Annotated in this window: 104 protein-coding genes, 1 tRNA gene and 1 pseudogene (1 of these 106 running past the window's edge); 64 read left to right on the forward strand and 42 right to left on the reverse strand. The window is 68.4% G+C overall.

The window, feature by feature from the left end:
• Positions 1-462, reverse strand: a 462-nt coding sequence (locus tag ACW11F_RS05430) for a hypothetical protein (protein WP_456995894.1), incomplete at its 3' end; no start/stop codon positions are given.
• Between ACW11F_RS05430 and ACW11F_RS05435 the strand changes: the two genes are divergently transcribed.
• The 8 genes from ACW11F_RS05435 to ubiB all read left to right on the forward strand — a co-directional run bounded on the left by ACW11F_RS05435 (position 437) and on the right by ubiB (position 15872).
• Entirely contained in the window at positions 437-2290 is a 1854-nt protein-coding gene (locus ACW11F_RS05435; RefSeq protein WP_456995895.1) for an OmpA family protein, read from the forward strand. The two genes, ACW11F_RS05430 and ACW11F_RS05435, sit on opposite strands and share 26 nt — an antisense overlap.
• Positions 2287-6012, forward strand: a complete 3726-nt coding sequence (locus ACW11F_RS05440) for a hypothetical protein (protein ID WP_456995896.1) — start codon at positions 2287-2289, stop codon at positions 6010-6012. Before ACW11F_RS05435 ends, ACW11F_RS05440 begins: the two co-directional genes overlap by 4 nt.
• A gap of 24 nt (positions 6013-6036) precedes the next feature.
• A complete protein-coding gene (locus ACW11F_RS05445; RefSeq protein ID WP_456995897.1) occupies positions 6037-8946 on the forward strand; it encodes a prealbumin-like fold domain-containing protein in 2910 nt (969 codons plus the stop codon).
• Between the two features lie 807 nt (positions 8947-9753).
• Positions 9754-10761, forward strand: coding sequence for a hypothetical protein (locus tag ACW11F_RS05450; RefSeq protein WP_456995898.1), 1008 nt, complete (start codon positions 9754-9756; stop codon positions 10759-10761).
• Between the two features lie 73 nt (positions 10762-10834).
• Entirely contained in the window at positions 10835-12505 is a 1671-nt protein-coding gene (gene oleC, locus ACW11F_RS05455; RefSeq protein ID WP_456995899.1) for an olefin beta-lactone synthetase, read from the forward strand.
• A gap of 64 nt (positions 12506-12569) precedes the next feature.
• A complete protein-coding gene (oleD, locus tag ACW11F_RS05460; protein ID WP_456995900.1) occupies positions 12570-13568 on the forward strand; it encodes a 2-alkyl-3-oxoalkanoate reductase in 999 nt (332 codons plus the stop codon).
• Between the two features lie 10 nt (positions 13569-13578).
• The gene (locus ACW11F_RS05465; RefSeq protein ID WP_456995901.1) at positions 13579-14211 is read left to right on the forward strand and encodes a ubiquinone biosynthesis accessory factor UbiJ; all 633 of its coding nucleotides are present in this window, start codon (positions 13579-13581) and stop codon (positions 14209-14211) included.
• On the forward strand, positions 14208-15872 hold the full coding sequence (gene ubiB / locus ACW11F_RS05470; RefSeq protein ID WP_456995902.1) for a ubiquinone biosynthesis regulatory protein kinase UbiB: 1665 nt from the start codon (positions 14208-14210) through the stop codon (positions 15870-15872). Before ACW11F_RS05465 ends, ubiB begins: the two co-directional genes overlap by 4 nt.
• Here the strand turns inward: ubiB and ACW11F_RS05475 are convergent, their stop codons facing one another.
• Positions 15873-18644 (reverse strand): M16 family metallopeptidase, encoded by a 2772-nt coding sequence (locus ACW11F_RS05475; protein WP_456995903.1) that lies wholly within the window; start codon positions 18642-18644, stop codon positions 15873-15875.
• A gap of 76 nt (positions 18645-18720) precedes the next feature.
• On the opposite strand from ACW11F_RS05475, the gene ACW11F_RS05480 reads away from it, so the two are divergent.
• Positions 18721-19437, forward strand: coding sequence for a pseudouridine synthase (locus ACW11F_RS05480; protein ID WP_456995904.1), 717 nt, complete (start codon positions 18721-18723; stop codon positions 19435-19437).
• A 10-nt stretch (positions 19438-19447) separates the two neighbouring features.
• Here ACW11F_RS05480 and ACW11F_RS05485 read toward each other — a convergent pair whose 3' ends face one another.
• Positions 19448-19948 carry a DUF2059 domain-containing protein gene (locus ACW11F_RS05485; protein WP_456995905.1) on the reverse strand — a complete coding sequence of 167 codons (501 nt, stop codon included), beginning with the start codon at positions 19946-19948 and terminating at the stop codon, positions 19448-19450.
• 70 nt (positions 19949-20018) lie between these two features.
• Here ACW11F_RS05485 and arfB point away from each other — a divergent pair, with 70 nt between their 5' ends.
• Both arfB and ACW11F_RS05495 read left to right on the forward strand, forming a co-directional pair.
• A complete protein-coding gene (arfB, locus tag ACW11F_RS05490) occupies positions 20019-20438 on the forward strand; it encodes an alternative ribosome rescue aminoacyl-tRNA hydrolase ArfB (protein ID WP_456995906.1) in 420 nt (139 codons plus the stop codon).
• Positions 20435-21091, forward strand: coding sequence for a lysophospholipid acyltransferase family protein (locus ACW11F_RS05495; RefSeq protein WP_456995907.1), 657 nt, complete (start codon positions 20435-20437; stop codon positions 21089-21091). Before arfB ends, ACW11F_RS05495 begins: the two co-directional genes overlap by 4 nt.
• Here ACW11F_RS05495 and ACW11F_RS05500 read toward each other — a convergent pair.
• Positions 21088-21735, reverse strand: coding sequence for a TetR/AcrR family transcriptional regulator (locus ACW11F_RS05500; protein ID WP_456995908.1), 648 nt, complete (start codon positions 21733-21735; stop codon positions 21088-21090). The genes ACW11F_RS05495 and ACW11F_RS05500 overlap by 4 nt on opposite strands.
• 109 nt (positions 21736-21844) lie before the next feature.
• Between ACW11F_RS05500 and ACW11F_RS05505 the strand changes: the two genes are divergently transcribed.
• From ACW11F_RS05505 to mgtE, 7 genes are all read left to right on the forward strand, one after another.
• Positions 21845-22252 carry a VOC family protein gene (locus ACW11F_RS05505; protein ID WP_456995909.1) on the forward strand — a complete coding sequence of 136 codons (408 nt, stop codon included), beginning with the start codon at positions 21845-21847 and terminating at the stop codon, positions 22250-22252.
• A 32-nt stretch (positions 22253-22284) separates the two neighbouring features.
• A complete protein-coding gene (locus ACW11F_RS05510) occupies positions 22285-22779 on the forward strand; it encodes a VOC family protein (protein ID WP_456995911.1) in 495 nt (164 codons plus the stop codon).
• Complete coding sequence (locus tag ACW11F_RS05515; RefSeq protein WP_456995912.1) at positions 22776-23126, forward strand: GFA family protein; 351 nt, start codon at positions 22776-22778, stop codon at positions 23124-23126. The genes ACW11F_RS05510 and ACW11F_RS05515 overlap by 4 nt, the downstream gene beginning before the upstream one ends.
• A gap of 23 nt (positions 23127-23149) precedes the next feature.
• Entirely contained in the window at positions 23150-23572 is a 423-nt protein-coding gene (locus ACW11F_RS05520) for an SRPBCC family protein (RefSeq protein ID WP_456995914.1), read from the forward strand.
• Positions 23573-23622: 50 nt separating this feature from the next.
• Positions 23623-24039 carry a VOC family protein gene (locus ACW11F_RS05525; RefSeq protein ID WP_456995915.1) on the forward strand — a complete coding sequence of 139 codons (417 nt, stop codon included), beginning with the start codon at positions 23623-23625 and terminating at the stop codon, positions 24037-24039.
• Positions 24036-24398, forward strand: a complete 363-nt coding sequence (locus ACW11F_RS05530; protein WP_456995916.1) for a DUF1428 domain-containing protein — start codon at positions 24036-24038, stop codon at positions 24396-24398. Before ACW11F_RS05525 ends, ACW11F_RS05530 begins: the two co-directional genes overlap by 4 nt.
• 129 nt (positions 24399-24527) lie before the next feature.
• Positions 24528-25880 carry a magnesium transporter gene (gene mgtE / locus ACW11F_RS05535; protein WP_456995917.1) on the forward strand — a complete coding sequence of 451 codons (1353 nt, stop codon included), beginning with the start codon at positions 24528-24530 and terminating at the stop codon, positions 25878-25880.
• Positions 25881-25889: 9 nt separating this feature from the next.
• Here the strand turns inward: mgtE and ACW11F_RS05540 are convergent, their stop codons facing one another.
• The gene (locus ACW11F_RS05540) at positions 25890-26855 is read right to left on the reverse strand and encodes a LysR family transcriptional regulator (protein WP_456995918.1); all 966 of its coding nucleotides are present in this window, start codon (positions 26853-26855) and stop codon (positions 25890-25892) included.
• 122 nt (positions 26856-26977) lie between these two features.
• On the opposite strand from ACW11F_RS05540, the gene aceB reads away from it, so the two are divergent.
• Both aceB and aceA read left to right on the forward strand, forming a co-directional pair.
• Positions 26978-28621, forward strand: coding sequence for a malate synthase A (gene aceB, locus ACW11F_RS05545; RefSeq protein ID WP_456995919.1), 1644 nt, complete (start codon positions 26978-26980; stop codon positions 28619-28621).
• 55 nt (positions 28622-28676) lie between these two features.
• A complete protein-coding gene (aceA, locus tag ACW11F_RS05550) occupies positions 28677-29972 on the forward strand; it encodes an isocitrate lyase (RefSeq protein ID WP_456995920.1) in 1296 nt (431 codons plus the stop codon).
• A gap of 47 nt (positions 29973-30019) precedes the next feature.
• Here aceA and ACW11F_RS05555 read toward each other — a convergent pair whose 3' ends face one another.
• The 3 genes from ACW11F_RS05555 to ubiK all read right to left on the reverse strand — a co-directional run bounded on the left by ACW11F_RS05555 (position 30020) and on the right by ubiK (position 33757).
• The gene (locus ACW11F_RS05555; protein WP_456995921.1) at positions 30020-31783 is read right to left on the reverse strand and encodes a potassium/proton antiporter; all 1764 of its coding nucleotides are present in this window, start codon (positions 31781-31783) and stop codon (positions 30020-30022) included.
• A gap of 118 nt (positions 31784-31901) precedes the next feature.
• Positions 31902-33443: a YifB family Mg chelatase-like AAA ATPase gene (locus ACW11F_RS05560; RefSeq protein WP_456995922.1), complete on the reverse strand. Its 1542-nt coding sequence runs from the start codon at positions 33441-33443 to the stop codon at positions 31902-31904.
• Positions 33444-33490: 47 nt separating this feature from the next.
• Positions 33491-33757: a ubiquinone biosynthesis accessory factor UbiK gene (gene ubiK / locus ACW11F_RS05565; protein ID WP_456995923.1), complete on the reverse strand. Its 267-nt coding sequence runs from the start codon at positions 33755-33757 to the stop codon at positions 33491-33493.
• Between the two features lie 144 nt (positions 33758-33901).
• Between ubiK and ACW11F_RS05570 the strand changes: the two genes are divergently transcribed.
• The gene (locus tag ACW11F_RS05570) at positions 33902-34240 is read left to right on the forward strand and encodes a P-II family nitrogen regulator (protein ID WP_456995924.1); all 339 of its coding nucleotides are present in this window, start codon (positions 33902-33904) and stop codon (positions 34238-34240) included.
• A gap of 10 nt (positions 34241-34250) precedes the next feature.
• Here the strand turns inward: ACW11F_RS05570 and speE are convergent, their stop codons facing one another.
• Positions 34251-35105, reverse strand: a complete 855-nt coding sequence (speE, locus tag ACW11F_RS05575) for a polyamine aminopropyltransferase (protein WP_456995925.1) — start codon at positions 35103-35105, stop codon at positions 34251-34253.
• A 114-nt stretch (positions 35106-35219) separates the two neighbouring features.
• On the opposite strand from speE, the gene speA reads away from it, so the two are divergent.
• Positions 35220-37106, forward strand: a complete 1887-nt coding sequence (speA, locus tag ACW11F_RS05580; RefSeq protein WP_456995926.1) for an arginine decarboxylase — start codon at positions 35220-35222, stop codon at positions 37104-37106.
• Here the strand turns inward: speA and ACW11F_RS05585 are convergent.
• Entirely contained in the window at positions 37079-37579 is a 501-nt protein-coding gene (locus tag ACW11F_RS05585; RefSeq protein WP_456995927.1) for a DMT family transporter, read from the reverse strand. The genes speA and ACW11F_RS05585 overlap by 28 nt on opposite strands.
• Positions 37576-38334, reverse strand: a complete 759-nt coding sequence (locus ACW11F_RS05590; protein WP_456995928.1) for an SDR family NAD(P)-dependent oxidoreductase — start codon at positions 38332-38334, stop codon at positions 37576-37578. The genes ACW11F_RS05585 and ACW11F_RS05590 overlap by 4 nt, the downstream gene beginning before the upstream one ends.
• A 65-nt stretch (positions 38335-38399) precedes the next feature.
• Here ACW11F_RS05590 and ACW11F_RS05595 point away from each other — a divergent pair, with 65 nt between their 5' ends.
• A complete protein-coding gene (locus tag ACW11F_RS05595) occupies positions 38400-39239 on the forward strand; it encodes an alpha/beta hydrolase (RefSeq protein ID WP_456995929.1) in 840 nt (279 codons plus the stop codon).
• 46 nt (positions 39240-39285) lie between these two features.
• Here ACW11F_RS05595 and ACW11F_RS05600 read toward each other — a convergent pair whose 3' ends face one another.
• The gene (locus tag ACW11F_RS05600; RefSeq protein ID WP_456996543.1) at positions 39286-40170 is read right to left on the reverse strand and encodes an SPOR domain-containing protein; all 885 of its coding nucleotides are present in this window, start codon (positions 40168-40170) and stop codon (positions 39286-39288) included.
• 106 nt (positions 40171-40276) lie between these two features.
• Complete coding sequence (gene argS / locus ACW11F_RS05605; protein ID WP_456995930.1) at positions 40277-41965, reverse strand: arginine--tRNA ligase; 1689 nt, start codon at positions 41963-41965, stop codon at positions 40277-40279.
• 247 nt (positions 41966-42212) lie between these two features.
• Between argS and ACW11F_RS05610 the strand changes: the two genes are divergently transcribed.
• Positions 42213-43040, forward strand: coding sequence for a carboxypeptidase regulatory-like domain-containing protein (locus ACW11F_RS05610; RefSeq protein WP_456995931.1), 828 nt, complete (start codon positions 42213-42215; stop codon positions 43038-43040).
• A 42-nt stretch (positions 43041-43082) separates the two neighbouring features.
• On the opposite strand, the gene radC is transcribed toward ACW11F_RS05610, so the two are convergent.
• Positions 43083-43757, reverse strand: coding sequence for a RadC family protein (gene radC, locus ACW11F_RS05615; RefSeq protein ID WP_456995932.1), 675 nt, complete (start codon positions 43755-43757; stop codon positions 43083-43085).
• Between the two features lie 105 nt (positions 43758-43862).
• Here radC and coaBC point away from each other — a divergent pair.
• The 3 genes and pseudogenes from coaBC to ACW11F_RS05630 all read left to right on the forward strand — a co-directional run bounded on the left by coaBC (position 43863) and on the right by ACW11F_RS05630 (position 47883).
• Positions 43863-45082: pseudogene (gene coaBC, locus ACW11F_RS05620) on the forward strand (bifunctional phosphopantothenoylcysteine decarboxylase/phosphopantothenate--cysteine ligase CoaBC).
• Positions 45082-45540 carry a dUTP diphosphatase gene (dut, locus tag ACW11F_RS05625; RefSeq protein ID WP_456995933.1) on the forward strand — a complete coding sequence of 153 codons (459 nt, stop codon included), beginning with the start codon at positions 45082-45084 and terminating at the stop codon, positions 45538-45540. The pseudogene coaBC and the gene dut overlap by 1 nt, the downstream one beginning before the upstream one ends.
• A gap of 12 nt (positions 45541-45552) precedes the next feature.
• Positions 45553-47883, forward strand: a complete 2331-nt coding sequence (locus ACW11F_RS05630) for a phosphomannomutase/phosphoglucomutase (protein ID WP_456995934.1) — start codon at positions 45553-45555, stop codon at positions 47881-47883.
• Positions 47884-47890: 7 nt separating this feature from the next.
• On the opposite strand, the gene ACW11F_RS05635 is transcribed toward ACW11F_RS05630, so the two are convergent.
• Together ACW11F_RS05635 and pyrE are read right to left on the reverse strand one after the other, a co-directional pair.
• Positions 47891-48562, reverse strand: a complete 672-nt coding sequence (locus ACW11F_RS05635; protein WP_456995936.1) for a hypothetical protein — start codon at positions 48560-48562, stop codon at positions 47891-47893.
• A gap of 31 nt (positions 48563-48593) precedes the next feature.
• On the reverse strand, positions 48594-49250 hold the full coding sequence (gene pyrE, locus ACW11F_RS05640; RefSeq protein WP_456995937.1) for an orotate phosphoribosyltransferase: 657 nt from the start codon (positions 49248-49250) through the stop codon (positions 48594-48596).
• A 120-nt stretch (positions 49251-49370) separates the two neighbouring features.
• Between pyrE and ACW11F_RS05645 the strand changes: the two genes are divergently transcribed.
• The gene (locus ACW11F_RS05645; protein ID WP_456995938.1) at positions 49371-50195 is read left to right on the forward strand and encodes an exodeoxyribonuclease III; all 825 of its coding nucleotides are present in this window, start codon (positions 49371-49373) and stop codon (positions 50193-50195) included.
• A gap of 64 nt (positions 50196-50259) precedes the next feature.
• Positions 50260-51645, forward strand: a complete 1386-nt coding sequence (locus ACW11F_RS05650) for an AmpG family muropeptide MFS transporter (protein ID WP_456995939.1) — start codon at positions 50260-50262, stop codon at positions 51643-51645.
• 7 nt (positions 51646-51652) lie between these two features.
• Here the strand turns inward: ACW11F_RS05650 and ACW11F_RS05655 are convergent, their stop codons facing one another.
• Both ACW11F_RS05655 and gpmI read right to left on the reverse strand, forming a co-directional pair.
• Positions 51653-52894, reverse strand: a complete 1242-nt coding sequence (locus ACW11F_RS05655) for a murein hydrolase activator EnvC family protein (protein ID WP_456995940.1) — start codon at positions 52892-52894, stop codon at positions 51653-51655.
• On the reverse strand, positions 52891-54432 hold the full coding sequence (gene gpmI / locus ACW11F_RS05660; protein ID WP_456995941.1) for a 2,3-bisphosphoglycerate-independent phosphoglycerate mutase: 1542 nt from the start codon (positions 54430-54432) through the stop codon (positions 52891-52893). Before gpmI ends, ACW11F_RS05655 begins: the two co-directional genes overlap by 4 nt.
• 83 nt (positions 54433-54515) lie before the next feature.
• On the opposite strand from gpmI, the gene ACW11F_RS05665 reads away from it, so the two are divergent.
• From ACW11F_RS05665 to ACW11F_RS05680, 4 genes are all read left to right on the forward strand, one after another.
• Positions 54516-55382 (forward strand): DUF4097 family beta strand repeat-containing protein, encoded by an 867-nt coding sequence (locus tag ACW11F_RS05665; protein ID WP_456995942.1) that lies wholly within the window; start codon positions 54516-54518, stop codon positions 55380-55382.
• Between the two features lie 52 nt (positions 55383-55434).
• Positions 55435-57147, forward strand: a complete 1713-nt coding sequence (locus ACW11F_RS05670; protein ID WP_456995943.1) for a M28 family metallopeptidase — start codon at positions 55435-55437, stop codon at positions 57145-57147.
• A 141-nt stretch (positions 57148-57288) separates the two neighbouring features.
• Complete coding sequence (locus ACW11F_RS05675; protein ID WP_456995944.1) at positions 57289-57681, forward strand: MAPEG family protein; 393 nt, start codon at positions 57289-57291, stop codon at positions 57679-57681.
• 16 nt (positions 57682-57697) lie between these two features.
• Positions 57698-58054, forward strand: coding sequence for a TfoX/Sxy family protein (locus ACW11F_RS05680; protein WP_456995945.1), 357 nt, complete (start codon positions 57698-57700; stop codon positions 58052-58054).
• Positions 58055-58077: 23 nt separating this feature from the next.
• On the opposite strand, the gene tyrS is transcribed toward ACW11F_RS05680, so the two are convergent.
• Positions 58078-59301 (reverse strand): tyrosine--tRNA ligase, encoded by a 1224-nt coding sequence (gene tyrS, locus ACW11F_RS05685; protein WP_456995946.1) that lies wholly within the window; start codon positions 59299-59301, stop codon positions 58078-58080.
• Positions 59302-59457: 156 nt separating this feature from the next.
• Between tyrS and ACW11F_RS05690 the strand changes: the two genes are divergently transcribed.
• The 3 genes from ACW11F_RS05690 (at position 59458) to ACW11F_RS05700 (ending at position 63594) form a co-directional block, all read left to right on the forward strand.
• On the forward strand, positions 59458-60897 hold the full coding sequence (locus tag ACW11F_RS05690) for a peptidoglycan DD-metalloendopeptidase family protein (protein WP_456995947.1): 1440 nt from the start codon (positions 59458-59460) through the stop codon (positions 60895-60897).
• Between the two features lie 68 nt (positions 60898-60965).
• Positions 60966-62102, forward strand: a complete 1137-nt coding sequence (locus ACW11F_RS05695; protein WP_456995948.1) for an anhydro-N-acetylmuramic acid kinase — start codon at positions 60966-60968, stop codon at positions 62100-62102.
• 82 nt (positions 62103-62184) lie between these two features.
• A complete protein-coding gene (locus ACW11F_RS05700; protein WP_456995949.1) occupies positions 62185-63594 on the forward strand; it encodes a S41 family peptidase in 1410 nt (469 codons plus the stop codon).
• A gap of 4 nt (positions 63595-63598) precedes the next feature.
• On the opposite strand, the gene ACW11F_RS05705 is transcribed toward ACW11F_RS05700, so the two are convergent.
• Both ACW11F_RS05705 and ACW11F_RS05710 read right to left on the reverse strand, forming a co-directional pair.
• Positions 63599-63922 carry a DUF1820 family protein gene (locus tag ACW11F_RS05705; protein ID WP_456995950.1) on the reverse strand — a complete coding sequence of 108 codons (324 nt, stop codon included), beginning with the start codon at positions 63920-63922 and terminating at the stop codon, positions 63599-63601.
• Positions 63923-63962: 40 nt separating this feature from the next.
• Entirely contained in the window at positions 63963-64643 is a 681-nt protein-coding gene (locus ACW11F_RS05710) for a rhomboid family intramembrane serine protease (protein WP_456995951.1), read from the reverse strand.
• A gap of 183 nt (positions 64644-64826) precedes the next feature.
• Between ACW11F_RS05710 and ACW11F_RS05715 the strand changes: the two genes are divergently transcribed.
• Positions 64827-66248, forward strand: a complete 1422-nt coding sequence (locus ACW11F_RS05715; protein WP_456995953.1) for an OmpP1/FadL family transporter — start codon at positions 64827-64829, stop codon at positions 66246-66248.
• A gap of 107 nt (positions 66249-66355) precedes the next feature.
• Here ACW11F_RS05715 and putA read toward each other — a convergent pair whose 3' ends face one another.
• On the reverse strand, positions 66356-69580 hold the full coding sequence (gene putA / locus ACW11F_RS05720; protein WP_456996545.1) for a bifunctional proline dehydrogenase/L-glutamate gamma-semialdehyde dehydrogenase PutA: 3225 nt from the start codon (positions 69578-69580) through the stop codon (positions 66356-66358).
• Between the two features lie 219 nt (positions 69581-69799).
• On the opposite strand from putA, the gene coxB reads away from it, so the two are divergent.
• From coxB to ACW11F_RS05745, 5 genes are read left to right on the forward strand one after another with little or no spacing between them, the layout of a single operon-like run.
• Complete coding sequence (coxB, locus tag ACW11F_RS05725) at positions 69800-70702, forward strand: cytochrome c oxidase subunit II (RefSeq protein ID WP_456995954.1); 903 nt, start codon at positions 69800-69802, stop codon at positions 70700-70702.
• Between the two features lie 34 nt (positions 70703-70736).
• Entirely contained in the window at positions 70737-72368 is a 1632-nt protein-coding gene (ctaD, locus tag ACW11F_RS05730; protein ID WP_456995955.1) for a cytochrome c oxidase subunit I, read from the forward strand.
• A 7-nt stretch (positions 72369-72375) separates the two neighbouring features.
• The gene (locus ACW11F_RS05735) at positions 72376-72513 is read left to right on the forward strand and encodes a hypothetical protein (protein ID WP_456995956.1); all 138 of its coding nucleotides are present in this window, start codon (positions 72376-72378) and stop codon (positions 72511-72513) included.
• A complete protein-coding gene (locus tag ACW11F_RS05740; RefSeq protein WP_456995957.1) occupies positions 72510-73067 on the forward strand; it encodes a cytochrome c oxidase assembly protein in 558 nt (185 codons plus the stop codon). Before ACW11F_RS05735 ends, ACW11F_RS05740 begins: the two co-directional genes overlap by 4 nt.
• Positions 73068-73089: 22 nt before the next feature.
• Positions 73090-73974 (forward strand): cytochrome c oxidase subunit 3, encoded by an 885-nt coding sequence (locus ACW11F_RS05745; protein ID WP_456995958.1) that lies wholly within the window; start codon positions 73090-73092, stop codon positions 73972-73974.
• A 77-nt stretch (positions 73975-74051) separates the two neighbouring features.
• Here the strand turns inward: ACW11F_RS05745 and ACW11F_RS05750 are convergent, their stop codons facing one another.
• Positions 74052-74276 carry a twin transmembrane helix small protein gene (locus ACW11F_RS05750; protein ID WP_456995959.1) on the reverse strand — a complete coding sequence of 75 codons (225 nt, stop codon included), beginning with the start codon at positions 74274-74276 and terminating at the stop codon, positions 74052-74054.
• A gap of 47 nt (positions 74277-74323) precedes the next feature.
• Between ACW11F_RS05750 and ACW11F_RS05755 the strand changes: the two genes are divergently transcribed.
• From ACW11F_RS05755 to cyoE, 4 genes are read left to right on the forward strand one after another with little or no spacing between them, the layout of a single operon-like run.
• Positions 74324-75046, forward strand: a complete 723-nt coding sequence (locus ACW11F_RS05755; protein ID WP_456995960.1) for an SURF1 family protein — start codon at positions 74324-74326, stop codon at positions 75044-75046.
• Positions 75043-75624: a hypothetical protein gene (locus ACW11F_RS05760; protein ID WP_456995962.1), complete on the forward strand. Its 582-nt coding sequence runs from the start codon at positions 75043-75045 to the stop codon at positions 75622-75624. Before ACW11F_RS05755 ends, ACW11F_RS05760 begins: the two co-directional genes overlap by 4 nt.
• Entirely contained in the window at positions 75621-76775 is a 1155-nt protein-coding gene (locus ACW11F_RS05765; protein WP_456995963.1) for a COX15/CtaA family protein, read from the forward strand. The genes ACW11F_RS05760 and ACW11F_RS05765 overlap by 4 nt, the downstream gene beginning before the upstream one ends.
• Positions 76775-77746 carry a heme o synthase gene (cyoE, locus tag ACW11F_RS05770; protein WP_456995964.1) on the forward strand — a complete coding sequence of 324 codons (972 nt, stop codon included), beginning with the start codon at positions 76775-76777 and terminating at the stop codon, positions 77744-77746. Before ACW11F_RS05765 ends, cyoE begins: the two co-directional genes overlap by 1 nt.
• A gap of 7 nt (positions 77747-77753) precedes the next feature.
• On the opposite strand, the gene ACW11F_RS05775 is transcribed toward cyoE, so the two are convergent.
• The 5 genes from ACW11F_RS05775 to rpsU form a co-directional block, all read right to left on the reverse strand.
• Complete coding sequence (locus tag ACW11F_RS05775; protein ID WP_456995965.1) at positions 77754-78770, reverse strand: YeiH family protein; 1017 nt, start codon at positions 78768-78770, stop codon at positions 77754-77756.
• A 54-nt stretch (positions 78771-78824) separates the two neighbouring features.
• Positions 78825-80564: a DNA primase gene (gene dnaG / locus ACW11F_RS05780; RefSeq protein WP_456995966.1), complete on the reverse strand. Its 1740-nt coding sequence runs from the start codon at positions 80562-80564 to the stop codon at positions 78825-78827.
• A gap of 33 nt (positions 80565-80597) precedes the next feature.
• Positions 80598-81506, reverse strand: a complete 909-nt coding sequence (locus tag ACW11F_RS05785) for a YihY/virulence factor BrkB family protein (protein WP_456996546.1) — start codon at positions 81504-81506, stop codon at positions 80598-80600.
• 104 nt (positions 81507-81610) lie between these two features.
• Positions 81611-82057, reverse strand: coding sequence for a GatB/YqeY domain-containing protein (locus ACW11F_RS05790; RefSeq protein WP_456995967.1), 447 nt, complete (start codon positions 82055-82057; stop codon positions 81611-81613).
• Positions 82058-82186: 129 nt separating this feature from the next.
• On the reverse strand, positions 82187-82402 hold the full coding sequence (gene rpsU / locus ACW11F_RS05795; RefSeq protein WP_456995968.1) for a 30S ribosomal protein S21: 216 nt from the start codon (positions 82400-82402) through the stop codon (positions 82187-82189).
• 122 nt (positions 82403-82524) lie between these two features.
• On the opposite strand from rpsU, the gene tsaD reads away from it, so the two are divergent.
• From tsaD to ACW11F_RS05820, 5 genes are all read left to right on the forward strand, one after another.
• Positions 82525-83538 carry a tRNA (adenosine(37)-N6)-threonylcarbamoyltransferase complex transferase subunit TsaD gene (gene tsaD / locus ACW11F_RS05800; protein ID WP_456995969.1) on the forward strand — a complete coding sequence of 338 codons (1014 nt, stop codon included), beginning with the start codon at positions 82525-82527 and terminating at the stop codon, positions 83536-83538.
• 70 nt (positions 83539-83608) lie between these two features.
• Positions 83609-84877 carry a mechanosensitive ion channel family protein gene (locus ACW11F_RS05805; RefSeq protein ID WP_456995970.1) on the forward strand — a complete coding sequence of 423 codons (1269 nt, stop codon included), beginning with the start codon at positions 83609-83611 and terminating at the stop codon, positions 84875-84877.
• A complete protein-coding gene (gene folB / locus ACW11F_RS05810; RefSeq protein WP_456995971.1) occupies positions 84874-85242 on the forward strand; it encodes a dihydroneopterin aldolase in 369 nt (122 codons plus the stop codon). Before ACW11F_RS05805 ends, folB begins: the two co-directional genes overlap by 4 nt.
• Entirely contained in the window at positions 85239-85694 is a 456-nt protein-coding gene (locus tag ACW11F_RS05815) for a hypothetical protein (protein WP_456995972.1), read from the forward strand. Before folB ends, ACW11F_RS05815 begins: the two co-directional genes overlap by 4 nt.
• The gene (locus ACW11F_RS05820) at positions 85694-86071 is read left to right on the forward strand and encodes a 2-amino-4-hydroxy-6-hydroxymethyldihydropteridine diphosphokinase (RefSeq protein ID WP_456995973.1); all 378 of its coding nucleotides are present in this window, start codon (positions 85694-85696) and stop codon (positions 86069-86071) included. The genes ACW11F_RS05815 and ACW11F_RS05820 overlap by 1 nt, the downstream gene beginning before the upstream one ends.
• Before the next feature lie 12 nt (positions 86072-86083).
• Here ACW11F_RS05820 and ACW11F_RS05825 read toward each other — a convergent pair whose 3' ends face one another.
• Complete coding sequence (locus ACW11F_RS05825; RefSeq protein ID WP_456995974.1) at positions 86084-86821, reverse strand: pteridine reductase; 738 nt, start codon at positions 86819-86821, stop codon at positions 86084-86086.
• Between the two features lie 130 nt (positions 86822-86951).
• Between ACW11F_RS05825 and ACW11F_RS05830 the strand changes: the two genes are divergently transcribed.
• The 3 genes from ACW11F_RS05830 to ACW11F_RS05840 all read left to right on the forward strand — a co-directional run bounded on the left by ACW11F_RS05830 (position 86952) and on the right by ACW11F_RS05840 (position 88789).
• The gene (locus ACW11F_RS05830; RefSeq protein ID WP_456995975.1) at positions 86952-87101 is read left to right on the forward strand and encodes a hypothetical protein; all 150 of its coding nucleotides are present in this window, start codon (positions 86952-86954) and stop codon (positions 87099-87101) included.
• Positions 87102-87173: 72 nt separating this feature from the next.
• Entirely contained in the window at positions 87174-88364 is a 1191-nt protein-coding gene (locus ACW11F_RS05835; RefSeq protein WP_456995976.1) for a class I SAM-dependent methyltransferase, read from the forward strand.
• 5 nt (positions 88365-88369) lie between these two features.
• Positions 88370-88789, forward strand: a complete 420-nt coding sequence (locus tag ACW11F_RS05840; RefSeq protein ID WP_456995977.1) for a VanZ family protein — start codon at positions 88370-88372, stop codon at positions 88787-88789.
• Positions 88790-88794: 5 nt separating this feature from the next.
• Here ACW11F_RS05840 and ACW11F_RS05845 read toward each other — a convergent pair whose 3' ends face one another.
• The 9 genes from ACW11F_RS05845 to ACW11F_RS05885 form a co-directional block, all read right to left on the reverse strand.
• On the reverse strand, positions 88795-89433 hold the full coding sequence (locus ACW11F_RS05845) for a DUF4124 domain-containing protein (protein WP_456995978.1): 639 nt from the start codon (positions 89431-89433) through the stop codon (positions 88795-88797).
• A gap of 8 nt (positions 89434-89441) precedes the next feature.
• Positions 89442-90188 (reverse strand): hypothetical protein, encoded by a 747-nt coding sequence (locus tag ACW11F_RS05850; protein WP_456995979.1) that lies wholly within the window; start codon positions 90186-90188, stop codon positions 89442-89444.
• Positions 90189-90251: 63 nt separating this feature from the next.
• Complete coding sequence (locus ACW11F_RS05855) at positions 90252-90815, reverse strand: L-threonylcarbamoyladenylate synthase (protein ID WP_456996548.1); 564 nt, start codon at positions 90813-90815, stop codon at positions 90252-90254.
• A 247-nt stretch (positions 90816-91062) separates the two neighbouring features.
• Positions 91063-93576, reverse strand: coding sequence for a DNA topoisomerase I (locus ACW11F_RS05860; RefSeq protein ID WP_456995980.1), 2514 nt, complete (start codon positions 93574-93576; stop codon positions 91063-91065).
• Between the two features lie 133 nt (positions 93577-93709).
• Positions 93710-94603: an RDD family protein gene (locus ACW11F_RS05865; protein ID WP_456995981.1), complete on the reverse strand. Its 894-nt coding sequence runs from the start codon at positions 94601-94603 to the stop codon at positions 93710-93712.
• 13 nt (positions 94604-94616) lie between these two features.
• A complete protein-coding gene (locus ACW11F_RS05870) occupies positions 94617-95339 on the reverse strand; it encodes a GYF domain-containing protein (RefSeq protein ID WP_456995982.1) in 723 nt (240 codons plus the stop codon).
• Between the two features lie 9 nt (positions 95340-95348).
• Complete coding sequence (locus ACW11F_RS05875; protein ID WP_456996550.1) at positions 95349-95828, reverse strand: DUF494 family protein; 480 nt, start codon at positions 95826-95828, stop codon at positions 95349-95351.
• A 59-nt stretch (positions 95829-95887) separates the two neighbouring features.
• On the reverse strand, positions 95888-97042 hold the full coding sequence (dprA, locus tag ACW11F_RS05880) for a DNA-processing protein DprA (protein WP_456995983.1): 1155 nt from the start codon (positions 97040-97042) through the stop codon (positions 95888-95890).
• Positions 97043-97141: 99 nt separating this feature from the next.
• Positions 97142-98302 (reverse strand): LysM peptidoglycan-binding domain-containing protein, encoded by a 1161-nt coding sequence (locus ACW11F_RS05885; protein WP_456995984.1) that lies wholly within the window; start codon positions 98300-98302, stop codon positions 97142-97144.
• Positions 98303-98432: 130 nt separating this feature from the next.
• On the opposite strand from ACW11F_RS05885, the gene def reads away from it, so the two are divergent.
• Genes def through ACW11F_RS05915 form a run of 6 tightly spaced genes read left to right on the forward strand, consistent with a single transcriptional unit; the run spans position 98433 to position 105005 of the window.
• Positions 98433-98942, forward strand: a complete 510-nt coding sequence (def, locus tag ACW11F_RS05890; protein WP_456995985.1) for a peptide deformylase — start codon at positions 98433-98435, stop codon at positions 98940-98942.
• A 41-nt stretch (positions 98943-98983) separates the two neighbouring features.
• Complete coding sequence (gene fmt / locus ACW11F_RS05895; protein ID WP_456995986.1) at positions 98984-99907, forward strand: methionyl-tRNA formyltransferase; 924 nt, start codon at positions 98984-98986, stop codon at positions 99905-99907.
• The gene (gene rsmB, locus ACW11F_RS05900; protein ID WP_456995987.1) at positions 99904-101205 is read left to right on the forward strand and encodes a 16S rRNA (cytosine(967)-C(5))-methyltransferase RsmB; all 1302 of its coding nucleotides are present in this window, start codon (positions 99904-99906) and stop codon (positions 101203-101205) included. Before fmt ends, rsmB begins: the two co-directional genes overlap by 4 nt.
• Complete coding sequence (locus ACW11F_RS05905; protein ID WP_456995988.1) at positions 101198-102886, forward strand: ArnT family glycosyltransferase; 1689 nt, start codon at positions 101198-101200, stop codon at positions 102884-102886. Before rsmB ends, ACW11F_RS05905 begins: the two co-directional genes overlap by 8 nt.
• The gene (locus ACW11F_RS05910; protein ID WP_456995989.1) at positions 102883-103878 is read left to right on the forward strand and encodes a glycosyltransferase family 2 protein; all 996 of its coding nucleotides are present in this window, start codon (positions 102883-102885) and stop codon (positions 103876-103878) included. The genes ACW11F_RS05905 and ACW11F_RS05910 overlap by 4 nt, the downstream gene beginning before the upstream one ends.
• Positions 103875-105005, forward strand: a complete 1131-nt coding sequence (locus ACW11F_RS05915; RefSeq protein ID WP_456995990.1) for a glycosyltransferase — start codon at positions 103875-103877, stop codon at positions 105003-105005. Before ACW11F_RS05910 ends, ACW11F_RS05915 begins: the two co-directional genes overlap by 4 nt.
• Before the next feature lie 22 nt (positions 105006-105027).
• On the opposite strand, the gene galE is transcribed toward ACW11F_RS05915, so the two are convergent.
• From galE to ACW11F_RS05935, 4 genes are read right to left on the reverse strand one after another with little or no spacing between them, the layout of a single operon-like run.
• Positions 105028-106047 carry a UDP-glucose 4-epimerase GalE gene (galE, locus tag ACW11F_RS05920; RefSeq protein ID WP_456995991.1) on the reverse strand — a complete coding sequence of 340 codons (1020 nt, stop codon included), beginning with the start codon at positions 106045-106047 and terminating at the stop codon, positions 105028-105030.
• Between the two features lie 5 nt (positions 106048-106052).
• Positions 106053-107591, reverse strand: a complete 1539-nt coding sequence (locus ACW11F_RS05925) for a PH domain-containing protein (RefSeq protein WP_456995992.1) — start codon at positions 107589-107591, stop codon at positions 106053-106055.
• Positions 107581-108102 (reverse strand): PH domain-containing protein, encoded by a 522-nt coding sequence (locus tag ACW11F_RS05930; protein ID WP_456995993.1) that lies wholly within the window; start codon positions 108100-108102, stop codon positions 107581-107583. The genes ACW11F_RS05925 and ACW11F_RS05930 overlap by 11 nt, the downstream gene beginning before the upstream one ends.
• Positions 108103-108151: 49 nt before the next feature.
• Positions 108152-109054: a lauroyl acyltransferase gene (locus ACW11F_RS05935; protein WP_456995994.1), complete on the reverse strand. Its 903-nt coding sequence runs from the start codon at positions 109052-109054 to the stop codon at positions 108152-108154.
• A 75-nt stretch (positions 109055-109129) separates the two neighbouring features.
• Here ACW11F_RS05935 and dtd point away from each other — a divergent pair, with 75 nt between their 5' ends.
• The 4 genes from dtd to ACW11F_RS05955 form a co-directional block, all read left to right on the forward strand.
• On the forward strand, positions 109130-109570 hold the full coding sequence (gene dtd / locus ACW11F_RS05940; protein ID WP_456996551.1) for a D-aminoacyl-tRNA deacylase: 441 nt from the start codon (positions 109130-109132) through the stop codon (positions 109568-109570).
• Between the two features lie 65 nt (positions 109571-109635).
• Positions 109636-111510: an RNA polymerase sigma factor RpoD gene (rpoD, locus tag ACW11F_RS05945; protein ID WP_456995995.1), complete on the forward strand. Its 1875-nt coding sequence runs from the start codon at positions 109636-109638 to the stop codon at positions 111508-111510.
• A gap of 78 nt (positions 111511-111588) precedes the next feature.
• Positions 111589-111664 (forward strand) — tRNA-Ile (locus ACW11F_RS05950).
• 180 nt (positions 111665-111844) lie between these two features.
• Positions 111845-112829, forward strand: partial view of a tyrosine-type recombinase/integrase gene (locus tag ACW11F_RS05955; RefSeq protein ID WP_456995996.1) — the 5' portion only. 215 nt of this gene lie beyond the right edge of the window; only the first 985 of its 1200 coding nucleotides appear in the window; the start codon lies at positions 111845-111847; the stop codon falls past the right edge of the window.

Here is a 112829-nt window from a genome sequence, read left to right on the forward strand (position 1 = left end):
CTGCGACACGGCCAGCATCACGGTGACGGTGAGCGCGCCGGTGATCGACGCGGTGGACGATGACTTCTCGGGTGCGCCGATCAATGGCGGCTCGGGCGGGACGACGACGTCGGTGCTGGTGAACGACACCTTGAACGGTTCGCCGGTGGTGCCGTCCCAGGTGACGCTGACGCCGGGGACCAGCCCGCATGCGGGTCTGGTGATGAACCCGGACGGCACGATCACGGTGTCGGCGGGCACGCCGGCGGGGACGTATACGTACCCGTACACGATCTGCGAGGTGCTGAACCCGAGCAACTGCGACAGCGCCACCGCCACGGTGGTGGTGGCTGCGGCGCCGATCGTTGCGACGGACGACGTGTTCGGTCCGGTGAACGGCGCGAGCGGTGGCAGCGCGGGCAACGCGTACAGCAACGACACGCTGAACGGTGCGCCGGTGGATCCGAGCCAGGTGACGGGCACGGTGCTGACGCCGGCGACGCCGATCAACGGTGGTCCGGTGCCGGTGCTGGATCCGGCGACGGGCGAGGTGACGGTGCCGCCGGGTACGCCGGCCGGTGACTACACGATCACCTACCAGATCTGCGAGAGCCTGAACCCGAACAATTGCGACACGGCGACGGTGACCATCACCGTGACGGCGCCTGCACTCGAGGCCAATGACGACACCTTCGGTCCGGTCGCGGGTGGCTCGGGCGGCTCGGCCGGCAACGTGTACGAGAACGACACGTTGAACGGTCAGCCGGTGGATCCGAGCCAGGTGACCGGCACGGTGCTGACGCCGGCTACGCCGATCGACGGTGGCCCGGTGCCGGTGTTGGATCCGACGACGGGCGAGGTGACGGTGTCGCCGGGCACGCCGGCGGGCAGTTACACGATCACCTACCAGATCTGCGAGATCCTGAACCCGACCAACTGCGACACGGCGACGGTGACGATCGAAGTGGTGGCGCCGGGCAGCATGCGCGTGACCAAGTCGGCGCAGCCGCGCGACGTCAAGCCGGGTGACCTGGTGCGCTACACCCTGGTGGTGGAGAACACCGGCAACACGCCGGTGGTGGACGCCACGCTGGTGGATACCCCGCCGGCCGGCTTCAACTACGTGGATGGCTCGCTGAGCGTGGCGGATCGTGACGGTGTGGGCCGTCTGGTCTCCACCCATCCGCTGTCGGTCGACCAGATCGACATCGCGGTGGGTGGCCGTGCCACGATCGTCTACCTGATGCGGGTGGGTGCCGGTGTACGCCACGGGGTGCACGTCAACCGCGCCTACATGATCGATGACGGCTTGATCGGTTCCAACGTGGGCACTGCCGAGGTGCAGGTGCTGGGTGATCCGATGACCGAGGAAAGCACCATCGTCGGCACCGTGTGGGATGACCGCAACGGCGACGGCTTCCAGCAGGAAGACGAGCCGGGCATCCCGGGTGTGCGCGTGGCCTCGGTCGAGGGGCTGCTGATCGAGACCGACCAGTACGGCCGCTACCACCTGGCCGGCTTGCCGCTGCCGGTCAATGACCGCGGCAGCAACGTGATCCTGAAGGTCGATCCGGCCACGTTGCCGCCGGGCAGCGAGTTCACCACCGACAACCCGCTGCTGCGCCGGGTGACCCCGGGCCTGCCGGTACGTTTCGACTTCGGCGTCAAGCTGCCGCCGGGCGAGATCGAAGGTGGCATCGAGGCGGTTGAACTGGAGCTGGGCGAAGTGCTGTTCGCTCCGGGCAGCGCGCAGGTCGAGTCGCGCTTCCAGCCGGTCATCGACGGCATTGCCGAGCGGGTGCGTGGCCGGCCGGATGCCGAGGTCATTATCGCCGCCAACGGCGAGAACGAAGCCCTGGCCCTGGAGCGTGCCGGCAACGTGCAGCGTGCCCTGACCGGCGTGCTGGGTGCGGACGCGTCGGCAGTCCGTGTCTCGCTGCGGGCGGATCCGGCCAATCCGGACACGCATCTGGTGACCGTGGGCGATGCGCCGGTGTTGGGGACGTTCCTGTTCGACACCGACCGCTCCACCATCAAGCCGCAGTACGCGCAGCTGGTACGCGATGTGGCCGCCGAGATCGAACGCCGTGCCTCGCAGGGGCCGCTGGTGGTGGCGCTGGTCGGCCATGCCGACCGCCGCGCCAGTGACGAGTACAACCGCCGGCTGGGCATGCGTCGAGCAACGGCGGTACAGCAGGCGCTTGCCGCGGCGATGTCGCCCGAGGCACGCGCCCGACTGCGTGTGGACTATCGAGACGAGCTGAATGCTCCCACCGGACTGCCCGATGCAGGCCAGGGAGGGAGGAAATGAAGATGAAGACCCATCGCCTCCATCGCGCCATCCTCTCCGCGCTGACCCTCGGTCTGGCCATGCCGGTTGCCGCGCAATCGGCCGCCGAGCCGGGCCAGACGCAGCCGGCAACCAGTCCGGCTGCGCAGCCCGAGGTACAGTGTGGCCCCGCCGGCTGCCAGTCCGATGGCGACATCCTGCTGCGGGTCCGGACCCGTGGGGAACGCCAGCCGGTGACCGCACCGGGTACCCCGACCAGCTCACCGGCGCTGCAGCCGGATCGCCGCGTCACCGTGCAGGTGGAGGAGCCCGCCGCGCCGGGCCGTGCCACCGCGCTGGGCAAGTGGCAGGTGCAATTGCCGGACGGCGGCGTGGTCTGGGCCACCGAGGACCCCGATCTGGGGCAGCCGCGCCTGAGCGTGTCCGCCGGCAGCATGGTGGCCTACGACGGCGGCCGGGTGGTCAAGCCGGTGCGCTTCTACGGCTACAGCAATTACGGTGCCTTCATCGACCGCGCCGAGGCGCTGATCTACAAGGCTACCGACAGCGATCTGGTCAGTCCGATCGCGCAGGTTCCGCTTGCGCTCGGCACGGTGATCGAAGGCGAATGGGATGGTGCCTTCGCCGACGACCCCGGCCTGCGTGTGGGTGACGAGCTGATCTACATCGTGCGCGTGCACGACAAGGAGGGTCGTCACGATGAAACCTTCCCGCGGCGCATGCAGCTGGTGCGTCCGGAAGAGCTGGAAGCCGGCATGCGTCGGCTCAACGAAAGTGCCGATCTGCGGCAGCGCAGCCTGACCGCCGAGGCCGCCGAGCAGCTGCGCCTGATCGAAGGCACCTTCGGCGAGAACAGCCTGCGTCAGCAGAACATCCCGGTGTACGGCTCGCGGGTGCGGGTCAATGGGCGCGCGATTCCCGAAGGCGCCACCCTCAGCATCAACGGGCAGTCGATCCCGGTCGACCTCGAGCGCAAGTTCGTCGCCGAATACCTGCTGCCGGTGGGCGTGCACGAGTTCGACGTGGAGGTGCGCGGCATCGGTGCCGATCCGCAGACCCCGGTGCGGCGCAAGCTGAGCGTGGATGTCAGCGGTCGCTACTTCTTCGCCGTGGGCCTGGCCGATTTCACCCTCTCCGGCAACCGCGTCAGCGGCTCGCTGGAGCCGTTCGGCCCCGACCCGCGCTACACCAAGGACAACCTCAGCGAGGGTCGCCTGGCGTTCTATGCCAAGGGCAAGGCGGCGGGCAAGTACCTGATTACCGCGCATGCCGACACCCGCGAGCAGGAAGTCTCGCGCATGTTCCGCGGCTTCTGGGATGCATATCCGCAGGACATCTTCCGCCGCCTGGATCCGGATCGGTATTACCCGACCTATGGCGACGACTCCACCACCTGGCGTGACGTGGACACCATGGGCCGGCTGTACCTGCGTGTGGACTGGGACAAGAACCAGTTCCTGTGGGGCAATTACCAGACCGGTCTGACCGGCACCGAATTCGCCCAGTACGCGCGTGCCTTCTACGGCGCCGCACTGTCCTGGCGCAGCCAGCGCACCACCGCGCTGGGCGATGCCGGCACCTTCGTGCGCGCCTTCGGTTCGAAGATGCAGACCGCGCCGGGGCACAGCGAATTCATCGGCACCGGCGGCAGCCTGTACTACCTCAAGCACACCGATGTCATGCCCGGTTCCGAGCAGGTGGTGCTGGAGGTGCGCGATGGCGCCACCGGCCGGGTGGAGAACCGCGTGCCGCTGCTGCGTGGCGTGGATTACGAGATCGACGAGTTCCAGGGCCGCATCCTGCTGACCCGTCCGCTGGCGCAGGTCACGCGCGAGAACGTGCGCACGCTGACCCGCGACACGCCGCTGGACGGCTATCAGCAGGTGCTGCTGGTGGACTACGAGTACCTGCCGCGCGGCTTCAGCGCCGACAACGTCAGTGCCGGCATCCGTGCCAAGCACTGGTTCGGCGACCATGTCGGCGTCGGCATCACCTACGTCGACGAAAACCGCGCCGGCGAGGACTACAACCTGGCCGGGGCCGACGTGACCCTGCAGGCCGGTCGCGGCACCTACCTCAAGCTGGAGCAGGCACGCAGCGAAGCGACCGCGGCGCCGGTGTTCTTCTCCGACAACGGCGGCCTGTCATTCGTCGAACGCAATGCGTTCCACCCCAACACCCGCGGCACCGCGCGGTCGGTCGAGGCGCGGGTCAATACCCGCGAGCTGGGCTGGACCGAGCGCGAGTGGAGCTTCGGTGGCTGGTGGCGCAAGGTCGATGCCGGCTTCTCCGTGGCACGCTTCGACAACGGCTTCGACGTGATCGAGCGCGGCGTCGAAGTGCTGGGCGATGTCAGCGACAGCCTGCGCGTGTACGCCCGCGCCAGTGAAGCCGAGCGTGGTCCGGAAACCCTGCGTCAGGCACAACTGACCGCCGACTGGCGCATCAACGAGAACGCCACTCTCAGCGGCGAACTGCGCCGGGTGGAAGAGCAGCGCCTGGGCGGCAACTCCGCCGGCACCTTGCTGGCGGCACGCTATGCCCAGCGCATCGGCACCTCGTGGGATGTGTACGGCATCGGCCAGTTCACCCTGGACGACGACGGCGGTCGTTACGAGAAGAACAACGCGGTCACCGCCGGCGCCAAGTACCTGTTCGGCGACCTGTCCAGCATCGGTGGCGAAGTGACCGTGGGCGATCGCGGCAATGCGGCGCAGATCAACGGCGAATACCGCATCAGCCCCGAGCACACGGTCTACGGCAGCTACACCTATTCCACCGACACCACCGCGTACGACCCACTGTTCAACCCGCGGGTGACGCCCGGCTGGACGCTCGGCCAGCGCTGGCGCCTGTCCAACCAGGTCAACCTGTACAACGAAAGCCAGTTCCTCAAGCAGCCGTACGAATCCGGCATCGCCCATACCTTCGGCATGGACTTCTACCCCGGCGTGGGCTGGAACCTCGGTTTCAACCTGCAGGCGGCGAGTCTGGACCGCCAGGTCGGCCAGGTCGACCGCAAGGCGATCAGCCTCAATGGCGGGCGTACCTCCGAGGGCATGCAGTGGCAGAGCAAGCTGGAATGGCGTCGTGATACCGGTGCCGAGGAGCGCACCCAGTGGGTGACCACCAATTGGCTGAACTACAAGGTCAATGAAAGCCTGCGCCTGGCGGCACGGCTGAACTGGTCTGACACCCAGGATGAGCTCAACCCCGAGGCCGGTGCACGCTTCGCCGAAGGCAACGTCGGCTTTGCCTGGCGTCCGTGGAACAACACGCGCTGGATGATGCTCGGCAAGTACACCTATCTGTACGACGTCTCCGCCTTGCCGCAGGTCGGTCCGAACATGGCCTGGTACGACCAGAAGAGCCAGGTGCTGATGCTGGAAGGCATCTGGCATCCGACCACGCGCTGGGAGTTCGCCGGCAAGCTGGCGCGGCGCGAGGGTGAAGTGCGCATGGGCCGCCTGGAAGGCGAGTGGGCCGATTCCGCGGCCACCTTTGCCGCGCTGCAGGCGCGCTGGGGCATCGGCGATACCGACTGGAACCTGCTCGGCGAATACCGCTGGCTGAAGGTCAAGCATGGCGGCGACCGCCAGGGCGGGCTGTTCGCCATCGACCGCGACATCGGGCGCAACTTCCGCATCGGCGTGGGCTACAACTTCACCGACTTCAGCGATAACCTGACCGACTTCGACTACCGCCACCGCGGCTGGTTCCTGAACGTCAGCGGGCGGTATTGAGTCGTACCACACAGGGGAGCTGAAATGGCAGACAGTGGTGCAGGCATCGATTCAGCCAAGGCCGGTCGCGTGCGTTCGCGCGTGAGCGTGAAGGGTGTGCGCGCAAGGCGCCGCTGGCCGCTGTCCCGCTGGCTGCACGCGGCGTGCCTGTCCCTCGGCCTGCTCGCCGTGCCGGCGCAGGCCGAGCAGATTTACGCCACCCAAGGCTATTACGACTATGCGCTGGGTGGGGTGGGGTTCAGAAGGCAGAACTCGGATGACACGAGCACCAGCATTTTCAGGCCGAACAGCTGTCCAAATACCAGTGAAGCCAACTACTGGCGACCGCAGCCACAGTCTTTCTCGGTCACCATCCCCAGTGGTCAGCGGGTGGAGAAAGCCTTTCTGTTCTGGACGGGCAGCAACCACGCTGTTGACACGCAGGCAACGGTTTCACTGAATGGTGGCCCGGGCGTGAGTGTCACCGGCACGGGCAAGATTGAGCTTGTCAATGACAGACGCTGGTACCAAACCACCGCGGACGTCACCAACCAATTGCGTGCGACTGCACCGAGTGGTGGAACCATCAATGTCGAGGTCAGTGATGTCATATTTCGGGCGGCAGCCAACGACTACTGGCGTAACAGCTGCGGCGCGGGCGGCGGGGTGACCTTGGTGGTGGTGCATACCACCGACCACACCGACCCAGGCATCAGCCCGCGCGCCGTGGTGATCGACGACGTGACCGTTGCGATGCGAAATTCGACATATTCCGGATCGATTTCCGGCGTTGCCGCTGCCTCGGATACGCCATCGGCACGCATGACCATGGCCACGGTGGAGGGTGACGCATTTACCAATGTCGGAGAACGATTCACCCTCAATGGGCAGGTGATTCCGCTGGTTTGGGCACAAGGAGAACAGGACCGCTCGACATTCAACGGTGACGGCGATTCCTGGGAGCAGGATTCGGCCACATTCAACGTTGCACCAGGCACCACGGCGGTCAGTTACAGCCTGACCACGGGCAACGATCTGATCATGCCCGTGGTCATGGCCCTGTCCTGGAATGTGCGCAGCGATTATGGCGATGCACCGGCCAGTTACGGCATCGCCCGGCATACTCCGGCGGACTTGGATGATCGCGCTACCCGGCTTGGTCCGCAGATCGACTTCGAAGGCGCCTCGCAGCACTCGGTCAATGCCGATGGCGATGACAGCAATGGCATCGATGACGAGAACGGCGTGGCTTCGCTGGCACCCTTGACCGTGGCCAATACCCAGTACTCGGTCACCACCGCCTGTTATGGCGGCCTGGTCGATGGTGCGCCGGTCACAGGGCATATTTCCGGCTGGATCGACTTCAACCGCAATGGCGTGTTCGACGCCAACGAGCGCGCGGTCGCGACCTGTCCGCCGGGTGCCAGCAGTGCCCAGCTGCAATGGACCATCGCCCCGACCCAGATCGTGGCCGGCCCCACCTACCTGCGCCTGCGTACCGCACGCAACGCGGCTGACGTGCAAAACCCGACCGGCAATGCCTTGAGCGGCGAGGTCGAGGATTTCCGCATGGACATCGCACCCAGCGTGGCGATCAGCAAGAAGGTGTTCCCGGCCGATGACGACGGCCTGTTCAACTTCAACATCAACGGCACCCAGGTCGCCAGCAACCAGGGCAACGGCTACGCCTCCGGCGAGCTGGCGCTGTATCACAAGCGGCTGAACGACTACAACGGCATGCCGGGCAGTGCGCAGGCGGTCACCGTGGGCAACATCACTACTGGCAGCGTCACCGTCACCGTGGGCGAAACCGGGGGCACCAATACCGACCTGACCGGCTATACCACTACCATCACCTGCCGAAATGGCGCCGGTACCCAGGTGTTCAGCGGCGACCTGACGGCCACCACTGCCACCATCACCCTGCCGGCATCGGTGACGGGCGCGACCACCAACGGCCCGCAGCAACACATCAGCTGCGAATTCGTCAACCAGACCGCCAACATCACCGTGGTCAAGAACACCCAGGGCGGGGATGGCACCTTCGAGTTCGAGGCCAGCGGCAATGCCGCCCGGACCTTCAGCCTGACCACCTCCGGCGGCACCGCCACCGATACCATCGACCTGCGCCACATCTATCCGGATACCGGTACCGAGACGATCCTCGAAACCGTGCCGGCCGGTTGGCGGCTGACCTCCAAGTCGTGCACGTATCTGGCACCGGACGGCAGTACCGGCAGCGTCGGCACCGAGCTGGCGGCCGGCGTGCAGATCCCGCTCAGCCGCGGTTACCAGTACACCTGCACCTTCGAGAACATCAAGGATCCGACGCTGCAGGTGGTCAAGCGGGTGGTCAATGACAATGGCGGCAGTGCCACCGTGGCCGATTTCAACATCACCACCGATGCCGGTACGCTGGTATTCGATGCCGGCAGCAGCAGTGGTGCCACCACCACCTACACCGCCGCCGCATTGACCGTGCAGCCGGGCAGCTACACATTGTCGGAAGCCCAGGTTCCCGCCTACCAGGCCGGGCAATGGCAATGCACCGGACCTGGCGTGACCCAGGGTGGCACCGCACATGATGCGGGCTCGGTGACGCTGGCGGCGGGTGCGGTGGCGGTGTGCACCATCGTCAATGACGACAGCAATGCCGCGGACCTGGAGATCAGCAAGCAACAGCTGAACCCTGCCGGTGACGTGGTGGCGGGGGGCGCGGTGGAGTACCAGCTGGAGGTCACCAACCACGGGCCGGCCACGGTGACCGGCGCGGTGGTCAAGGACACGCCGGGGGCGGGCTTGACGTGTCCTGCTGGCAACACGGTGACGTGCAGTGGCCCGGGCTGCCCGGCGAGCGCGCAAACGGTGGGCACGCTGACCGGTGCCGGCATCACCTTGGGCACGCTGACGGCGAATCAATCGGTCACGCTGACCTTCAGCTGCACCGTGCAATAGGGCACCCCTGCGGATTTCGCCTGGCATTCCTCGTCACCGGGGGTGCCAACCGCGTGCATGTGTGCAGGTGATCGACGCCGGCAGGTTTGCGGTCGCGGAGGCGCCAGCCGCGCATGCGTGACCACGCGGCATTGTCAGATCAGATGCGCCGTTGATCCACGATCGCAAGGGCAGCGTGTGCTGCGTTGATTGCGACGGCGCGACCGGGATGAAGTCTCGTTTTGCGGGTGATGCCGGTCCGTGGCCGTCGAATGCGCGACGTTAGGATGCCAGTCCTCGATCACCGACTCTCAGGATCAAATGAGTTCGCGCAGCGATTGCATGAATCCCCGCCCCGCCGCTTCTGCGGACGCGGCGCGGAGGTTTTCATCGGCGTGCACGGGATTGTCGCTTCGTTACGCGCTGGTGCTGACGGCAGCCTTGGCCTGCCTGTCGATGCAGGATGCGCGGGCACAGAACTATCAGCATGATACCCCCGGATCATGGACCTACACGGTTCCAGCCAACGTGCATTTCGTGCGGGTGCAATTGGATGGCGGCGGTGGCGGTGAGGGTGGTTCAGATACTGGATTCTCGGGTGGCGGAGGTGGCGCAGGGGCTCGTGTGACCGGCATCCTGGCCGTGACTCCGGGGCAAGTACTTTCGGGGGTAGTGGCCGCGGGCGGCGCAAGTGGCGACTCGCAAGTCGGGTGTCGCGGAGGCGGCGCGGGCGGCTCTGGCGCGTCCCTTGGAGGGCGTGGCGGGGACACGGGATGCAACTGGTTGAGTTTCAGCGGCGGCGGTGCGGGTGGTGGTGGAAGTTCAAGCTTGTTGCTGAATGGCGTGCGGCTGTTGGTAGCCGCGGGCGGCGGCGGAGGTGGTGGTGGATCCAACTTGCGGGTGGGGTTATCCGGAGCCGACGCAACTGGAACACTGGTGCGACAAGCCGCCTGTGCTGCGGAAGCGGGTGGCGCCGGGGTCAATGCGTCGGGCGATGGCGGCGGCGGCGGCGGCGGCGGTGCAGGCCACGAGGGGGGCAATGGCGGCACGGCTGGCAGGGATGTGATTACCTCTGCACGAGGTGGGAGCGCCGGCACCTCCTGTGCCAGTAATGCTGCCAATGTCGGCCTCGAATCCCTGACCATCGGCAGTGCCGACAATGGCGGTCGAGCTTCAGAAACCGGTGGCCATGGGCGCGTGGAGATCACCCACCTTCCCTCGCTGTTGCTGCAAAAGACCTGGGTCAATGCCGCGCCGGGTGACCGCGCCACGCTGCGCGCGAGCCGGGGCAGCACGGTGTTGCGCACGTTCGAATCGCAGGCGGACAGTGCCAACGAAACGGATGCCGATTCCCGCCGCATTGCACTGGCTGCCGGCGACGTGGTGACCCTGTCGGAAACCCTGGCGCCCGCCAACAGCGGCATCTACCAGCAGGCGCTGACGTGCACCGGCGCCAGTGACGGCAATCCGAACGACGGCCTGACCGTGGGGGCCGGCGACACCGCGATGGTGTGTACCTACAGCAACTCGCGTGGCGTCGCCGACCTGGCCATCAGCAAGCGGCTGGCAGCGGGTGTCGAAGTGGTCAGCGGCGGCACCGTCACCTACGAGCTGGTGGTCACCAACCACGGCCCGGCGACGGTGACCGGCGCGGTGGTCAAGGACACGCCGGGAGCGGGCTTGACGTGTCCTGCTGGCAACACGGTGGGGTGCAGCGGCCCGGGCTGTCCGGCGAGCGCGCCAACCGTGGGCATGCTGACCGGTGCCGGCATCACCCTGGGCACGCTGGCGGCGGGTCAATCGGTCACGCTGACATTTGCCTGTCAGGTGCCGTAACAAGGCAACCGCCACGGATGCGCGGTGGGCTGCCGGTTCCCGTCGCCAGTCGGGGATGGGACAATGCGTGGCGATGAATGCCGGGTTGAACATTGCCGACAGCCTGCGTGAGCGCGCGCGCGAAGCGCCGCAGCAGATCGCCATGCGTTGCCCGGGTCGCGGCGATTATTCGACCGCGCTGAGCTATGCGCAACTGGATGCACGCAGTGATGCGATCGCCGCCGGGTTGCGCGTGCATGGCATCGATCGCGGCATGCGCTGCGTGGTGATGGTGCGGCCGACGCCGGAGTTCTTCCTGCTGATGTTCGCCCTGTTCCGCCTCGGCGCGGTGCCGGTGCTGGTCGATCCGGGCATCGACAAGCGCGCCTTGCGGCAATGCCTGGACGAGGCGCAGCCGCAGGCATTCATCGGCATTCCGCTGGCGATGCTGGCACGCACGGTGCTGCGCTGGGCGCGCTCGGCGCGCATCCGCATCAGCACCGGACGGCGTGCGTGGTGGGCCGACGCGACGCTGGCCGAAGTCGAGCGCGACGGAGCCGATGCACCACGCGATTTCGCCGCCGGCGATGGCGAGGACGTCGCCGCGATCCTGTTCACCAGCGGCTCGACCGGGGTGCCCAAGGGCGTGGTGTACCGGCAACGGCATTTCATCGCGCAGATCGCGATGCTGCGCGATGCCTTCGGCATCGAGCCCGGCGGCGTCGACCTGCCGACCTTCCCGCCGTTCGCGCTGTTCGACCCGGCGCTCGGCCTGACCTCGATCATTCCCGACATGGACCCGACCCGCCCGGCGCGGGCCGATCCGCGCAAGCTGCATGCGGCGATCGAGCGCTTCGGCGTCAGCCAGTTGTTCGGCTCGCCGGCATTGATGCGGGTGCTGGCCGAACATGGCCGGCCGTTGCCGTCGATTCGTCTGGCGACCAGTGCCGGCGCGCCGGTGCCGGCGGCGGTGGTCGAGCGCATGCTCGCCCTGCTGCCTGACGACGCGCAGTTCTGGACGCCGTATGGCGCCACCGAATGCCTGCCGGTGGCGGTGATCGAGGGGCGCGAATTGCTGACCCTGCGCCAGCGCACCGAGTCCGGTGCCGGTACCTGCGTGGGCCGCCCGGTGCCCGGCAACGAGGTGCGCATCATCGCCATCGACGACGACGCGATCGCCGATTGGCGCGAGGTGCGCGAGGTGGTGCCGGGCCAGGTCGGCGAGATCACCGTGGCCGGGCCGAGCGCGACCGATGCCTATTTCAACCGCGAGGAACAGACGCGGCTCGCCAAGATCCGTGAAACGCTGGCCGATGGCGCCACCCGCATCGTGCACCGCATGGGCGACCTGGGTTGGTTCGACGAGCACGGCCGGCTGTGGTTCTGCGGGCGCAAGTCCGAGCGGGTGGTGGTCGATGCGCACACCACGCTGTGCACCGAACAGGTGGAGCCGGTGTTCAATGCGCACCCCGAGGTGGCGCGCAGCGCGCTGGTCGGCGTGGCGCGTGCGCACGACGGCGCGCAGCGCGGGCAGCGGCCGCTGCTGTGCGTGGAGCTGAAGCCGGGCGTGGCCGCGGGCGAGTGGCCGCGGATCGAAGCCGAGCTGCTGCAGCTGGCCGATGGCCATGTGCATACCGCCAAGGTCGAAGGTTTCCTGCGCTATCCGCGCGCCTTTCCGGTGGACATCCGCCACAACGCCAAGATCGGCCGTGCCGCGCTGGCGCGTTGGGCGGCGCGGCAGCCGGCTGCGCGGCACGCATCGTGAACACGTCGATGCTTCCATGGCCGGGTCTTCCACGATCCGCGCACAGCGGGCAGAATCCCGCGGCATGAGAATCCTGGTCACCGGCGGAGGCGGCTTTCTCGGCCAGCGGCTGTGCGCCGGCCTGCGCGAGCGCGGGCATGAGGTGGTCAGCTTCAACCGCGGCCATTACCCGGCGCTGGACGCATTCGACGTGGAGCAGGTGCAGGGCGACCTGGCCGACCGGCGTGCGGTGATCGCCGCCGCCGCAGGTTGTGCCGCGGTGTTCCACAATGCGGCCAAGGCCGGTGCCTGGGGTGATTACGAGGCCTATCACCGTGCCAACGTGACCGGTACCGGCAACGTGCTCGCCGCCTGCCGCGAGCATGGCATCAGGCGGCTGGTATACACCTCCACGCCCAGCGTGACCCATCGCGCCACCCATCCGGTGGAAGGCGGCACTGCCGATGACGTGCCCTACGGCGAAGGCCTCAAGGCCCCGTATGCGGCGACCAAGCAGATTGCAGAAAAGATCGTGCTGGCGGCCAATGATGCGCAACTGGCCACGGTGGCACTGCGTCCGCGCCTGATCTGGGGACCGGGCGACAACCAGTTGCTGCCGCGCTTGGTCGAGCGCGCCCACGCCGGTCGCCTGGCGCTGGTCGGCGATGGCAGCAACCTGATCGACACCACCTACATCGACAATGCCGCGCAGGCGCATTTCGATGCCTTCGAGCACCTTGCCGTGGGCAGTGCTTGCGCCGGGCGCGCCTACTTCATCAGCAATGGCGAGCCGTGGACGCTGGAGCGCACCATCAACCGCCTGCTGCAGGCCGCCGGTGCACCGCCGGTCACGCGCAAGCTGCCGTTCCGCCTGGCCTATCTGCTCGGTGCCGCGGCCGAGGGCCTGTGGCCATTGCTGCGCCTGCGCGGCGAGCCGCCGATGACGCGCTTCCTGGCCGAGCAACTGGCGACCACCCACTGGTACAGCATGGCACCGGCGCAACGCGACTTCGGCTACGTGCCGCGGGTGTCGATGGAACAGGGACTGCAGAAGCTGGCCGATGCCTGGGCCGGGCACGGCTAGAATGCATTCGATGAGTTCGAACGCGCCGCCCTTCAACTGGAAAGTCCCCGCCGGCAAGGCGTTGCAGGCGGCGCTGAACCGTGCGCTGGCACTGGACGAGGACAGCCGTGCCGGACTTGCCGCACTGGATGGGCGCAGTGTCGCGCTGACGCTGGAATCGCCGCCGCTGGCGCTGCGCGTCACCGTGCGCGGCGAGGAACTGGAAGTGGGCCCGGTGGGCGATGCGGATCTTGCCGACCTCTCGGTGCGTGCCACCCTGGGCGGCCTGTTGCGGCAACTGCCGCTGCTGCGCCGCGACGATGCGCCGCCGGTCGGGCAGATGCGCATCGAGGGCGATGCCGAGCTGGCGCGCCGCCTGCAGCGGCTGGCGGAGGGCTTCGACCCGGACTGGGCGCGGCCGCTCAGCGCCGTGTTCGGCGATGTGCTCGGCATGCAGATCGCACAGGCGTTCGCCTTCGCCCTGCGTCGCTCGCAGGTGGCGGCCAGCGAGTTCGCCGCCAGCACCGCGGATTACCTGACCGAGGAATCACGCGACGTGGTCGGCCGCGAGGAACTGGATGCATTCCATGATGACGTGGATGCGCTGCGCGATGACGTGGAGCGGCTGGCCGCGCGCATTGCCCGGCTGCGGGGCACGGCATGAAGTCGGCACGGCGTGCCTGGCGCATCGGCCGGGTATTGCTGCGCTATCGGCTGGATGCGCTGGCCGATGGCACCGCCGCCGAGCGCTGGCTCAAGCTGGCGCGTCCGTTCGTGCCACGTGCCTCCGATCAGGTGCAGGCGATGCCGCGCGGCGAGCGTCTGCGTTTGGCGCTGCAGGAACTGGGCCCGATCTTCGTCAAGTTCGGCCAGATCCTGTCCACCCGGCGTGACCTGATTCCGCCGGATGTCGCCGACGAACTGTCCCTGCTGCAGGATCAGGTGCAGCCGTTCGCCGGCGAACAGGCGCGGCAGGTCGTCGAGCAAGCGCTGGGCCGTCCGGTACAGGAAGCATTCGCCAGTTTCGACATCGTGCCGCTGGCCTCGGCCTCCATCGCCCAGGTGCACGCGGCCACGTTGCATGATGGCCGCGAGGTGGTGGTCAAGGTGCTGCGTCCGCAGATCGGACGGCAGATCGCCGGCGACATCGCGCTGCTCTATGACCTGGCCGGGCTGGTCGAGCGCACCCATCCCAATGCCGACAAGATCCGCCCGCGCGAAGTGGTGGCCGAAATCGAATCCACCCTGGCCGCGGAACTGGATCTGCAGCGCGAGGCCGGCAATGCCAGCGTGCTGCGACGCAACTGGCTGGGCAGCGACGACCTGTACGTGCCCGAAGTGATCTGGAGCCATACCGCTGAACGCGCGATGACCCAGCAGCGGATGCGCGGCATTCCCAGCGACGACATCGCCGCGCTGGATGCCGCCGGGATCGACCGCAAGGCACTGGCGGCCAAGGGCGTGCGCGTGTTCTACGAGCAGGTGTTCCGCGACAATTTCTTCCATGCCGACGCGCACGCCGGCAACATCTGGGTCGATCCGGAGCGGCGCGAGAACCCGCGCTTCATCGCGCTGGACTTCGGCATCATGGGCCAGCTCTCGCGCGAGGATCAGTACTACCTGGCCGAGAACTTCATGGCGATCTTCAATCGCGACTATCGCCGCATCGCCGAATTGCATGTCGAGGCCGGCTGGATGCCGGGTGATGTGCGCATCGACGAACTGGAAGCGGCCGCGCGCGGCATCTGCGAGCCGTATTTCACCCGTCCGCTGTCGGAAATTTCGCTGGCCGAGGTGCTGGCCAAGCTGTTCCGCATGGCGCAGCGCTATCAGCTGACCCTGCAGCCGCAACTGATCCTGCTGCAGAAGACCCTGCTCAACATCGAGGGCGTCGGCCGCCAGCTGGATCCGAACATCGACATCTGGGCGGTGGCGCGGCCGGTGCTCGAGCGCATCCTGCGCCAGCGCTACAGCCCGCGCCGGCTGGCACGCGAATTCGGCAAGCGCCTGCCCGAGCTGGTGACGCATGCGCCGGACATGCCGGGCCTGGTGCACACCTGGCTGCAGCAGCAGGTCGAGGGCCGGCACAGCCTGCAGATGGAATCACATGACCTGCGCGAGCTGACCCGCGACCTGCACATGATGCAGAAGCGCATGGTGTCCGCGGTGCTCGGCGTGGGCCTGCTCATCGTCGCCAGCGTGCTGTATGCGCTGAAAGCCGACGGCCCGCACATCGCCGGGATTCCGGTGGTGACCTGGGTCGCCGGGCTGGGCGGGCTGTGGGCGCTGATCGCCGCCTGGCCGCGCCGTCAGCGGCGGCGTTGATCAGGGTGTCGGCGGGCGCTTGTCCGCGCCGGCGAAATCGCCGGCCACGTACACGCTGAGCAGTGCGGGTTTGAGATGACGGCGGATCGCCGCATTGATCTCGTCCACGGTCAATGCACGCAGTCGTGCCTCGTACTCGGCGCGCTCGTGCATGCGCCGGCCCAGATACTGGTCGCTGTTCAACATGCGCGCGATGTTGGCATCGCTGGCGCGGCCCTGTTCACGCGCGCTGAGCAGGCCGTCGACGGCGTCGGCAAGCTCGTCGCCCTCCACGCCATCACGGATGAAGCGCGCAAGCTCCTCGGCCACCGCGGCTTCCAGCCGGGCCATGTTTTCCGGCGCGGCGCTGGCGCTGATCGAGAAGCTGCCGGCATCATCGCGGTTGTCGCGGCTGCTGTCGGCCGACAGGCTGCTGCCGATGCCGTAGCTGAGGCCGTCGCGCTGGCGGATGCGGTCGCTGAGCCGTGACTTGAGCCCGCCGCCGAGGATGTGATTGGCCACCACCAGTGCCGGGTAATCCGGATGGCGGTCATTGAGCGCAAGATTGTGGCGCGCCATGTACACCGCGCTGGCCTTGTCCGGCGTCTCGAAGCGGCGCCGTTCCGGCGCTACCGGATGGTGGCGCGTGGCAACCGCCGTGTACGGCACCGGTGCATGCCAGTCGGCGAACAGCGTTTCCAGCAGCGGCACGATTTCGTCCGCATCGAAGTCGCCGACCACGGCGATGCGACCACGGCTGGTACCGTAGAAATCACGGTGGAAGGCGCGCAGGTCGTCCAGTGTCAGTGCGCGCAACTGCGCCAGCTGCTCGTCTAGCGTGCGCCAGGTCCACGGGTGGTCGGTGGGCCACGGGTTGAAGTGTTTGCCCATCGCCTGTCCGATCAAGGTGCCCGGCTCCTTGCGCGAGGCTTCAACGCCGGTGATCGCCTGTGCGCGCAACTGCTCGAATTCGCTCTCCGGGAACGTTGGATGACGCAGCACTTCGGCGAGCAGGGTCAACGCCTCGGCCAGTGTTTCGTGGCGCGCGGTCAGATTGAGACTGGCGCCGCTGCCGCCGCCATCGACGCTCCCGCCGGCCTTGAGCTCATACAGGCGACGGTCGATGCCGGCGCGGTCCAGATCGCGGCTGCCACGCATCAACATGGAGCCGGTGATGCCGGCCACGCCCGGCTTGCGTTCGCGCAGCGCCGCGATGTTGCCGAAGTCGAAGCTGGCACTGAGCACCACGCTGCGGCCACGATTGCGCTTGGGCAGCAGCGAAACCTGCAGGCCCTCGCCCACGGTGATCACGCGGCTGCGTGCGGCGATGTTGTCGATGCTCGCTTCGAACACTTCGCCGGCGGCCAGCGCCTCGCGCCCGCGGTAGTCCTGCAGCAGGCTGGCAGCGCTCGGCGCGTCCTCGATTTCCGCGCGCCGTGCATCCTCGGTGGGAATGAAGCGCGCCAGGGTGCGGTTGGAGGGAATCAGATAGCGCGCGGCGACGCGGTTGACGTCCTCCACGCCGACCGCTTCGATGCGGTCGCGCAGCAGGAACATCAGCCGCCAGTCGCCGGCGGCGATGTAGTCGCTGAGCACGACACCGATCGAATTGACATTGTTCATCGCCAGTTCGTGATCGGCGGCGAAGCGCTGCTTGGCGGCATCCAGCTCGGCGGCGGTGATCGGCGCCTCGGCGATGCCTTCGGCCAGGGCAATCAGCTCGGCCTCGACCCTGGCCGGGTCGCCGTTCTCGCGCACCGGCATTGCGGCCAGGGTGAAGCGCGATGGATGGCGGGCGGCGTTGCCACTCGCCGCGCTGCCGGCGGCAAGGCCGGTTTCGACCAGTCGCGTGTGCAGGCGGCCGCTCGGGGCATGGCCAAGCACCGAGCCGAGCATCAGCAGGGCGGGGGTATCGGCGTGGGTGGCCGCCGGCGTGTGGTAGCTGAGGCCGACCAGGTGCAGGTCGCCGCTGCGACGCACGTTGATCTCGCGCTCGCCATCCTGTACCGGCTCGCGCGTGTACAGGCGCGGCAGCGTGCGCGTGGGCCGCGGCAGCGGGCCGAAGTGGTGCCGGATGCGCGCCAGCACGCGCCCGGCCACGATCACGCTGGCATTGTCCGGCTGGTACCAGCGGCGATAGAACGCCTGCAGGTTCTCGATCGGCACGTTTTCGACATCGGAGCGGTTGCCGATGGTGGCGTGGCCGTAACGATGCCAGTGGTAGGCCGCCGCGCGCAGGCGCTGGTCGAACACCGCGAACGGATTGTTCTCGCCGCGCTCCATCTCGTTACGCACCACGGTCATCTCGCTGTCGAGATCCTTCTTTGCGATATGCGAATTGACCATGCGGTCGGCTTCCAGCGCGAGCAGCCAGTCCAATGTTTCGTCATTGGCGGGGAAGCTGCCGAAATAGTTGGTGCGCTCCAGACTGGTGGTGCCGTTGTAGCTGATGCCGCGCTTCTTCATCTCGGCCGGGATGTCGGCATGCGTCGGCGTGCCCTTGAACACCAGGTGCTCGAGCAGGTGCGCCATGCCGGTTTCGCCGTGGTTTTCATGCAGCGAACCCACGCCATAGGTGATGTTGACGGTCACCGTGGGCTTGGACGCGTCCGGCAGCAGCAGCACGCGCAGGCCGTTGTCCAGCGTGTATTCGCAGATGCCCTCGACGCACGGGCCGGCACTGACGCCCGCGGGCAGGGTGGTGGTGCTTTCCGGGCCGGCATCGGCCAGCGCCGCGGGAGCCAGCAACAGCAGGCACAGACTGACAACACGAAGGCGACGCAATGCAGACACGCGAGCTTCCCCTGATCAGAATGGGCACATGATCGGACATTCATCCACGCCGCACCCGTGTCTTGGGTCACGGGCCATGCAAGACGAGCTGCCGCTGCTGTGGCGCGACGCGCGAATGGCCGTGGTGGACAAGCCGGCCGGGCTGATGGTGCATGACAGTGCGCTGGCACGCGGCGAAACCGACTTTGCCGCCGACCGCCTGCGTGCGCAGTTCGACAGCGCGGTATTCATGGTGCACCGGCTGGACCGGGCCACCAGCGGCTGTCTGCTGGTCGCTTTCGACCGCGACACCGCCTCGGCGCTGGGCAAGGCGTGGATGGCGGGCGAGGTCGAAAAGACTTACCTCGCGGTGTGCCGCGGCTGGCCGGCGCAGCCGACGTTCCGCATCGACCATCCGCTGGATGGCGGGCCGGGCAAGCCGGTCAAGCGCGAGGCGATCACCGATGTCGAGGTGCTGGCGCGACTGGAGCTGCCGTGGCCGTCGCAGGGTTTCGACACCTCACGCTATGCGCTGCTGCGGGTGTGGCCGCGGACCGGGCGCTTCCGCCAGATCCGCCGCCATCTGAAACATGTCTCGCATCACCTGATCGGCGACACCAGCCACGGCGATGGCCGCCACAACCGAGCCTGGCGCATGGCCGGCATTCACCGCATGCTGCTGCATGCCGAACGTCTGGCGTTTGTCCATCCGCATGCGGGCGAGCGGCTGTGCGTGCAGGCGCCGCCCGCGGGTGAGTTCGCGCGCGTGCTGGCGATGTTCGGGGTGGCGCCGGAAGCGTCCGGCCCGGGCTGACGGCCGTGGCTTACTTGCCGTCGCCGGCGCCGGTTTCGCGTTCGATTTCGGCCATCATCTTTTGCAGGGCCGACTGCATCAGCGGCTGCATTTCCTGCATCGAGCGCTGCATCAACAGCGGCAGTTTGGCCATCACGCTGCGACCTTCCGGGCTGGAATAGAACGCGGTCAGCGCCTCCACTTCGTTGGCCTCCAGTGTTTGCGCATAGACCCGCATGTAAATCGGTTTCAGCGTGTCCCATGCAAGCAGGTCGCGCAAATGGGACTGCTGTCTGGCCAGGCTGGCCTCCATGCGCTCGCGCTGGGCCGGCTCCAGGTCGAAGTCCTGGACAGATTGCTGCACACCCGCCACGGTCTGTTCCATGACCGCGGCCACCATCTGCTCCACCGTTGCCTCGACTTCCATCACCTGCAGCAGGCGTTCGAGCTGGGCGTCGCTGGGCGGCGCGGCAAATGCCGCTCCACTGCACAGCGCAAAGGCCAGGGACAGGGTGGCAAGCAGGCGGTTCATGACGCGATCTCCCCAGGGTTTGACGTCATCATGCCATGGCGTTCGCACCCGTTTGGGCTACAGTGCGCGCATGTGGCAGGCCGCACCGGGGATCATGATCGACGAGGATGAACTGATCGAACGCTTCGTGCGCGCGTCCGGTCCCGGTGGGCAGAACGTCAACAAGGTGGCCACCGCGGTGGAATTGCGTTTCGATGTCGCCGCTTCGCCGGCACTGCCCGAGGCGGTGCGGGAGCGACTGCTGGCACGACGCGACCGGCGCCTGACCGCCGATGGCGTGCTGGTGATCCATGCGCAACGCTTCCGTACCCGGGAGCGCAACCGCGAGGATGCGCGCGAGCGCTTGGCCGCGTTCATCGCCCACGGCCTTGCGCCGCCCAAGCCACGGCTGGCGACGCGGCCGACGCGGGCATCCAAGGAACGCCGCCTGCAGGCCAAGCGCAGCCGCGCCGAGATCAAGCGCGGGCGCAGCGGAGGCCACTGGGATTGAACGCGCCGAGGGTCGAACATCCGTCCACGCCCGCGCGTGACGGCCCGGTGCTGCCGTTGCCGCCGAGCGTGCCACGCGCCGGCCGCAGCCGCTTCAGTCGCTGGATCGGGCGCAGCATCCTGCGTCTGGGTGGCTGGAAGATGGTCGGCGAGTTTCCGGACGTGCCGCGCGCGGTGTTGATCGGCGCGCCGCACTCGTCCAACTGGGACGGGGTGTGGGGCTTCGCCGCGCTGCTGGCGCTGGATCTGGACCTGCGCATCCTCGGCAAGAAGGAATTGTTCTGGGGACCGATGGGCTGGCTGATGCGCTTCCTCGGCGTGATCCCGATCGATCGCAGCGCCCCCGGCGGTTTCGTCGCGCAGAGCGTGCGCACCATGCAGCAGGCCGATGCGCTGTGGATCGGCATCGCCCCGGAAGGCACGCGCAAGGCGGTGGAGGAGTGGAAGACCGGATTCTGGAAGCTGGCCCACGGCGCCGAGGTGCCGGTGATTCTCGAATACTTCCACTATCCGGATCGCATCATCGGCATCGGTCCGACGTTGATGCCGGGCGATGACATGCAAGCGGACATGGCGCGCATCCGCGAGTGGTACCGGCCATGGCAGGGGCGCAATCGCGATACCTTGCCACCATCGCAGCGCGGCGAAAACTAGCCGGGTTCGCCCGCGCGCGGTCGCACGCCCTCGGTCAGCACCTGGAACAGCGCCTCGGCCGCGTCGGGCAGCGGCATCGACAGCACCAGCCCGAGCACGCCATCGACATGCAGGCTGGCCAGGCCATGGACCATGCTCCAGCCGGCCAGCGCCACCTGCTCCGGTGGCCGCGTGCCGATCAGGCCGGCATCGGCGCAATCGCGCGCGGCCTGCAGCACCACACCGAACGCACGCTGCCCGGCGGCCAGCAGGTCCGGGTATTCGGGCTTGTTGCATTCGACCCCGAACATCAGCCGGTACAGCAGCGGGTGCGCGGCGGCGAAGCGGAGGTAGGCGCGGCCGACGGCCAGATACGCATCCACCGGGTCGGCCGCCGCCGCACGCGCGGCATCGGTGACGCGAGCCAGTTCATCGAAGCCTTCGCTCATGGTCGCGGCCAGCAGCGCTTCGCGGTCGGCGAAATGCCGGTACGGCGCCGCCGCGCTCACGCCGGCACGTTGCGCCGCGCCGCGCAGGGTCAGTGCCTGGCCGCCGCCTTCATCGACCATTTGCCGCGCCGCGATCAGCAGCGCGCGGCGCAGGTCCCCATGGTGATACCCCTGTGGTTTGGGAATGGCGGTGGTCTTGCGTCGTCCGGATCCCATGATGTTGACAACTATAACATTGGCGTGCGAGGATGATGTTGACGGCGATAACATTGAGCGCCGCCGCCAGCCGCCTCAATTCCCCCGACGCTTCGGCAAGGAGTACGACATGCAGACGTTCAATCCGGTGGTGTGGTTCGAGATTTACGTGCAGGACATGGCCCGCGCGCAGCGCTTCTACGAGCAGGTGCTGGGCGTGAAACTGGAAACCCTGGCCGCGCCGGAAGGCGAGGCTTCGGGCATGCACATGCTGAGCTTCCCCGGCTCGATGGAAAACGGTGGCGCCAGCGGTGCGCTGGTCAAGGTCGAAGGTGCCGCGTCCGGCGGCGGCAATGCATCCGGCCCCGCGGGCACGATGGTGTATTTCGGCTGCGAAGACTGCGCGGTGGAAGCCGGCCGCGTGCAGGCCGCTGGCGGCCGGATTTGCCAGGACAAGTTCGCGATCGGCGAGTACGGCTTCTGTGCCATCGCCACCGATACCGAAGGCAACACCTTCGGCCTGCATTCGATGAAGTAAGCCACACCCCCACACAACGACGGAGAACGACCATGCACGGCAACACCGTGGTGCTCTGGTACGAAGACGGCGCCGAAGACGCCGCCCGCTTCTACACCGGGCTGTTCCCGGACAGCCGGATGGGCGAGATCACCCGCGCACCGGCCGACTTTCCGGACGGCAAGGCCGGCGACGTGCTGACGGTCGGCTTCGTGGTTGCCGACATCCCCTGCATGGGCCTGAACGGCGGGCCGCGCTTCCGTCACAGCGAGGCGTTCTCGTTCCAGATCGCCACCGAATCCCAGGCCGAAACCGACCGCTACTGGGATGCGATCGTCGGCAACGGCGGCGAGGAAAGCCAGTGCGGCTGGTGCAAGGATCGCTGGGGCATCAGTTGGCAGATCACCCCGCGTGTGCTCACTGATGCCTTGGCCGGCGGCGGCGAGCCGGCCCGGCGCGCATTCGAGGCGATGCTGCCGATGCGCAAGATCGACATCGCCACCCTCCAGGCCGCGATCGACGGCCATGACACGGGCGCCGGACGATGAGCACGCGACAGGGCAGCTGCCACTGCGGCGCGGTGCGCTTTCACGTGCAGGGCACGCCGCAGGAGGTGATGGAATGCAATTGTTCGCATTGCCAGCGCAAGGGCTTTTTGCTGTGGTTCGTGCCGCGCACGGCACTGAGCATCGACCGCGGTGAAGACGTGCTGACCCGCTACACCTTCAACAAGCACGTGATCGAGCATCTGTTCTGCCCGACCTGCGGGGTGCAGCCGTTCGGCATAGGCACCCGCCCCGACGGCAGCGAAATGGCCGCGATCAACATCCGCAGCCTCGAAGACATCGAGCTGGACGCAATCCCGCGTCAGCCGGTCGATGGTCGCAGTTTCTGACCCGAATATTCCGGAGAACCCCCATGAGTGATGCACCGATCCAAGTGGAAACCCGCGTCAAGGCACCGCTCCAGCGCATCTGGCAAGCCTGGAACACACCGGCTGACATCTGTTGCTGGAACGTCGCCAGTGCGGACTGGCACACCCCCGCGGCCGAGCTGGACCTGCGCGAAGGCGGGCGCTTTTGTTCGCGCATGGAAGCCCGCGACGGCAGCATGGGCTTCGATTTCAGCGGGCGCTATGCGCTGATCGAACCATTGCAGCGGATCGAATACCACCTCGACGACGGGCGCGCGGTGCGCATCGATTTCATCGACCACGGCGACGGCACGGTCAGCGTGCGCGAAGCCTTCGATGCCGAGCAGGTGATGAGCCGCGAGCAGCAACGACAGGGCTGGCAGGCGATCCTCGACAACTTCAAGCGCCATGTCGAGGCTGCGGCCTGAGCCGAGCTGCCTGCACGCATTCGATATCCAACCTCCAACCAGGATCCACCATGAACCCTTATTTGAGCTTTACCCGCGGCGAGTGCAGGGACGCCTTCGACTTCTACCAATCGGTGTTCGGTGCCAGATGCGTGGCCGCACATACCTGGGGCGAGTCGCAAATGGCCGAATACGCGCCCGACGGCGACGCCAACCGGATGATGCACGCCACACTGGAGTTCCCGGACGGCTCGATCCTGATGGGTGCGGACGTGCCGCCGCAGCACGCACGGCCGTTCGGCGGGTTCTCGTTGTCGGTGCAGTGTGAAACCGTCGCGGAAGCCGAGCGCCTGTTCGCCGGCATCAGCGAGGGCGGCAGCATCACCATGCCGCTGGAAAAGACCTTCTGGGCCGAACGTTTCGGCATGTGCAACGATCGCTTCGGCGTGGCCTGGATGGTCAACTGCGAAGCGGCAAAGGAGCAATGAGCATGTATGTCGATGGCTTCGTGGTACCGGTGAAGAAGGACAGGCTTGATGCCTATCGTGCGTTGTCGCAGCAGGTCAGTGCGGTGTGGAAGGAGCATGGCGCGCTGGATTACGTGGAGTGCGTGGCCGATGACGTGCAGCCCGGCAAGCTGACCTCGTTCCCGCAGGCGGTGCAGCTCGAGGACGACGAGGTGGTGGTGTTCGCCTGGATCAGCTATCCCTCGCGCGAGGTGCGCGATGCCTGCAATGCCAAGGTGATGGCCGATCCGCGCTCGGCCGGGATGGAGGAGGAGATGAAGGCGGTGATGGACATGCAGCGCATGTTCTGGGGCGGCTTCCGCAGCATCGTCGAGGCCTGAGCGAAGGGGCAGCGCGGCTATAATCGCGATGCCCCGATCGCCGCCTGCATGGCAGGTGCCCTGTGCGCGGGGTTTCCGGGATGATCCCGATCTGATCCCGCCGGCGCTTGCCGGCTTGCGGAGGTGCGCATGGACAGGCAGCCATCGCAGCTTGAAGCCGACCTGCGCCGTTTGCTGGGCAGCGGGCGCGAACACGACGACGATATCCGCCAATGGCTGCACGAGCAGCATCCTGCGGACGTGGCGCGCATCCTGCGCCGCTTCGACACCACCGAGGCGCTGCAGGTGCTGGCGATCGCACCACCGGAATTGCGCGGCGACATCTTCGGTTACCTCGATCAGCCGATCCAGATCGCCGCCGCCGATCGCCTCGATCGTGCGGCGATGACCGAACTGTTCCTGCACATGTCGGCGGACGAGCGCGCCGACCTGTACAACGCGCTGGACCCGCAGCGGCGCGAACGCTTCATGCCCGGCCTGGCGCATGCCGAGCGCGAGGACATCCGCACCCTGGCGGCCTACCCGGAAGGCAGCGCCGGCGCGATCATGACCTCGGAATACGCACTGCTGCCGCGCGACATCGATGCCGCCGGCGCGATCGGCCTGCTGCGGGCCGAAGCGCCGGACAAGGAAACCATCTACTACTCCTACGTGGTCGATGATGCGCGCCACCTGCTGGGCACGGTGTCGCTGCGCGACCTGATCCTCGCACCACCGGATGCGCCGCTGTCGCATCTGATGAACCGCGACAGCGTGTGGGTGGGCGCATCGGCACCGCGCGAGGAAGCCGCGCGGCTGATCCGCGAATACGATCTGCTGGCGATCCCGGTGCTGGACGCGGGCAAGCGTCTGGTCGGCATCGTCACCTATGACGATGCGATGGACGTGGCCGAGGCCGAGGCCGCCGAGGACTTCCTGCTGGCCGGTGGCGTGGCCGCGGAAACGCGGGGCGAAAGCGCCTCCTGGGCCAATCTGTACCGGCGCCGCGTCGGCTGGCTGGTGCTGCTGGTGTTCGGCAACCTGTTCTCCGGTGCCGGCATCGCCCATTTCGAAGACACCATCGCCAGCCACATGAGCCTGCTGTTCTTCCTGCCGCTGCTGATCGCCAGCGCCGGCAACGCCGGCTCGCAGTCGGCGACGCTGATGGTGCGCGCGATGGCCACCGGCCAGGCGCGCCCCGGCGACTGGGGACGGATGCTGGCTGGCGAGCTGGGTGTCTCCCTGTTGCTTGGCCTGACCATGGCGCTGGCGATCGCCGGAGTCGGCCTGTGGCGCGCCGGTGGCGAGATTGCCTCGGTGGTGGCGCTGACCATGGTGATCGTGGTCATGGTCGGCAGCCTGATCGGCATGTCGCTGCCGTTCCTGCTCTCGCGCCTGAAGCTCGATCCGGCCACCGCCAGCGCACCACTGGTGACCTCGATCGCCGACGTGGCCGGGGTGATGATCTATTTCGGCATGGCGCGGGTATTGCTGGGCGGTTGAGCCGGTACCTCAGCGCTCGGAATGGCCGGTCTGGTCGTAGCCGCGCGGGGTCATCAGGTCAGGACGGATCAGGTCGACGAAATCGCGTGCCTGCGGCGAGAGGAACTTGCCGCGGCGCTTGACCACGCCGTAGCTGCGCGCAGGGAACCAGCGCGCCAGCGAGCGTGCCGCCAAGCGCTGGCGGTCGGCTTCGGTGATGCAGAACGCGGTGACGATGCTGATGCCCATGCCCATCGCCACGTACTGCTTGATGATTTCCCAGCCACCGACTTCCAGCGCCACGCTGTAGGGCACGCGCGCGCGCTGGAACACCAGATCCACCAGCCGCCAGGTGGTCAGCCGCTGCGGCGGCAGGATCAGGCCGTACGGCGAAATGTCCGCCAGTTCGATCTCGGGCTTGTTCGCCAACGGATGCGTGGGGGGCGTGATCAGCATCGGCTCGAACTCGTGCACCGGCGCATAGTCCAGGTCGCCCGGCACGTCGAGCATCGAGCCGAAGGCGAGGTCCACCTTGTCCGAGCGCAGCAGCTCCAGCCCGCCGGCGCCGGTGACGTTGTGCAGGGTCAGCCGCACCTGCGGATGACGTTCGCGGAATGCGGCGACGATCGGCGGCAGCAGATACAGGATCGTCGAGGCACCGGCCGCGACATGCAGCTCGCCCGCGTCCATCCCGGCCAGGGTGTTGCGGAACGTGGCGTCCAGCCCGTCGAGCCCCTCGACCAGCGGACGCGCCAGTTCGAACAGCGCATCGCCTTCGCGGGTCAGGGTCAGCCGGCGCCCGCCGCGGTCGAACAAGGTCACGCCCATCTCGCGTTCGAGTGCCTGGATCTGCAGGCTGACCGCGGGTTGGCTGAGGAAAAGCGCCTCCGCGGCACGTGAAATCGAGCCCAGACGCGCCACCTGGCAGAACGCACGCAGTGGCTTGAGCCGACTGCCCTTGTAGGAAAAGCGCGGTGTATCAACAGATTGCGCCATGCAGATGGCCTGACTGCGTCACGGTATTAGATTTTCTAATAGTTGGCATTGACAACTCTCGTTTGTCAAATGCCCATTCGCGGGCGGATGTTGTGCATCACAGCAAACGAGGAGCGCATGAGATGTCGGCAGTCCTGGAAACCCGCAACGAACTGGAACTCTTCGGCGAGGCCGTGTCCCAGGAGGTCGTGCTCACGCCGGCGGCGCAGGCGCTTCTGCTCGAGATGCATCGCCGCTTCGAGCCGCGCCGGCGGCAGTTGATGCAAGCACGCCAGCAGCGTCAGGCGCGTTTCGATGCAGGCGAGCTGCCCGACTTCCGCGCCGATACCGCGGCGATCCGCGAGGCGGCCTGGACAGTGGCGCCGATCCCGCCCGCGCTGCAGGACCGGCGCGTGGAAATCACCGGCCCGGTCGATCCGAAGATGGTGATCAACGCGCTCAACTCCGGCGCGCGCTGCTACATGGCCGATTTCGAGGACTCGACCAGCCCGACCTGGGCCAACCTGATCGAGGGACAGCTGGCGCTGAAGGCCGCGGTCGAGGGCACGCTGTCGTTCACCGCCGGCAATGGCAAGCACTATGCGCTCAAGCCCGAAGCCGACCGCGCGGTGCTGATCGTGCGCCCGCGCGGCTGGCATCTGCAGGAAAAACACGTGCTGGTCGATGGCGAGCGCATGTCGGCTTCGCTGTTCGACCTCGGCCTGTTCGCCTTCCACAACGCCGCCACCCTTGCCGGCAAGGACCGCGGCCCGTACTTGTACCTGCCCAAGCTCGAAAGCATGGAAGAGGCCGCGCTGTGGGAGGACGTGCTGAGCCAAGTGGAGCAGGCGCTTGGCCTGGCAGCAGGGCAGATCAAGGTCACCGTGCTGATCGAGACGCTGCCGGCGGCGTTCGAGATGGACGAAATCCTGCACGCGCTGCGGCGGCGCATCGTCGGCCTCAACTGCGGGCGCTGGGACTACATCTTTTCCTACATCAAGACCCTGCGTGCGCACCGCGACCGGATCCTGCCCGAGCGCGGCCAGGTGACCATGACACAGCCATTCCTTCGCGCCTATTCGGAGCTGCTGGTGCAGACCTGCCACCGCCGCGGCGCGCATGCGATGGGCGGCATGGCCGCGCAGATTCCGATCTCGGTCGATGCCGACGCCAACGCCGAGGCCCTGCAGCGGGTGCGTGCCGACAAGCTGCGCGAGGCCAGTGCCGGCCATGACGGCACCTGGGTGGCGCATCCGGCACTGATCCCGGTCGCGCGCGAGGTGTTCGATGCGCTGATGCCGACCCCGCACCAGCAGCACGTCATGCGCGATGACGTGCAGGTGGATGCGGACCTGCTGCTGCAGCCGAGCCTGGGCAGCATCAGCGCCAGCGGTTTCGCCAACAACGTCGAGGTCTGCGTGCGTTATCTGGCCGCGTGGCTGGATGGCAACGGCTGCGTGCCGATCCACTGGCTGATGGAAGACGCCGCTACCGCCGAGATCGCGCGCGCGCAGCTGTGGCAATGGCTGCATCACGCCGATGCGGCTTGCGGATCGGGCGACGACGCTGCCGCCGCGCCGCGCCAGCCGCTGTGCCTGGACGATGGCACGCCGATGGACTGGGCGCTGTTCGAGCGCGCGCTGATCGGCCTGCCCTCGCGGCTGCTGGCCGAACCCGGCCTGCCCGGCGCCGGCCGCGTGGCCGAAGCCATCGCCCTGCTCGACGAGCTGACCCGCAGCCCGCAGCTGGCCGAGTTCCTGACCCTGCCGGCCTACGAGCGCCTGTAGGCGGCACCGTGTTTTCGCATTCCAACCACCACACTCATCCTTCGAGGACATCGCCATGAACCACCTGCCCACCGCCGAACAACTGCAACTGGACTGGGACAACAACGCCCGCTGGGCCGGCATCCGCCGCGACTACCGCGCCGAGGACGTGGTGCGCCTGCGCGGTACCGTGCACATCGAGCATTCGCTGGCCCGCCACGGCGCGGAAAAGCTGTGGAAATCGCTGCATGCCGAACCGTTCGTCAACGCGCTGGGCGCGCTCACCGGGAACCAGGCCATGCAGCAGGTCAAGGCCGGACTGAAGGCGATCTACCTGTCCGGCTGGCAGGTCGCCGCCGACGCCAACCTGGCCGGCGAGATGTACCCGGACCAGTCGCTGTACCCGGCCAATTCGGTGCCGCAGGTGGTCAAGCGGATCAACAACACCCTGCTGCGCGCCGACCAGCTGCATCACGCCGAGGGCGATGATGCGATCGACTTCCTGCAGCCGATCGTGGCCGATGCCGAGGCCGGTTTCGGTGGCGTGCTCAATGCCCACGAGCTGATGAAGGCGATGATCGAGGCCGGTGCCGCGGGCGTGCATTTCGAGGACCAGCTGGCCTCGGTGAAGAAGTGCGGGCACATGGGTGGCAAGGTGCTGGTGCCGACCCGCGAGGCGGTGGAAAAGCTGACCGCCGCGCGCCTGGCCGCCGACGTCATGGGCGTGCCGACCCTGATCATCGCCCGCACCGATGCCGAGGCCGCGGACCTGCTGACCTCCGACATCGACGACAACGACAAGCCGTTCTGCACCGGCGAGCGCACCGTCGAGGGCTTCTACAAGACCCGCAAGGGCATCGGGCAGGCGATCAGCCGCGGGCTGGCCTATGCGCCTTATGCCGACCTGGTGTGGTGCGAAACCGGCACCCCGGATCTGGATTTCGCGCGCCAGTTCGCCGAAGCCATCCACGCCCGCTTCCCCGGCAAGCTGCTGGCCTACAACTGCTCGCCCAGTTTCAACTGGAAGAAGAACCTGGACGACGCCACCATCGCCAAATTCCAGCGCGAGCTGGGCGCGATGGGCTACAAGTTCCAGTTCATCACCCTGGCCGGTTTCCACGCGCTGAACTACGGCATGTTCGATCTGGCCCACGGCTACGCGCGGCGGCAGATGAGCGCCTTCGTCGAACTGCAGGAGCGCGAGTTCGCCGCCGTGGAACGCGGCTTCACCGCCGTGCGCCACCAGCGCGAAGTCGGCACCGGCTATTTCGATGCGCTGACCCAGACCATCCAGGGCGGACAGTCCTCGACCGTGGCGCTGAAGGGCAGCACCGAGGAAGAGCAGTTCATCGGCACCCGCGCCGCGGCCTGAGGCCGGCTGCCGCGAGGCGTTTGCATGCCCGCCATGGACGGCGGGTCCTACTTCCCGGCGCGGCGGTCGTGGGAACCGCTGATCAGCCGCTCGCCGAGCGAGACGAAGGCAAGGCCGACCTGAGTGACGCGCTCGTTCTCGATCGCGCGCACGATCAGGGTGGCCGGGCCCAGCGACAGGCGATCGCCGATCTGCGCGGCTTCATCGTAGCGTTCGTCGAACAGCTGGGCCGCGCTGCGGTCGGCATAGCGGCGCGGGATGCGCAGGTCATAGAAGCGCGCCAGCTCGCCGAGCGCGACATCGCCGGGCAGGACGAAGCTGCCCAGTGAGCCATCGTCCCCGGCGCTGCCCTCGTCCGTGCTGGTGTCCACGAACAGCCAGTCCAGCCGCCGCGCCGAGCCGGCGGGGGCCAGCAGGTAGGCATAGTCGCCGGGCTGCAGGCGGCCGGCTTCCTCGGCGCTCAGCACCGAGCCATCACGTACCGCCATCATCAGGCGCACGTTCAGCGGCCAGGATCCGGTCTTCAGCGCCTTGCAGTTCTCCGGCGTGCGGTAGCCGAACAGGTCGTACTCCAGTTGCCCCGGCAGATCGAGCTGGACGCGGCGCGTGTCCGGATCGCTGCGCGGCACCGCCACGTTGAACAGGCGCGCGGCATGCGGCAGCGACCAGCCCTGCACCGTCAGCGAGGTCAGCACCACCACGAAGGCGACGTTGAAATACAGCCAGCCATTTTCCAGCCGTGCCAGCAGCGGGATCGAGGCGAGGAAGATGCCGACCGCGCCGCGCAGGCCGATCCAGGCGATGAACGCCACTTCGCCCGGGCGGTAGCGGAACGGCAACAGGCACAGCACCACGGTCAGTGGCCGCGCCACCAGCATCAGGAACGCGGCCACGCCGAGCGCCGGCCACAGCACGTCCAGCAGGCGGCTGGGCGTGGCGAGCAGGCCGAGCATGAGGAACATCACCAGTTGCGCGAACCAGGTCACCGCGTCCTGCACCGCGAGCACCTCGCTGCGCGCGCGCACCGGGTGGTTGGCGATCACGATGCCGGCCAGGTATACCGCCACGTAGCCGCTGCCGCCGATGTAATTGCTGGCACCGAACAGCGCCACCGCGCTGGACATGGTCAGCCATGGATGCAGGCCCGGAGGCAGGGTGTACTGGTTCAGCGCGGCCACGATCAGCCGGCCGCCGAGCCAGCCCATGCCCAGGCCTGCGACCACGCCCCAGACGATGCCCAGCGCCATGCTCCAGCCTTCGCCGTGCTGGCCGGAGAGCCAGCCAGTCAGGGTCAGGGTCATGAAGATCGCCACCGGGTCGTTGGCGCCGGATTCCAGTTCCAGCGTGCTGCCGGTGCGGCGTTCCAGGTGCAGGCCGCCGGCGCGCAGCAGGAAGAACACCGCCGCGGCATCGGTCGAGGCCAGCACCGCACCCATCAGGAACGCCTGCAGCGGCGGCAAGCCGAGCATCAGCCAGGCACCGACGCCGGTCAGCGCGGCGGTCGCGATCACGCCGACGGTGGCCAGCAGCAAGGCCGGCGCGACGATGCCGCGCACCTGTTCGGAACGGGTCTGCAGGCCACCATCGAACAGGATCAGCGCCAGCGCCAGCGAGCCGATCATGTAGGTGAAGCGGGTGTCGTCGTAGCGGATCCCGCCCGGCCCATCCACGCCGAGCAGCAGGCCCAGCACCAGGAACACCAGCAGCAACGGCGCGCCGAAGCGCCGTGCCAGCAGCGACGAGGCGATGCCGGCCAGCACCAGCAGGGCGCCGGTGAGCAGGGTCACGTCGATGTGCTGGAGGAATTCCAAACGCGTCGCCAGGGCAGGGTTTGCTGGGAGTCTAGCGGGCGCCGATGGAAGCGCGGAAGAACGCGCGGCACGAGTTTTCCCGCTGTGGCTGCGGCGATGCGCGCGGCTGCGGGCCGGCTCAGGCGGCGTGACGCCCGGGGCCGGGCGCCGCTTCCATCGCCCGATAGCCGATGGCTTCGGCCAGGTGCGCGCGTTCGATGCCGGGGGCGGCGTCGAGGTCGGCGATGGTGCGTGCCACGCGCAGGATCCGGTGCAGGGCGCGTGCCGACAGTTGCAGGCGTTCCATCGCCGTCTCCAGCATGCGCTGGTCATCGCGCGCCAGTCGGCAATCGCGGTCCAGTTCGCGCTGGCCGAGCAGGCCATTGGCCTTGCCCGCACGCGCACGCTGGCGTTGTCGCGCGGCGATGACGCGCTGCCGGACCGTGGCACTGCATTCGCCCTTGGCGGCATCGGCGGCCAGTGCGGAAGGTGGCAGGCGCGGCACCGCCAGGTGCAGGTCGATGCGGTCAAGCAGCGGCCCGGAGATGCGCGCGCGGTAACGCGCGATGGCGTCGGGTGCGCACCGGCAGCGGCCACAGGCGTCGCCGGCCCAGCCGCAGGGACAGGGATTCATCGCCGCGACCAGCTGGAAGCGGGCGGGGAAGTCGCATTGCCGCGCCGCGCGCGAGACAGTCACCGTGCCCGATTCCAGCGGCTGGCGCAGCACCTCCAGCGCAACCCGGCTCCACTCCGGCAGCTCGTCGAGGAACAGCACGCCATGGTGGGCCAGCGAGATTTCGCCGGGGCGCGGCGAACTGCCGCCGCCGGCCAGGGCGACTGCGCTGGCGGTATGGTGCGGACTGCGGAACGGGCGCCGGCGCCAGCGCGCGGGATCGAAGCCTTGCCCGGACACCGACTGCACGGTCGCCGCTTCCAGTGCTTCGCGCTCGTCCATCGGCGGCAGGATGCCGGGCAGGCGCGAGGCGAGCAGGGTCTTGCCACAGCCCGGGCTGCCGCTGAGCAGCAGGTGATGCTGGCCCGCGGCGGCGATCTCCAGTGCGCGGCGGGCCTGCGCCTGGCCGCGCACGTCGGCAAGATCGGGACACTCGCTGTCCGAATCGCGCGCTTGCGCTGTTACCTTGCCGACATGCCCGGCCTCGACCAGCATGCCGCGCCCGTGCAGCGCGGCGCAGACCTCCAGCAGGCTGCGCGCGCCCTCGACCTGCGCACGACTGGCGAGCGCGGCTTCGGCAAGATTGGCCGCCGGCAGGATCAGGCGGCGCTCGTCATCGGCAGCGGCGAGTGCCGCCGGCAACACGCCGTCCACCTTGCGCAATTCGCCGGTCAGGCCCAGTTCGCCGAGGAACTCGGCGCCTTCGAGCGCGGCCTGCGGAAGCTGGCCGCTGGCCGCCAGCACGCCGAGCGCGATCGGCAGGTCGAAGCCGCCACCGTCCTTGCGCAGGTCGGCCGGGGCGAGGTTCACGGTGATGCGCCCGGCCGGAAACTCCAGTTGCGAGCTGTGGATCGCGGCGCGCACGCGGTCGCGCGCCTCGCGTACCGCAGCCTCGGGCAGGCCGACGATCGACATCGCCGGCAGGCCGCCGCCGCAATGCACTTCGACCATGACCGGATGCGCGCGCACGCCCTCCCGCGCGCGGCTCCTGACCCGCGCCAGTCCCATTTGCGTTCCTCCCTGGATGGCGGCGGCATGCGCCGCCGTGGGGTACCTCAGTGCGGTGTGCCGCCCCGCGCGGGGTCGCTGCCTTCCAGTGCCGCGACCATGCGCTCGAGCTCTTCCAGCTTCTGCCGGGTCTTGAGCAGCACCGCGCGTTGCACTTCGAACTCCTCGCGCGTCACCAGGTCCAGCCGTGTCAGCCCGGCCTGCAGCACCGACTTGAAGTTCTGCTGCAATTCCTCGCGGCTGTCACGCAGCGACGGAGGCAGCAGGCCGCCGAGCCGGCGCGCGAGGTCATCGAGTTGGGCGAGATCGATCATCACAAGTTCTCCTGCGCGCGGTGTGGGTTCCAAGCGTGCCGGTGCTGGCATCGGCTCGCCATCGGCATCGGCCGCGGGGGGTGGTAGGGGAAATGCTAACCGCTGATCCCGTAAAGTGCGCTCAGGCCCGACAGGAAGCTGCCGATGAAAATGGTCATGGCGATCATCAAGCCGTTCAAGCTCGACGATGTGCGCGAAGCGCTGGGCGAAGCCGGGGTCAACGGCATCACCGTCACCGAGGTCAAGGGCTTCGGCCGGCAGAAGGGGCATACCGAGCTGTACCGCGGTGCCGAGTACGTGGTCGATTTCCTGCCCAAGCTCAAGATCGAAGTGGCCACCACCAGCGAACAGGCCGATGCGGTGGTGGAGGCGATCATGCGCGCGGCCGATACCGGCAAGATCGGCGACGGCAAGATCTTCGTCTGGGATCTCGAGCGCGTGGTGCGCATCCGCACCGGCGACCTCGACGCCGACGCGCTGTAGGCGCGGCGCGTCAATCGCGCAGCGCGCGCGCCACGAACGGCGGCAGGCGCTGCGCGCCGGCGTGGATGTCGGCGCTGTAGTACAGGGTGTCGAAGGCCTTGTCGCGGGCGTCGTCGCGGCGGAAGTCGAAGCCGGCATTGGCCTGCTTGCGGGCCATGGTCACGCTCCACCAGCCGGTCGGGTAGCACGGCTGCGGGAACGGCAGGGTCTGGAACGCGGCGAAGCCGGCCTTGCGCATTTCATCGCGCATCTCGTTGATCAGGTCCAGCAGCGCCAGCGGCGATTCGCTTTGCTGCACCAGGATGCCGTCGTCCTTCAGCGCCCGCGCGCAGTCGGCGAAGAAGGCGGCATTGAACAGGCCCTCGGCCGGGCCGACCGGGTCGGTGGAATCGACGATCACCACGTCCACGCTGCCGGCCGGGCAATTCTTCATGTAGGCCAAGCCGTCGTCGAACATGATCTCGGCGCGTGCATCGCCGTTGGATTCGCACAGCTCGGGGAAATGTTTCTCGGCCATGCGCGTGACCTGCTCGTCGATGTCGCACTGGGTCACCGATTCCACGCCCGGATGCTTGAGCACCTCGCGCAGGGTGCCGCAGTCGCCGCCGCCGATGATCACCACCCGCTTCGGGTGCGGATGGGTGAACAGTGCCGGGTGCGCGATCATCTCGTGGTACAGGAAGTTGTCGCGGCTGGTGAGCATCATCGCGCCGTCGATCAGCATCAGCTTGCCCCAGTCGGTCGAGTCATAGATCTCGATCTTCTGGAACGGCGACTGCACCTCGTCCAGCTTGGCGCTGATGCGGTAGCCGATCGAGGAGCCGGTCGGCTCGAACTGTTCATGCAGCCATGAATGCCGGGTCATGCGCAGGTGCTCGTGGAAGGTCGCGCGGATTGTAGCGAGCGAGGGCGCGTCTTGCCGCGAAGCCCGCGGTGCCGGCCTTAGAATGGCGGGCCGCTTCGTCCGTGCCCCGCAGCCATGACCTGGTCCCCCGAACTTGCGCGCAAGACCTATTCCATCCCGCATTGGGCGGATGGCTATTTCGATGTCGGCGACGATGGCCGGGTGGTGGTGCATCCGCGCGGCAAGGCCGGGCCGGGCATCGCGTTGGCCGCGGCGGTGGATCGTGCGCTTGCCGCCGGTGCCAGCCTGCCGCTGCTGGTGCGCTTCCCCGACATTCTCGGCGATCGCCTCGGCAAGCTGCAGGCGGCCTTCGCCGATGCGATGGCGGACTGGGAATACGACGGCGGCTATACCGCGGCCTACCCGATCAAGGTCAACCAGCATGCCGGGGTCGCCGGCACCCTGGCCCAGCACGCCGGCGCAGGCTTCGGCCTTGAGGCCGGCAGCAAGCCCGAGCTGATGGCGGTGCTGGCGCTGTCGCGCCCCGGCGGGCTGATCGTGTGCAATGGCTACAAGGACCGCGAATACATCCGCCTCGCCTTGATCGGCCGGCGCCTCGGGCTGGAGGTCTTCATCGTGATCGAGAAGCCATCCGAGCTGCGCATCGTGCTGGAGGAAGCGCAGGCGCTGGCGGTCGAGCCGCTGCTCGGCGTGCGCATGCGGCTGGCCTCGCTGGGCGCGGGCAAATGGCAGAACTCGGGCGGCGACAAGGCCAAGTTCGGGCTCGATCCGCGGCAGCTGCTGAACCTGTGGAAGCAATTGGGCGATGCCGGCATGGGGCATTGCCTCAAGCTGCTGCACTTCCACATGGGCAGCCAGATTTCCAATGTGCGCGACATCGCCCGCGGCATGCGCGAGGCGACCCGCTACTTCGTCGAGCTGAGCAAGCTGGGCGCGCCGATCAGCCATGTCGATGTCGGCGGCGGGCTCGGCATCGATTACGAGGGCACCCGCTCGCGCAGCTACAACTCGGTCAACTACAACATCGGCCATTACGCCTCCAGCATCGTGCAGCCGCTGGCCGAAGCCTGCGAGGAACACGGCCTGGCGCCGCCGCGCATCGTCACCGAATGCGGCCGTGCGATGACCGCGCACCACGCGGTGCTGGTGGCCAACGTCAGCGAGGTCGAGGCCGCGCCCGAGGGCCGCGTGCCGCCGCATGACGAGGATGAATCACAGCCGGTGCGGCATCTGCGCGAGCTGCATGCGGAAATGGCCGAGCGTCCGGCGGTGGAAGTGTTCCACGAGGCGGCGCAGGCGCATGCCGAAGGGCTGGCGCTGTATTCGCTGGGCCAGATCGATCTGGTGCAGCGCGCACGCATCGACGACCTGTTCTACGCCATCGCGCATGCGGTCAAGGCGCGGCTGAGCTACGACGAGAAAAGCCACCGCGACCTGCTCGATGAATTGAACGAGCGCCTGGTGGACAAGTATTTCGTCAATTTCAGCGTGTTCGAATCGATGCCCGACGTGTGGGCGATCGACCAGGTGTTCCCGATCGTGCCGATCGAGCGCCTCGACGAGCGGCCGGGCCGGCGCGGCGTGGTCTGCGACCTGACCTGCGATTCGGACGGCAAGATCGACGTCTACGTGGAGAACGAGGATCTCGACACCTCGCTGCCGTTGCACGAGCTGCGCAAGGGCGAGAGCTATCGCCTCGGCTTCTTCCTGGTGGGGGCGTATCAGGAAATCCTCGGCGACATCCACAACCTGTTCGGGGATACCGATGCCATCGAGGTGCGCATCGAGGGCGATGGCTGCCGCGTGATCCAGCAGCGCCGCGGCGACACCACCGACGTGATGCTCGATTACGTCGGGTATCAGCTCGACGACCTGCGCCGCGCCTACCGCGCGCGCATCGCCGCCGCGGAGTTGTCCGAATCCGAGGCCGCGCGTTTTGCCGAAGCGCTGGAAAACGGCCTCACCGGCTACACTTACCTCGACGACTCGCCGGCGGATTGAGCCGCGTCGGGGCGCGCCTGCCACGGCGCGACCACCAGCAAGGCACCGGCCAGCACCAGCACCGCACCGAGCACGCGCAACGCGCTGGCCGGTCGTGCCGGCTGCAGCACGCCGAAATGATCCAGCAGCAACGAGGCGGCTAGCTGACCGAGGATCGCCAGACAGATGATCGAGGCCGCACCCAGCCGCGGCACCAGCAGGGTGAACACCGCCACGTACAGCGCGCCGATCAGGCCACCGGCCCAGATCCATGCCGGCAGGCGTGCCTGCGGCACCGCGGCGACCCCTTGCCGCGCCGCCAGCAGCCACAGGCCCAGCGCCACGCTGCCGACGATGAAGGATACGAAGGCGGCCTGCACCGCGCCGCCGATCTGCGTGCCCAGGCGCGCGTTGATCAGCCCCTGCAACGGCAGCATGGCGCCGATCAGGACCGCCGCCACCACGGCCAGCAGCAGGTGCCCGCCGAGGTTCATGCCGCGCCGCCGCGATGCACCTGGAAGCCGGCGAAGCTCTGGCTGACCGGCATGGTCTCGATGCGATTGATGTTCAGATGCGGCGGCAGGTCGGCCAGCCACGCGACCTGTTCGGCAATGTCCTCGGCACGGATCGGTTCGGCGCCGGCATACAGCGCATCGCTGGCGGCCTGATCGCCGCCGGTGCGCACCAGGGTGAACTCGGTCTGCGCCATGCCCGGCTCGATGCTGGTCACGCGCACGCCGCTGCCGTGCAGGTCCGAGCGCAGGCCCAGCGAGAACTGGCTGACGAAGGCCTTGCTGGCGCCGTACACATTGCCGCCGGGGTACGGCCAGTTGGCCGCGGTCGAGCTGATGTTGACGATCAGTCCGCGCGCGGCGATCAGCCGCGGCAGCATGGCGTGGGTCAGCGTGACCAGGCCGGTGATGTTGGTGTCGATCATCTGCCGCCATTGCGCCAGGTCCGCCTGCGGTGCCGGTGCCGTGCCGAGCGCGAGGCCGGCATTGTTGACCAGCAGGTCGAGCTGTTCGAACGCCGCTGGCAGTGCCTCGACGGTGGCGTGGATGGCATCGCCATCGCGCATGTCCAGGCAGGCGAGGTGGGCGCGATCCGGGTACTCGTCGCACAGCGCCTGCAGGCGCTCGCGGCGGCGGCCACAGATCGCCACCTGCCAGCCCTGCGCCAGCAGACGTTGGGCGATGGCGCGGCCGAAGCCGGAACTGGCGCCGGTGACGAAGGCGGTGCGGTTGCGCATGGCGTGCCCGTGTGGAAGCGGAAAAGGCTATTGTGCCGGCAGATGGACAACGCCGACAGCCACCGATGAGCGAGGACGCCAACGGCTTGCCGCAGGCCGACGGCACGCGCCTGCATCTGCATCACTGGTCATTGCCGGACGGCCGCGCCTGCCGTGGCCGGGTGCTGATCGCGCATGGCTTGGGCGAACACGCCGCACGGCACGAGCGACTGGCGCAGTGGTTGGTCGCGCGCGGCTTCGCGGTGCATGCGCATGACCATTACGGGCACGGCCGCTCCACCGGCGCGCGCGGACGGCTGGATCAGCCGCTGCGCCTGCGTCGGGATCTGCTGCAGATGATCGAGCGCGTGCGCACCACGATGCCCGCGGGACAGCCGCTGATCCTGTTCGGCCACAGCATGGGCGGACTGGTTGCCGCCGATGCGGTTGGCCTCGCCGGAGCAAGGGTCGATGGGCTGGTGCTGTCCTCGCCGGCATTGGCGACGCGGATGCGCTGGTGGCAGCGACGGGGCGCGGCGCTGCTGGCACGAATTGCGCCGCGGCTGGCCTTCGGCAACGGCCTGCCGCCGAAATATCTCAGCCATGACGCCGCGGTGGTGGCCGCCTACGAAGCCGACCCGCTGTGCCATGACCGCATCAGTGGTCGCCTCGCGCACTGGATTGCCGACAGCGGGCCGCAGGTCGTGGCCGTGGCATCAGGCTGGTCGACCCGGACCCTGCTGCTGTTCGCCGGCGATGATCATCTGGTCGACCCCGACGGCAGCCGCCGCTTCGCCGCCGCCGCGCCGGCGGACAGGGTGAGCGCGGTGGAATTTCCGCAGCTGTACCACGAGCTGTTCAACGAAGCCGAGGCCGCGCCGGTGTATGCCGCGCTGGGCGACTGGCTGGATCGGCACTTCGCCTGAGCGCGCGGCGAGCGGGCGAGCCGCTCGCCACACGCCGTTGCCGCGCTTACTTGGCGCGGATCGCCACCGATTGCAGGCCGCCGGCATCCAGCTTGGACTTGGCGCTGGCCAGTTCCGCCGCGCTGGCATAGGGGCCGGTGCGTACGCGGTACATGGTCTTGCCATTGATGGTCGCCGATTCGACCCGTGCGCTCAGCCCGAGCAGGGCGATGCGCGCCTTCAGCGCCTCGGCATCGCCGCTGGCCTGGAAGGCACCGGCCTGCAGGATGTAGGGCGTCGCGGGGCTGCTGTCGGCATTGCCCGCAGCGGCTGCACTTGGCGCGGCAGGTGCAGTGCTCGACGCCGTCGTCGGGGCTTCGGCCGTGGTGGTCGGTCGTGCCGGCTGCGGCGTGGCGCTGGCGGTCGGGCGGGGCTGCTCCGGCAACGGTTGCGGCAAACCACCAGCGGCCGCCGCGGCGCGCGCATGCGCATCGGCGGCCTGTGCCGCGGCATCGTTGGCGCTGGCAGCGGCGCGTTCGGCTGCGGCCTTGCGGCGCGCCTCCTCGCGTGCGATCGCGGCGATCTGCGCGTCGGTCATCGCCACTTCCTCGCCCGGCAGCAGGTCGTAGAAGTCGTAGTCGGCGCGCGTCGGGGACTCGCTGGCGGCGGGTGCAGGAGGGCTGGATGGGGTGGCCGGACGGCTGCTGGCGACCGGCTCGAAAGCGTCATCGGCTTGCGCGCTGCCGCGCGGGCGGGCATCGGGATCGGCCTCGGGCCCGCCGATGCGGAAGAAGCCGCCACGCGCGTCGTCGCCGGCCATGAACCGCGGGGCCAGCAGCACCACGATCAGCGTCAGCAGCACGCCCAGCACCAGCCAGGCCCAGCCCGGCAGGCTGTTGTTGCGGTTGCCGCCGCTGCGGCGGGCTTGCGATCTTCCGCGTCGTGCGGCCATCGACTTCGACTCCTTCAGATGGGGCATTGGGCGGCGGCCACGCGGCCGGCGCGCCATGCTCAGTGTACGTTGCGCGCGGCGCCGCGATGTGCGGGCGCGCGCGGGTTTACATGCGTTCGGGCGCGTCCACGCCCAGCAGCGCCATGCCGTTCTTCAGCACCTGGGCGGTGGCCAGTGCCAGTGCCAGGCGCGCGTTGCGCTCGTCGTGGTCGGCGACCAGCACCGGCTGCGCGTGCCATGCGGCATGGAAGGCATTGGCCAATTCGCGCAGATACTGGGCGATGGCGTGTGGTTCGAGCGTGAGCGCCGCGGCCTCTACCACCTCCGGGAAACGTGACAGCTCGACCATCAGTGCCTGGCTCGCGGCATCCTCGACCAACTCCAATCGTGCCAGGCCGTGGTCGATGTCCACTTCCAGACTCTTTTCCGCAGCCTGGCGCAGCAGGCTGCGGATGCGCGCATGCGCGTACTGCACGTAGTACACGGGATTGTCGTTGGACTGCGAGCGCGCCAGGTCGATGTCGAAGGTCAGCTGCGAATCGGGCTTGCGCGCGATCAAGAACCAGCGTGTCGCATCCTTGCCGGCTTCGTCGATCAGGTCGCGCAGGGTGACGTAGCTGCCGGCGCGCTTGGACAGCTTCACCTCCTCGCCGCCGCGCATCACCGTCACCATCTGGTGCAGCACGTAATCGGGATAGCCGGCGGGGATGCCGGCATCCAGCGCCTGCAGCCCGGCGCGCACCCGCGCCAGTGAGCCGTGGTGGTCGGCGCCCAGCTCGGTGATGGCACGGGTCCAGCCGCGCTGCCACTTGTTGCGGTGGTAGGCGACGTCCGGCACGAAGTAGGTATAGCTGCCGTCGGACTTGCGCATCACCCGGTCCTTGTCGTCGCCGAACTCGGTGGTGCGCAGCCACAGCGCGCCGCCTTCCTCGTAGGTGTGGCCGCTGCGCACCAGTTCGGCGACGGTTTCCTCGACCTTGCCATCGGCATACAGCGAGGATTCCAGGTAATAGTTGTCGAAGCCGACCGCGAATGCGGCCAGGTCGGCGTTCTGCTCGCGCCGCAGCCAGGCCACGGCGAAGCGGCGGATGGCGTCGAGGTCATCGCGGTCGCGCGGGCTGGCGACGACTTCGCCATCGACCTCGACCGACTCACCGGCGAGGTAGGCGGCGGCGACGTCCGCAATGTATTCGCCGTTGTAGGCCTCCGCCGGCCAATCGGCATCGCCCGGGCGATGGCCGTCGATGCGCGCCTTCACCGAACGCGCCAGGTTCTCGATCTGCACGCCGGCGTCGTTGTAGTAGAACTCGCGCACCACGTTCCAGCCATTGGCGGCGAGCACGCGGGCGAGCGAATCGCCGATCGCCGCGGCGCGGCCGTGGCCCACGTGCAAGGGTCCGGTTGGATTGGCGGAGACGTATTCCACGCCCACCGTCTGGCCGGCGCCAGTGGCGTTGTGGCCGTAGGCATCGCCCTGCGCATGCACCGCACGCACCACGCCCTGCCAGGCCGCCGGGGCGAGGTGGAAGTTGATGAAGCCCGGCCCGGCGATCTCGGCGCGCTCGACCGCGGCATCGGCGGGCAGCGCGGCCAGCAGCGCCTGCGCCAGTTGGCGCGGATTGCTGCGCGCGGCCTTGGCCAGCAGCATCGCCGCATTGCTGGAGAAATCGCCATGGCTGGCCTCGCGCGGACGCTCGATGACGAAGTCGGGCGCGGGCAGGTCGGCGGGCAGGGTGCCGTCGGCGCGCAGGGCGTCGATCGCCTGTGCGACCAGGGCGTGGAGCTGGGCTTTCACGGTGTTTTCAGGTCTTTGATGCGACCGCACATTGTACGGCTTGGCCGCACCCCTCGCGTGTCGGCGTGAAGCCGCGACAGGGCATCGCCGCGGTGCCGGCGTGGCCGCGTCGGGCCGGATCGAGGCGTGGGTGGCACCCGACCCGTTGGCACATGCCAGGCACGAATATGCCGAAAAGCTGCCGTGCTGGCGTATTCTCGGCGGAAAAGACGGGGAGGGAATGATGATGATGCGAGTGATGTTGCGGATGTCCACCGCTGTGCTGGCCAGCGGCGTGCTGGCATTGGCCGGCTGTCGCGACACGGCGGACACCGAGGCCACCAATGGGGCCGCCAACGGGGCCGACGTCAACGCGGCAACGGCAAGCGCCGACAACGCGCCCACCACTGCACGCGCCCGCGGCGACGACACGGTGGAGCCGTTCGTGATGAAGGGCACGGTCACCACCACCGCCGGCGAGCCGATCGAGGGGGCCAAGGTCCACGCCCGCAACACGCTGGTCAGCTACAGCAACCTGCGTGCGGTCACCGATGCGCAGGGCCGCTACCGGATCGAATTGCCGCGGCATGAAGTCACCACCTGGCAGGCGGGCGGCACGGTCGAACGCACCTATCACGGGGGCTATTACGAGTTGCGGCTGGGCGATGTCGGCAGCCCGTTCGGCTCTTCCGAGGGCGCGGTGCGCAACATGGTGATGCACCTGACCGGGATCAGCGATCCCAAGTACGACATCTATGTCGGCGAGATGATCGATTTCGACCTGATACTGCCGGGCGTGGACTGGTCGGACGACGAGGTCGAACTGACCCTGGTGCCGGACGGGCCGCTGATCGATGGCAGTGCCGGCGAAACCCTGGTGAAGCGGTTTGACGGGCACCTGCTGAAGGACGTGCCGATCGGGCGCTATGCATTCAGCGCGCGCTGGATGGCGGATTCCGGCCCGGTCGATCTGCTGCTGCGGGTCGGTTACAAGGGCGCCTGGCAGCCGTCGGTGACCGCGGTGATCCCCGGTGCCGGCAAGGACAAGCTGCGCCTGCAGGGCACCACGGCCGAGGGTGCCGCCAGCATCGAGTGATCTCGCCGCGGCCGATTCGTGGCCGACGCCCAGCGGTGCAGTTCACACCCAGCCGCGCGCGGCCATCGAGACCGGTGTGCCATCGCCGATCACGAAATGGTCCAGCAGGCGCACATCCACCAGTGACAGCGCGCGCTTGAGTGCGTGGGTGATGCGGCGGTCGGCCTCGCTTGGCTCCGGGTGCCCGCTGGGATGATTGTGGCCGACCATCACCGCGGCGGCGTTGTGCGTCAACGCGCGGCGCACGACTTCCCGCGGATGCACTTCGGCGCTGTCATGGGTACCGCTGAACAGCTCCTCGAAGCCCAGCGCACGATGGCGATTGTCGAGGAACAGCACGGCGAAGACTTCACGTGACTGGTGCCGCAGGCGATGGGCGAAATAGCGGCCGGCGGCCTGCGGGTCGTTGAGTGCCTCGCCACGCTCCAGCCGCGCGGCCATGAAGCGGGTGGACAGTTCAAGCGCCGCGCCGAGCACCGCGGCGCGTGCCGGGCCGATGCCCGGCAGCCGCGCCAGTTGCCGCGCATCGCGCTCGAGCAGGGGGCGCAGCGGGCCGTGTTCGGTCAACAGGGCGCGCGCGGTGCTGACCGCGTCCTGCCCGCGCAGGCCGGAGCCGAGGAAGATCGCCAGCAGCTCCGCATCCGAGAGCGCGCTGGCGCCTTGCCGGTGCAGCTTCTCGCGCGGGCGTTCGGCGAGTGGCCAATCACGGATGTGCATGTACGGCTCCTTCGATGGCGTGCTGCAAGCCTCGCGCATCGGGCATGGCAATGTGATCGGGGCAATACCTGCATCGGTTAAGCTGAATGCTCGGCTTGGCGCAGGATTTTCCCCACCGTGAACCCGGGCAAGGCTCCCATCCGGCGATTGCTGCTGTGCGTGAGCGGCGGCGTGGCCGCCTACAAGACGCCGGAGCTGGTGCGTCGCCTGCGCGAACGCGAGATCGAGGTGCAGGTGGTGATGAGCGAGAACGCGCAGCACTTCATCGGCGCGGCCACGTTGCAGGCGGTGTCCGGCAAGCCGGTGCGGACCAGCCTGTGGGATGCGGCGGCGGAAGCGGCGATGGGGCATATCGAACTTGCGCGCTGGGCCGATGCGGTGCTGCTTGCGCCGGCCACCGCCAACACCCTTGCGCGGCTCGCGCATGGCTTTGCCGATGACCTGATCAGCACCCTGTGTCTGGCGACCACCGCACCGATCCATCTGGCGCCGGCAATGAATCACCGCATGTGGCTGAACCCCGCGACCCGCGCCAACATGGCGTTGCTCGAGGCGCGCGGCATGCACGTGATCGGCCCCGGCGAGGGCGCGCAGGCCTGCGGCGAGAGCGGGGCCGGGCGCATGAGCGAGCCGGACGAGATCATCGACGCATTGCTCGGCGGGGCGGCATGAGTCTGGCCGGCAAGCGGGTGCTGGTCAGTGCCGGGCCGACCTGGGAAGACATCGACCCGGTGCGCTTCATCGGCAACCGTTCCAGCGGCAAGATGGGTTTCGCCATCGCCGCCGAAGCCGCGACGCGCGGTGCCGATGTCGTGCTGGTCGCCGGACCGGTCAACCTGGCCACGCCCGAGGGCGTGCAGCGGCACGACGTGCGCAGTGCGGCGCAGATGCATGCTGCGGTGATGGGCGCGCTGCAGCCGCCGCTGGAGCTGTACATCGGCGCCGCCGCGGTGGCCGACTTCACCCCGGCGCAGGTGGCGACGCAAAAAATGAAAAAGCAGGCGGGCGAAGAAGGCCTTTCCCTGCAACTGGTGCGCACCCGCGACATCCTCGCCGATGTCGCCGCGCATCAACGCCGGCCACGTCGGGTGGTCGGCTTCGCCGCCGAAACCGAGGCGCTCGAGCCGCATGCGCGCGGCAAGCTGGCGGCCAAGCGGGTCGACATGATCTGTGCCAACCGCGTCGGCGTCGCCGGCAGCGGCTTCGAGGCCGACGACAATGAATTGCACGTATTCTGGGCCGCCGGGCAGGCGCGGCTCGGCCCTGCCGACAAGCGTGAAATCGCCGCGCGCCTGCTGGACCTGATCGAACGGGAACTTGCCTGATGCACCATGTGCTGCAACTGAAAATCCTCGACCAGCGACTGGGCGACCAGTGGCCGCTGCCCGATTACGCCACCGTGGCCAGTGCCGGCATGGACCTGCGCGCCGCGCTGGACGCACCGTTGACGCTGCAGGCCGGCGAGAGTGCACTGGTGCCTTCCGGGGTCAGCGTGCACATCGCCGACCCTGCCTTGTGTGCGCTGGTGCTGCCGCGCTCGGGCCTGGGCCACCGGCATGGCATCGTGCTCGGCAATGGCACCGGCCTGATCGATGCCGATTACCAGGGCCCGTTGATGGTCAGCCTGTGGAACCGCAGCAGCGAGGCGTTCGACATCCAGCCCGGCGATCGCATCGCGCAACTGGTGCTGATGCCGGTGGTGCGTGCGCGCTTGCAGGTGGTCGAAGAATTCGCAACCAGTGAGCGCGGTGCCGGCGGTTTCGGCCATACCGGCTTGCGTTGAGGGGGATCATCCATGAATGAAAAAAGCACGCGGCAGCGGCGGCTGTCATTGCAGACCGGTTCCGCGGAACGGGCGCGGCCCTTGCTGGCGCTGCTGCTGGCCGTGCTCGCGGCGTGGCTGCTGTGGGCCGGCTTTGGCCAATGGCAGGCCAAGGCCGCAGGCGATGCATTGCAGGCGCAGCGCGAGCGGGTGGTGCAGGACGTCACCCAGGTGCTGGCCACGACCCGCAAGCAGACCGTTGATGTGGCCGCCGCGCCCGATGTCGCCGCTGCGGTCCAGGCCGGTGATGCGCAGGCACTGACCGATGCCTTCGCCGCCGCGGCCACGGGCGCACTTGAGACCCGCGTGCTGGCGGCGGACCTGGAGGCCGCCTATGCCGGCCTGCCCGAAACCGGTTATGGCGCGCTGGCGCTGGCCGAGCAGGCGCTGGCCGAAGGCGAGCCGGCGCTGCGCGTGGCGCGTGGCGGCAAGGGCAATGCCCTGTTTGGCGCGGTAGCGCTGGGCGAAGAGCATGTCGGCATCGTGGCCTGGCCGTTGCAGCCATTGCAGGGTGCGTTCGACAGCATCGACCCCGGCAATGGTTATCTGGCGCTGCGCCAAGGCACCGCCACGGTGCTGGAAAAAGGCGATGCCGGCCTGGTCGGTGTCGCCGAAGGCGGCGCCGCCAAGGTGGCCGGCAGTGAGTTGCGCGTGCTGGCCAGTGGCCCACGCATATTGCCGGGGCCGTTCGGGCTGGGTGCCATTCCCGCGCTTGCCGCCGGCGCGTTGCTGCTGCTGATGGCGGTGCTGGTGCTGTTGTGGCCGCGGCTGCGTCGCACGGCGCCAACGCAGCAGGTCGACGATGAGCCCACGCTTGCCGACGCCATCGGCCACGCGGTGCCGCCACCGCCGCTGTTGCCCGATGACGTGCCGGCGCCACCGGCCGCCGCCGCCGAAGCCGCGGTCACGCCCGTGCCCGTGCCGAGTGCACCCGCGCTCGACCGCGGCATTTTCCGTGCCTACGACATCCGCGGCGTGGTCGGGGAAAGCCTGAACGCCGACGTGGCGCGTGCGATCGGCCTGGCCATCGGCAGCGTGATGCACTCGAAAGGCCTGCGCCACATCGTGGTCGGCCGTGATGGCCGCCTGTCCGGCCCGGAGATGGCCGGCGCGCTGATCGCGGGCTTGCGCGAGAGCGGCCGCGAGGTGGTCGACATCGGCCTTGCACCGACGCCCCTGGTGTATTTCGCTGCGGCCCAGGACGAGGCCGGTTCCTGCGTGGCGGTCACCGGCAGCCACAACCCGCCCGATTACAACGGCTTCAAGATCGTGGTCGGCGGTGAAACCCTGTCCGGCGATGCCATCGTCGACCTGCACCGGCGCATCGTCGAGGATGACCTGCACCGCGCAGCGCAACCCGGCGCGCTGAGCCAGCGCGACGTGAGCGAAGACTACGTGCAACGCGTCGCCTCGGACATTCGCCTGGCGCGTCCGCTGAAGGTGGTGGTGGATGCGGGCAACGGCGCCGCCGGTGAGCTCGGTCCGCGCGTGCTGCAGGCGATCGGCGCCGAGGTTACCGAGCTTTACTGCGAAATCGACGGCACCTTCCCCAACCACCATCCCGATCCCAGCGAACCGGCCAACCTCGCCGACCTGCGGCGCATGGTGGTTTCGACCGGGGCCGACATCGGCCTGGCTTTCGATGGCGACGGCGACCGCCTGGGGGTGATCACCCCGGCCGGCAGCAACATCTTCCCCGACCGCCTGCTGATGTTGTTCGCCGCCGACGTGCTGGAGCGCCAGCCCGGCGCAGTGATCGTGTATGACGTGAAGTGCAGCGGCGCACTGCATGGCTGGATCATGCGCCATGCCGGCAGCCCGGAGATGTGGAAGACCGGCCACTCGCTGATCAAGGCACGCATGCGCGAGACCGGTGCCGAACTGGCCGGCGAGATGAGCGGGCACTTCTTCTTCGCCGAGCGCTGGTTCGGCTTCGATGACGGCATCTATTCCGCCGCGCGGCTGCTGGAAATCCTCGCCGCGCGCGAGGAAGGCGCGGATGCGGTGTTCGCCGCCATCCCCGAAGGCGTGAGCACCCCGGAGCTGAAGATCCCGGTGCCGGAGCCGCATGCGTTCATCGAGCGCTTCGTTGCCGAAGGCGATTTCGCCGATGCGCGCTCGACCACCATCGACGGCTTGCGCGCGGACTGGCCCGATGGCTGGGGCCTGGTGCGTGCTTCCAACACCACGCCAGTGCTGGTGCTGCGTTTCGAGGCGGATGACGTGGCCGCGCTGACGCGCATCCAGACGGCCTTCCGCGAGCGCCTGCTGGCGCTGGAGCCGGGACTGGAACTGCCGTTCTGAGCCCGGCTCAGGGCCGCGCCGCGGATGCCGGCGGCGCGGCCTCGTCGGCTGCATCAAGGCCACGCGCCTTGCGGTAGCGCGTGATGGCCTCGGCCAGTTGCCGGTCCAGTGCGACGCGTTCGGCCTGCTGCAGCGCATGCGCACGCCGCGCATCGAGCACCGAGGCGCGCTGCGTCAACACGTTCTGCGCCAGCCTGTCGGGCACCTTGCCGCCCTTGAGCTCGGCATCGGCCGCCGCCTGCAACAGTCGCAGCAGGCTGCGTTGCTGGTTGTCGATCGCCATTTTGGAGGTCTTCAGACCTTCGTCGACCAGCTCGTAACGGATGCGGTAGGCCTGACGCAGCGCATCCTCGGATTCGTAGGATTCGGCCAGCGCGAGGTCGCGCCGCGCCTCGGCGGCGGCCTGCTCCCGGCGCAGGCGTTCGGCTTCGGCCTGTTCGGCCAGCGCGGCACGCTCGGCGGCGGTCGGTGCGCGCCCGATGTGCGCGCCCGGCAGGCCGCTGCGCGCACTGATCTCGGTGCGTGCACTGTCCACCGCCGAGGCCGGCAATGCATCACCGCACACGCGGCGGCCGTTCTCGTCCCAGCAATACAGCTTCTTCGCGGCCTTGTCCTGGGCCAGCGCGCTGCCGCCTGCGATGAGCAGGGCGAGGGTGGCGAACGACAACAGGCGGGACATGGCGGGCTCCAGGCGGGAGGATCGAAGGATGTCAGGTCGAGCGTGCGCCGTAACGGTGGCGATAGTCGGCGAGTGCCGCACGCTGGCCGGCAAGCTGTTCCGATTGTGCCGTGAAATCGAGCAGGTCGCCCAGCGTGGCGACCGCGACCACCGGGATGTCGTGTTCTTCGGCGACTGCGCGCGCGGCCGAGCGCGGGTCGTCCTCGCGCACGACCTCCTGGCGGTCAAGGCCGATCACGATCCCCGCGGGCACGCCGCCGGCCTCGGCGATCAGGGCCAGCGCTTCGCGGATCGCGGTGCCGGCGGTGATCACGTCATCGACGATCAGCACCCGGCGCCCGGCCAGCGGCGCACCGATCAGCTGCCCGCCTTCGCCATGCGCCTTGGCTTCCTTGCGGTTGAAGGCCAGCGGCAGGTCGCGGCCATCGCCGGCCAGTGCACAGGCCATCGCGGTGGCCAGCGGGATGCCCTTGTACGCGGGGCCGAACAGCAGGTCGAATTCGAGCCCGGCGGCAGCGACCGCATCGGCATAGCAGCGCCCCAGCGTGGCCAGCGCGGCACCGGAATCGAAGCGCCCGGCGTTGAAGAAGTACGGGCTGACGCGCCCGGACTTCAGGGTGAACTCGCCAAAGCGCAGGGCGTCGGCGCGCAGCGCGGCATCGAGGAAGCGGGTGCGGTGGTCGCTCATGCGCCGGACTCGTGGGGATTGGTGCCATTTTCGCCGAAACCGGCCAGCGTCGCAGCCGCGGTTGGACATCGCCGCGCACGCCCTGCATGCTGGCCGCCCGATTCCGTCGACGAGGCGCCGATGCGCATCCTCAGCTTCAACGCCAACGGCCTGCGTTCGGCCACCCGCAAGGGCTTCTTCGAGTGGTTCGCTGCACAGGACATCGACATCCTGTGCGTGCAGGAAACCAAGGCGCAGGAACACCAGCTGCGTGTCAGCGACTATCTGCCCGAGGGTTATCACGCGTATTTCCGCGACTCCACGGTGAAGAAGGGCTACAGCGGGGTGGCGATCTACAGCCGGCGCGAGCCGGACGAAGTGCGCACCGCGCTCGGGCGCGAGGATTTCGACGAGGAAGGCCGTTACATCGAAGCGCGCTTCGGCAATCTGTCGGTGGTCAGCTTCTACATCCCGTCCGGCAGTTCGGGCGAGACGCGCCAGGGCATCAAGGAGGAGGTGATGGCCTGGTTGCGGCCGATCCTCGAGCAGTGGCTGGCCAGTGGGCGCGACTACGTGTTGTGCGGCGACTGGAACATCGTGCGTTCGCGCAACGACATCAAGAATTGGAGTGGCAACCAGAAGAACTCCGGCTGCCTGCCGCACGAGCGCGCCTGGCTGTCGGGGATGATCGACGACGACTGCCATGACGGCCTGTGCCAGCCGGCGCGCGGCGGCTGGAAGGACAGCTTCCGCGTGGCACGCCCGGATGCGGTGGAATACACGTGGTGGAGCCAGCGCGGACAGGCGCGGGCCAACAACGTCGGTTGGCGCATCGACTACCAGCTGGTGACGCCGGCGCTGGCCGAGCGTATCCGCCACGTCGAGATCTTCCCCGAGCCGAAGTTCTCCGACCATGCGCCTTATTTGGTCGAGTACGACCTGACCGAACACCACACCGCGTCGTGAGGTGACGGATGCGCGGCGTGGAGGGCGTCGGCTAGGATGCCGGAGGTTTCCGCAAAGGCCATCCATGTCCGCAGCCCCCGCCCGCAAGCCTTCCGTATGGGAGGCGTTCACCCATCCGTCCTCGTGGACGATGTTCTTCTTCGGCTTCGCCTCGGGGCTGCCGTTTTTGCTGGTGGCCGGCACCCTGGCCTACTGGCTGCGCCAGGAAAACCTGGTGCTGCGCGACATCACCCTGATCGCCAGCGCCGGCATGGCCTATTCGCTGAAGTTCCTGTGGGCGCCGCTGGTGGATCGCTGGCGGCTGCCGCTGCTGGCGCGGCTGGGCCAGCGCCGCAGCTGGATCCTGCTGGCGCAGTTGCTGGTGATCGGCGGGCTGCTGGCGATGTCGCTGCTGACCCCGGCACGGCTGCAATGGTTCGTGCCGCTGGTGCTGCTGGTGGCGCTGGCCGGGGCCACGCTGGACATCGCGGTGGATGCCTATCGCATCGAGATCGCGCCGCCCGAGGCACAGGGCGCGCTGGTGGCGGTGTATTCGCTGGGCTATCGCATCGCGCTGATCGTCACCGGCGCGGTGGCGCTGCTGCTGGCAGACTGGCTGGCGCGGCTGGTCGGCGTGCACATGGCCTGGGCGCGGGTATATCAGGCGATGGCCGTGTTCATGCTGATCCCGCTGCTGGCCAATCTGCTGGCGCGTGAGCCGGCGCTGTTGCGCGAGCGCGCCCAGGACTGGAAGCAAGGGCTGCGCGAAGGCGTGGTCGAGCCGTTCGCCGACTTCTTCCGTCGCTTCGGCACCCGCGTGGCGGTGGCGCTGCTGGCCTTCATCCTGCTGTTCAAGATTTCCGACCAGGCGATGGTTGGCGGGCTGATGGGCCCGTTCTATCTGGATCAGGGTTTTTCGCTGACCCAGATCGCGGCGGTGACCAAGGTCTACGGCATCTGGATCGGCATCGTTGGCGCGTTCGCCGGTGGCGTCGCGGTGGCGCGCTGGGGCATCCAGCGCAGCCTGCTGGCGGCGATCGTGATGGGTGCGCTCAGCAACCTGCTGTACCTCTTGCTGATCGGCCACAACGGCAGCGTGCCGATGCTGACCCTGGTGATTTCCGGCGAGAACTTCGCCCAGGGCTTCCTCGGCACCGCCGCGGTGGCCTACTTGTCGGCGCTGGTCAACCAGCGCTACACCGCCACCCAGTACGCGCTGTTTTCCTCGCTGATCACCCTGCCCGGCAAGCTGCTGGGCGCCGGTTCGGGCTGGATCGTGGAGAGCGTCGGCGGCCTTGGCGGGCGGCTGATGCAGCGCTTTGGCGTGCAGACCCAGTTGTCGGAAATCGCACTCGGCTACAGCCTGTATTTCATCCTCACCGTGGTGCTGATCGTGCCGGCGCTGCTGCTGTTCTTCTGGCTGCGACCGCGGGTGGCGCTGGGTGGCGAGGTACCGGCGACCCGCAGCTGAGCGCGCTTCAGCGCTTCAGCCATACCGAAGGATTGACCGGCTTGCCGGCGCGGCGCAGTTCGAAATACAGCGCCGGCTGGCCCTGGCCGCCGGAATTGCCGACGCTGCCGAGCACGTCGCCACGCTTGACCGTGGCGCCGACATCCTTCATCAGCGCGTCGTTGTGCGCGTACAGGCTCATGTAGCCGTTGCCATGGTCGACGATGGCGAGCAGGCCGTAGCCGCTCATCCATTCGGCAAACACCACCTGGCCGTCGGCCACCGCACGCACCGGCGCGCCGGCAGCGGCGGCGATCAACAGGCCACTGCTGGCGCTGCCGTCGGGCATGGTGCCGCCGAAGCCGGCCAGCAGGCTGCCACTCAGCGGCCAGCCGGCACCGCCGACCGCGACCGGTGCCGCACGCGCAACACGTGGCGCCGGGGTGGACGCTGCCGGGGCTGCCCCATTGTTGCGTGCGGCACGCTCGCGCGCGGCCTGCTCGCGTCGGGCGCGTTCGGCGGCGGCGCGGCGTTCGCGTTCGGCACGCGCGGCGGCCGCGCGCAGTTGCGCCAGCACCCGTTCCAGTGCGCGCGCATCCTGGCCCAGTGCCTTCTCGCGGCTGGCCTTGTCCTTGTACTGTGCGTCCACCTGCGCCAGCACCTTGCCGCGCTCCTGACGCTGGCGTTCAAGCTCGGCCAACTCCTGCTGCTGGCGCTGCTGCGCCTGCGCCAGTTGCGTGCGCTCCCGGGTGATCTCCTCCTCCAGCGTGGTCAGTTCCGCCAGCTGGCCGCCGATTTCGCGGATGCGCCGTGCGCGGTCGCGTTGCAGTGCGCCGTACAGCACCAAGTCGCGGTTGCCGCGTGCGACCTGGTCTTGCGACAGCAGCACCTTGAGCGGCGCATCGCTGCCGACGAGATAGGCAGCGCGCACCAGTCGCGCCAGTTCCTCACGCTGGCCGGCAAGGCGTGTCTGCAGTTCGCGGCGCTGTGTCTGCAGCTGCGTCAGTCGCGCCTGCTGTGCATCGATCGCGTTGCGCGTTTCGGCCAGCGCGCGTGCACTGCGCGCCACGGTTTCATCGGCATCGCGTACCGCTCGGGTGGCCGCACCACGCTCGCCTTCCAGCTTGCGCCGCTCGCTGCCGATCTGGCGCAGCTCCTTGCGCAGCTCGCGCAGCTTGCGCTCGGTTTCGCCGGTGTCCTGCGCCTTGCCGGCCACCGCCACCAGAGCCAGTGCGAGGCAGGCAGCCAGGGCGCGCGGCGCGGGCTTCATGCGCGCAGCAGGCTGCGTCCGCTCATCTGCGCGGGCGGCTCGATGCCGAGCAGGTCGAGCAGGGTGGGCGCGACGTCGCGCAGTGCGCCGCCGGCACGCAGCTGCACCTCGGCGCGATCACCGAGGTACACCAGCGGCACCGGGCCGACGGTGTGCGCGGTATGCGGTTGCCCGGTGTCCGGGTCGCGCATCATTTCCAGATTGCCGTGGTCGGCGGTGACCAGCATCGCACCGCCGGCCGCCTGCACCGCGGCGCCGATTTCGCCCAGCGCCTGATCGACTGCTTCGGCGGCCTTGATCGCGGCGGCCAGCACCCCGGTATGTCCGACCATGTCCGGGTTGGCGATGTTGCAGATGATCACGTCGAAGGCATGTTCGCCGATTGCCGCGACCAGCTTCGCGGTCAGTTCCGGGCAACTCATTTCCGGCTGCAGGTCGTAGGTGGCGACCTTGGGACTGGGGATCAGCACGCGCTCCTCGCCGGGGTACAGGTCCTCGCGGCCACCGCTGAAGAAGAAGGTGACGTGTGCGTACTTTTCGGTTTCGGCGATGCGCAACTGGCGCAGGCCATGCGCGGCGAGCACTTCACCCAGGGTGTTGGCGAGGTCTTCGGGCGGGAAGGCCAGCGTCGCCGGCAGGCGCGCATCGTATTCGGTGAGGCAGACGAAGCTGCGCAGCTGCGGCCTGCGCGCGGCAAACCCGTCGAAGTCCGGTTGCACGAAGGCGGCGGCGAGCTGGCGCGCACGGTCGGCGCGGAAGTTCATCAGCACCGCGGCATCGCCATCCTCGAAGCGTGCGCCGCCGGCGATCAGCGTGGGCTGCACGAATTCGTCGTTCTCATCGCGCGCGTAGGCGGCCTGCAGGGCGTCGAGCGCGGTCGCGGCGGCATGCGCCGCGTGGGCTTCGACCATCGCTTCCCATGCCGCCTGCACGCGCTCCCAGCGCTGGTCGCGGTCCATCGCGTAATAACGTCCGGCGAGGCTGGCGATGCGCGCATTGCCGAGCTCGTCGCACAGCGCCTGCAGCGCTTCCAGGCTCGCCTGCGCCGAACGCGGCGGGGTGTCGCGGCCGTCGAGGAAGGCATGCACCGCGACGCGCGGCACGCCCAGGCGTGCGGCCAGCCGCAGCATCGCGAACAGGTGGCGCTCGTGGCTGTGCACGCCACCGGGCGAGAGCAGGCCCATCAGGTGCAGGGTGCCGCCGCCGTCCCTGGCCGCGCTGCAGGCCGCGACCAGCGCCGCATTGTCGAAGAACGAGCCGTCCTCGATCGCGGCATCGATGCGGGTCAGGTCCTGGTACACGATGCGCCCGGCACCGAGGTTCATGTGGCCGACCTCGGAATTGCCCATCTGCCCATCGGGCAGGCCGACGTGGCGGCCCTCGGTATGGATCAGCGTGTGCGGGTGTTCGGCCCACAGCCGCCGCCAGTTCGGGATCTGGGCCAGTGCCAGCGCGTTGTCGCGCGGATCCTCGCGATGGCCCCAGCCATCAAGGATCAGGAGCACCACGGGCTTGGGGCGGGCAGGGACGTGCGACATGGACGGGAACCAGTGACTTGTGGCGCATGCGCAAGGGCGCGGAGTGTGGAATTGTAGTCCGCACGCCCTGAAGGAACCGTGCGATGAAGACGATGCATCCGTTGTGCCTTGCCCTCGCCCTGACGCTGGCCGCCGCTCCGGCGCTGGCGCAGCAGAACCTGAACAAGGTCGCCGAGGACATCGAGATCGCCGCCGGCCAGCGCGGTGGCGCGCTGAAAACGGTCAGCGGCGACATCACCCTGCGTGCCGGTGCCATTGTCGGGGCAGTGGAAACGGTCAGTGGCGACATCGAGCTGGGTGCACGTGCACGCGCCGCCACGTTGAAGACCGTCAGCGGCGACATCGAGCTGGAAGAAGGCGCGGTGGCCGGCGACAGCCGCAGCGTCAGCGGCGACATCGAAGGCGAGCGCGGCGTGCAACTGGGTGAGGTGAGCAGCACCAGTGGCGACATCAAGTTCGGCGCCGGCGCGCGCAGCGGCAACGCGACCAGCACCAGCGGCGATATCCGTTATGGCGGGCAGGCGCAGCTGGGTGCGGCGAAGACGGTCAGCGGCGAGATCTTCATCGACCGCGGCGGGCATGTGCGCGGCGGGGTGCAAACCGTCAGCGGCGACATTGGCCTGGTCGCGACCCGGGTCGATGGCGATGTGCTGACCTGGACCGGCAATGTCACCGTCGGTGTGGGTTCCGAGGTGCGCGGCGGGCTCACCGTGCGCAAGCCCGACCGCATCAGCAGCCGCGGCTTCGGTGTCAGCATCAACAATGGCCGGGTCAGTGTCGGCGGCATGCAGCGCATCCCGCGCATCGTGATCGGGCCGGATGCCGTGGTGCACGGCCCGCTGCGCTTCGAGCACGAAGTCCGGCTGCTGGTGCATGACAGCGCGCGCATCGGCACGGTCAGTGGCGCCACCGTGGAGCGCTACAGCACCCGCACCGCACCCAGGCACTGAAGTCGGGTTTGCGCCTATGATCGGGACTTTCCGTCGCTTTCCGGAGGTTCCGATGCGTCACCCCAGTTTGTTCCTCGCCTTGCTGGCCGCGGGCTCGATTGCCGCGTGCACGCCGGGCGAGCCCGCCGCCGATGCCACACCCGCCACGGTCGAGGCCGGCGCCGGCGGCGCTTCCACGCACGCCTTCGATGCCGACATCAACGAAGCGGACTACGCCGAGCTGGTCAAGGCGCTGGCCTCGGACGACTTCGAGGGCCGTGGTCCGGGCACACCCGGTGGCGAGAAGAGCGTCGAATACATCAAGGCGCAGTTCCAGCGCATCGGCCTGGAGCCGGGCAATCAGGGCGACTGGTTCCAGACCGTGCCGATGATGGTCAGCGAGGCCGACCCGGCGACCACGCTGAAGCTGGACGTGGATGGCACTCCGCGCGAGCTCAAGTTCGGCGATGACATGGTCATCGGCACCCGTACCGGCCGCAATGAAATCAAGCTCGAGGACAGCGAACTGGTGTTCATCGGCTACGGCGTGGATGCGCCGGAGCAGAACTGGAACGACTACGCCGGCATCGATGTCAAGGGCAAGACCGTGGTCATGTTCGTCAACGACCCCGGCTTCCGCAGCGATGACGACAGCCTGTTCGAAGGCAAGCGCATGACCTATTACGGTCGCTGGACCTACAAGTTCGAGGAGGCCGCGCGCAAGGGCGCCGCGGCGGCGCTGATCATCCATGACGAGGCCGGCGCCTCGTATGGCTGGGGCGTGGTGAAGAACTCCTGGTCCGGCCCGCAGTACGACCTGCTGGCCAAGGACGATCCCGATCCGCGCCTGCCGGCGCAGGGCTGGATCACCGGCGAGGTGGCCAAGCAGCTGTTCGCCGACCTCGGCCACGACCTCGACGCACTGCGCGAAGCCGCCGGCAAGCGCGGCTTCAAGGCGGTGCCGTTGAAGGCCCGCCTGTCGCTGGATCTCAAGACCACGACCGAGGAGAAGTCCTCGCGCAACGTGGTCGGCATCCTGCGCGGCAGCGAAGCGCCGGACGAGGCGCTGGTGTACATGGCGCACTGGGATCACTTGGGCAAGCACGAGGGCGAGGGCGACCAGATCTACAACGGCGCGGTGGACAACGCGACCGGCGTGGCCGGCGTGATCGAGATCGCCGAGAAGTTCGCGCATGCCGAGTCCAGGCCGAAGCGTTCGATCGTGTTCCTCGCGGTGACGCTGGAAGAGTCGGGCCTGCTCGGTTCCAAGTACTACGTGGCGCACCCGGCGATCCCGATGGATCGCACCGTGGCGGTGATCAACATGGATGCGATGCCGGTGGGCGGGCGCTCGCGCAACATGACCGTGGTCGGGATGGGTAACTCCGAGCTGGAGGATCTGCTGGCCGAAGCGCTGAAGCCGCAGAACCGCGTCATCAGCGAGGAGGCGACGCCGCAGGACGGCTTCTACTTCCGTTCCGACCATTTCAACTTCGCCAAGGCCGGGGTGCCGGCGCTGTACGCCAAGGGCGGCGATGACCTGCTCGATGGCGGCAAGGCCGCCGGCCAGGCCGCCGAGGACGCCTACCGCCGCGACCGCTACCACAAGCCGGCGGACGAGTTCGACGCCAGCTGGAAGCTCGACGGCATCATCGAGGACCTGCAGGCGCTGTACCAGGTCGGCAACGTGGTGGCGAACGATGGTTCATGGCCGAACTGGCGCCCGAGCAGCGCGTTCCGCGCCAGGCGCGACGAAATGATGCAGGCGCGGGCCGAGCAGCCCTGAGCAATATCCTGCATGTGATGGCAGCGCACGGCCCCGGAGCGATCCGGGGCCGCTGCGTATGCGCCCGCGCACACGCACGCATGTGCACGCAGCGGCGGCGAGTGCGGCATGATGCCGGCATCGCCTCCTTTGGATGTCGCCATGACTCTCGCCTATGCCTGCGTGCTGATCGCCGCCTTCCTGCCCTATGTCTGGACCGTCGTCGCCAAGCAGGGCGGCAGTGGCCGTTTCGACAACCGCGAGCCACGCCTGTGGCTGGAACAGCAGGACAACCCGCGTGTGCGCCGCGCCGATGCGGCGCAGAAAAACGCGTTCGAGGCCTTTCCGGCGTTTGCCGCGGCGGTGCTGATGGCGCAGCTGGCCGGTGTCGATGCGCAGCGCATCGGCTGGCTGGCCGCTGTCTTCGTCGTCATGCGCGTGCTGCATGGCGTGTTCTACGTCGGCAACAAGTCCAACCTGCGCAGCCTGGTGTGGTTTGCCGGGTTCGTCTGCGTGATCGCACTGCTGGTGATGGCGGTGCTGCAGGTCGCCTGAGCAGCGAGCCGGACGCATGGCCAGCGACGCGGGCTTCGTCGAGTACCTCAGCGAGCAGCTGGCGCTGGGCGAGCGCTTTTCGTGGCGCCGGATGTTCGGCGAATACGCCTTGTACGTGGACGGCAAGGTGGTCGGCTTTGTCTGCGACAACCGCATCCTGATCAAGCCCAACGCGGCGGTGGCGCGGCTGCATCCGCAGTTGCCGCAGCAGCCGCCTTATCCGGGCGCGAAGGACTATCCGGTCGCCGATGAGTTGCTGGACGACGCCGACGCGCTGCGCCGGGTGTTTCTGGAAAGTGCCGCGGTGTTGCCGGCAGCCAAGCCGAAGAAACCGAAACCGGCACCACGCCGCAAGCGCGGCGACAGCGGATAAGTGCCGGCGCGACCGGTCCGCAATCAGCCTGCAGCGAGGCGCACCCGCGCGAAGTTGCGCTTGCCCACCGCCAGCACGCCTTCGAAGCCGGGCATGAACAACCGCGCGGCGTCCTCGAACACCTCGCCGTCCACGCGCACCGCGCGTTCCTTGAGCTTGCGGTTGGCTTCGGAATTGCTCGGCGTGATCCCGGCCGCGGTCAGCAGCGCGGCAATGCGCAGGCCCTCGGCCGGCACCGTCACCTGCTGCAGCGGCAGCTGGCCGATGTCGCCTTCGCCGCGTACCGCGGCATGCCAGCCGGCGATCGCGGTCTCGGCGGCGCTGGCGTCGTGGAAGCGCGCGGCCAGTTCGCGCGCCAGGCGCAGCTTGATGTCGCGCGGGTTGTGCTGGCCGGCCTCGACCTCGGCACGCAGGCGCGCGGCCTCGTCGATGGAGATGTCGAAGCTGAGCAGCTCGATCCACTTCCACATCAGCGCATCGCCGATCTTCATGGTCTTGGTGACGATGTCGATCGCCGGCTCGTCGATGCCGATGTAATTGCCCAGCGACTTGGACATTTTCTGCACGCCGTCGATGCCTTCCAGGAGCGGCATCGTCAGCACCACCTGCGGTTTCATGCCGTGCGTTTCCTGCAGGCCGCGGCCCATCAGCAGGTTGAACTTCTGGTCGGTGCCACCCAGTTCGACATCGGCTTCGAGCGCCACCGAGTCGTAGCCCTGCACCAGCGGGTAGAGGAATTCGTGGATCGCGATCGGCTGCTGCGCGGCGTAGCGCTTGGCGAAGTCGTCGCGCTCGAGCATCCGCGCCACGGTGTGCTGGCCGGCCAGGCGGATCATGTCCGCGGCACTCATGCGGCCGAACCATTCGGAATTGAAGCGCACTTCGGTGCGCGCCTCATCGAGCACCTTGAACACCTGGTCGGCATAGGTCTTGGCGTTGGCCAGCACGTCCTCGCGGGTCAGCGGCTTGCGTGTGGTGCTCTTGCCGCTGGGGTCGCCGATCATGCCGGTGAAATCGCCGATCAGGAAAATCACTTGATGGCCCAAGTCCTGGAACTGGCGCAGCTTGTTCAGCAGCACGGTATGGCCCAGGTGCAGGTCCGGCGCGGTCGGGTCGAAGCCGGCCTTGACCCGCAACGGGCGGCCTTCGGCCAGCCGCGTCTGCAACTCCTCGCGCTTGAGCAGCTCGTCGCTGCCACGGGCAATCAGTGCAAGGGCATCGGCGGCATATGCATCGGACACGGGCATTTCCTGAATGGGGGACAGGCGAAAAATGAAGCGTAAATATTGCGTTAAATCGTGACCGAGTCAAAAACTTCAACAGGATCAAGGGTTTGACGCATGGAGCTGATGCGCTTATTTTACCGCGTTGATCCGGTCATCACATAGCGGGGAGATCGCTGAATGAGTGCTCCTGACACCGACGCGGCGCATCAACGGCGCCTGCGCGAATTGCGTGCCAAAGCGCTCAAGCGCTACGTGACCCGCCGCGTCTCGCGCGGCTTCAACGGCAACTGGACCCGGCGCGACTGGGCGCATGCGGGCCTGTTCGCCAGCATCCTCGCCCTGCTTGGCACGCTGGTGCCGGGGCTGGATCAGGCACTCACCGCACCCGGCCATGCGCCGCGCGCCTCGCTGGCGTTGCCGCTGCCGCATATCGGCCCGCTGCATGCGCCCGCCGCCGACAGCCGCAAGGGCGACAGCTGGCACATCATCAACGTGCGCGAGGGCGAAACCGCCTCGGCGATCTTCGAGCAACTGGAAATCCCCAAGGCCGATCTCGCCCGCCTGCTGAAGTATCCCGGCGTCAACATGGAGATGCGCCGCCTGCGTCCGGGCGCGGAACTGGCCTTCGACCTGCCACCCGGTGGCGCGCTGCGTGCGTTCCGCTACACGCGCCTGGGCGAGAAGGTCGAACTGGACCTGACCGGTGATGTCATCAAGGAAACGCCGGTGCCGCAGCAGGTCGATGTGCGCACCGTGGTGCTGACCGGCAAGGTCGGGGACTCGCTGTTCAAGTCGGCGCGCAAGGTCGGCCTGACCCAGCAGAATCTGAAAGAACTGACCGACGACATCTTCAAGTACGACATCGACTTCCGCTCCGATCTCGACGCCGACGACCGCTTCAGCGTGGTCGTCGACCAGACTTGGAAGGACGGCAAGCTGGTCAAGACCGGGCCGGTGCTGGCTGCCACCATCACCGCCGACGGCAAGCTCTACAGCGGCTTCCTGTTCGAGCGCAACGGCAAGCGCAGCTATTTCACCGCCGATGGCCGCTCGCTGGAGCGTCCCTTCATCCGCATGCCGATCCCGTATGCGCGGCTGACTTCCGGTTTCGGTGGCCGCCGCCATCCGGTGCTCGGCTCGATGCGCATGCACAAGGGCGTGGACTACGCGGCGCGCACCGGTACGCCGATCATGGCCGCCGGCGATGCGCGGGTGAAATCGGTGGGCTGGCATGGCGGTTACGGGCGCGCGGTCGAACTCGACCACGGCCAGGGCCGCACTACCTTCTATGCGCACATGTCGCGCTTCGGCAACATCCGCGTCGGCCAGCGCATCAACCAGGGCACGGTGATCGGCTATGTCGGCAGCACCGGCATGTCCACCGGGCCGCACCTGCATTACGAATTCCGCGTCAACGGCGTGCACCGCAATCCGCTGTCGATGACGCTGCCGCCGCCGGCGCCATTGACCGGCGCGCTGCTGGCCGAGTTCAAGGGCGAGACCCGGCGTGCGCTGGCCAAGATCCGCGAAGTGGAGAACATCGTGTTCCAGGGCGAGGACGATCCACGCCTGGCCGACGCCGCAAGCGCGGACAAGACCGGCGGCAAGCGCGGTTGAGCCGGCTGCCCGGATCCGCAAACGCCGGCCATGTGCCGGCGTTTCGCTTTCTGCGGCACACTGTGACGATGCGTCCCACGAGTGACCTCTACCTCGGGCTGATGTCCGGCACCAGCGCCGACGGCATCGATGCCGCGATCGTGCGCTTCGCCGGTGGCCATGGTGTCGAGGGCGATGCGCCGTTGCAGGCTGAACTGATCGCCGCACGCACCCTGCCGTGGCAGCCGGAGGTGCGCGCACGTCTGGTCTGGCTCGGTCAGGGCGGGGCGCTGGATTCGCTGGACGAGCTGGGCGTGCTCGATGCACAGGTCGGCGAAGCCTTCGCCGATGCCGCATTGGCAGTGCTGGCCGAAGCCGGCATCGCGCCGCAACGCATCGCCGCGCTCGGCTCGCACGGGCAGACCGTGCGCCACCGGCCGAACGAGCGGCACCCCTTCTCGTTGCAGATCGGCGATCCGGCACGCATTGCCGAACGTACCGGCATCACCACCATCGCCGACTTCCGTCGCCGTGACATCGCCGCGGCCGGCCAGGGCGCGCCGCTGCTGCCGGCGATGCACCATGCGCTGCTGCATGATCCGGCCGAAGCACGCGCGGTGCTCAACCTCGGTGGCATCGCCAACCTCACCCTGCTGCCGCCCACCGGCGCGGTACGCGGTTTCGATACCGGCCCGGCAAATGCGTTGATGGATCTGTGGTGCCATGAGCACACCGGGCGTGCCTGGGACGAGGAAGGCGCCTGGGGCGCCACCGGCACGCCGGACGCGGATTTGCTCGAGCGCCTGCTGGATGACCCGTGGCTGGCCGCGGCGCCACCCAAGAGCAGTGGTCGCGAGCATTTCCAGCGCGACTGGCTGGCAGCGCGTCTGGCTGGCGACGAAGAGCCGGTGGACGTGCAGGCCACCCTGCGCACCTTCACCGCGCGCACCGTTGCCGATGCGCTGCTGGCCACCCAGGCCGACACCCGGCGCCTGCTGGTATGTGGCGGCGGCGTGCGCAACCCGGTGCTGATGCAGGCGCTGCGCGAGGCGCTGCCGGGGATCGAGGTCGCCTCAACTGCCGAACACGGCATCGACCCGGATCATGTCGAGGCGATGGGTTTTGCCTGGCTGGCGCGACAGACCCTGCTCGGCCTGCCCGGCAACATCGCCACGGTCACCGGCGCAGCCGGCCCGCGCGTGCTCGGCGCGATTCATCCGGCCTGAACATCCGCCGGCCGCCGGCCTGCATGGCACGGGCTTCGCGCATAATCCGGGACATGTCCGTTCCTGTTGCCGGAGTTGCTTGATGCGCGTGTCCGCATTGCCCCTGCTGCTGTCCCTGCTGGCCGCGCCGTTCGCCCTGCATGCGCAAGAGCGCCCGCCCGTGCCTGCACGGGGGGCACCTGCGGAGCCAGCGCAGGACGAGGCGCCCGCCGCTGCTGAGCAGGCCGCCGACGCTGCGACGGAAAGCCCCGGACGGCAGGTGCCGCTGGCCGAGATCCGTCGTTTCGTCAGCGTCTACAACGCGATCCGCGAAGCCTACGTGGAGCCGGTCGACGACCAGCGCCTGATGCATGCCGCGTTGCGCGGGCTGCTGCTCGACCTTGATCCGCACAGCGTGTATTTCGATCGCGACGCGGCGCGGGACTTCAACCAAGATGCCGCCGGTGCCTACGAGGGGGTCGGCCTGCAACTGCAGCAGGAACCCGGCCCGGTGCTGAAGGTGATCGCGCCGATCGAAGGTGGACCGGCCGACCGTGCCGGGCTGCGCTCGGGTGACCTCATCACCGCCATCGATGGCAAGCCGATCAGCATCGATGATGGCAGTGCACCCTTGCGTGGCGAGGCCGGTACCCGCGTGCGCCTGAGCGTGCATCGCGAGGGTCGCGATGGTGCCTTCGATGTGACCCTGGTGCGTGAGCGCATCCAGCTGCAGAGCGTGCGCGTGCGCCTGCTGGAGCCGGGCTACGGTTATGTGCGCATCTCCAGCTTCCAGGCCGGCACCGCGGACGACTTCGCGCGCGGTGTGGACGAACTCAAGCAGCAGGCCGGCGGACGTCTGCAGGGCGTGCTGATCGACCTGCGGGCCAATCCCGGCGGCCTGCTCAACGCGGCGGTGCAGATCGCCGACGACCTGCTGGATGACGGTGTCATCGTCAGCACCCGTGGCCGCCAGCGCGGCGGCGATGCCAGCTACAGCGCGACCCGTGGCGACCTCAGTGACGGCGCGGCACTGGTGGTGCTGATCGATGCCGGCTCGGCCAGTGCCTCCGAAGTGCTGGCCGGCGCGCTGCGCGACCACGGCCGCGCGCGCATCGTCGGCAGCCGCAGTTTCGGCAAGGGCTCGGTGCAGACCCTGTTGCCGCTGGACAATGGCGATGCGGTCAAGCTGACCACCGCGCGTTATTACACGCCCAGCGGGCGCTCGATCCAGGGCGTGGGCATCGGCCCGGATGTGGTGCTGCATGGCGAGGAGGGCGCGGCACCGGCGGAAGTGCGCGAGGCCGCGTTGCGCGGGCATCTGGTCGGCGAGGAGGAGGGCGAGCCGATGGCCGGCGAGCATGCCGGCGAGAACCTGCCCGGCGAGGCCCCGCTCAAGGCGGCGCTGGCCGAGCTCAAGCGCATCGCGCGGCAGCCTGCAGCCAGCAAGCCGCCACCGGTCACGGTCAAACCCGCACTGCCGCCGGTGCCGGTACCGCCGCCACCGCGCGATTGATGGTTCAGCGCGGCGGGCGCGAGGGCAGCGGAAACGGCGTCACCACGCGGTTGTCACCACCGGCCTCGTGGATCGCTGCCTGGCCGCGGCGGTCGACCTCCTCGATGCGGATCAGTGCATGCATGGGCAGGTGCAGGCGGCGGGTATCGGCGAACTCCTCGCGCAGGCGCTCCTCGGCTGGATCCACCAGCACGCCGCCCTGATTCGGCCAATCCAGCCCGCCGATGTCGACAAAGCCCCAGATCGTGCTCGAGCTCACTTCGCGCGCATACAGGGTGTAGCGCTTGTCGCCCTGCTGGAACTGGATGCGGTAGAGCGTGTTCGCCATGCCGCCAGTATAGGCGCGGCGCCGGGACGTTCGCGGGGTTTCAGTAACCGCGTGCGCGGCGCATGCGTCGGGCGATGGCCGGGCGCGAAAGCAGCGCGAACATGCCACCAGCGCCGAAGCCGGCCAGATGCGCGATCCAGGCGACCTGGCCCCAGCTTGGGCCGACGTAGGCAAACACCACCTGCAGCAATGCCCACAGCCCGATCAGCAGCGCCGCCGGCGCGCGCACGAACTCGAGGAACAGGCCGAGCGGCAACACCACGCCCAGTCGCGCGCGCGGGAACAGCGCCAGCCACGCGCCGATCACCGCACTGACCGCACCGCTGGCGCCGATGATCACCTGGTCATCCGGCAATGCCAGCGCCGCGGCGAGGTTGGCCAGTGCGCCGCCGAGCAGGAAGGTGAGCAGGAACCGCAACGGCCCCAGCACCCGCTCGGCCGGCAGGCCGAAGATCATCAGGAACGCCAGGTTGCCGATCAGGTGCCCCCAATCGCCATGCAGGAACAGCGTGGTGAACAGGCGCAGCCAGGCGCTTGCATCGCTGCCGTGCAGGCTGTCCAGGCCTAGCCCGCCCAGCGTGCCCCAGTCCTCCAGCACCGCCTGCATGCGCGCGGCAGGCAGGGTCTGCAGCCAGCCGAAGGCCAGGCACAGCGCCAGCACCAGCATCGGCGTGACCCAGCGTGGCGAAGGCTTCTGTCGGGGCGGGATGGCGACGAACACGCATGACTCCCGGGTGAATGTCGCGGCGGACCATACGCTGCCGCGTTGCGGCGCAGGATGTTATGCCGAGGTTAAAAGGATATAGTGCACACGGTGCCGTATGCCGGGTCATCCTGGCGCGCAGACATCCTGTGCAGGCCACCGATTCCATACCCGAATACCGAGCATACGGAGAGAATACCCATGCAGCATGCCTCCCACCAAGCGCGCCTGTCGGCGCTCGCCCTGGCCATCGTCGGCGTGATCGCGGCCGGCAGTGCCGCGGCCTCCGGCTTCCAGCTGCGCGAGACCAGCACCAAGGCCGGTGGTCGCGCCTATTCCGGCACCGCCGTGGCGACCAATGACGTGGCCGTGGTGTCCGGCAATCCGGCGGCGATGGTCAACAACACCAGCACCATCATCGGTGGTGGCGTGGGCGTGATCGACCTGACCGCCGAGTTCACCGGTGGTGGCTTCACCGCAATGGGCGCCCCGCTCACCGGCAACGATGGCGGCAACCCGGGCAGCCCCAAGGCGGTGCCGTCGCTGGGCGTGATCGTGCCGATGAAGGGTGCGCTGGAAGGCCTGACCCTGGGCGCCAGCATCACCGCGCCGTTCGGCTCGGGCACCGAGTGGAACGACGGCTGGGTCGGCCGCTACAACGCCACCGAGACCAGCGTGAAGACGGTTGACCTCAACCTCTCGGCCGCGGTGCAGATCACTCCGGCGTTCTCCGCCGGCATCGGCCTGATCTACGAGCGCGCCGAAGTGACCCTGGGCAAGGACCTGCCGCTGGGCGTGATGCTGGCCGCCGGCCTGCAGAACCCGGCGCTGGCCGCGATCCCGGACGGCAACGTCAGCATCGAGGGTTCGCACAACGGCCTGGGCTGGGTGGCCGGCCTGCAATTCCGTCCCAACGACAAGTTCGCCATCGGGTATTCGCACCGTTCGGAAATCAAGCACGACTTCGTCGGTGAAGCCACTTTCACCACGCCTGCCGCGTTCCAGGGCATGCAGCCGGGCTTCGTCGCCAACGCCACCAACCCGGCGCTGCCGCTGACCCCCGCGCAGCGCCAGCAGCTGATGGTGCTGGGCCGCGGTTTCGTCAACACCGAGGGCCGCGCGCGTCTGGTCACGCCGACCGTGGACACGCTCAGCGTGATGGTCGGTGTGGGCGAGCGCGTGCGCCTGTACAGCGACATCCAGCGCACCGGCTGGAGCTCGCTGCAGAATGTCACCATCGACTTCAGCAACCCGTTCCAGCCGACCACGCGCGAGGACTTCCACTGGAAGGACACCATGTTCTATTCGCTGGGTGGCGAGTTCGATCTGAGCGACAGCTTCACCCTGCGCGCCGGCGTGGGCTATGACGAGTCGCCGACCAACAACGTCGACCGCACCCCGCGTCTGCCGGACAACAACCGCAACCTGTACTCGCTGGGTCTGGGCTGGCAGGCCACGCCGAACCTGTCGGTGGATGCCTCCTTCACCCATGTCTCGATCAAGGACTCCACCACCAATCTGCCGATCAACCCCAACCCGCCGCAAAGCCGCTACACCAGCCTGCAGGGCAGCTTCAGCGGCAGCGCCAACGTGTTCGGCCTCGGCGCGACCTACCGCTTCTGAGCCAGCACGGCTGGAGCACGAAAAACCCCGCTTCGGCGGGGTTTTTTCGTGGGCTGCGGGTACCGGCGGAGGGCCGGCCGGGGCGCACGCTCAGTTGAGCGCCGCCGTCACTCGCCCAGCGTCAGCAGGCTGGCATTGCCGCCGGCGGCGGTGGTGTTGATGGTGACGGTCTTCTCGGTGGCGAAGCGCGGCAGGTAGTGCGGGCCGCCGGCTTTGGGGCCGGTGCCGGACAGGCCCTGGCCGCCGAACGGCTGCACCCCGACCACCGCGCCGATCTGGTTGCGGTTGACGTAGATGTTGCCGACCTTGGCGCGGCGCACGATGCGCTCCACGGTTTCGTCGATGCGCGAGTGGATGCCGAGGGTGAGGCCGTAGCCGGTGGCGTTGATCGCATCGACCACCTGGTCGAGCTGGTCGGCCTTCCAGCGGATCACGTGCAGCGCCGGGCCGAAGTTCTCGCGGGTGAGCTGGTCGATGGAATCCAGCTCCCACGCCACCGGGGCGAAGAAATTGCCGTGTTCGGTGCCTTCGCCCAGCGGCGTGGTGGCGATGTGGCGGCCGATGCCGCCGGACATGCGCTGCGCATGTTCGTCGAGCAGGCAGTACGCATCGTGGTCGATCACCGGGCCGACGTCGGTGGACAGCTCGCCCGGGTTGCCCACCTTCAGTTCGGCCATGGCACCGGCCAGCATCTGGATCACCTTGTCGGCGATGTCGTCCTGCACCAGCAGCACGCGTGCGGCCGAGCAGCGCTGGCCGGCGGAGGTGAAGGCGCTGCCGACCGCATCCTTGACCACCTGCTCGGGCAGCGAGGAGGAGTCGGCGATCATCGCGTTCTGGCCGCCGGTTTCGGCAATCAGTGTGGCGATCGGGCCGCTTTCGCGCATCGCCAGCGCGCGGTTGATCGCGCGCGCGGTTTCGGTGGAACCGGTGAAGCAGACCCCGGCCACGCGCGGGTCCGCGGTCAGCGTGGCGCCGACGCTGGCGCCATCACCCGGCACCAGTTGCAGCACATGCGGCGGGATGCCGGCTTCGTGCAGCAGTTCGACCGCGGCATGTGCGATCAGATTGGTCTGCTCGGCGGGCTTGGCAATCACGCTGTTGCCGGCGGCCAGCGCCGCGGCGATCTGGCCGATGAAGATCGCCAGCGGGAAGTTCCACGGGCTGATGCACACGAACACGCCGCGACCGGCCAGCTGCAGGGTATTGGATTCGCCGGTGGGCGAGGGCAGCGCGTCGAGGGCGAACTGGCGACGCGCCTCCAGTGCGTAATAGCGCAGGAAGTCCACCGCCTCGCGCACTTCGGCCACGCCGTCGGCGATGGTCTTGCCCGCCTCCTTGGTGCACATCGCCATGAACCGGGCGATGCGTGCTTCCAGCAGGTCGGCAGCCGCTTCCAGCATGCGTGCCCGCGCGTCCACCGCGGTGGCATCCCACTGCGGCTGCGCCGCCACGGCATTGACCAGCGCCTGCTCCACGGTGGCGGGGTCGGCCGCTTGCCAGTGGCCCACCGTCTCGCGGCGGTCGGCGGGGTTGGTCACCGCGATCGCCTCGCCCTGCGGGCGTGCGCCCGGCACCAGCGGTACGGCGCGCCAGCTGCCGCTGCCGGCGCGGTCGAGTTCGGCGGCCAGTGCGCGCAGTTCGTCGTCGTTGGCGAGATTGATGCCCATGGAATTGTCTCGTGGCTGATGTTGGCTGCGGTACAGCTCGACCGGCAGCGGAATGCGGGGATGGGGAATCTGCTCGAAACCGGCCACCGTGTGCAGCGGGTCGCGCACCAGTTCCTCGACCGGGATCGCTTCATCGGTGATGCGGTTGACGAAGCTGGAATTGGCGCCGTTCTCCAGCAACCGGCGCACCAGATACGGCAGCAGGTCCTCGTGGCTGCCGACCGGGGCGTACACCCGGCATGGCACGTCGAGGCGGTCGGCGGGAATGACTTCGTCGTAGAGATCGTCGCCCATGCCGTGCAGCTTCTGGAACTCGTAGCGGAAGCCCGTGCCTTCGCGCGCGGGTCCGATCATGTCGCGCGCCATGTGGTGGATCGCGGCGATGGTCTGCGCGTTGTGGGTGGCGAACATCGGGTAGATCGCGTCGATGTTGTTCAGCAGGCGGCGCGCGTTGGCCTGATAGCTGACATCGGTATTGGGCTTGCGCGTGAACAGCGGGTAGCCGCGCTGGCCGTCGACCTGCGCGCGCTTGATCTCGGCATCCCAGTACGCGCCCTTGACCAGCCGCACCGGGATGCGCCGGCCAAGTTCGCGGGCCTTGGCGGCGATGTAATCGATCACGAACGGGGCGCGCTTCTGGTAGGCCTGGACCACGATGCCGAAGCCATCCCAACCCTGCAGTGAAGCATCGCCGAGCACTTCGAAGATCAGGTCGAGCGACAGTTCCAGACGCTCGGTTTCCTCGGCGTCGATGGTCAGGCCGATGCCATGGCCGCGGGCCAGCCGCGACAGGTCGAGCAATGCCGGGCCGAGCTCGGCCAGCACGCGTTCGCGCTTGGCGTGCTCGTAACGCGGATGCAGTGCGGACAGCTTGACCGAGATGCTCGGTGCGGCGAACACGTCATCGAACGGCCCTTCGCTGCCGATGGCATCGATCGCTTGGCGGTAGGAATCGAGGTAGCGCGCGGCATCGGCGGCGGTCAGCGCGGCCTCGCCGAGCATGTCGTAGGAATAGCGGTAGCGCGCATTGCGTCCCTTGCGCGCGCGTGCAAGGGCCTCGCCGATGCTGCGGCCCATCACGAACTGGTGGCCCATGATGCGCATCGCCTGGCGCACCGCGGCACGGATCACCGGCTCGCCCAGACGCCCGACCATGCGTGCGAACGCGCCGTGCGCATCGCGCTGGGTGTCGTCGGAGAGCTGCACCAGTCGCCCGGTCAGCAGCAGGCCCCAGGTGGAGGCGTTGACCAGCAGTGAATCGGACTGCCCCAGGTGGCGGCGCCAGTTGGCTTCGCCCAGCTTGTCGCGGATCAGCGCATCGGCGGTGTCCTGGTCGGGGATGCGCAGCAGCGCCTCGGCCACGCACATCATCAGCACGCCTTCCTCGCTGCCGAGGTCGTACTGGCGCATGAAGGCTTCCACCGTGCTCTGGTCGGCGCTGCGCGCACGCACGCGGCGCACCAGGTCGGTGGCGGTGGCGGCGATCGCGCGGCCGGCTTCGTCGGACTGCCGTGCCTGCGCCAGCAGGTCCTCGACATGACGGGTTTCGTCGATGATCCAGGCGGCGGTGATCGCCGCGCGCGCGGGCGAATCCGGGGTCGGGGGAACTTCGGCAAGCAGGGTGGTGCCCACGTCGGTGATCGCTGGTGAGGGATCCGCGATTGTACGCCGCGGCCCGCCATCCGAGGCGTCGCCATCGGCGCCCGAACCCGGCCCGATGCCTAGCAGGTTTTGCGCTTCATGATTTGACCCTGAGCAAATCATGCTTGCCGTTGCTGCCTGCCCCCCGCTACCATCGGCTGGACGATGTCCGCGTGCACGTGCCGCGGATGCAATCAAACGCGACGGCGGGCCGTTGCACACAGCCAGGGTATTGCAGCTATGGGGCCACTTGCAGGCAAGGTCAGGAAAATCACGGTCGCGCTGGCATTGGCCTGCCTGCCGGTATTGGCATGGGCGCAGTCGGCCGATCCGCATCGCTGGCAACTCAACATGGGCCGCGGGGTGACGCCGACCTCCTACAACGCCTACCACGCCCACATGTGGGTGCTGTGGGTGTGCATCGTGATCGGCGTGCTGGTGTTCGCGGCGATGGCCTATGCCATGTTCGCGTTCCGCAAGTCGCGCGGTGCGGTGGCCGCGCAGTTCAGCCACAACCTCAAGGCCGAGGTGATCTGGACCACCATCCCGGTACTGATCCTGATCGGCCTTGCGTTCCCGGCCACTTCCTCGCTGGTCAAGATGTACGACACCCGTGATGCCGAAATCACCATCAAGGTGACCGGCTACCAGTGGATGTGGAAGTACGAATACCTCGGCGAGGGCGTGGCTTTCACCAGCCGCCTGGATCGCAAGAGCGAGGCGCTGCGGCAGAGCGGGCGCACGGTGACCGCGGCCGACCATCCGCATTACCTGCTTGACGTGGACAACCCGCTGGTGGTGCCGACCGACGTCAAGATCCGCTTCGTGATCACCGCCGATGACGTGATCCACTCCTGGTGGGTGCCGGCGCTGGGCTGGAAGCAGGACGCCATCCCCGGCTTCATCAACGAGGCCTGGGCGCAGATCGACACCCCCGGCGTGTACCGCGGCCAGTGCGCCGAGTTGTGTGGCAAGGATCACGGCTTCATGCCGATCGTGGTGAGGGCGTTGCCGCGCGCCGAATACGAGCAATGGCTGGCGCAGCAGAAGTCGGCCTCGGCCGCGCCTGTCGCCAGTGCGGAAGCGCCGCCCGCCGAGTCGGAGTCGCCTGCCGTGTCTGTCACCGAACCCGCCGCCGGCTGAACCGGCCCGCTGCCCCGCATCACAGAGGTCTGCCATGTCCACCCACTTCGAATCCGCCGGTGCCGCACAGCCCCATGACGCACATGCGCATGAGCACAAGCAGGGCTTCATCGAGCGCTGGCTGTTCTCCACCAATCACAAGGACATCGGCACGCTGTACCTGCTGTTCTCGTTCACCATGGCGATCATCGGTGCGGCCTTTTCGGTCGGCATCCGCCTGGAGCTGTTCCAGCCCGGCCTGCAGTGGGTCAGCCCGCACTTCTTCAACCAGCTGACCACCGTGCATGCGCTGGTGATGATCTTCGGCGCGGTGATGCCGGCCTTCGTCGGCCTTGCCAACTGGATGATCCCGCTGCAGATCGGCGCGCCGGACATGGCCATGCCGCGAATGAACAACTGGTCGTTCTGGATCCTGCCGTTCGCCTTCACCCTGCTGCTGCTGACCTTTTTCCTGCCCGGCGGCGCGCCGGCCGGTGGCTGGACCATGTACCCGCCGCTGTCGCTGCAGGGCGGTGCGCAGGTGTCGTTCTCGATCTTCGCCATCCACATGATGGGCATCAGCTCGATCATGGGCGCGATCAACATCATCGCCACCGTGCTCAACATGCGCGCGCCGGGCGTGGACCTGCTGAAGATGCCGATCTTCTGCTGGACCTGGCTGATCACCGCCTTCCTGCTGATCCTGGTGATGCCGGTGCTGGCCGGCGCGGTGACCATGCTGCTCACCGACAAGTTCTTCGCCACCAGTTTCTTCAACGCCGCCGGCGGCGGCGACCCGGTGATGTACCAGCACATCTTCTGGTTCTTCGGCCATCCCGAGGTCTACATCATGATCCTGCCGGCGTTCGGCATCGTCAGCGAGATCGTGCCGACCTTCAGCCGCAAGCCGCTGTTCGGCTACCAGGCGATGGTGTACGCCACCGCGGCGATCGCCTTCCTCTCGTTCATCGTCTGGGCCCACCACATGTTCACCGTGGGCATGCCGCTGGGCGGCGAGCTGTACTTCATGTTCGCGACGATGCTGATTTCGGTGCCGACCGGGGTCAAGGTGTTCAACTGGATCGCCACCATGTGGCGCGGCTCGCTGACCTTCGAGGCACCGATGAAGTGGGCCATCGCCTTCGTGTTCCTGTTCACCATCGGCGGCTTCTCCGGGCTGATGGTGGCGATCGTGCCGGCCGACTTCCAGTACCACGACACCTATTTCGTGGTTGCCCACTTCCACTACGTGCTGGTCACCGGCGCCCTGTTCGGCATCATCGCGGCGATCTACTACTGGTGGCCGAAGTGGACCGGACGCATGTACAGCGAGCGCGCCGCCAGCTTCCATTTCTGGTGGACGCTGGTGTTCGTCAACCTGCTGTTCTTCCCGCAGCACTTCCTCGGCCTGGCCGGCATGCCGCGGCGCATCCCCGATTACAGCGTGGTGTTCGCCGACTGGAACCTGATCAGCTCGATCGGCGCCTTCGGCATGTTCGTGACCCCGTTCATGATGGCGTGGATCCTGATCTCCTCGCTGCGCAGCGGTGCACCCGCGCCGGCGCGCGCATGGGAAGGCGCCCGGGGCCTGGAGTGGACCGTGCCCTCGCCGGCGCCGCACCACACCTTCACCCTGCCGCCGGTGATCCGCCCGGGAGATCTGGCCCACGACGACGTGAGCCATTGAGAACGCCATGGACCGCAGCCCCGTCCCCGAGCATGTGCCCCGCGATGACCCGCGGCGCAAGCGTGCGCGGCGTACGGCGCTGCTGGTGGGACTGATCGCGGTGGCGATCTACGTTGCCTTCATCCTTTCCGGGGTGCTGCGATGAGCGTGTCGCAGCGCAAGGGCCTGGGCAAGATGCTGGTGGTGGCGGTGATCGCCTTCGGCTTCAGCTTCGCGCTGGTGCCGTTGTATCGCGTGGCCTGCGAAAAGGTGCTCGGCATCCGTCTGGAACAGGGCCCGTCCGAGGCACGCGCGGCGGTGGCCGCGGCGCGCCCGGGCAAGGAGCGCTGGATCACCGTGCAGTTCGATGGCGGAGTCAATTCGGCGCTGCCGTGGGAGTTCCATCCCAACGAGCTGAGCATGAAGGTGCAGGTCGGCAGGCCGTATGAAACCAGCTACCTCGCGCGCAACACCAGCGCGCGCACCATCGTCGGCAGTGCGGTGCCGTCGGTGGCGCCGGCACGCGGTTCCAAGTACTTCAGCAAGACCGAATGTTTCTGCTTCAGCGCGCAGAAGCTGGATGCGGGCGAAGAGCGCGACATGCCGGTGCGCTTCATCGTCGACCCGGCGCTGCCCGAGTCGATCAAGACGCTGACGCTGTCCTACACCTTCTTCCGCAACGATACCCTCACCGCCGAGGCCAACGCGGCCGCGCACTGACGAACCACGAGAGAGAAGCACCATGGCCCCAGCACACGCCGAGCAGCACGATCCGAACGCGTACTACGTGCCCGCCAAGAGCCCGTGGCCGGTGTGGGCCTCGGTGGCCCTGTTCACCGCCATGGTCGGCTTCGCCACCATGCTCAACGAGGTCAGCTGGGGCCGCAACCTGTTCCTGTTCGGCCTGGCCTTCCTTGCCGCGGTGCTGTTCAAGTGGTTCGGCGACGTGATCACCGAATCGGTGCGCGGCAAGTACAACCGCCAGGTGGACGGCTCGTTCCGCCTCGGCATGATCTGGTTCATCTTTTCCGAGGTCATGTTCTTCGCCGCCTTCTTCGGCGCGCTGTTCTATTACCGCCAGTTCGCGCTGCCGTGGCTGAGCGGCGATGGCGATGGCGCAATGACCAATGCGCTGCTGTGGCCCGGCTTCGATGCCGGCTGGCAGAGTGCCGGGCCGGGCGGCGTCGGTGGCCAGTTCCAGACCGTCGGTGCCTGGGGCCTGCCGCTGATCAACACGCTGCTGCTGCTGTCCTCGGGCGTGACCCTGACCATCGCCCACCATGCGTTGAAGGCCGGCAAGCGCGGTGCGCTGATCCTGTTCCTCGGCATCACCATCCTGTTCGGCATCACCTTCCTGTATTTCCAGGCCAGCGAATACATGCACGCCTGGACCGGGCTCAACCTGACCCTGGGTTCGGGTTTCTACGGCTCGATCTTCTACATGCTGACCGGCTTCCATGGCCTGCACGTGACCCTGGGCACGATCATGCTGATCGTGATCTGGCTGCGCTGCATCCGTGGCCACTTCACCCCGGACAGCCACTTCGGCTTCGAGGCGGTGGCCTGGTACTGGCACTTCGTGGACGTGGTCTGGCTGATCCTGTTCCTGTTCGTGTACGTGCTCTGAGCAGCACGCCACGCAACGCCGCCAGCGGCACGCCATCGTTGTGCGGCAATCCCCGGCGCGCGCGCCGGGGCGCAGGATCAGGGCGCGCGGCCGATGCCGTGCGGCTGGATCCAGCCCATCTTGATCGACACCAGCACGATCAGGATCAGCACCACCGACAACGCGACGCGGCGGGTCAGGGCATTGACGGTGCGTTTGGATTCGCCGCGGTCGCTCATCATGTAGACCAGGCTGGCGCCGAGGTTCCACACGATCGCGATCAGGAAGCCGACGATGAGAACGAGTTTGAGAGTCGGATGCATGGCCGGTACTTTACTCCTGTCGCCGGTCGGATGACGCGGTGATGCCGATGAAGCGTTCCACCGCCTGGCTGGGCTGGGGCGTGGCGCTGCTGCTGGTGGGCGTGTTCTGCCTGCTCGGCAGCTGGCAGCTGCGGCGCATGCAGCAGAAGCAGGCGATGCTCGACGAGGTGGCCACGGTGATCGCCGAGCGTCGGCCGCAGCCGCTGGCAAGTGCGGCCGACATCGCGCGCGCCACGCGCTATGACTGGGTTGCCGGGCAGGGCCGCTTCCTGCCGGGCCCGGCCTGGCTGCTCGACAACCAGCAACTCGATGGCCACCCCGGGGTGCGCGTGTACCGCCTGTTCCAGGCCGAGGCCGCCACGCCGCCGATGCTGGTCGAACTGGGCTGGCTGCCGTTGCCGCCTGCGCGTGAACTGCCGGTGCTGCCGCCACCACCCGACGCGCCACTGCAGGTGCGCGGCTTGCTGCTGCCACCGCCTTCGCCGGGTCTGCTCGCGGACGCGCCGCTGCCGGGGGAGGGCGATGTGCGCTTGGTGATTGCGCTAGAGCCGGCGAGAATGGCTGACAGCCTCGGCCTGCCCGGCATCGCGCCGCGCGTGCTGCGGCTGGATCCGGCGCTGCCTCTGGGCCATGCGCGCGACCTCGACGTGATGCCCAATACCCTGCTGCCGCGGCAGCACCTGGGCTATGCGGTGCAATGGTTCGCGCTGGCCTGTGCGGTGCTGGTGCTTGCACTCGTCCTCAGTTTCCGCCACCGTCGCCGCCGATGAACCCGCATTCCGAAACCCCCGACTCCGCGCAACGCGCGCGCCGCAACCGCCACGCGCTGCTGCTGATCGCGTTGATGGTGTTCGGCAGCTTCGTCGTTGCCGGCCTGCTGCGCTATTCCGGCTGGCAGCCGGATGGCCAGCGCAACCACGGCGACCTGCTGCAACCTCCCGGTGACCTGCGCACGCTGCGTCCGCAGCTGGTCGATGGCGGCGAATACCAGTGGAACCCGGCCGAGCGTCACTGGCGCATCTTCGCCGTGGCGCCGCCCGCCTGCGGCGAGGCCTGCGATGCGCTCGCGCGCGAGCTGGACACCATCCGCGTGCTGGCCGGGCGCAATGCCGATCGGGTGGAGATCTTCTGGCTCGGGGATATGCCGGCCGTGGCGCGTCAGGGCGAGAGTCCGCAACGCGCGCTGCATGACAGCGCCGAGTTGCGCGCCGCGCTGCCGGGCCTTGCCAGTGATGGGCCGACCACCTACATCGTCGATCCGAACGGCTTTGCCGTGCTGCGCTATGCCCCCGGGCACGAGCCCGAGCACCTGCGCAGCGACCTGTCCAAACTGCTGAGGCTGCGATGAGCCGCACGCTGAGTGCGGCCTTCGGCCGCCATTTCCATCGCATCGCCTGGCTGGCCGCCGCGCTGGCACTGACGGTGATCGTGTTCGGCGCCTTCGTGCGACTGTCGCATGCCGGCCTGTCGTGCCCGGATTGGCCGACCTGTTATGGCCGCGCCACCTGGCCCAAGGCCGCCGCCGACGCGGTGGCGCACGCGGCCAGCAGCATCCGCGAGTTCGACGACAGCCGTGCCTGGCGCGAACAGGTGCACCGTCACCTCGCCGCCGGCCTGGGCGTGCTGGTGCTGATACTGGCCCTGCTCGGTGCGCGCAAGCGCCGCTTCGGCGTGGCTCAGGTGCTGGGCGCCTCGGCGCTGGTCGGGCTCGCCATCCCGCTGTACATGCAGGGCCAGCACGTGGCCGCGAGCGTGCTCGCGCTCGCCGGCGAGCTGGTCCTGCTGGCCGCGGCGTGGCGTTGGTCGAACCAGGACCTGGCGCGGGTGTCCGCGCTGACCCTGGCGGTGATCATCTTCCAGGCCCTGCTCGGCATGTGGACGGTGACCTGGCTGCTGAAGCCGGTGGTGGTCATGGCCCATCTGCTCGGCGGCATGAGCATGCTCGCGTTGCTGGTGTGGATGGCCTGGCGCGCCACCAACCTGCCGATTCGCATGGTCGACGAGCACAGCCTGCGGCGCTGGCTGCATGTCGGGCTTGCGGTGGTCGCGGTGCAGATCGCGCTCGGCGGCTGGGTCAGCGCCAACTACGCGGCACTGGCCTGCGGCGCGCAGTTCCCGCGCTGCCTCGGCCAGTGGTGGCCGCCACATGATTTCGCTGAAGCACTGGTGCTGTGGCGCGGCATCGGCGTCGACTACGAAGGTGGCGTGCTGGATGCGCCGGCGCGCACCGCGATCCAGATGATGCACCGCCTGTTCGCGCTCGGGGTGCTGGGCTACATGAGTGCACTGGCGCTGCGCCTGCTGCGCGCGCCGGGCATGCGCGGCTGGGGTGCGCTGCTGGGGCTGCTGACCGTGCTGCAGTTCTCGATCGGCATCGCCAACGTGCTGCAGGGCTTGCCGCTGTGGTTGGCGGTCATGCACAACGCCGGCGCCGCGCTGTTGCTGGGCGCACTGGTCAGCCTGCTGGCGCGCCTGGCACCGCTGGACGGGTCGCGCTGATGGCGCATGCCCGCGACTACTGGCAGCTGACCAAGCCGCGCGTGGTGGCGCTGATCGTGTTCACTGCGGTGGTCGGCATGCTGCTGGCCGAATACGACCCGCGCCTGCCGCGTGGTTTCGCCTCGTTCGCCGCGATGTTCTCGCCCGCGGCGCTCGGCCCGCACCCGTTCCTGCGTGAAATGCCGGGCCTGCCCGGCTGGCGTGCGCTGCTGTTCGGCGGCCTCGGCATCTGGCTGGCGGCGGCGTCGGCGGCGGCGATCAACCACCTCCTCGACGAGCGCATCGACCGGGTGATGGCGCGCACCTCCGAGCGTCCGCTGCCGACCGGTGCGCTGCGTCCGCGCCAGGTGCTGGCTTTCGCCATCGCACTCGGCGTGCTGTCGATGGCGCTGCTGACGTGGCAGGTCAACGCGCTGACCGCGGTGCTGACCTTCGCCTCGCTGATCGGCTATGCGATCGTCTACACCGGCTGGCTCAAGCGCGCGACGCCGCAGAACATCGTCATCGGCGGCCTTGCCGGTGCCGCACCGCCGATGCTCGGCTGGACCGCGGTCACCGACCAGTTGCATCCGCATGCGCTGCTGCTGGTGCTGATCGTGTTCGTGTGGACGCCGCCGCACTTCTGGGCGCTGGCGATCTTCCGTCGCGACGACTACGCCCGCGCGCTGGTGCCGATGCTGCCGGTGACCCACGGCGTGCGCTACACGCGCTGGCAGATCCTGCTCTACACCCTGCTGCTGTTCGCGGTGACGCTGCTGCCCTGGGCCACGCACATGAGCGGGTTGTTCTACCTCGGCGGCGCGGTGGTGCTTGGGCTGGTGTTCCTGTGGTACGCGTGGAAGCTGCTCGACCCCGGCGACGTGCTGCTGCCGATGCGGGTGTTCAATTACTCGGTGGTGTACCTGATGGCGCTGTTCGCCTTCCTGCTGATCGACCACTGGCTGACGCCGTGGCTGGCGGCGGGCGGTTGAGTCGCACTCAGCCGAGCAGGCGCAGTACGCCGAGGTTGATCGCCAGCCCGCCGAAGATCAGGTAGACGAACAGCAGCGAGGCCAGCAGCATCGGCTTGATGCCGGCTTGGCGGATCGCGCCGATCTGCGTGCGCAGCCCCAGCGCACCCATCGCGGTGGCGAGCAGGAAGGTGCCGAATACCAGGAGCGCCGCGTGCAGCGTCGGCGGCACCAGCTGCAGCGAGTTGAACGCGCCGACCAGCAGGAACAGCACCGCGAACCACGGCACGATGATCTTCGCCTTGCGCCCGTCGCCGGCGGCGCGCCCACGCATCGCCGCCGACAGCAGCAGCAGGAACGGGGTCAGCAGGATCACCCGGATCATCTTCTCGGTGACCGCGATCTTGGACGCCTCGGCATCCACCGCCTCGCCTGCCACCACCACCTGTGCCACTTCGTGGATGGTCGAGCCGGCGTACAGGCCGTAGGCATGCAGGTCGAGGCCGAACGGCGTCTTCAGGAACGGGTACAGGAACATGCCCACGGTACCGAACACCACCACCGTGGCCACCGCCACCGACACCTTGTGCGCCTGCGCGCGGATCACCGGCTCGCTCGCCATCACCGCGGCCGCACCGCAGATCGAGGCACCCGAGCCGATCAGCATCGCGGTGTCGGCGTCCATCTTCAGCAGCCGCCCGAGCCAGAGCGCAAGAAAGAACACGCTGGCCACGATCAGGCAGGCGATGACGATGCCGGCCAGGCCCACGCTCATGATGTCGTTGAAATCGAGGCGGAAGCCGAACAGCACGATGCCCGCGCGCAGCAGCATGGTGCGTGCATAGTCCACGCCCGCCGCGGTGCGTGGCTCGACGCGGGCGAACACCGTGTTGCCGAGCACGATGCCGATGATGATCGCCAGCGGCAGCGCGCTCATGCCCCAGCGCCGCGACCACGGCTCCAGCAGCATCGCCGCAAGACCGATCGCGGCGGCGAACAACAGCCCGGGAATGCGTGCGGGCCAGGGCGATGTGGAGGTGCTCATGGGGCGGCGAGTTGAGAGAACAAGCGCGCATGGTACGCCCTGCGCGCCGCGGGTTCAGCCGCTCAGCCGCGCCTGCAGCTGGCGCAGCTCGTCTTTTTCGCTTTCGGCCAGTGCCGAGATGCCGACCTCGCGGATGCGCGCCTGCAATTCGTCGATGCGCTGTTGCAGGGTCTGCCGTTCCAGCTGGGCAAGCACGTCGTCGAACTCCGCCTGCCAGCTTTGCGCATCACCGGGCAGGTCGATGCTGGCCAGCTTGTGCATCGCCGTAGCCTCTTCGCGCCCGGCGAACAGTTCGAGCAGACCTGCGGTGGAGATGTCCGGGCGCATCTGCACCACGTCCAGCAGTTCGGTCAGCAGCGGCACGCCCGGCTGCCGCAGGCCGGCGAACACGTAGGGGATGGCGGCCTCAAGGCCCAGTGCCGGGCGCTGCAGCAGCAGGGTGATGGCGCCGCGCACCAGGCTGCGGCGCGGTGCCGCCATGCTGCCGCGTGCGCTGCGCACGCGCTGCACCGGCACATGGGTATGTGGCGTCGCGCCGCGCGCGCCGACGCCGGTCAGCTCGGTCAGGCGCGCGCGCATCAGGTCGGCGAAGGCACCATCGGGGATGCGCTCCAGCCATGGCCGCGCGCGTTCGGCCAGGCGGCCCTTGCCTTCCAGTGTGTGCAGCGGCACGTCCGCGGAAAGTTCGTCGAAGAAGAACTGCGACAGCGGGGTGGCTGCCTGCATCCGCGCCTCGAAGCCGGCTACGCCCTCGCCGCGCACCAGGCTGTCCGGGTCTTCGCCCTCGGGCAGGAACAGGAACAGCGCCTGGCGGCCATCCTTCATCCGCGGCAGCACTGACTCCATCGCGCGCACCGCGGCGCGGCGGCCGGCGGCATCGCCATCGAAACAGAAATACACATCGGGCGCGTTGCGGAACAGCAGCTCGGCGTGTTCGGGCGTGGTCGCGGTGCCCAGCGTGGCGACCGCATCGTGCACACCGTGCTGGGCCAGTGCGACCACGTCCATGTAGCCTTCGGTCACGATCAGCCGCGTGATCTTCGGCAGTGCCTGCCGCACCTGCCACAGGCCGTACAGTTCGCGGCCCTTGTGGAACAGCGGGGTCTCCGGCGAGTTCAGGTACTTCGGCGCATCCTCCGGGTTGATCACGCGCCCGCCGAACGCGATCACCCGGCCGCGGCGGTCGTGGATCGGGAACATGATCCGGTTGCGGAACTTGTCGTAGACATGGCCGCGGTCGTTTTTCGACAGCAGTCCGGCGCGCTCCAGCAGCTGCATGCGCCTGGGGTCGGTGCCCAGGGCATCGCGCAGGCCGCTGAAGCCATCCGGCGCATGGCCGATGCCGTAGCGCTGGATGATGTCCTCGTCCAGGCCGCGCCGTGCCAGATAATCGCGTGCGCTCGGGTTGGCCGCCAGCTGCGCGCGGAAAAACTCCTGTGCGGCGGCCATGGCCTGCAACAGTGGCTCGATGTCCGGATTGACATTGCGCTGGCGGGTTTCGCGCGGCACCTCCATTCCCGCCTGCTTGGCCAGTTCGTCCACCGCATCGAGAAACTCGAGGCGATCGAAGTTCATCAGGAAGCTGATCGCGCTGCCATGAGCGCCGCAGCCGAAGCAGTGGTAGAACTGCTTGATCGGGGAGACGAAGAACGACGGCGAGCGCTCGTCGTGGAACGGGCAGCAGGCGGCATATTCCCGGCCCTGCTTCTTCAGCGGCACGCGCGCGCCGACCACCTCGACGATGTCGGTGCGCGCCAGCAGGTCATCGATGAAGGCGTCGGGGATGCGGGCCATGCCGGGATTGTCGCATCGCCGGCCGGTGCCGGCTCAGTTCGCGCGCGCGCGACCCAGCCGTTCGTCGATGGTGGCGGTGACCACCGCACCGACGAACAGGATGATCGAGGCGTAATACACCCACAGGATGGTCAGCGCCAATGCGCCCATCGCGCCGTAGGCGCTGCCGCTGGGCGCGCGGCCCAGGTACCAGGCGATGCCGAGCCGGCCGAGGGCAAACAGCACCGCGGTGAAGGCGCCGCCGAGCAGTGCCAGGCGCCAGCGCACGCGGCGGTCGGGCAGGAAGTGGTACATGAAAGCGAACGCGACCATGTACACCAGCAGCGAGGCCAGCGCCGCGAGCATCGGCTGCGGTGCGTCCAGCCCGCCCAGCAAGAGTTCCAGCGCGGTGGTCACGGTCATCGACACCAGCAGCAGGAAGCCCAGCGCCAGCAGGATGCCGAACGAGAACAGGCGCTTGCGCAGCCATTCGATGATCCCGGACAGGCTGCTGGCATCGGTGCGGAAGATGCGATTGAGTGCGTCCTGCAACTGCGCGAACACCGCGCTGGCGCCGACCAGCAGCAGGGCGATGCTCCACCAGCCGCCGATCGAGCCGGTGTCCGGTCGCTCCTGCGCATTGGCGATAACCGTGCGTGCCACTGTCTCGGCCTCGGGGCCGACCAGTTGCCGGATCTGTTCGACCACTGCGTCCTGTGCGCCCGGGATCGAGGCGGTCAGCCACAGCAGCAACAGCATCAGCGGCGCCAGCGACAGCACCGCATAGAACGCCAGCGCGGCCGCCTGGGTGATCACTTCGGCATCCAGGAAACGACGCAGCAGTGCCATCGGCAGTCCGCCGAAGCTGGCGCGGCGAATCTTGGCCTTGACCGGCGCCGGCGGCGGTGCACCGTCGGCTTCGGTGATCGATTCCGGGCAGGTCGGGTCCAGCCGCGCCAGCATCGGATCGGTGTCGCCCGGAGTCGCGGGTTTGGTGTCTTTCTGGTGTGGCGTGCTCATGCCGCAGCAGTGTGCAACGCACCGCGTGCAGCCGATGTGGGCCCGGCTCAGCCGGCGAGGCGTTGTTTGACCAGCCGCGAAACCAGGCCCATGTCGGCCTTGCCGGCCAGTTGCGGCTTCAGCACGCCCATCAGCTTGCCCATGTCGGCCGGGCCGCTGGCACCGGTGGCGGCGATGGCGGCATCGACCGCCGCCAGGATTTCGGCTTCGCCCAACTGTTCGGGCAGGTAGCGCTGGATCACCGCGATTTCGGCGCGCTCCACCACGGCCAAGTCCTCGCGCTTGGCCGCTTCGTACTGGCCCAGCGAGTCACGGCGCTGCTTGAGCATCTTTTCCAGCACCGCCAGCACCTGGGCGTCGTCCAGTTCGATGCGCTCGTCCACCTCGCGCTGCTTGATCGCGGCATTGATCATGCGGATGGTGCCGAGGCTGTCCTTGTCGCCGGACTTCATCGCGGTCTTCATGTCTTCGGTGAGGCGGGTCTTGAGGGACATCGGGGTTCTCCTGGGTGCCGGCATGGCAGGGCGGGCAAGCAAATCGTCAATCGGCGCGAACACGAAAAGCCGGCGCAAGGGCCGGCTTCCGGGACACGCGGGCGGCGCGCGATGGCGCGCGCCACGGAATCAATACAGGCGCTGGCGCTTGGTGATGTCGCGCGCGGTACGACGCGCCTGACGCTTCACCGCCGCCGCCGCCTTGCGCTTGCGCTCCTGCGTGGGCTTCTCGTAGAACTCGCGCTTGCGAGTTTCGGCCAGGATGCCGGCCTTCTCGCAGGTGCGCTTGAAGCGGCGCAGGGCAAACTCGAACGGCTCGTTTTCGCGGACTTTGACGCTGGGCATAAGTATCTCGGATGGTGGATTCCGGCCACGCGGACCGGGCGAGCCGCGTATGATAACCGGCATCGGTGGCGCGCTGCAAGCCATGGCGCCGCCTTCGCCCTCCCCAGGCATTCCGACCGCAAGTGAAAGTCCTCGGCATCGAAACCTCGTGCGATGAAACCGGCGTGGCGGTATACGACCGCGAGGCCGGTTTGCTGGCGCATGCGGTTTACAGCCAGATCGCGCTGCATGCCGAATATGGCGGCGTGGTGCCCGAACTCGCCAGCCGCGACCACGTGCGCAAGCTGCTGCCACTGCTGCGGCAGACCCTGGGCGAGGCCGGCATCGAACTGCGGGACCTCGATGGCGTGGCCTATACCGCCGGGCCGGGGCTGGTCGGTGCGCTGCTGGTCGGCGCCGCCACGGCGCGCGCACTGGCCTGGGGCCTGGATGTGCCGGCGCTGGGCATCCACCACATGGAAGGCCACCTGCTGGCGCCGCTGATGGCCGAGGACGCTCCCGAGCCGCCCTTCGTCGCCCTGCTGGTGTCCGGCGGACATACGCAACTGGTGCACGTGCAGGCGATCGGCGAATACCGCCTGCTCGGCGAAACCCTGGACGATGCCGCCGGCGAGGCGTTCGACAAGACCGCCAAGCTGATGGGCCTGCCGTACCCGGGCGGGCCGCAGCTGGCCGCGTTGGCCGAACAGGGCCGGCCCGGCGCATTCCGTTTTGCGCGACCGATGACCGACCGGCCCGGTCTGGACTTCAGCTTCAGCGGGCTGAAAACCCAGGTGCTGATGGCGTGGCGTGCCAGCGACCAGTCCGATGCGGTGCGCGCCGACATCGCGCGTGGCTTCGAGGACGCGGTGGTGGACACGCTGGCGATCAAGTGCGAGCGCGCGCTGGACGCCAGCGGCAGTGACGTGCTGGTGGTGGCCGGCGGCGTCGGTGCCAATCGCCGCCTGCGCGAGCGGCTTGCGCAGATGACCGCGCAACGCGGCGGCCGGGTGGTGTTCCCGCCGCCGGCGCTGTGCACCGACAACGGCGCGATGATCGCGTTTGCCGGGGCGCTGCGCCTGGCTGCGGGCCAGCATGGCGGGCTCGGCGTGGAGGTGCGCCCGCGCTGGGACATGGCGAGCCTGCCCGCACTTTGAGCGCCTGCGCGCGTGCGCCGGCCAGCCGCAAGTCATGCTGCCGCTGGCGATGGCGATTAACATGCGGCCAATGAATGCGCTCATCGACCGCCTCAGCGACGTGCTCTCGCCCTATCCGTGGGCGTGGACCGCGCTGGCCGCCTGCGGCCTGTTGCTGGCCGCCTGGCTCGCCAACTTCATCACCAAGCACGTGCTGCTGCGCGGCGTGAAGCGCCTGCTCGCCGCCAGCCCGTGGCGACACGATGTGCACGATGGCAAGATGCGGCTGCGGGTCATACCGCGTCTGGCCAACGTGGTACCGGCGCTGGTGGTCTACCTCGGCGTGACCCAGTTGCCGGACCTGCCGCAAGGCTTCGTCACCATCACCCGCGCACTGTGCCAGTCCTTCATCCTGGTCACCGTGGCGCTGGCCATCTCGCGTGCGCTGGATCTGGTCAACGAGGGCTACGAGCGCCGGCCCAATGCGCGCAACCGGCCGATCAAGGGCTACATCCAGGTCATCAAGATCGTGATGTTCGTGGCGGTCGGGCTGTCGGTGGTGGCGACCGTGATCGGCGCGCGCTTCCTGCACCTGATCACCGGCCTGGGCGCGATGACCGCGGTGCTGATGCTGATCTTCCAGGACACCATCCTGTCGCTGGTCGCCAGCGTGCAGATCAGCAACGATGGTCGCGTGCGCGTGGGCGACTGGATCGAGATGCCGGAACAGAATGCCGACGGTGACGTCATCGACATCGCCCTGCATACGGTCACGGTGCAGAACTGGGACAAGACCGTCACCACCATTCCGACCAAGAAGCTGATCAGCGATTCGTTCAAGAACTGGCGCGGCATGAGCGAGGCGGGCGGGCGTCGCATCAAGCGCGCGCTGCACATCGATCAGGGCAGCGTCGCCTTCCTCGACGAGGAGCAGATCGCGCGCCTGCAGCGCATCGCCCTGCTGCGCGATTATCTGGGCCGCAAGGAGGTCGAGCTGCGCGACTGGAACGCCGCACTCAAGGACGATGCCGCCGAGCCGGTGAACACCCGCCGTTTCACCAACCTCGGCACCTTCCGCATGTACGTGGAGAACTACCTGCGTGCGCATCCGAAGGTGCACCAGGGCATGACCCTGCTGGTGCGCCAGTTGCAGCCCGATGCCAACGGCATTCCGCTGGAAATCTACTGTTTCAGTGCCGATACCCGCTGGGCCGAGTACGAGAACCTGCAGTCGGACATCTTCGACCATCTGCTGGCGATCCTGCCGGAGTTCGGCCTGCGCGTGTTCCAGTCGCCCTCCGGTGGCGACATCGGCCGCCTCGCACTCGGCCTGGCCGACGAGCGACGGGGTGATGCATGAGCGATCGGGTGTTCCTGCATGGTCTTGCGCTGGAGGTGCTGATCGGGCATTACCGCGAGGAGCGCGCTGCGCCGCAGCCGCTGCGGCTCGACATCGAGTTCGATTGCGATCTGGGCGCTGCCGGTGAGAGCGATGCGCTGGCCGATGCCATCGATTACGCCGCCGTCGCCACGCGGGTGCGCGAATGGGTGGCCGATACCCGCTTCGAGCTGCTGGAGGCGCTGCTGCATGGATTGGCCGCCATGCTGCGCACCGAGTTTCCCGCGCGTGCGGTGCGCCTGCGCGTGCACAAGCCGCTGGCGGCGCAGGCGCTGGGCTGCGCTGACGTCGGCATCGAGATCCGCCGTGAGGGGAGCACGACATGAGCTGGGACACGTTTGCACAGATCCTGATTGCGTTGTCGTCGCTGGCGCTGTCGGCGGCGGTCTATCACTACACGCGCAAGACCGTGGCCATCGAATCGCTGCGCGCGGTGCGCGATGCGTGGATGCAGGTGGATCAGTCGGTGCTGGCGGATGCACACAATCTGCGCATCGCCGATGCCCTGTTCCACCCGGATGCCGAGGGTGACGAGGAGGCGCGGCGCAAGCGCTGGATCATCTACATGGCGCTGAATCCGGTGGTCAGCGACTTCATCGCGGCGCATGCCGGCCTGCTGCCCGATGGCGCGCAGGTCATCGACAATTGCCGGGTGGTGCTGCGCAACCTGTTGCGTGACGACGACACCTTCCGTGCCACCCAGTCCGGCGCCTATTTTCCGCCGTTCGCACGGCTGTGCGCGGAAATCCGCGCCGAGCTGCCCGCCGCCGCCGGGTGATGCGTTACCTGCTGTTGCTCGGCAGCAACCATCGCCGCGCCCATGCCCTGCGGCTGGCGGCGCGTCGTCTGGCGACGACCTGCCATGTGATCGAGTGTGCCGGCCCGTACCCGACCCGCGACGCGCGCACCGCGGCGCGTTACCTCAATGCCGGCGCGATCATCGAAAGCGATGCCGCGCCGGAGGCGCTGCGCCAGGCCTTGCGCGACATCGAGCGGGAAGCAGGTCGCGATCGCAGCTCAGCGTGCTGCGTGCTCGACATCGACCTCGTCGCGCGGCTGGACGCGCGGCGGGTGAGCGAAGTGTTCAAGCCGGACGATCTGGAGGCGACGTATGCGGCGCCGCTGCTGGCTGCGCTCGGCATCCGTCGCGACTGAACGCGCGGCGCTTCAGATGAACAGGCTGCGGCCGCCATCCACCGCCAGGATCTGCCCGCTCACGTAGCCGCTGGCGATGAGTTGCGACACCGCCTGCGCGATGTCTTCGGGCGTGCCCTGCCGGCGCAACGTGGTGCGCGCCTCGACCGTGGCCAGCGTCTCCGCCTTGACAGGGTTTTCCGACCACAGGATGTTGCCCGGAGCAATGCCGTTGACGCGTACCTGCGGCCCCAGCTCGACCGCCAGCGCGCGCGTCATCATCGCCAGCGCGGCCTTGGCCATGCAGTACACCGGGTGTCCCGGCAGCGGCCGTTCGGCATAGATGTCGACGATGTTGACGATTGCGCCGCCGGCTCGGCGCAGGTGCGGCGCCGCCGCCTGGGCGAGGAAGAACGGCGCGCGCGCATTGGTGGCGAACAGGTCGTCCCACTGCGCCGGGGTGGCTTCGCCCAGCGGTGTGGCGTAGTAGCTGGAGGCATTGTTGACCAGCACGTCGAGGCGGCCGAAGCGCTCGACCGCGGCCGCGACCAGGCCCGGCAGCGCGGTGACATCGGCGAGGTCGGCGGCCACCGCCAGGGTGCTGCCGGGGCGCTGCTGCTCCAGCTCGGCCACGAGTGCCTGCATCGCCTCGCCCGAGCTGCGGTAGTGCAGCACCAGGTCGTGGCCGTCGCGATGCAGGCGCCGCGCGATGCAGGCGCCGATGCGCTTGGCGGCGCCGGTGACCAGGGCGACGGGTGGATTGGCGGGCATGGCGGGCCTTGGCTGGAGATCGCCTCGATGCTACCGCAGTGCCTGTCGACAGCTGCGCGTTTTTTGACCATAGTCAAGACAGCGGCGGCCCGCCGGGCCATGATGACGCAAGCAACGGGAGGGTCTTGCCATGCATCCGATATGGGTTGAAATGCTGCAGAAGCCGGTGGGCTGGATGACCATCATCGGCATGGTCATCATGCTGGTGATGCCATTCGTGGTGCGCTCGTTCATCCGCAAGCGGATGCGCGAGGAGGAAGGCGGCGACGCGAAGGATTGACGCGTCGTCACATGCGGTCGGGGGGCCGGACGCGGGTATGCTGGCGCATCCCGCGTCCGTGTTCGTGTGCCGATGAGTGAGTCGCTGCCGCCCCCCGATGCCGATGCACGCGCGCACAGCGCGCGGCTGGCTGCATTGATCACGCGAGAGATCACCGCCGAGGGCGGGGCGATCCCGTTTTCCCGTTTCATGGAGCTGGCGCTGTATGCGCCGGGTCTGGGCTATTACAGCGCCGGGGCGACCAAGTTCGGTCGCGCCGGGGACTTCATCACCGCACCGGAACTGGGCCCGCTATTTGCCGGTTGCGTGGCCGAGGCGCTGACCCCGGTGCTGCGCCGGCTTGGCGAGGCGGCGCAATTCATGGAAATCGGTGGCGGCAGCGGCGCGTTCGCCGAGGACGCGCTGCAGCAGCTGGCACGCAGCGACGCATTGCCGGCGCGTTATGCCATCCTCGAACCCAGCGCCGACCTGCGCCAGCGCCAGCAGGCTCGCCTGCGCGAGCGCCTGCCTGCAGCCGTGTTCGAGCGCGTGGCATGGCTGGATGGACCGATCGAGGCGGAATGGGAAGGCGTGGTATTCGCCAATGAAGTGCTGGATGCACTGCCGACTTCGCGCTTCGTGATCGGCGAAGGCGGCATGGTCGGCGAGGAATACGTCGCCGCATCGGCCGACGGCGGCTTCGAGATCGTCGAGCGGGCCGCCGATGCGTTGCTGACTGCGGCGGTGCGCCACGTCGAGTCGGAACTGGATGCCCCGTTCGCCACCGGCTTCCGCTCCGAATTGCTGCCGCAGCTGCCGTACTGGGTGCAGGCGGTGATCGGTCGCCTGCAACGCGGTGCGCTGCTGTTCGTCGATTACGGCTATCCGCGAGGCGAGTTCTACGCCGCGTGGCGCGCCGAGGGCACCCTGCGCGCCTTCCGCCGCCACCACGTGGTCGCCGACGTGATGGCCTGGCCGGGCCTGCAGGACATCACTGCTTCGGTCGATTTCACTGCCCTGGCCGAAGCCGGGGTCGGCGCCGGCTTCGATCTGGCCGGTTACACCAGCCAGGCATCGTTCCTGCTCGGCAACGGCATCGATGCGCAGCTGGAGGCGGCGCTGCAGGCCGCAGCGGATGAAAAAGCCGCGCTGCGACTGCGCCATCAGGCCAAGCAACTGCTGCTGCCCGAGGCGATGGGTGAGCGCTTCGGGGTGATGGGCTTCGAGCGCGAGGCCAGCCTGGAGCACGCTTTCCTCGTCGGTGACCTGAGCTGGCGGCTGTGAGCCGCGTGCCGCGGCAACGCCGCCGCATCGGCCGCTCGCTCAAACCCTTCCGTTGGCCACGGCTGTGGGCCGGCCTGTGGATGCTGGCATTGGCTGCGGTGGTGGCGGCGTCGTTGCTGCCCGCGGGCAATCTGCCCGGCCCGCCCTTGGCGCATGACAAGCTGCTGCACTTCCTCGGCTATTTCGGGCTGATGGCCGGTGCGGTGCAGCTGCATGCGCGGCTCCGTGCCTGGGTCATGGTGGCGCTGGCACTCATGCTGTGCGGGATCGGGCTGGAATGGCTGCAAGGCTGGATGTCGCTCGGGCGCAGCCCGGATCGCGGCGATGCGCTGGCCAATGTCATCGGCGTGCTGGCGGGCTTGGCCACCGGCTTCACGCCCTTGCGCGACATCCTGTTGCGGCTGGAGGGTGGCCGGCGCGGGTGAGCCGCTCAGGGCGACGCGGTGTCGATGTCGGCGCAGGTAGTCGCGGTCATCACCTGACGGCTGCGTGCATGCATCGCCCGCGCGCGCTCGGCCAGGTCCGGATTGTTGAGGGCGACCAGTGATTCGGCCTGCAGGTCGTACTGCCGCCAGGCCGGGCACAGGTCCTCGTCGGGGATGCGCTCGCAATGGTCGCGGCGCATCTGGCAGGCTTCGGCGCCGCTCCGGTTGCTGCGGCTGCCGTCGATGCCGCCCACCGCCAGCGGGATGCAGCGCGCCGGCGGTTCGCCATCCTCGCTCAGGTAGCTGTTGCCGCCCTGCACATGGCAGCGGTGCAGCGGCGGTGGCGGCAGCAATGGCGGTGGTGCAGGTGCGCGCGCCGGGGCGACAGGCGGCGCAGTCGGCGGTGCCGCTGCGGGAGCGGCCGCGGGATACGGGTCGGGTGGCGGTGGCGGCATCGGTGCGGCCGGTGCCGGTGCCTGCATGGTGCGCAGCTCCTGTCGCTGGCCCTTGGCGCAGGGGCGGTCGTTCTGCAGGGTGACATTGCCCGCCGCATCGGTGCAGCGGTAGATGCGCAGCGGCGGCTCGCCATGCACCGGGCCGGGTGTCAGCAGCATCAGGCCGAGAATCAGGCCGGTTTTTGCCATCGCATGTCTCATCGCCTGCATGCCTGCGCCATGTGTTCATCGATCACTGCGGTGTCGCGTTCGATCTGCGCTCGCTCGCTCGGCATGGCGTGCACGAAGCGGCGGCTGAGCTCGGCCCGCTGCGCGGACAGTTCGGCGCAGGCTTCGGCCGCCGGCAGTGCGTTGCAGACATCGGCCACCCACATGCCGCCGACCGGCACCGTGCGATGCAGCTGAGCGGAGGCGCCAGGGCCGTATACGCCGACCTCGCGGCGGGTGGAGAGCGTGTGGCTGCCACCGGCAATGCCGATGTGACCATGACGACCGCTGTAGCCCGCCTGGGCGGCGGCACCCGCGATGCGTATCGGGGGATAGTACGGAGGACGCGGCAGCGGGCCGGTGGCCGGCCAGCTCGCCCACAGTGATTGCCAACGCTGGCGACCCTGCGGCGATTCGCTGAGGTAACGGCTGCCATCCGGGGCCTGGCACTGGTACAGGGTGCGCGGCGGCGCCTGCAGCACGTAGTGCACGATCGGGCGCGGTGCGTCGGCCGCCGTTGCAGGCGTGGCGGGCGGCGAAACGGCGCGTGGCGCGGGGTCGCGCGGACGCAAGCGGGTTTCGCTCTGCTGCTTCTCGCCGGGCAGGCAAGGGGTATCGCGCAGGGTCAATTGGCCGCGTGCATCGGTGCAGCGGTAGATGTGCACATCGTCGCGCGACAGGCCATGTCCCGGCGTTGGCCATGCGAGCAGCAACAAGGGCAGCAACAGCAGGCGCATGGGATCATCATCGCCGCTGCGCCCGGGCGGGGAAAGCGGGGGGTGGCTCGGGTTGGCGGCGATTCATCCACCGGCCGCGGCACGCAGCAGGCGGCCGCTGCGCGCGTCGCGGATGCTGCTGGGGCCGTGGGCGCCGCCGGTTTCGCCTTCCAGGACACCATCGATGCGCGCCAGCAGTTGCCCATCGAGTTCGCCATGGCGAGCCGCGGCCGGCCGTCCGGCGCGGTTGGCGCTGGTCGATACCAGCGCGCCGCCGAAGGCAGTGCACAGGGCGATGACCTCCGCATGCGCGCTGACGCGCACCGCGAGGCCGGCATGTGCGCCGCGCAGTTCGCTGCCGACGCCGGCGCGTGCCGGCACGATCCAGGTATGCGGGCCGGGCCAACTGGCGTCGAGCGCGGCCATGCGGCTGGCGGGCAGCGCGTCGAAATCGACGAAGGGGTCGAGCTGCGCCCGCGCTGCGGCAATCAGGATCAGGCCCTTGGCCGGGTCGCGCTGCTTGATGTCGAGCAGACGCAGCACCGCGTCGCGGTCCGACGGATCGCAGCCCAGTCCCCACACGCCTTCGGTGGGATAGGCGATGACTGCGCCGCGGCGCAGCGCGCTGGCGGCGATGGCCGCCGGCATCCGCCGCTGCTGCCGGGCATTGTCCGCATCCGTATCCAGTGGCAGCAGGTGATCGCGGGCGTGCCGCCAGCGGCCGCAAGGCCATTGCACGGGGACATCGTCGGCGGCATCGGCGGGCGATGCCAGCACGCGACCGACGCCGTAGCCGCGGCCCTGCGCATCCTCCGCGCCGGCCTGCCAGCGCGCTGCGTTCCACACCACCGCCGTGCCCGGCACAAGGCGATGCGCCTTGCCGGTTCCGGCGGCTTCAGAACGGTGCGTCATCGTCGGCCGAACTGGCCGTGTCGCTCACGACCTTTTTCGCCGCGGCCTTTTTGCTCGCCTTCTTCGCTGCGGTCTTCTTTGCCGCAGCCTTCTTGGTTGCCTTCTTGGTGGCAGCTTTCTTCGCGACCTTCTTTGCAGCCGCCTTTTTCGCCGGTGCCTTCTTTGCCGCCACCTTCTTGGTCGCGGCCTTCTTGCCCCAGCCCTTGCGCACCGGCTTGCCGGTTTCGGCCAGCAGTTGCGTGGCTTCCTCCAGCGTCAGCGTCTTCGGGTCGCGGTCCTTGGGGATCTTGCCGTTCATCGCGCCATCGGAGATGTACGGGCCGAAGCGGCCGTTCAGCACCTGCACGTCGGAGCCTTCCCACTGCAGGATGATGCGATTGCGCGCGATCTCCTCCTTTTCCTCGATCAGCGCCACCGCGCGCTCGAAATCGATGGTGTAGGGGTCGTCTTCCTTCTTCAGGCTGGCGTAGGTGCTGCCGCGCTTGGCGAACGGGCCGAAGCGGCCGATGCCGACGCTGACTTCCTCGCCATTGGACTGCCCCAGCTTGCGCGGCATTTCGAACAGCTTCAGCGCCTGCTCCAGGGTGATCGAATAGATGCTCATGCCCGGCTGCAGCGAGGCGAAGCGCGGCTTTTCCTCGTCCTCGACGGTGCCGATCTGCACCATCGGTCCGTAGCGGCCGATGCGCGCGCTGACCGGCTTGCCGCTGGCCGGGTCGGTGCCCAGTTCGCGGGCGCTGCCGGCATCGGTGCGGTCCAGGCTTTCGGTCTTGTCATCGACCAGTTGCTTGAACGGGCCCCAGAACTTCTCCATCAGCGGGATCCAGTCCTCCTCGCCGCGGCTGATCGCGTCCAGCTCGTCCTCCATGTTCGCGGTGAAGTCGTAATCGACGTAGCGGGTGAAGTGCGAGGACAGGAACTTGGACACCGCGCGGCCGACGTCGGTGGGGCGGAAGGCGCGGCCTTCCAGTTCGACGTACTTGCGGAACAGCAGGGTCTGGATGATCGAGGCGTAGGTCGAAGGCCGGCCGATGCCGTATTCCTCCAGCGCCTTGACCAGCGAGGCTTCGGTGAAGCGCGGCGGCGGCTGGGTGAAGTGCTGGCTGGCATCGACGCGATCCAGCGGCACGTTCTCGCCCGGCTTCATCGCCGGCAGCTTGCGGCCTTCGTCATCATCGTCGGCGCCCTTCTGGTCCTTGCCCTCCTCGTACACCGCGAGGAAGCCGGGGAACACCACGGTGGTGCCGGTGGCGCGGAAGGCGTGCTCGCTGCCGGCGGCCAACTCCACGCTGAGGGTGTTGAGCGTGGCCGGAACCATCTGGCTGGCGACCGCGCGCTTCCAGATCAGCTCGTACAGGCGGCGCTCGTCGTCGCCGAGGAAGCGTGCGACCTGCGCCGGGGTGCGCAGGGCCGAGGTCGGGCGCACCGCCTCGTGTGCTTCCTGCGCGTTCTTCGAGCGCGTGGTGTAGATGTTGGGCTTGTCCGGCAACGAGGCGGTGCCGTAATCGCGCGCGATCACGTCGCGGATCTCGCCCAGTGCGTCCTGCGACAGGGTCACCGAGTCGGTACGCATGTAGCTGATCAGGCCGACCGTGCCTTCCTCGCCCAGGGCAATGCCCTCGTACAGTTTCTGCGCCACCTGCATGGTCTTGCGCGTGGTGAAACCGAGCTTGCGCGCGGCCTCCTGCTGCAGCGTGGAGGTGGTGAACGGCGGCGCCGGGCGGCGCTTGCGCTCCTTGCTGGTCACGTCGGTGACGTGCAGCCGGCCCTGCGCGGCGGAGGTAATGCGTTCGCGCGCGGCTTCGGCGGCATCGCCGTCGGTGATGGTGAACTGCTCGAACTTGCGGCCGTCGAGCTTCACCAGCTTCGCGCTGAAGTGTTGCGAGGGGTGCGCGCAGGCCGCTTCGATGCTCCAGTATTCGCGCGCCTTGAAGGCTTCGATCTCTTCCTCGCGCTCGACGATCATGCGCAGTGCCGGCGACTGCACGCGGCCGGCGGAGAGCCCGCGCTGCACCTTGCGCCACAGCACCGGCGAGAGATTGAAGCCGACCAGGTAATCCAGCGCGCGACGCGCCTGCTGCGCATCCACCAGGTCGCTGGAAATCGTCCGCGGGTTGGCCATCGCCTCGCGGATCGCACGGGGCGTGATCTCGGTGAACACCACGCGGTGCAGGGGCTTGTCCTTGAGCAGGCCGCGCTCGGCGAGGATCTCGGCGATGTGCCAGCTGATCGCCTCACCCTCGCGGTCCGGGTCGGTGGCGAGGTAGATCTCGTCGGCGGTCTTGGCCGCACGGGCGATCGCGCCGACATGCTTCTCGTTCTTCTCGATCAGGTCGTAGCGCATGCGGAAGCCGTGCTCGGGATCCACCGCGCCTTCCTTCGGCACCAGGTCGCGCACATGGCCGTAGCTGGCCAGCACGGTGAAGTCCTTGCCGAGGTATTTGTTGATCGTCCGGGCCTTGGCCGGCGATTCGACGATGAGGAGGTGCTTGGACATCGTGCGCGTTCCATGCGGCGCTGCCGCGAACAGGGGAGGGTACAGAAACCGACGCCCGGGGGCGGCCCGGGCGTCCTGCACATTCATATTAGTGGAATCATCATCCGCCACGGCTGTCAAGCCGCGCGGCGGGTCAGGTGCTCCAGTTGCCGGCGGCCGCGGCGATCACCAGCACCATCAGGCCGGTCATCAGCAGGCCGAACAGCCCGAACAGCACCAGGAGGGTGATGGTCACCGCGTCCAGACCGCGCTTCTGCCGCTGCGGCTGATTGGTGAACGCCCAGCGGTCGACCACCACGGTGTCGCAGAGCATGTCGTGCAGCGCGCGCTTGCGCTCGGTGAAACCGGCAATCAACACGCCCAGATACAGCGGGAGGCAGCCCAGGATGAGGGCGAAGTAGCGCCCGAAACCGCGCCAGAAGCTCATTTGCCCGCCATCGGCGAGTGTTGCCTTGATGCCGACCGCCATCTTGCCCAGCGTGGCCTGCCCCGGGCGCGAATGCATCCACGCGAAGTAGGCCGCCTGCACGAACAGCATCAGCAGGCTGGTGCCGAGCATTGACGGCATCAAGGCGGCGGTGATCGCATCAGGGTCCTGCAGCTCGAACATGCTGCCGCCGATGCCAAGCAGCATGAACACGAAGAACATCAGGATGTAGGACAGCAGCGAGAGCAGCATCGAGTCGAGCCACCAGGCCGCCGCGCGGCGCCAGAAGCCGGCGTAGACGATGTCATCGCGATCGATCGCCGCGCCGGGCGGCATGATCGAGGCATGCGCGGGCAGCGGGTCCGGTTGCAGTTGCGGCGGTGTGGCAGTCGTCGACAGCGCGATGAACTCGTCCAGGCTGCCGATCGCCTGCCACTGCTCCATGCCGTCGCGCCACACCAGGCTGCCCGGATGCAGCTGGCCGGCAGCGAGCAGCGCCTGCAGTCCGATCATGTTCAGCGGCCCCTGTTGCTGGCGGGCGGCGTCCACGTAGAACCACTGGTACAGGGTGGGCGAGGAGGGCGTTTGCGCGTCACTCATGTCGGAATGGCCTTCAGCCGCGGCATTCGAGCGGCAGGTAACGGTCGGCGATGCTCGAACTGCAGGTCCAGCCGTTGCTGTCCTCGTCGGCGTCATCGGGATGGTACATCCACCAGATTCGCTCACCGTCCAGCTTGTCGTTGCCGAGTCCGGCCACGTCCACCTGCAGCACGCAATGCGCGGTATCGGGATCGTCCTCGTCCGGGCCAAGCTGGATTTCGGAGGTGCCCTCGATGGCGAAGCCATCCGCCTCGGGGAACGTGCCATCGCCGTTGTAAGGACAGGTGCCGTGTTCGGCGCGCCAGGCTTCGATCTGCGGTTGCCACGGCGCGAGTCGGGTATTGAGTGCCGCCACTTCGGCGCGCAGCAGGTAGTCCTGGTAGGCGGGAATCGCGATCGCGGCGAAGATCGCCAGCATCGGGATGGTCACCACCGCGGCCACGATCAATGCGATCAGGCAGCCGTTCATGCCGCGCTTGGCCGCTGGCGCAGCGGCTGCGGGCGGTGCCGGTGTCGATGCCGCGGCCGCCAGCGTGGCTGCCGGCAGCGCGATGACACGGCGCAAAGGTTGCCACTGCGGCATGCCGCTGCGCCATACCAGCGTGTCGCGCCCGATCACGCCCTGCTGCAGCAGGGCGAGCAATTCGTCCTCGCCCACCGGCCCGCGCTGCTGGTGCGCTGCATCGGCGTAGTACCACAAGTCCGCTGGCGGCGGCGGGAGGGCAGTGTCGTGCATGCGGCGGACTCAGTGCAGGGGTTCGGGCTCGTCACCGAACATCTGGATTTCCATCCAGGCGTAGGCGGCTTCGGCGCCGGGTTGGTTGAACAGTACCAGCAGCACCACCCACTTCATGTCGTCCAGGTCGATTTCGTCCTGATCCAGCGCCATCGCGCGATCCAGCACCAGTTCGCGCTGGTCGGCATCGAGCACGCCGCGTTGTTCCAGGAACAGCAGGAAGCCACGCGCTTCGAGGTCGATCTTGTCGAGTTCGGCGCCGTGGAATACCCGCGTCGGACGGTCGCTGCGCGGCGCATGCGGGCCGGGGCGGCGCGCATCCAGGGTTTCCAGCCAGTCGAAGGCGCGATTGATCTCGGCCGGGCTGAAGCCGGCCTGCAGCAACTCCGTCTGCAGCGAGTCGCGGTCGTGTACGCCGGGGGCGATGTCGTCGTTGGTGAAGTAATGCTCGAACAGGTACAGCAGCACGTCCAGGATGCTTTCTTTCATTTCCTCGCCCTGCGCCGGGAATGGCGCGTTGCAGGTCGTCTGGCGCTCCGGGGAGCGGTTCACGCGGACTTGCGGGTGTAACGACCGTGTTCGACCGCGACACGGCCTTCCAGTTCCAACGCCAGCAGCATGGGCGAGAGTTGCGCCACCGTCAATCCCGTGCGTTCGACCAGCGCATCCATAGGGCTTGGGTCATGGCCGAGTGCGGACCACAATTTATGGTGCTCGGGGTCGCTTGGGGCCGCATCCGGGCAGGGGTCCCCATGCGCCTGTTCAGGTTCCGGCACGTGCGCCACGCCGGCCCGCAGCCGCTGGCGCAGCGCCGCGCCCAGGCCAGTCGCCAGCGCGCCCAGCGCGGCGCCGACCTCGTTTGCATCGCTGGCCAGACACGCGCCTTGACGCAGCAGGCGGTGGCAACCGCGGGCTTGCGGATTGTGGATCGAGCCGGGCACGGCGAACACTTCGCGCCCGGCCTCGGCGGCGAGGCGGGCGGAAATCAGCGCGCCGGAGCGCTCGCCGGCCTCGATGACCAGGGTGCCGAGCGCGAGCCCGGCGATCAGCCGGTTGCGCGCGGGGAAATGGCTGCGCAGTGGCGGCACGCCGGGCGGGTATTCGCTGACCACGCAGCCGTGTTGGGCGATGCGCGCCTGCAGCGCCTGGTGTGCCAGCGGATAGGTGCGGTCGGGGCCGGTGGCGATGACCGCGATGGTGAGCCCGCCGGCGTCCAGCGCCGCGCCATGTGCCGCGGCATCGATGCCCGCGGCCAGCCCGCTGGTGATGGCGAATCCCGCACGCGCGAGCGCGCCGGCGAACTGGCGTGCATTGTCCAGCCCGCCGCTGGTGGCCGCGCGACTGCCGACAATGGCGATCTGCGGATGCCACAGGTGCCCCGGCTCGCCGGCCACGAACAGCGCCAGGGGTGGATGCGGGGTCTGTGCCAGCAGCGGCGGGAAGTCCGCATCCATGCAGCCGAGCAGGTGGTGCCCGGGTGCATCCAGCCAGCGGCAGGCACGGGCGAGGTCGCGGCGTGCGGCGTCATCCGGCGGGCGCAGGCGGCTGATCTGCGCGGGCTGCAGTCCGGCTTCACGCCAGGCACCGGGGCCGGCGCGCAGCGCGGCTGCGGCATCGCCGCCGAAGGCCTGCAGCAGCGCGCGTCGCGGGCGCACGGGGCCGCCGGCAAGGGCCAGTTGCAGCAACGCGGGGCAGTCGGGCATCGGCATGCCACCAGCCTGGCGCGCAAAAGCGGACGGCGCCCTCGGGCGCCGTCGCTTCGCGGGGTGGGAAAACCCCGCGTCAGCCGGTCCTGACCGCGCTCAGTATGGCGCGTCCGGGTGCTTCAGCTCGTAGCCGGCATGGGTCGGGCGCACGCTGTCCATGACCAGGCCATAGCTGATCTTGTCGAAGGTGCGGAACACCATCACGTGACCGGCGAACTCGTCGGGCAGGCGCACGCGGTCGGCATTGCCGACCAGGGAGACGTCGCGCTCGGGCACCTGCACGCGGTCGACCACGTTGCTGCCCACGCGCCAGATCGAGAACACGGTGCCGTTGTCCACGCCATCGCGCGCACCGACCGACAACGCGACCACGTCGCGCGGGCCACCCACGCTGTCGCGGTCGGCCACTGCCAGCACCTGTGCCCGGCGATAGGGGAACTGCTGTGCCGGCGGATGCGGCACGAAATGCAGGTCGTAAGGGATGCTCTCCACCGGCACCACCTTGTCGCCGATGCGCACTTCGTAATGCGGATCGTCGAGCAACAGGGTCGCGGCCTCGATGCCACCGACTTCGCCACGGGTGATGACGCCGGCATTGACCTTGCGCGTCTCCACGCCCAGTTTTTCCATGCGCCCGCCCTTGGCCAGCATCACCTCGTTCCAGGTGCGGTCATAGGGCGGATCGAAGGCACGGCGGCCGGCGTAATCCAGCCGGTCGCGGCCGGTCAGGTAATCCGGGGCACGGCGCTCGCCCATGGTGTAGGTCTGCACCGGCCGCAGCACCGCGAAGCGCTGTCCGGGCTGCGCGGCGGCGCCCAGGCCACGCACGTACACCACCTGTCCGCGCATGCCGCGCAGGCGGTCTTCTTCCAGACCGACGATGTAGGGCAGGTCGTCGATGCGCTCGTGGATGCGCATGTCCTTGAGGAACGGCTCCACTTGCGCCAGCGGCACGCCGGGAACCGGCGCCTCGGCCATCGGCCCGCGCTGCAGGTAGGCCAGGCTGAGCACGTCGCCCGGGTAGATCAGGTGCGGATTGCGGATCTGCGGATTGGCCTGCCAGATTTCCGGCCACAGCCAGGGCCGTTGCAGGAAGCGCTTGGCGATGTCCCACAGGGTATCGCCACGCTGCACCACGTAAACGTCCGGATGGCTGCCGCGTTCCTGCGCCAGCGCGAGGCCGGCGAGTGTCGCCAATCCGGCAGCCAGCATCGAAACCCGCATCCAGTGCGGGACGCGCATGAATTTCAGGCTCATCAATTTCCCCATGGGGCTCCCTCAGCCCGATATTTAGACCATATCCGGGCACGATTCACAAGCATGGCGCTAGAATCGGAGGCCCGACATCATGACTTGACCCGCCCCGAGGCGGCCCGGACTGCGCATCATGGCCCTGCTCCCGATCCTCGAATTCCCCGATCCACGCCTGCGCACCAAGGCGGTGCCGGTCGATGTGGCACGGGTGGGCGAGCCCGAGTTCCAGACCCTGCTCGATGACATGTTCGAGACCATGTACGAGGCGCCCGGGATTGGTCTGGCGGCGAGTCAGGTGGACGTGCACCAGCGCTTCATGGTGATCGACGTCAGCGAGGAACAGGACCAGCCGCTGGTGTTCATCAACCCGGAAATCCTGCAGCGCGCCGGCGAGCAGGTGTATCAGGAAGGTTGTCTGTCGGTGCCGGGCATCTTCGCCGACGTGACCCGCGCCGACTCGATCACCGTGCGCGCGCATGACCGCAGTGGTGCGCCGTTCGAAATGCAGGCCGATGGTCTGCTGGCGGTGTGCATCCAGCACGAGATGGATCATCTCGAGGGCAAGCTGTTCGTCGATTACCTCTCGCCGCTCAAGCGCGAGATGGTGAAGAAGAAGCTGGCCAAGCAGCGCAAGGCGGCCTGAGGCGCGGGCTATCCTGTGCGGCCCCGATGCCGCCGACCGCCATGAGAATCGTTTTCGCCGGAACCCCCGATTTCGCGGTGCCCTGCCTGGCGGCAGCACGTGCCAAGGGCGAGGTGGTCGCGGTCTACACGCAGCCCGACCGCCCCGCCGGGCGCGGACGGGTGGCGCGCGGCTCGCCGGTCAAGCAGGCGGCGCAGGCCGCGGGCATCCCGGTGCACCAGCCGGACACGCTGAAAACCCGCGAGGCGCGCGAGACGCTGCGCGCGCTGCGCGCGGACGTGATGCTGGTGGTCGCCTACGGGCTGATCCTGCCGCAGTCGATCCTCGACATCCCGGTGCATGGCTGCTGGAACGTGCATGCCTCGCTGCTGCCGCGCTGGCGCGGCGCGGCACCGATCCAGCGCGCGATCGAGGCCGGGGATGAACAGACCGGCGTGTGCCTGATGCGCATGCAGAAGGGCCTGGACACCGGCCCGGTGATGTTGCGGCTGGCGACCCCGATCAGCGAGGAGGACACCGGCGGCAGCCTGCACCAGCGGCTGGCGACGATGGGTGCGCAATTGGTGTCCGATGCCCTCGACCTGCTCGCACTGGGCCTGTTGCCGCAGGCGGTGCCGCAGCCCGAAGAAGGCGTCACCTATGCGCACAAGCTGGACAAGGCCGAGGCGCGCCTGGACTGGACGCGTCCGGCCGTCGAGCTGGCGCGCAAGGTGCGTGCGTTCCATCCCTGGCCGGTGGCGGAGGCCGAGATCGAGGGTGAGCGCATCCGCCTGCATGCAGTGCAGGCGTTGCCCGCGCAAGGCGCGCAAGCTGCTCCCGGCAGCCTCCTTGCGCAGTCAGCCGATGGCATCGACATCGCCACCGGCGAGGGCGTGCTGCGCATCCAGCGCCTGCAGCGCGAGGGCGGCAAGCCGATCACGGCCGCCGACTGGCTCAACGCACGCCGAGCCAGGGCTGGCCGATGAGCGGTGCCGCCGCGCGAGTCGTTGCGGTGCGCGTGCTGGACGCGGTGCTCGGTTGCGGGCGTTCGCTGAAAGCCGAGTTCGCCGCGCAGCTGCCGCAGCTGGACGATCCGCGTGATCGCGCGCTGGTCGAAGCCGCGGTGCTGGCCGCGTTGCGCGAACATGGTCGTTACCGCGACGCGCTGGGGCAGTGGATGACGCGCCCGCCGGGCAAGCGCGACGGGCCGCTGCGCGCGTTGCTGTACATCGGTTTCGCGCAGATCGATGCCATGGGCCTGCCGCCGCATGCCGCGGTGGATGCGACGGTGCAGGCTGCGCGTGAACTGGGCCGCGCGCACCAGGCGGGCGTGGTGAATGCCCTGCTGCGGCGGGCGCTGCGCGAAGGGCTGCCGCCACCGCGTGCCGATTCGGCCTGGCCGCGCTGGCTGGCCGAGCGCGTGCGCCGCGACTGGCCGCAACACGCCGACGCGATATTCGCTGCCAGTGCGCAGCCGGCGCCGATGTGGCTGCGGGTCAACCGGCGGCGGCTGGATCGCGCCGCCCATGCGCAAAAACTGGCCGCTGCCGGCATCGACCACCAGCTGCCGCCGGAGCTCGAGGATGCCGTCCTGCTCGACATGCCACGGCCGGTGGCGGCGTTGCCCGGCTTCGCCGAGGGCGAGGTGTCGGTGCAGGATGGCAGCGCGCAGCGGCTGGCCGACGCGCTGGAATTGCCGGTGCAGGCGCGGGTGCTGGATGCCTGTGCCGCGCCCGGTGGCAAGGCCGCGCACATGGCCGAGCGTTGGCCCGGGGCGCGCGTGCTGGCGCTGGACGTGGATTCGCGCCGGGTGCGGCGGATGCAAGACACCTTCACCCGTCTTGGCCTCGACGTCGAAACGCGCCAGGCCGATGCCACCACGCCGGACGCATGGTGGGACGGTGTGTCGTTCGATGCCATCGTGATCGATGCACCCTGCAGTGCCACCGGCATCGTGCGCCGCCAGCCGGACATCCTGCTGCATCGCCGCGAGCGCGATGTGAGCGGACTGCTGGCACTGCAAGCCGGCTTGCTGGATGCGTTGTGGCCGTTGCTCGCCCCCGGCGGCTGCCTGCTGTACGCGACCTGCTCGATCCTGGCGGCGGAGAATGCGGATCAGGTCGAAGCCTTCCTCAGGCGCCAGCCCGAAGCGCGCTTGCAGGTGCTGGATGCGCGCTTCGGGCGCGATACCGGCTTCGGCCATCAACGCCTGCCGGGCGAGGACGGGATGGACGGCTTCTTCCATGCGCGCATGGTCAAATCCGCGGGGCTTGCCGATGGCTGATTCGAGCATCCGCCGCGAACAGCTGTGGTTCTGGATCACCGCCGTAGTGCTGATCGGCGCCGGCATCGGCCTGCGCGACCCGTGGCCGGCGGACGAGCCACGCTATGCCCTGGTGGCGCGGCAGATGCTGGAGAGCGGCCGGTGGCTGTTCCCGATGCGTGGCGACGAGCTGTATCCGGACAAGCCGCCATTGCTGATGTGGCTGCAGGCGATGTTCCTTGCCGTCAGCGGCAGCCTGCGGCTGTCCTTCCTGCTGCCCTCGCTGCTTGCCGCCTTGGCCACCCTGGGCCTGGTACGCGACCTCGGCCGGCGCTTGTGGGACCGGGCGGCCGGCGCGCATGCGGGCTGGGCATTGCTGTTTGCACTGATGTTCACCTTCCAGGCCAAGCGCGCGCAGATCGACCCGCTGGTGACGTTCTGCATCACCTTGTCGATGTACGGCGTGTTGCGCCACCTGCTGCGCGGGCCGGACCTGCGCTGGTGGTACCTCGGCTGGCTGGCGGCAGGGCTTGGCGTGATCAGCAAGGGCGTGGGCGTGATCGCGTTGCTGGTGCTGCTGCCGGCGGCGCTGGCGCGCTGGCGCGGTTGGCCCGGCATCACCCGCATCGGCGCGCGGCAGTGGCTGGGTGGCATTGCCATGTTGCTGTTGCCGGTGCTGCTGTGGCTGGTGCCGATGCTGCTCGCGGTGCGCGCCAGTGGCGATCCGCTGCTGCAGGGCTATGCCGACAACATCCTGCTCAAGCAGACCGCGAAGCGGTACGTCGACCCATGGCATCACTACCAGCCGTGGTGGTACTTCCTGCTGGTGATGGCGACACAGTGGCTGCCCGCGGCGGCGGCGGCACCCTGGGTCGCGCCACGCTGGTGGCAGGCGTTGAAGGCGCGCGATGCACGGGTGCTGCTGCCATTGGCCTGGATCGCGCTGGTGGTGCTGTTCTTCTCGCTTTCGCGCGGCAAGCGCGAGGTCTACATCCTGCCGGCGCTGCCGATGTTCTGCCTGCTGCTCGGCCCGTGGCTGGGCGAGGTGATCGCGCGGCCGCGGCTGCGCTTGGGCGCATGGCTGGCGGGGCTCGGCTTCGCCCTGCTGTTGCTCGGTCTCGGGCTTGGTGCGGCATTGGCCAGTCCGGCTTACGAAGCGCGTCTGGCGGCGATCCGCGGCAGCGTGGATGGCGATGCGCTGGGCTGGATGCTGGCCGCGATCGGTGCCGCCGGCAGCATGGCGGCGCTGTGGCTGCGCCCGCGGCGCGGAGTGGCTGCCTTGTGCGCGGTGCTGGCCGCGTTGTGGCTGGGCTGGAGTCTGATCGCCTATCCGCTGCTCAATGACGCCAGTTCCGCGCGTGGCCTGATGCGTGAAGTCGGTCAGCGCATCGGTCCCGAGGGTGAGCTGGCACTGGTCGCCTGGAAGGAGCAGAACCTGCTGATGGCCGACCGCCCGGCACGCACCTTCGGCTTCCTGCGCGACACGCGCGAGCAACTGGCCGATGCCCGTGCCTGGCAGGCGCAGTCGCCACGGCAGCGCTGGTTGCTGAGCGAGGACCATGCGGTGGCTGCTTGCGTGGTGCCGGAGCGGGCCATCGACATGGGCATCTACAACCGCCGTCGCTGGCTGCTGTTGCCGGCGGGTGCATTGCGCGAGGGCTGCGTGCCCGCGGCACAGTCGATCAACGGGGAAGGCGATTGAACAAACCCTGGCTCAGCATCCTGATCCCGTTCCACAACGTGCGCGATTACCTCGCCGCATGCGTGGATTCGGTACTTGCGCAATGGCAGCCCGGGGTCGAAGTGCTGTTGCTGGACGATGGCTCCAGTGACGACTCCGCCGCCATTGCCGCGCAACTGGTGGCGGACTCCGGTGGTCGTCTGCGCCTGCTGCACCATGCGCACAACCGCGGCATGTCGGCGGCACGCAACAGCCTGCTGCATGAAGCGCGCGGGGAATGGGTGTGGTTCCTCGATTCGGATGACCTGCTTTTCCCCGGTGCGCTGCAGGCATTGCATGAGCGGCTGCGCAGGCAGCCCTGCGACCTCGTGGTTTGCGACTTCCGCCGATTTCGCAGCGCGGGCCGGCTCAAGCATCGGCTCAAGGACCGTCTGGCGGTGGCGGGCATGCCCGGCCCGTCGCGCGCATGCCATGCCGATCGCACGGCGCTGATGCTCGGCCTGCTGGCCGGTGGGCAGATGTATGCATGGAACAAGGTCGCCCGGCGCGAGGTCTGGTTGCAGGCGCCATTCCCCGAGGGACGCAGCTTCGAGGACATCGCGGTGATGGTGCCGCTGGCGGCGGCGACGCGTGACTGGGTGTACGTGCGGCAGGCGTGGGTCGGCTACCGCGTGCGCAGTGGCAGCATCACTGCCACACCCAGCCCCGCGCGCATGGCCGACCTCACGCTCGCGTTGTGCGAAATGCGCCGTGCACTGATTGCCTGGCCGGGGTTCGAGCCGGGCAGTGCGTCGCGTCGGGTACTGGATCGCTTCTGCCTGCATCGACTCGGTGCGGCGGCGCGCTGGCAGGCCGCGCACGCACAGGTGCCCGCCAATGACTGCGCCGCCGAGTTGGCGGAAAGTTTTCCCGAAGGCCTGTCGCAGGCACTCGACGCTGCCGCGGGTTGGAGTACACGGCTGCGCATGCGGCGTGCACGACGGCGCATGCAACGCGCAGGCTGGCTGCCATGAACACGTCCCCGCTGCGGGTGCTGCATTTCGTTACCGGCGGGTTCTCCGGTGGGGCGACCCAGGTCGCGGTGGCGCTGGTCGAAGCAGGCCTCGACAGCGGCGGACGCCTCGAGCCGCTGCTGGCCCTGCGCCGCAAGCGGCACACGCCGCCGCAGCGGGTCGAGGCGCTGCGTGCCCGTGGCATCCCGCTGCGCATGACTCCCGGCTGGAGCCATCTGGCCACGGTGCTGGCATTGTGGCGGCTGTGCCGGCGCTGGCGCCCGCATGTGCTGGTCGCGCACGGTTTCAGCGAGCACCTGTGGGGCCGTTACGCCGGGCTGCTGGCCGGGGTGCCGGTGCTGATCCACGTCGAGCACAACACGCGCGAGCGCTACACCCGCTGGCGACGTGCGCAAAGCCGCTGGCTGGCGCGGCGCAGCGCGGCCATCGTCGGCTGCTCCGAAGGCGTGCGCCAAGTGCTGCTGCAGATGGGCATGCCGGCCGAGCGCACGCTGGCGATTCCCAACGGCATCCGCCTTGAACCGTTCGCCGCGGCCGATGCGCATCCCTGGCGGCAGCGCGCGCCGGGCATCGTGATGGTCGCGCGGCTGTCGCGGCAGAAGGACCACACCAGCCTGCTGCAGGCGCTGGCACTGCTGGCCGAACGCGGACTGCATCCGCCGTTGCTGCTCGCCGGTGGCGGCAAGGAACGGTTGCGCAGCCAGCTCGAGCAACAGGCCGCGGCGCTCGGCATCGCCGGACAGGTGCGCTTCCTCGGCGTGGTCGGCAATGTGCCGGAATTGCTGATGACGCACCGCATCGGCGTGCTCAGCACGCATTACGAAGGCATGCCTTTGTCGCTGATCGAGGCCATGGCCGCAGGCTGCGCGGTGGTCGCCAGCGACGCGCCCGGCGTGCGCGAAGTGATCGCCGATGGCGAGGATGGCCTCCTGGTGCGCGCTGCCGATCCGGCCGCGTTGGCCGATGCGCTGGAGCGCCTGCTGCGCGATGAAGCCCTGGGCGAGCGTCTGGGCGCCGCGGCACGGCGACGCGCGCTGGCCGACTACGGCCGCGAGCGCATGCATCGCGACTACGAGGCGCTGTTCCTGCGGCTGGCGCACGAACACGGCGTGCCGCGCGGCGACTGAGCGCGGCCGCCGCGCCTGCGCATCAGCCGGGCATCCGCCCCGCGCGCTTGCATTCCCAGGTCCAGGCGTGGGCGATGATGGTGTCGAGCCCGGCATGCCGCGGCTGCCAGCCGAGCCGTTCGCGCGCTTGGCGGGCATCGGCGACCAGCACTGCGGGGTCGCCGGGGCGGCGCGGCTCGATGATCGCGGGGATCGGGTGGCCGGTGATGCGGCGCGCCGCCTGCAGCACCTCCTGCACCGAGTGACCCGTGCCGTTGCCGAGATTGAAGCGTGCGCTGCCGCGCCCGGCGAGCAGCCAGTCCAGCGCGCGCAGATGCGCCTGGCACAGATCGCTGACGTGGATGTAATCACGCACGCAGCTGCCATCGGCGGTGGGGTAGTCGTCGCCGAAGATGCGGATCGACTCGCGCTGGCCGCTGGCCACCTGCAGCAGCAACGGGATCAGGTGGGTTTCGGGCTGGTGGCATTCACCCACCCGCGCCAGTGGATCCGCGCCGGCGGCATTGAAATAGCGCAGGCAGACCGACTGCAGCCCGTAGGCGGCATCGAAGTCGGCCAGCATGTCTTCGACCATCGCCTTGCCGCGACCATACGGATTGATCGGTTCGCGCGGGTGGGCCTCGTCGATCGGGCTGTAGCGTGGTTCGCCGAAGATCGCCGCGGTGGAGGAGAACACCAGGTGGCGGATGCCGGCGTCCACCATCGCCTCGAGCAGGGTCAGGCTGGCGGCGACGTTGTTGCGGTAATAACGCGCCGGCTGCGCCATTGACTCGCCGACCTGGATCAGGCTGGCGAAGTGCATCACCGCCAGCGGTTGCACCCGCGCCAGCAACTCGCGCACGAAGCCGGGATCGCCGATGTCGCCCTGCTCCAGCGGCGCGCCGAGCAGGGCCTGGTGGTGGCCGTTGCGCATGTCGTCGACCACGCAGGTGTTCCAGCCTGCCTCGCGCAAGGCCAGCAGCATGTGCGAACCGATGTAGCCGGCGCCACCGACCACCAGGATCGGGCGCGGTTGCGGCGGGGCGACGGGCGGGATCGACATCGCCATCACCAGCGCAGTGCGCTCGTCGCCAGCCGCTGCGACAGCGCCTGGCGCAAGGCCTCGGCATCCTCGGGTCGAAGGTAGGGGATGTGCAGCGGGCTCATCGTGTTGGCGCCGGCGGTGTCGAGCAGCAGGCTGCGCATGCCGAACAGGCGATCCAGCGGCGAGCGGGTGAGCTGCAGCGCCTGCAGCTTGTCCACTTCGGCAAAGCGCCAATGCCGCGACCACCAGCCACGGCGCACCGCGACCAGCGTGCCATGCAGTTGCCAGCCGGCGCTGCGTGCCGCCTTCCATGCGAGGAAGGCCGACCACGGCAGCCACAGCAGCGCAAGCCAGCCCCAGGCGCCCAGTCGCCAGACCAGTGCCGCGGTGACCAGTGCGAACAGCAACCAGCTGCCCATCCAGATGCGCAGCCAGGCCAGGCGATGCAGCGGCTGCCATTGCGTCGGCGGCCAGCTCGCGTTCGGCAGCAGATGGCGGATCAGCGCCTCGCATTGCTGCGGACGGGCGATCGGCGCCAGTTCGCGCAATGCGTGTTGCTGGTTCTGCGCACCGGCGCTGACCGCGGTGTCCACAGCCAGGCTGCGCCGGCGCAGCAGGCGATGCAGCACCGTTTCGCGCAGGTGCCAGGCCTGGATGCGGCGCTTGGCGACGCTGCTGCGGATGCGGCTCAGAAGGCCGCGACTGACGGTCAGGCGGCGCCCGGTCTCACTCAGGGTGAAGCCGTGGTACTGCAGCAGCGCGAGCAGCACCGAGAGCAGGCGCATCAGCAGGATCAACGCCACCAGCAGCAGGCCGCCGGCGATGAGGTAATCCGCGATGCCGAACTGATGGTCCACGGCATACCCGGCACCGCGGCGGATCGCCACTTCGCCCCACCTCGCGAACAGGTCGCTGGAAATCTGCGAGAGTGCGGCAAAGCCTGCCGCCACCAGCACCATGCCGCGGTTGGAAACCAGCCCCAGGCGCACCACTTCGGCCGTGTCCAGCCGCAGCAGCGGCGTGCCGGCATCGGCGCTGGCGACATCGCCGCCTTCGATCACGCTGTCGGCGCCACGCTCGCGCACCAGTTTTTCCAGCGCCAGCGCGCGGTCGTAGCGCAGCACGCGCATCTCCGCCTCGGGCTTCTGCCCGCCGGCCGATTCCAGCCGCACTTCGGCCACGCCGAACAGGCGATGCAGCGGGGTCTGGTGCAGGGCCACGTTGTGGATGCGCGCATAGGCGATCTGGCGCAGCTTGCGCTCGATCAGCCCGCTGCGGATCTCGATGCGGTCATCCAGCAGCCGGTAGCGGTAGGTGAAGTATTGCCAGACCGAAGCCAGCGCGAGTGCACCCACGCCGACGATCGGCCACAGCTCGTTGCGGTCGCCGCGCCCGGCAAACAGCAGCACCAGCAACGGCAGCAGGAACTGCTTGAGGTACTGGATCACCACGAACAGCCATGACCACGGATGCAGGCGCTGTTCGTCGCCAGTGGTGGTGGCGGGGGGAATCGGTGGGGGCTGCGCCGCGACCGGTGCCGCGGGTGCGGGCTCAGTCGTCATCGCGTTCGGGCTCGATGCGGCGCGCAAGTTCCGCGCGCAGCGCTTCGGCATCCTCCGCATCCAGGCACGGCAGGCTGAGCGCGTGGCTGCGAGTGCCGGCGGTATGCACGATCAGGGTGGCCAGGTCGCGACCGCGCTCCAGCGGGCCGCGCTTGACGTCGAGGTGTTGCACCCGCGTCGCCGGCACATGGGTTTCGCTCTGCCACAGCTTGCCGCTGCGCACCGCAAAGCCCTCGCGGTCCAGCTTCCAGCGGTAATAGCCATGGCGGCGCCCGCCCAGCCAGATGCCGTACACCAGGCCGAGCAGTGCCCCCGCGGCGGCGCCGAGGGGTGCGCTGATCCAGGTGTCGAACAGCGTGTGCCCGAGCACCAGGCCGGCCAAACCGAAGCCGATGAAGCCGGTGATGCCCAGCCCGACGCCGTGCGAGAGGCGGAACAGCACGCGCCCGCGCGACGGCAGTGGTTGCCAGATGTCGGGATGGACGACGGAGAGGGCAGGTTCCTGGTTCATGCGCGGATTTTGCCTGATGCGCCTGCGTCACGCGCGGGGTGACGTGCGCTCAGTAACAGTCGGGCCAGTAGGGGTTGCCGGTCGGGCTGTCCGGCGGCTGTTTGGTCCAGCGCTTGTAGGTCCACTGGTACTGCTCCGGGCGCCGCCGCACGATGGCTTCGATGCCAGCGTTGAGTGCGCTTGCCGATACCACCGCATCGGGCTCGGCAATCGCCGCGGGCGCCTCCTCCACGTGCACGGTGAAGTCCGCACCGTCGCCCTCGCGTTCGCACCAGGCATACAGCACGCGCGCACCGGTGCGCTGCGCCAGGCGGCCGACCAGGGTGATGGTCAGCGCCGGCCAGCCGAAGAACGGTGCGAACACGCCATCGCCGCCGCGCTTGGGTTGCTGGTCGGGCAGGATGCCGACCACGCCGCCGGCATTGAGCCGCTTGAGCAGCGCGCGGATGGCCAGGCCCTCGGCGCGCACCTGTTCGATGCGCCCTGCACCATCCTGCGCCGCACGCACCCGGCGCAGGAACGCCTCGACCAGTGCCGAATCCGGCGGTGCATACAGGATCGCCAGCGGCGTCCTCGCCGCCAGCCACTGGTTGAGCAGCTCCCAGTTGCCGTGGTGCGGTGCGGCCACGATCACCCCGCGCCCCTCCGCCAGCGCCGCATCGAACAGCGCCACGCCCGGTCCCTCGCGCAGGCGGGCGAGGTTCTGCCGCGGTGGCCGCGTCCACAGGCGCAGGGTTTCGAACGTCTGCCGCCCGGCATGGCGCAGCGCCGCGCGTTGCAGCTGGCGCCGCTCCTCATCGGGCATCTGCGGGAAGGCCAGCTCCAGCCCGCGCAGCGCGGCGCGCGCGGGACGGGCATCGTTCCAGCGCCAGTACGCGGCCAGCGCATCACCCAGCGCGTACAGCACGCGCCAGGGCAGCAGGCCGATCAGGCGGGCAAGGAAGTAGAGCATCGCGATGAACGGTGGCGGGCCAACCGGCAGGATAAGCTGTTGCCCGGACCCGAACCGCATCGCCTGCCACCGCCCATGCTTGCCTTGATCCAGCGCGTCAGCCGCGCCCAGGTCGATGTCGATGGTGAAACCGTCGGCCGCATCGGTGCCGGCCTGCTCGCCCTGGTCTGCGCCGAGCCGGGCGATGAGGCCGCCACCGTCACGCGCATGGCCGAGCGCCTGCTGGCGTATCGCGTGTTCGCCGACGAAGCCGGGCGCATGAACCGCTCACTGACCGACGTCGGCGGCCAACTGTTGCTGGTCAGCCAGTTCACCCTGGCCGCGGACACCTCGCGCGGACTGCGCCCGGGTTTCAGTCATGCGGCTGAACCTGAACAGGCTGAACAACTGTATCGTCTGCTGGTGCGCGAATGCAGTGCCCGCCACCCGCAAGGGGTGGAAACCGGCCGCTTCCGTGCCCATATGCAGGTAAGCCTGGTCAATGATGGCCCGGTGACATTCATGTTGCGGACCTGAATCCCCCGTGGCATGGGCAAAATGGTACAATTAGGGGTTCACTTTCGACCAGGGTGTGAAGCCGCATGGCCAACGAACGTCAGGCCCAATCAGAAATCAAGCAGCTGATCAGCAAGGGTCTGGAGCAGGGCTACCTGACCTATGCCGAGGTCAATGATCACCTGCCTGATGATCTGGTCGATCCCGAACAGATCGAAGACATCATCAGCATGATCAACGGCATGGGCATCGAGGTCCACGAAGTGGCCCCGGATGCCGAGACCCTGCTGTTGGCCGGGCAGTCCGATGGTGGCCGCGAGGTGGACGATACCGCCGCCGAGGAAGCTGCCGCCGCGCTGTCGGCGCTGGATGCCGAGACCGGTCGCACCACCGACCCGGTGCGCATGTACATGCGCGAGATGGGCACCGTCGATCTGCTCACCCGCGAAGGCGAGATCGCCATCGCCAAGCGCATCGAGGAAGGCCTCAACCAGATGCTGGCCGCGCTGGCGCTGTTCCCGCCCTCGGTCAAGACCGTGCTCGACGATTACGCGCTGCACAGCGAGGGCAAGAAGCGCCTTGCCGAAGTGGTGACCGGCTTCAACGACTATGTCGAGGAGCAGCTCGCCGCCGAAGCGGCCGCTGCGGCCGAGGAGGACGAGGACACCGCGCCGGTGGAGGATGACGAGGCCGATGCGGAGGTCGAGGACGACGATGCCGCCGAGAGCGACGAGCCGGCGCCGACCGGCCCGGACCCGGAAGAGGTCAAGGCGCGCATGGAAGCGATGGCCGCGCTGTACGCCAAGTTCGAGAAGGCGCTGGCCAAGCATGGCCCGGCGCACAAGAGCGTGACCAAGCTGCGCCAGGAAATGGCCGACATCCTGATCACCTTCAAGTTCCCGCTGCCGTACTTCGATGCGCTGGTCGACGGCGTGCGCGCGGTGCAGAACGAAGTGAAGCTGCGCGAGCGCCGGATCATGGAGCTGGCCACGCGTCAGGCGGGCATGCCGCGCCGCGAGTTCCTCAAGGCTTGGGCCGGCAACCAGGGCAACTTGGACTGGGTCGACGACATGCTCAAGCGCAAGCAGAAGTGGGGCTCCGGCCTGCGCGACGTGCGCGAGCAGATCATCGCCCAGCAGGAGTCGATCCTGGCGCTGGAGGAAACCAGCTCGATGACGCTGGCCGACATCCGCGAGATCGTCAAGACCATGGCCTATGGCGAAATCCAGGCGCGTCAGGCGAAGAAGGAAATGGTCGAGGCCAACCTGCGCCTGGTCATCTCCATCGCCAAGAAGTACACCAACCGCGGCCTGCAGTTCCTCGACCTGATCCAGGAAGGCAACATCGGCCTGATGAAGGCGGTCGACAAGTTCGAGTTCCGCCGCGGCTTCAAGTTCTCCACCTATGCCACCTGGTGGATCCGCCAGGCCATCACCCGTTCGATCGCCGACCAGGCGCGCACCATCCGAATCCCGGTGCACATGATCGAAACCATCAACAAGTTGAACCGCATCTCCCGCCAGATGCTCCAGCAGTACGGCCGTGAAGCCACGCCGGAAGAGCTGGCCAGGGAAATGGAGATGCCCGAGGACCGGGTGCGCAAGGTGATGAAGATCGCCAAGGAGCCGATCTCGATGGAAACCCCGATCGGCGACGACGAAGACTCGCATCTGGGCGACTTCATCGAGGACACCAACGTGATGTCCCCGATCGATGCCACCACCGACATCAACCTGATCGAAACCGTGCGCGACGTGCTCGCCGGCCTCACCCCGCGCGAGGCCAAGGTGCTGCGCATGCGCTTCGGCATCGACATGAACACCGACCACACCCTGGAGGAAGTCGGCAAGCAGTTCGATGTCACCCGCGAGCGCATCCGCCAGATCGAAGCCAAGGCCCTGCGCAAGCTGCGCCACCCCTCGCGCAGCGAAACCCTGCGCAGCTTCCTCGACGTGGAGTGAGCCCGCGCCACCGTAGTCCGAACGACCCGCCGCAAGGCGGGTTTTTCGTGGCGACGCGCTAAACTGCCCGTCCCCCGCGGGCCCATAGCTCAATGGTCAGAGCAGAGGACTCATAATCCTTTGGTTGCAGGTTCGAGTCCTGCTGGGCCCACCATCTACTGATCCAACGAAGTCCGACTCAGTCCTGAAACCCCTTTGAAGTCCAGTGTTTACGCGGAGTGCCCGTGCGGGGTCGTCCGAAGGGGGCCAACTGAATCCGAGTGGATCGTGAGTAACGACGTGAGTAAGATAGCTGAGTCGCCCACGCTTACTCACGTATCGGTTACTCACAGGAATGCTGACAGACACCAAGCTGCGCGCACTGAAGCCCAAGGAGAAGGTCTACCGCCTCGCTGATGCGAATGGGCTGTGCATCGAGGTCAGGCCCTCAGGATCCCGGATCTGGCGCTACCGATACCGGTACGCCGGCAAGGCCAACATGCTGACCATCGGGGTCTATCCGGCCGTCTCGTTGGCTGAAGCGCGGGCTGAAAGGGAAAAGGCTCGCGCCCAGCTCAAGAAGGGCATGGATCCGTCGCTAGTGGCGAGGATAGATCGAGCCGCCCAAGAGGAAGAGGCCGGCAACACGTTTGGCGCAATAGCCAAGGAGCTCACCGCCCAGCGTTCGCAGAAGCTCAGCCCTGGATCTGTTGTACGCGAACGCAGGATGCTGGAGCGCGATCTGGGAAGCATTGCCGCTCTGCCGATCCGGAGCATTACCGCGCCGATGCTGCTGAAGGCCCTTCGCAAGGTTGAGGGCCGAGGGGCGGTCGAGACGGCGCATCGCGCCCGCGCTGCAGCGGGCATGGTTTTTCGCTATGCCATTGCCACTGGCCGGGCGGAGAACGATCCGACGGTGAGCCTCGCAGGCGCTCTGGCGCCCACGACGACGAAGCATTTCGCCAGCATCACGGATCCAGACGAGGTCGCGAAGCTGCTCAGAGCGATCTACTGCTACCAAGGCTCTCCGATCGTGGCCGTTGCGCTCAAGCTCTCCGCATTGCTGTTTGTCAGGCCAGGCGAGCTTCGGGCAGCTCGTTGGCTTGATATCGACCTCTGCTCCGCGGAGTGGCGCTATGTCACGAGCAAGACAAAGACTTCACACGTGGTGCCGTTAGCCAGTCAAGTGATCGAGTTGCTCGAAGAGGTCAAGCCTTACTCCAGGAACAGCCAGTTCGTCTTCCCCAGCGTGAGGACTATCTCAAAGCCCATTAGCGAAAACACAATCAACGCGGCCCTTAGGAACCTTGGGTTTGATGGGACGATGATCACGGCGCATG

Source organism: Luteimonas sp. e5, from assembly GCF_054031035.1.

Bases quoted from the DNA above. Each gene is read 5' to 3' on its own strand.
- ACW11F_RS05440 (WP_456995896.1), top strand. From the start codon at position 2,287: ATGAAGATGAAGACCCATCGCCTCCATCGCGCCATCCTCTCCGCGCTG.
- ACW11F_RS05445 (WP_456995897.1), top strand. From the start codon at position 6,037: ATGGCAGACAGTGGTGCAGGCATCGATTCAGCCAAGGCCGGTCGCGTG.
- oleC (WP_456995899.1), top strand. From the start codon at position 10,835: ATGAATGCCGGGTTGAACATTGCCGACAGCCTGCGTGAGCGCGCGCGC.
- oleD (WP_456995900.1), top strand. From the start codon at position 12,570: ATGAGAATCCTGGTCACCGGCGGAGGCGGCTTTCTCGGCCAGCGGCTG.
- ACW11F_RS05465 (WP_456995901.1), top strand. From the start codon at position 13,579: ATGAGTTCGAACGCGCCGCCCTTCAACTGGAAAGTCCCCGCCGGCAAG.
- ubiB (WP_456995902.1), top strand. From the start codon at position 14,208: ATGAAGTCGGCACGGCGTGCCTGGCGCATCGGCCGGGTATTGCTGCGC.
- ACW11F_RS05480 (WP_456995904.1), top strand. From the start codon at position 18,721: ATGCAAGACGAGCTGCCGCTGCTGTGGCGCGACGCGCGAATGGCCGTG.
- ACW11F_RS05485 (WP_456995905.1), bottom strand. From the start codon at position 19,948: ATGAACCGCCTGCTTGCCACCCTGTCCCTGGCCTTTGCGCTGTGCAGT.
- arfB (WP_456995906.1), top strand. From the start codon at position 20,019: ATGTGGCAGGCCGCACCGGGGATCATGATCGACGAGGATGAACTGATC.
- ACW11F_RS05500 (WP_456995908.1), bottom strand. From the start codon at position 21,735: ATGGGATCCGGACGACGCAAGACCACCGCCATTCCCAAACCACAGGGG.
- ACW11F_RS05505 (WP_456995909.1), top strand. From the start codon at position 21,845: ATGCAGACGTTCAATCCGGTGGTGTGGTTCGAGATTTACGTGCAGGAC.
- ACW11F_RS05510 (WP_456995911.1), top strand. From the start codon at position 22,285: ATGCACGGCAACACCGTGGTGCTCTGGTACGAAGACGGCGCCGAAGAC.
- ACW11F_RS05515 (WP_456995912.1), top strand. From the start codon at position 22,776: ATGAGCACGCGACAGGGCAGCTGCCACTGCGGCGCGGTGCGCTTTCAC.
- ACW11F_RS05520 (WP_456995914.1), top strand. From the start codon at position 23,150: ATGAGTGATGCACCGATCCAAGTGGAAACCCGCGTCAAGGCACCGCTC.
- ACW11F_RS05525 (WP_456995915.1), top strand. From the start codon at position 23,623: ATGAACCCTTATTTGAGCTTTACCCGCGGCGAGTGCAGGGACGCCTTC.
- ACW11F_RS05530 (WP_456995916.1), top strand. From the start codon at position 24,036: ATGAGCATGTATGTCGATGGCTTCGTGGTACCGGTGAAGAAGGACAGG.
- mgtE (WP_456995917.1), top strand. From the start codon at position 24,528: ATGGACAGGCAGCCATCGCAGCTTGAAGCCGACCTGCGCCGTTTGCTG.
- ACW11F_RS05540 (WP_456995918.1), bottom strand. From the start codon at position 26,855: ATGGCGCAATCTGTTGATACACCGCGCTTTTCCTACAAGGGCAGTCGG.
- aceB (WP_456995919.1), top strand. From the start codon at position 26,978: ATGTCGGCAGTCCTGGAAACCCGCAACGAACTGGAACTCTTCGGCGAG.
- aceA (WP_456995920.1), top strand. From the start codon at position 28,677: ATGAACCACCTGCCCACCGCCGAACAACTGCAACTGGACTGGGACAAC.
- ACW11F_RS05560 (WP_456995922.1), bottom strand. From the start codon at position 33,443: ATGGGACTGGCGCGGGTCAGGAGCCGCGCGCGGGAGGGCGTGCGCGCG.
- ubiK (WP_456995923.1), bottom strand. From the start codon at position 33,757: ATGATCGATCTCGCCCAACTCGATGACCTCGCGCGCCGGCTCGGCGGC.
- ACW11F_RS05570 (WP_456995924.1), top strand. From the start codon at position 33,902: ATGAAAATGGTCATGGCGATCATCAAGCCGTTCAAGCTCGACGATGTG.
- speE (WP_456995925.1), bottom strand. From the start codon at position 35,105: ATGACCCGGCATTCATGGCTGCATGAACAGTTCGAGCCGACCGGCTCC.
- speA (WP_456995926.1), top strand. From the start codon at position 35,220: ATGACCTGGTCCCCCGAACTTGCGCGCAAGACCTATTCCATCCCGCAT.
- ACW11F_RS05585 (WP_456995927.1), bottom strand. From the start codon at position 37,579: ATGAACCTCGGCGGGCACCTGCTGCTGGCCGTGGTGGCGGCGGTCCTG.
- ACW11F_RS05590 (WP_456995928.1), bottom strand. From the start codon at position 38,334: ATGCGCAACCGCACCGCCTTCGTCACCGGCGCCAGTTCCGGCTTCGGC.
- ACW11F_RS05595 (WP_456995929.1), top strand. From the start codon at position 38,400: ATGAGCGAGGACGCCAACGGCTTGCCGCAGGCCGACGGCACGCGCCTG.
- ACW11F_RS05600 (WP_456996543.1), bottom strand. From the start codon at position 40,170: ATGGCCGCACGACGCGGAAGATCGCAAGCCCGCCGCAGCGGCGGCAAC.
- ACW11F_RS05610 (WP_456995931.1), top strand. From the start codon at position 42,213: ATGTCCACCGCTGTGCTGGCCAGCGGCGTGCTGGCATTGGCCGGCTGT.
- radC (WP_456995932.1), bottom strand. From the start codon at position 43,757: ATGCACATCCGTGATTGGCCACTCGCCGAACGCCCGCGCGAGAAGCTG.
- dut (WP_456995933.1), top strand. From the start codon at position 45,082: ATGCACCATGTGCTGCAACTGAAAATCCTCGACCAGCGACTGGGCGAC.
- ACW11F_RS05630 (WP_456995934.1), top strand. From the start codon at position 45,553: ATGAATGAAAAAAGCACGCGGCAGCGGCGGCTGTCATTGCAGACCGGT.
- ACW11F_RS05635 (WP_456995936.1), bottom strand. From the start codon at position 48,562: ATGTCCCGCCTGTTGTCGTTCGCCACCCTCGCCCTGCTCATCGCAGGC.
- pyrE (WP_456995937.1), bottom strand. From the start codon at position 49,250: ATGAGCGACCACCGCACCCGCTTCCTCGATGCCGCGCTGCGCGCCGAC.
- ACW11F_RS05645 (WP_456995938.1), top strand. From the start codon at position 49,371: ATGCGCATCCTCAGCTTCAACGCCAACGGCCTGCGTTCGGCCACCCGC.
- ACW11F_RS05650 (WP_456995939.1), top strand. From the start codon at position 50,260: ATGTCCGCAGCCCCCGCCCGCAAGCCTTCCGTATGGGAGGCGTTCACC.
- ACW11F_RS05655 (WP_456995940.1), bottom strand. From the start codon at position 52,894: ATGAAGCCCGCGCCGCGCGCCCTGGCTGCCTGCCTCGCACTGGCTCTG.
- gpmI (WP_456995941.1), bottom strand. From the start codon at position 54,432: ATGTCGCACGTCCCTGCCCGCCCCAAGCCCGTGGTGCTCCTGATCCTT.
- ACW11F_RS05665 (WP_456995942.1), top strand. From the start codon at position 54,516: ATGAAGACGATGCATCCGTTGTGCCTTGCCCTCGCCCTGACGCTGGCC.
- ACW11F_RS05670 (WP_456995943.1), top strand. From the start codon at position 55,435: ATGCGTCACCCCAGTTTGTTCCTCGCCTTGCTGGCCGCGGGCTCGATT.
- ACW11F_RS05675 (WP_456995944.1), top strand. From the start codon at position 57,289: ATGACTCTCGCCTATGCCTGCGTGCTGATCGCCGCCTTCCTGCCCTAT.
- ACW11F_RS05680 (WP_456995945.1), top strand. From the start codon at position 57,698: ATGGCCAGCGACGCGGGCTTCGTCGAGTACCTCAGCGAGCAGCTGGCG.
- tyrS (WP_456995946.1), bottom strand. From the start codon at position 59,301: ATGCCCGTGTCCGATGCATATGCCGCCGATGCCCTTGCACTGATTGCC.
- ACW11F_RS05690 (WP_456995947.1), top strand. From the start codon at position 59,458: ATGAGTGCTCCTGACACCGACGCGGCGCATCAACGGCGCCTGCGCGAA.
- ACW11F_RS05695 (WP_456995948.1), top strand. From the start codon at position 60,966: ATGCGTCCCACGAGTGACCTCTACCTCGGGCTGATGTCCGGCACCAGC.
- ACW11F_RS05700 (WP_456995949.1), top strand. From the start codon at position 62,185: ATGCGCGTGTCCGCATTGCCCCTGCTGCTGTCCCTGCTGGCCGCGCCG.
- ACW11F_RS05705 (WP_456995950.1), bottom strand. From the start codon at position 63,922: ATGGCGAACACGCTCTACCGCATCCAGTTCCAGCAGGGCGACAAGCGC.
- ACW11F_RS05715 (WP_456995953.1), top strand. From the start codon at position 64,827: ATGCAGCATGCCTCCCACCAAGCGCGCCTGTCGGCGCTCGCCCTGGCC.
- coxB (WP_456995954.1), top strand. From the start codon at position 69,800: ATGGGGCCACTTGCAGGCAAGGTCAGGAAAATCACGGTCGCGCTGGCA.
- ctaD (WP_456995955.1), top strand. From the start codon at position 70,737: ATGTCCACCCACTTCGAATCCGCCGGTGCCGCACAGCCCCATGACGCA.
- ACW11F_RS05735 (WP_456995956.1), top strand. From the start codon at position 72,376: ATGGACCGCAGCCCCGTCCCCGAGCATGTGCCCCGCGATGACCCGCGG.
- ACW11F_RS05740 (WP_456995957.1), top strand. From the start codon at position 72,510: ATGAGCGTGTCGCAGCGCAAGGGCCTGGGCAAGATGCTGGTGGTGGCG.
- ACW11F_RS05745 (WP_456995958.1), top strand. From the start codon at position 73,090: ATGGCCCCAGCACACGCCGAGCAGCACGATCCGAACGCGTACTACGTG.
- ACW11F_RS05750 (WP_456995959.1), bottom strand. From the start codon at position 74,276: ATGCATCCGACTCTCAAACTCGTTCTCATCGTCGGCTTCCTGATCGCG.
- ACW11F_RS05755 (WP_456995960.1), top strand. From the start codon at position 74,324: ATGAAGCGTTCCACCGCCTGGCTGGGCTGGGGCGTGGCGCTGCTGCTG.
- ACW11F_RS05760 (WP_456995962.1), top strand. From the start codon at position 75,043: ATGAACCCGCATTCCGAAACCCCCGACTCCGCGCAACGCGCGCGCCGC.
- ACW11F_RS05765 (WP_456995963.1), top strand. From the start codon at position 75,621: ATGAGCCGCACGCTGAGTGCGGCCTTCGGCCGCCATTTCCATCGCATC.
- cyoE (WP_456995964.1), top strand. From the start codon at position 76,775: ATGGCGCATGCCCGCGACTACTGGCAGCTGACCAAGCCGCGCGTGGTG.
- ACW11F_RS05775 (WP_456995965.1), bottom strand. From the start codon at position 78,770: ATGAGCACCTCCACATCGCCCTGGCCCGCACGCATTCCCGGGCTGTTG.
- dnaG (WP_456995966.1), bottom strand. From the start codon at position 80,564: ATGGCCCGCATCCCCGACGCCTTCATCGATGACCTGCTGGCGCGCACC.
- ACW11F_RS05785 (WP_456996546.1), bottom strand. From the start codon at position 81,506: ATGCTGGCGCGGCTGGACCCGACCTGCCCGGAATCGATCACCGAAGCC.
- ACW11F_RS05790 (WP_456995967.1), bottom strand. From the start codon at position 82,057: ATGTCCCTCAAGACCCGCCTCACCGAAGACATGAAGACCGCGATGAAG.
- rpsU (WP_456995968.1), bottom strand. From the start codon at position 82,402: ATGCCCAGCGTCAAAGTCCGCGAAAACGAGCCGTTCGAGTTTGCCCTG.
- ACW11F_RS05805 (WP_456995970.1), top strand. From the start codon at position 83,609: ATGAATGCGCTCATCGACCGCCTCAGCGACGTGCTCTCGCCCTATCCG.
- folB (WP_456995971.1), top strand. From the start codon at position 84,874: ATGAGCGATCGGGTGTTCCTGCATGGTCTTGCGCTGGAGGTGCTGATC.
- ACW11F_RS05815 (WP_456995972.1), top strand. From the start codon at position 85,239: ATGAGCTGGGACACGTTTGCACAGATCCTGATTGCGTTGTCGTCGCTG.
- ACW11F_RS05820 (WP_456995973.1), top strand. From the start codon at position 85,694: ATGCGTTACCTGCTGTTGCTCGGCAGCAACCATCGCCGCGCCCATGCC.
- ACW11F_RS05825 (WP_456995974.1), bottom strand. From the start codon at position 86,821: ATGCCCGCCAATCCACCCGTCGCCCTGGTCACCGGCGCCGCCAAGCGC.
- ACW11F_RS05830 (WP_456995975.1), top strand. From the start codon at position 86,952: ATGCATCCGATATGGGTTGAAATGCTGCAGAAGCCGGTGGGCTGGATG.
- ACW11F_RS05835 (WP_456995976.1), top strand. From the start codon at position 87,174: ATGAGTGAGTCGCTGCCGCCCCCCGATGCCGATGCACGCGCGCACAGC.
- ACW11F_RS05845 (WP_456995978.1), bottom strand. From the start codon at position 89,433: ATGGCAAAAACCGGCCTGATTCTCGGCCTGATGCTGCTGACACCCGGC.
- ACW11F_RS05850 (WP_456995979.1), bottom strand. From the start codon at position 90,188: ATGCGCCTGCTGTTGCTGCCCTTGTTGCTGCTCGCATGGCCAACGCCG.
- ACW11F_RS05855 (WP_456996548.1), bottom strand. From the start codon at position 90,815: ATGCCGGCGGCCATCGCCGCCAGCGCGCTGCGCCGCGGCGCAGTCATC.
- ACW11F_RS05860 (WP_456995980.1), bottom strand. From the start codon at position 93,576: ATGTCCAAGCACCTCCTCATCGTCGAATCGCCGGCCAAGGCCCGGACG.
- ACW11F_RS05865 (WP_456995981.1), bottom strand. From the start codon at position 94,603: ATGAGTGACGCGCAAACGCCCTCCTCGCCCACCCTGTACCAGTGGTTC.
- ACW11F_RS05870 (WP_456995982.1), bottom strand. From the start codon at position 95,339: ATGCACGACACTGCCCTCCCGCCGCCGCCAGCGGACTTGTGGTACTAC.
- ACW11F_RS05875 (WP_456996550.1), bottom strand. From the start codon at position 95,828: ATGAAAGAAAGCATCCTGGACGTGCTGCTGTACCTGTTCGAGCATTAC.
- dprA (WP_456995983.1), bottom strand. From the start codon at position 97,042: ATGCCCGACTGCCCCGCGTTGCTGCAACTGGCCCTTGCCGGCGGCCCC.
- ACW11F_RS05885 (WP_456995984.1), bottom strand. From the start codon at position 98,302: ATGAGCCTGAAATTCATGCGCGTCCCGCACTGGATGCGGGTTTCGATG.
- def (WP_456995985.1), top strand. From the start codon at position 98,433: ATGGCCCTGCTCCCGATCCTCGAATTCCCCGATCCACGCCTGCGCACC.
- fmt (WP_456995986.1), top strand. From the start codon at position 98,984: ATGAGAATCGTTTTCGCCGGAACCCCCGATTTCGCGGTGCCCTGCCTG.
- rsmB (WP_456995987.1), top strand. From the start codon at position 99,904: ATGAGCGGTGCCGCCGCGCGAGTCGTTGCGGTGCGCGTGCTGGACGCG.
- ACW11F_RS05905 (WP_456995988.1), top strand. From the start codon at position 101,198: ATGGCTGATTCGAGCATCCGCCGCGAACAGCTGTGGTTCTGGATCACC.
- ACW11F_RS05915 (WP_456995990.1), top strand. From the start codon at position 103,875: ATGAACACGTCCCCGCTGCGGGTGCTGCATTTCGTTACCGGCGGGTTC.
- galE (WP_456995991.1), bottom strand. From the start codon at position 106,047: ATGTCGATCCCGCCCGTCGCCCCGCCGCAACCGCGCCCGATCCTGGTG.
- ACW11F_RS05925 (WP_456995992.1), bottom strand. From the start codon at position 107,591: ATGACGACTGAGCCCGCACCCGCGGCACCGGTCGCGGCGCAGCCCCCA.
- ACW11F_RS05930 (WP_456995993.1), bottom strand. From the start codon at position 108,102: ATGAACCAGGAACCTGCCCTCTCCGTCGTCCATCCCGACATCTGGCAA.
- ACW11F_RS05935 (WP_456995994.1), bottom strand. From the start codon at position 109,054: ATGCTCTACTTCCTTGCCCGCCTGATCGGCCTGCTGCCCTGGCGCGTG.
- dtd (WP_456996551.1), top strand. From the start codon at position 109,130: ATGCTTGCCTTGATCCAGCGCGTCAGCCGCGCCCAGGTCGATGTCGAT.
- rpoD (WP_456995995.1), top strand. From the start codon at position 109,636: ATGGCCAACGAACGTCAGGCCCAATCAGAAATCAAGCAGCTGATCAGC.